This is a genomic window from Lacicoccus qingdaonensis (genome assembly GCF_900101075.1).
GTDB lineage: Bacteria > Bacillota > Bacilli > Staphylococcales > Salinicoccaceae > Lacicoccus > Lacicoccus qingdaonensis.
In genome coordinates this window covers 115,344-230,686 of record NZ_FNFY01000001.1, presented here as the reverse complement: position 1 = coordinate 230,686, position 115,343 = coordinate 115,344, and the positions used below count along the sequence as shown (strand labels likewise).

General features: G+C 45.6%; 109 protein-coding genes, 1 pseudogene and 1 riboswitch (2 of these 111 cut by a window edge). Of the genes and pseudogenes, 7 read left to right on the top strand and 103 right to left on the bottom strand.

Annotated features, from left to right (window positions below; all coding sequences use genetic code 11):
• The 4 genes in view from BLR15_RS01105 to panB are tightly spaced (at most 35 nt apart) and all read right to left on the bottom strand, a layout consistent with a single transcriptional unit that may run on beyond the window.
• Positions 1-217, bottom strand: the start of a protein-coding gene (locus tag BLR15_RS01105; RefSeq protein WP_245696451.1) for a CAP domain-containing protein. 782 nt of this gene lie to the left of the window's left edge; only the first 217 of its 999 coding nucleotides appear in the window; it begins with the start codon at positions 215-217; its stop codon lies off the left edge, out of view.
• A 35-nt stretch (positions 218-252) separates the two neighbouring features.
• Positions 253-639: an aspartate 1-decarboxylase gene (gene panD, locus BLR15_RS01100; protein ID WP_092983805.1), complete on the bottom strand. Its 387-nt coding sequence runs from the start codon at positions 637-639 to the stop codon at positions 253-255.
• Positions 632-1,477, bottom strand: coding sequence for a pantoate--beta-alanine ligase (gene panC / locus BLR15_RS01095; RefSeq protein ID WP_092983803.1), 846 nt, complete (start codon positions 1,475-1,477; stop codon positions 632-634). Before panC ends, panD begins: the two co-directional genes overlap by 8 nt.
• Positions 1,461-2,279, bottom strand: coding sequence for a 3-methyl-2-oxobutanoate hydroxymethyltransferase (panB, locus tag BLR15_RS01090; protein WP_092983801.1), 819 nt, complete (start codon positions 2,277-2,279; stop codon positions 1,461-1,463). Before panB ends, panC begins: the two co-directional genes overlap by 17 nt.
• 75 nt (positions 2,280-2,354) lie before the next feature.
• Here panB and BLR15_RS01085 point away from each other — a divergent pair, with 75 nt between their 5' ends.
• Together BLR15_RS01085 and BLR15_RS01080 are read left to right on the top strand one after the other, a co-directional pair.
• Positions 2,355-3,221 carry a ketopantoate reductase C-terminal domain-containing protein gene (locus BLR15_RS01085; protein ID WP_092983799.1) on the top strand — a complete coding sequence of 289 codons (867 nt, stop codon included), beginning with the start codon at positions 2,355-2,357 and terminating at the stop codon, positions 3,219-3,221.
• 128 nt (positions 3,222-3,349) lie between these two features.
• Positions 3,350-4,414: a YkvI family membrane protein gene (locus tag BLR15_RS01080; protein ID WP_092983797.1), complete on the top strand. Its 1,065-nt coding sequence runs from the start codon at positions 3,350-3,352 to the stop codon at positions 4,412-4,414.
• Between the two features lie 49 nt (positions 4,415-4,463).
• Here BLR15_RS01080 and BLR15_RS01075 read toward each other — a convergent pair whose 3' ends face one another.
• From BLR15_RS01075 to hflX, 3 genes are read right to left on the bottom strand one after another with little or no spacing between them, the layout of a single operon-like run.
• On the bottom strand, positions 4,464-5,906 hold the full coding sequence (locus BLR15_RS01075) for a protein adenylyltransferase SelO (protein WP_092983795.1): 1,443 nt from the start codon (positions 5,904-5,906) through the stop codon (positions 4,464-4,466).
• Positions 5,907-5,921: 15 nt separating this feature from the next.
• Positions 5,922-7,151 (bottom strand): methionine gamma-lyase family protein, encoded by a 1,230-nt coding sequence (locus BLR15_RS01070; RefSeq protein ID WP_092983794.1) that lies wholly within the window; start codon positions 7,149-7,151, stop codon positions 5,922-5,924.
• Positions 7,120-8,370 (bottom strand): GTPase HflX, encoded by a 1,251-nt coding sequence (hflX, locus tag BLR15_RS01065; protein WP_092983792.1) that lies wholly within the window; start codon positions 8,368-8,370, stop codon positions 7,120-7,122. The genes BLR15_RS01070 and hflX overlap by 32 nt, the downstream gene beginning before the upstream one ends.
• A 121-nt stretch (positions 8,371-8,491) precedes the next feature.
• Here hflX and BLR15_RS01060 point away from each other — a divergent pair, with 121 nt between their 5' ends.
• Entirely contained in the window at positions 8,492-8,977 is a 486-nt protein-coding gene (locus tag BLR15_RS01060; protein ID WP_176754009.1) for a glutathione peroxidase, read from the top strand.
• Between the two features lie 30 nt (positions 8,978-9,007).
• Here BLR15_RS01060 and hfq read toward each other — a convergent pair whose 3' ends face one another.
• The 18 genes and pseudogenes from hfq to BLR15_RS00970 all read right to left on the bottom strand — a co-directional run bounded on the left by hfq (position 9,008) and on the right by BLR15_RS00970 (position 30,276).
• On the bottom strand, positions 9,008-9,205 hold the full coding sequence (gene hfq / locus BLR15_RS01055; protein ID WP_092983788.1) for an RNA chaperone Hfq: 198 nt from the start codon (positions 9,203-9,205) through the stop codon (positions 9,008-9,010).
• A gap of 16 nt (positions 9,206-9,221) precedes the next feature.
• Positions 9,222-10,154 carry a tRNA (adenosine(37)-N6)-dimethylallyltransferase MiaA gene (gene miaA, locus BLR15_RS01050; RefSeq protein ID WP_092983786.1) on the bottom strand — a complete coding sequence of 311 codons (933 nt, stop codon included), beginning with the start codon at positions 10,152-10,154 and terminating at the stop codon, positions 9,222-9,224.
• On the bottom strand, positions 10,144-11,019 hold the full coding sequence (locus BLR15_RS01045; RefSeq protein WP_245696450.1) for an alpha/beta fold hydrolase: 876 nt from the start codon (positions 11,017-11,019) through the stop codon (positions 10,144-10,146). The genes miaA and BLR15_RS01045 overlap by 11 nt, the downstream gene beginning before the upstream one ends.
• Before the next feature lie 11 nt (positions 11,020-11,030).
• Positions 11,031-12,923 carry a DNA mismatch repair endonuclease MutL gene (mutL, locus tag BLR15_RS01040; protein WP_092983784.1) on the bottom strand — a complete coding sequence of 631 codons (1,893 nt, stop codon included), beginning with the start codon at positions 12,921-12,923 and terminating at the stop codon, positions 11,031-11,033.
• Positions 12,916-15,462, bottom strand: coding sequence for a DNA mismatch repair protein MutS (gene mutS, locus BLR15_RS01035; protein ID WP_092983782.1), 2,547 nt, complete (start codon positions 15,460-15,462; stop codon positions 12,916-12,918). Before mutS ends, mutL begins: the two co-directional genes overlap by 8 nt.
• Positions 15,463-15,537: 75 nt before the next feature.
• Positions 15,538-16,023: pseudogene (thiW, locus tag BLR15_RS01030) on the bottom strand (energy coupling factor transporter S component ThiW).
• Between the two features lie 76 nt (positions 16,024-16,099).
• Positions 16,100-16,531: a YlbF/YmcA family competence regulator gene (locus tag BLR15_RS01025; RefSeq protein ID WP_092983780.1), complete on the bottom strand. Its 432-nt coding sequence runs from the start codon at positions 16,529-16,531 to the stop codon at positions 16,100-16,102.
• Positions 16,531-18,069 carry a tRNA (N6-isopentenyl adenosine(37)-C2)-methylthiotransferase MiaB gene (gene miaB / locus BLR15_RS01020; RefSeq protein WP_092983778.1) on the bottom strand — a complete coding sequence of 513 codons (1,539 nt, stop codon included), beginning with the start codon at positions 18,067-18,069 and terminating at the stop codon, positions 16,531-16,533. The genes BLR15_RS01025 and miaB overlap by 1 nt, the downstream gene beginning before the upstream one ends.
• 81 nt (positions 18,070-18,150) lie before the next feature.
• Positions 18,151-18,942 carry an energy-coupling factor transporter transmembrane component T family protein gene (locus BLR15_RS01015; RefSeq protein ID WP_092983776.1) on the bottom strand — a complete coding sequence of 264 codons (792 nt, stop codon included), beginning with the start codon at positions 18,940-18,942 and terminating at the stop codon, positions 18,151-18,153.
• Positions 18,935-20,341 (bottom strand): ABC transporter ATP-binding protein, encoded by a 1,407-nt coding sequence (locus BLR15_RS01010; RefSeq protein WP_092983774.1) that lies wholly within the window; start codon positions 20,339-20,341, stop codon positions 18,935-18,937. Before BLR15_RS01010 ends, BLR15_RS01015 begins: the two co-directional genes overlap by 8 nt.
• 5 nt (positions 20,342-20,346) lie before the next feature.
• Entirely contained in the window at positions 20,347-20,928 is a 582-nt protein-coding gene (locus BLR15_RS01005) for an ECF transporter S component (RefSeq protein WP_092983772.1), read from the bottom strand.
• Between the two features lie 62 nt (positions 20,929-20,990).
• Positions 20,991-21,081: riboswitch (TPP riboswitch) on the bottom strand.
• A gap of 51 nt (positions 21,082-21,132) precedes the next feature.
• Positions 21,133-22,953 (bottom strand): ABC transporter ATP-binding protein, encoded by a 1,821-nt coding sequence (locus BLR15_RS01000; protein ID WP_092983770.1) that lies wholly within the window; start codon positions 22,951-22,953, stop codon positions 21,133-21,135.
• Positions 22,946-24,667, bottom strand: coding sequence for an ABC transporter ATP-binding protein (locus BLR15_RS00995; RefSeq protein ID WP_407927504.1), 1,722 nt, complete (start codon positions 24,665-24,667; stop codon positions 22,946-22,948). Before BLR15_RS00995 ends, BLR15_RS01000 begins: the two co-directional genes overlap by 8 nt.
• Before the next feature lie 119 nt (positions 24,668-24,786).
• The gene (locus tag BLR15_RS00990; RefSeq protein WP_092983766.1) at positions 24,787-25,305 is read right to left on the bottom strand and encodes an isochorismatase family protein; all 519 of its coding nucleotides are present in this window, start codon (positions 25,303-25,305) and stop codon (positions 24,787-24,789) included.
• Positions 25,306-25,653: 348 nt separating this feature from the next.
• The gene (locus BLR15_RS00985) at positions 25,654-26,568 is read right to left on the bottom strand and encodes an NERD domain-containing protein (protein WP_092983764.1); all 915 of its coding nucleotides are present in this window, start codon (positions 26,566-26,568) and stop codon (positions 25,654-25,656) included.
• A gap of 217 nt (positions 26,569-26,785) precedes the next feature.
• The gene (locus BLR15_RS00980) at positions 26,786-27,652 is read right to left on the bottom strand and encodes a 2-oxoacid:ferredoxin oxidoreductase subunit beta (protein ID WP_092983762.1); all 867 of its coding nucleotides are present in this window, start codon (positions 27,650-27,652) and stop codon (positions 26,786-26,788) included.
• Complete coding sequence (locus BLR15_RS00975) at positions 27,653-29,416, bottom strand: 2-oxoacid:acceptor oxidoreductase subunit alpha (protein WP_092983760.1); 1,764 nt, start codon at positions 29,414-29,416, stop codon at positions 27,653-27,655. It abuts the gene before it with no gap.
• A 101-nt stretch (positions 29,417-29,517) separates the two neighbouring features.
• Positions 29,518-30,276, bottom strand: a complete 759-nt coding sequence (locus BLR15_RS00970) for a TIGR00282 family metallophosphoesterase (RefSeq protein ID WP_092983758.1) — start codon at positions 30,274-30,276, stop codon at positions 29,518-29,520.
• Positions 30,277-30,372: 96 nt separating this feature from the next.
• Here BLR15_RS00970 and BLR15_RS00965 point away from each other — a divergent pair, with 96 nt between their 5' ends.
• Positions 30,373-30,597 carry a hypothetical protein gene (locus tag BLR15_RS00965; RefSeq protein ID WP_092983756.1) on the top strand — a complete coding sequence of 75 codons (225 nt, stop codon included), beginning with the start codon at positions 30,373-30,375 and terminating at the stop codon, positions 30,595-30,597.
• 147 nt (positions 30,598-30,744) lie between these two features.
• On the opposite strand, the gene rny is transcribed toward BLR15_RS00965, so the two are convergent.
• The 61 genes from rny to BLR15_RS00660 all read right to left on the bottom strand — a co-directional run bounded on the left by rny (position 30,745) and on the right by BLR15_RS00660 (position 94,706).
• On the bottom strand, positions 30,745-32,304 hold the full coding sequence (rny, locus tag BLR15_RS00960; protein WP_092983754.1) for a ribonuclease Y: 1,560 nt from the start codon (positions 32,302-32,304) through the stop codon (positions 30,745-30,747).
• 142 nt (positions 32,305-32,446) lie between these two features.
• Positions 32,447-33,505 (bottom strand): recombinase RecA, encoded by a 1,059-nt coding sequence (recA, locus tag BLR15_RS00955; RefSeq protein ID WP_092983752.1) that lies wholly within the window; start codon positions 33,503-33,505, stop codon positions 32,447-32,449.
• A gap of 174 nt (positions 33,506-33,679) precedes the next feature.
• Positions 33,680-34,264 (bottom strand): CDP-diacylglycerol--glycerol-3-phosphate 3-phosphatidyltransferase, encoded by a 585-nt coding sequence (gene pgsA, locus BLR15_RS00950; RefSeq protein WP_092983750.1) that lies wholly within the window; start codon positions 34,262-34,264, stop codon positions 33,680-33,682.
• A gap of 4 nt (positions 34,265-34,268) precedes the next feature.
• Positions 34,269-35,111, bottom strand: a complete 843-nt coding sequence (locus tag BLR15_RS00945) for a helix-turn-helix domain-containing protein (RefSeq protein ID WP_092983748.1) — start codon at positions 35,109-35,111, stop codon at positions 34,269-34,271.
• A gap of 8 nt (positions 35,112-35,119) precedes the next feature.
• The gene (locus tag BLR15_RS00940) at positions 35,120-35,944 is read right to left on the bottom strand and encodes a DUF3388 domain-containing protein (protein WP_092983964.1); all 825 of its coding nucleotides are present in this window, start codon (positions 35,942-35,944) and stop codon (positions 35,120-35,122) included.
• A gap of 14 nt (positions 35,945-35,958) precedes the next feature.
• On the bottom strand, positions 35,959-36,651 hold the full coding sequence (locus tag BLR15_RS00935; RefSeq protein WP_092983746.1) for an SDR family oxidoreductase: 693 nt from the start codon (positions 36,649-36,651) through the stop codon (positions 35,959-35,961).
• Positions 36,644-37,945: an EF-P 5-aminopentanol modification-associated protein YfmH gene (gene yfmH / locus BLR15_RS00930; RefSeq protein WP_092983744.1), complete on the bottom strand. Its 1,302-nt coding sequence runs from the start codon at positions 37,943-37,945 to the stop codon at positions 36,644-36,646. Before yfmH ends, BLR15_RS00935 begins: the two co-directional genes overlap by 8 nt.
• Before the next feature lie 4 nt (positions 37,946-37,949).
• On the bottom strand, positions 37,950-39,194 hold the full coding sequence (yfmF, locus tag BLR15_RS00925) for an EF-P 5-aminopentanol modification-associated protein YfmF (protein WP_092983742.1): 1,245 nt from the start codon (positions 39,192-39,194) through the stop codon (positions 37,950-37,952).
• A 10-nt stretch (positions 39,195-39,204) separates the two neighbouring features.
• Positions 39,205-41,724 (bottom strand): FtsK/SpoIIIE family DNA translocase, encoded by a 2,520-nt coding sequence (locus tag BLR15_RS00920; protein ID WP_092983740.1) that lies wholly within the window; start codon positions 41,722-41,724, stop codon positions 39,205-39,207.
• 56 nt (positions 41,725-41,780) lie between these two features.
• Entirely contained in the window at positions 41,781-43,457 is a 1,677-nt protein-coding gene (locus tag BLR15_RS00915; RefSeq protein ID WP_092983738.1) for a ribonuclease J, read from the bottom strand.
• A gap of 17 nt (positions 43,458-43,474) precedes the next feature.
• Complete coding sequence (locus tag BLR15_RS00910; protein WP_092983736.1) at positions 43,475-43,732, bottom strand: hypothetical protein; 258 nt, start codon at positions 43,730-43,732, stop codon at positions 43,475-43,477.
• Positions 43,732-45,849 carry a polyribonucleotide nucleotidyltransferase gene (gene pnp / locus BLR15_RS00905; RefSeq protein WP_092983734.1) on the bottom strand — a complete coding sequence of 706 codons (2,118 nt, stop codon included), beginning with the start codon at positions 45,847-45,849 and terminating at the stop codon, positions 43,732-43,734. The genes BLR15_RS00910 and pnp overlap by 1 nt, the downstream gene beginning before the upstream one ends.
• Before the next feature lie 107 nt (positions 45,850-45,956).
• Complete coding sequence (gene rpsO, locus BLR15_RS00900) at positions 45,957-46,226, bottom strand: 30S ribosomal protein S15 (RefSeq protein WP_092983732.1); 270 nt, start codon at positions 46,224-46,226, stop codon at positions 45,957-45,959.
• A 95-nt stretch (positions 46,227-46,321) separates the two neighbouring features.
• On the bottom strand, positions 46,322-47,266 hold the full coding sequence (ribF, locus tag BLR15_RS00895; protein ID WP_092983730.1) for a riboflavin biosynthesis protein RibF: 945 nt from the start codon (positions 47,264-47,266) through the stop codon (positions 46,322-46,324).
• Positions 47,267-47,282: 16 nt separating this feature from the next.
• On the bottom strand, positions 47,283-48,200 hold the full coding sequence (gene truB / locus BLR15_RS00890) for a tRNA pseudouridine(55) synthase TruB (protein WP_092983728.1): 918 nt from the start codon (positions 48,198-48,200) through the stop codon (positions 47,283-47,285).
• A gap of 52 nt (positions 48,201-48,252) precedes the next feature.
• Positions 48,253-48,588, bottom strand: coding sequence for a 30S ribosome-binding factor RbfA (rbfA, locus tag BLR15_RS00885; RefSeq protein WP_092983962.1), 336 nt, complete (start codon positions 48,586-48,588; stop codon positions 48,253-48,255).
• 4 nt (positions 48,589-48,592) lie between these two features.
• Positions 48,593-50,692, bottom strand: coding sequence for a translation initiation factor IF-2 (gene infB / locus BLR15_RS00880; RefSeq protein WP_092983726.1), 2,100 nt, complete (start codon positions 50,690-50,692; stop codon positions 48,593-48,595).
• 4 nt (positions 50,693-50,696) lie between these two features.
• Positions 50,697-51,005, bottom strand: coding sequence for a L7Ae/L30e/S12e/Gadd45 family ribosomal protein (locus BLR15_RS00875; protein ID WP_092983724.1), 309 nt, complete (start codon positions 51,003-51,005; stop codon positions 50,697-50,699).
• Positions 51,002-51,286, bottom strand: coding sequence for an RNase P modulator RnpM (rnpM, locus tag BLR15_RS00870; RefSeq protein ID WP_092983960.1), 285 nt, complete (start codon positions 51,284-51,286; stop codon positions 51,002-51,004). Before rnpM ends, BLR15_RS00875 begins: the two co-directional genes overlap by 4 nt.
• A 26-nt stretch (positions 51,287-51,312) precedes the next feature.
• Positions 51,313-52,371 carry a transcription termination factor NusA gene (nusA, locus tag BLR15_RS00865; protein ID WP_092983722.1) on the bottom strand — a complete coding sequence of 353 codons (1,059 nt, stop codon included), beginning with the start codon at positions 52,369-52,371 and terminating at the stop codon, positions 51,313-51,315.
• Positions 52,372-52,387: 16 nt separating this feature from the next.
• Positions 52,388-52,855 carry a ribosome maturation factor RimP gene (rimP, locus tag BLR15_RS00860; protein ID WP_092983720.1) on the bottom strand — a complete coding sequence of 156 codons (468 nt, stop codon included), beginning with the start codon at positions 52,853-52,855 and terminating at the stop codon, positions 52,388-52,390.
• 117 nt (positions 52,856-52,972) lie between these two features.
• Positions 52,973-57,253, bottom strand: coding sequence for a PolC-type DNA polymerase III (locus BLR15_RS00855; protein WP_092983718.1), 4,281 nt, complete (start codon positions 57,251-57,253; stop codon positions 52,973-52,975).
• A 37-nt stretch (positions 57,254-57,290) separates the two neighbouring features.
• Complete coding sequence (locus BLR15_RS00850) at positions 57,291-58,982, bottom strand: proline--tRNA ligase (RefSeq protein ID WP_092983716.1); 1,692 nt, start codon at positions 58,980-58,982, stop codon at positions 57,291-57,293.
• Positions 58,983-58,993: 11 nt separating this feature from the next.
• The gene (gene rseP, locus BLR15_RS00845; RefSeq protein ID WP_331465661.1) at positions 58,994-60,292 is read right to left on the bottom strand and encodes an RIP metalloprotease RseP; all 1,299 of its coding nucleotides are present in this window, start codon (positions 60,290-60,292) and stop codon (positions 58,994-58,996) included.
• Positions 60,289-61,413, bottom strand: a complete 1,125-nt coding sequence (gene dxr, locus BLR15_RS00840) for a 1-deoxy-D-xylulose-5-phosphate reductoisomerase (protein WP_092983712.1) — start codon at positions 61,411-61,413, stop codon at positions 60,289-60,291. Before dxr ends, rseP begins: the two co-directional genes overlap by 4 nt.
• Positions 61,414-61,432: 19 nt before the next feature.
• Positions 61,433-62,227, bottom strand: coding sequence for a phosphatidate cytidylyltransferase (locus tag BLR15_RS00835; protein WP_092983710.1), 795 nt, complete (start codon positions 62,225-62,227; stop codon positions 61,433-61,435).
• A 2-nt stretch (positions 62,228-62,229) separates the two neighbouring features.
• Entirely contained in the window at positions 62,230-62,976 is a 747-nt protein-coding gene (locus tag BLR15_RS00830; protein ID WP_092983709.1) for an isoprenyl transferase, read from the bottom strand.
• Between the two features lie 123 nt (positions 62,977-63,099).
• Complete coding sequence (gene frr / locus BLR15_RS00825; protein ID WP_092983708.1) at positions 63,100-63,657, bottom strand: ribosome recycling factor; 558 nt, start codon at positions 63,655-63,657, stop codon at positions 63,100-63,102.
• Positions 63,658-63,680: 23 nt separating this feature from the next.
• Positions 63,681-64,403: a UMP kinase gene (gene pyrH / locus BLR15_RS00820; protein WP_092983707.1), complete on the bottom strand. Its 723-nt coding sequence runs from the start codon at positions 64,401-64,403 to the stop codon at positions 63,681-63,683.
• A gap of 69 nt (positions 64,404-64,472) precedes the next feature.
• On the bottom strand, positions 64,473-65,354 hold the full coding sequence (gene tsf / locus BLR15_RS00815; RefSeq protein ID WP_092983706.1) for a translation elongation factor Ts: 882 nt from the start codon (positions 65,352-65,354) through the stop codon (positions 64,473-64,475).
• A gap of 86 nt (positions 65,355-65,440) precedes the next feature.
• Positions 65,441-66,217: a 30S ribosomal protein S2 gene (gene rpsB / locus BLR15_RS00810; RefSeq protein WP_092983705.1), complete on the bottom strand. Its 777-nt coding sequence runs from the start codon at positions 66,215-66,217 to the stop codon at positions 65,441-65,443.
• A 153-nt stretch (positions 66,218-66,370) separates the two neighbouring features.
• On the bottom strand, positions 66,371-67,141 hold the full coding sequence (gene codY, locus BLR15_RS00805) for a GTP-sensing pleiotropic transcriptional regulator CodY (protein WP_092983704.1): 771 nt from the start codon (positions 67,139-67,141) through the stop codon (positions 66,371-66,373).
• A gap of 21 nt (positions 67,142-67,162) precedes the next feature.
• The gene (hslU, locus tag BLR15_RS00800; protein ID WP_092983703.1) at positions 67,163-68,536 is read right to left on the bottom strand and encodes an ATP-dependent protease ATPase subunit HslU; all 1,374 of its coding nucleotides are present in this window, start codon (positions 68,534-68,536) and stop codon (positions 67,163-67,165) included.
• Positions 68,537-68,549: 13 nt separating this feature from the next.
• The gene (gene hslV / locus BLR15_RS00795) at positions 68,550-69,089 is read right to left on the bottom strand and encodes an ATP-dependent protease subunit HslV (RefSeq protein WP_092983702.1); all 540 of its coding nucleotides are present in this window, start codon (positions 69,087-69,089) and stop codon (positions 68,550-68,552) included.
• Positions 69,090-69,093: 4 nt separating this feature from the next.
• Positions 69,094-69,975, bottom strand: a complete 882-nt coding sequence (xerA, locus tag BLR15_RS00790; RefSeq protein ID WP_092983701.1) for a site-specific tyrosine recombinase/integron integrase — start codon at positions 69,973-69,975, stop codon at positions 69,094-69,096.
• A 227-nt stretch (positions 69,976-70,202) separates the two neighbouring features.
• On the bottom strand, positions 70,203-72,272 hold the full coding sequence (topA, locus tag BLR15_RS00785; RefSeq protein ID WP_092983700.1) for a type I DNA topoisomerase: 2,070 nt from the start codon (positions 72,270-72,272) through the stop codon (positions 70,203-70,205).
• Positions 72,273-72,379: 107 nt separating this feature from the next.
• Positions 72,380-73,177, bottom strand: a complete 798-nt coding sequence (gene dprA, locus BLR15_RS00780; RefSeq protein ID WP_176754008.1) for a DNA-processing protein DprA — start codon at positions 73,175-73,177, stop codon at positions 72,380-72,382.
• A 157-nt stretch (positions 73,178-73,334) separates the two neighbouring features.
• Positions 73,335-74,243: a succinate--CoA ligase subunit alpha gene (gene sucD / locus BLR15_RS00775; protein WP_092983699.1), complete on the bottom strand. Its 909-nt coding sequence runs from the start codon at positions 74,241-74,243 to the stop codon at positions 73,335-73,337.
• Between the two features lie 21 nt (positions 74,244-74,264).
• Complete coding sequence (gene sucC / locus BLR15_RS00770) at positions 74,265-75,473, bottom strand: ADP-forming succinate--CoA ligase subunit beta (protein WP_281182339.1); 1,209 nt, start codon at positions 75,471-75,473, stop codon at positions 74,265-74,267.
• 31 nt (positions 75,474-75,504) lie between these two features.
• Positions 75,505-76,272, bottom strand: a complete 768-nt coding sequence (locus tag BLR15_RS00765) for a ribonuclease HII (protein WP_092983697.1) — start codon at positions 76,270-76,272, stop codon at positions 75,505-75,507.
• Complete coding sequence (ylqF, locus tag BLR15_RS00760) at positions 76,256-77,125, bottom strand: ribosome biogenesis GTPase YlqF (RefSeq protein WP_092983696.1); 870 nt, start codon at positions 77,123-77,125, stop codon at positions 76,256-76,258. Before ylqF ends, BLR15_RS00765 begins: the two co-directional genes overlap by 17 nt.
• A 106-nt stretch (positions 77,126-77,231) precedes the next feature.
• A complete protein-coding gene (gene rplS, locus BLR15_RS00755; RefSeq protein WP_092983695.1) occupies positions 77,232-77,579 on the bottom strand; it encodes a 50S ribosomal protein L19 in 348 nt (115 codons plus the stop codon).
• Positions 77,580-77,709: 130 nt separating this feature from the next.
• Positions 77,710-78,375 (bottom strand): tRNA (guanosine(37)-N1)-methyltransferase TrmD, encoded by a 666-nt coding sequence (trmD, locus tag BLR15_RS00750; RefSeq protein ID WP_092983694.1) that lies wholly within the window; start codon positions 78,373-78,375, stop codon positions 77,710-77,712.
• The gene (rimM, locus tag BLR15_RS00745; protein WP_092983693.1) at positions 78,372-78,866 is read right to left on the bottom strand and encodes a ribosome maturation factor RimM; all 495 of its coding nucleotides are present in this window, start codon (positions 78,864-78,866) and stop codon (positions 78,372-78,374) included. The genes trmD and rimM overlap by 4 nt, the downstream gene beginning before the upstream one ends.
• A gap of 277 nt (positions 78,867-79,143) precedes the next feature.
• The gene (locus BLR15_RS00740; protein WP_092983692.1) at positions 79,144-79,371 is read right to left on the bottom strand and encodes a KH domain-containing protein; all 228 of its coding nucleotides are present in this window, start codon (positions 79,369-79,371) and stop codon (positions 79,144-79,146) included.
• A 5-nt stretch (positions 79,372-79,376) separates the two neighbouring features.
• A complete protein-coding gene (gene rpsP / locus BLR15_RS00735) occupies positions 79,377-79,652 on the bottom strand; it encodes a 30S ribosomal protein S16 (RefSeq protein ID WP_092983691.1) in 276 nt (91 codons plus the stop codon).
• Positions 79,653-79,753: 101 nt separating this feature from the next.
• Positions 79,754-81,100 (bottom strand): signal recognition particle protein, encoded by a 1,347-nt coding sequence (ffh, locus tag BLR15_RS00730; RefSeq protein ID WP_092983690.1) that lies wholly within the window; start codon positions 81,098-81,100, stop codon positions 79,754-79,756.
• 2 nt (positions 81,101-81,102) lie between these two features.
• The gene (locus tag BLR15_RS00725) at positions 81,103-81,444 is read right to left on the bottom strand and encodes a putative DNA-binding protein (protein WP_092983689.1); all 342 of its coding nucleotides are present in this window, start codon (positions 81,442-81,444) and stop codon (positions 81,103-81,105) included.
• The gene (gene ftsY / locus BLR15_RS00720) at positions 81,437-82,552 is read right to left on the bottom strand and encodes a signal recognition particle-docking protein FtsY (protein ID WP_092983688.1); all 1,116 of its coding nucleotides are present in this window, start codon (positions 82,550-82,552) and stop codon (positions 81,437-81,439) included. The genes BLR15_RS00725 and ftsY overlap by 8 nt, the downstream gene beginning before the upstream one ends.
• 27 nt (positions 82,553-82,579) lie before the next feature.
• The gene (smc, locus tag BLR15_RS00715) at positions 82,580-86,119 is read right to left on the bottom strand and encodes a chromosome segregation protein SMC (protein ID WP_092983687.1); all 3,540 of its coding nucleotides are present in this window, start codon (positions 86,117-86,119) and stop codon (positions 82,580-82,582) included.
• A 10-nt stretch (positions 86,120-86,129) separates the two neighbouring features.
• Complete coding sequence (gene rnc / locus BLR15_RS00710) at positions 86,130-86,879, bottom strand: ribonuclease III (RefSeq protein ID WP_092983686.1); 750 nt, start codon at positions 86,877-86,879, stop codon at positions 86,130-86,132.
• A gap of 102 nt (positions 86,880-86,981) precedes the next feature.
• A complete protein-coding gene (locus tag BLR15_RS00705) occupies positions 86,982-87,215 on the bottom strand; it encodes an acyl carrier protein (protein WP_092983685.1) in 234 nt (77 codons plus the stop codon).
• Between the two features lie 35 nt (positions 87,216-87,250).
• Positions 87,251-87,988: a 3-oxoacyl-[acyl-carrier-protein] reductase gene (gene fabG / locus BLR15_RS00700; protein ID WP_092983684.1), complete on the bottom strand. Its 738-nt coding sequence runs from the start codon at positions 87,986-87,988 to the stop codon at positions 87,251-87,253.
• On the bottom strand, positions 87,981-88,886 hold the full coding sequence (gene fabD, locus BLR15_RS00695; protein WP_092983683.1) for an ACP S-malonyltransferase: 906 nt from the start codon (positions 88,884-88,886) through the stop codon (positions 87,981-87,983). The genes fabG and fabD overlap by 8 nt, the downstream gene beginning before the upstream one ends.
• Positions 88,886-89,863 (bottom strand): phosphate acyltransferase PlsX, encoded by a 978-nt coding sequence (plsX, locus tag BLR15_RS00690; RefSeq protein ID WP_092983682.1) that lies wholly within the window; start codon positions 89,861-89,863, stop codon positions 88,886-88,888. The genes fabD and plsX overlap by 1 nt, the downstream gene beginning before the upstream one ends.
• On the bottom strand, positions 89,856-90,428 hold the full coding sequence (fapR, locus tag BLR15_RS00685) for a transcription factor FapR (protein WP_092983681.1): 573 nt from the start codon (positions 90,426-90,428) through the stop codon (positions 89,856-89,858). Before fapR ends, plsX begins: the two co-directional genes overlap by 8 nt.
• Before the next feature lie 134 nt (positions 90,429-90,562).
• Positions 90,563-91,585 carry a lipoate--protein ligase gene (locus BLR15_RS00680; RefSeq protein ID WP_092983680.1) on the bottom strand — a complete coding sequence of 341 codons (1,023 nt, stop codon included), beginning with the start codon at positions 91,583-91,585 and terminating at the stop codon, positions 90,563-90,565.
• A gap of 5 nt (positions 91,586-91,590) precedes the next feature.
• Complete coding sequence (locus BLR15_RS00675) at positions 91,591-92,472, bottom strand: SIR2 family NAD-dependent protein deacylase (RefSeq protein WP_092983679.1); 882 nt, start codon at positions 92,470-92,472, stop codon at positions 91,591-91,593.
• Between the two features lie 16 nt (positions 92,473-92,488).
• Entirely contained in the window at positions 92,489-93,262 is a 774-nt protein-coding gene (locus BLR15_RS00670; RefSeq protein WP_407927503.1) for a protein-ADP-ribose hydrolase, read from the bottom strand.
• A gap of 78 nt (positions 93,263-93,340) precedes the next feature.
• Entirely contained in the window at positions 93,341-93,673 is a 333-nt protein-coding gene (locus tag BLR15_RS00665; RefSeq protein ID WP_092983678.1) for a glycine cleavage system H family protein, read from the bottom strand.
• A gap of 22 nt (positions 93,674-93,695) precedes the next feature.
• Complete coding sequence (locus BLR15_RS00660; protein WP_092983677.1) at positions 93,696-94,706, bottom strand: LLM class flavin-dependent oxidoreductase; 1,011 nt, start codon at positions 94,704-94,706, stop codon at positions 93,696-93,698.
• 167 nt (positions 94,707-94,873) lie between these two features.
• On the opposite strand from BLR15_RS00660, the gene BLR15_RS00655 reads away from it, so the two are divergent.
• Positions 94,874-96,061 carry an NADH-dependent flavin oxidoreductase gene (locus tag BLR15_RS00655; RefSeq protein ID WP_092983676.1) on the top strand — a complete coding sequence of 396 codons (1,188 nt, stop codon included), beginning with the start codon at positions 94,874-94,876 and terminating at the stop codon, positions 96,059-96,061.
• Between the two features lie 57 nt (positions 96,062-96,118).
• On the opposite strand, the gene BLR15_RS00650 is transcribed toward BLR15_RS00655, so the two are convergent.
• The 6 genes from BLR15_RS00650 to BLR15_RS00625 all read right to left on the bottom strand — a co-directional run bounded on the left by BLR15_RS00650 (position 96,119) and on the right by BLR15_RS00625 (position 102,425).
• Positions 96,119-96,781, bottom strand: coding sequence for a class A sortase (locus tag BLR15_RS00650; protein ID WP_092983675.1), 663 nt, complete (start codon positions 96,779-96,781; stop codon positions 96,119-96,121).
• Positions 96,782-98,752: an ATP-dependent DNA helicase RecG gene (gene recG, locus BLR15_RS00645; protein WP_092983674.1), complete on the bottom strand. Its 1,971-nt coding sequence runs from the start codon at positions 98,750-98,752 to the stop codon at positions 96,782-96,784.
• Position 98,753: 1 nt separating this feature from the next.
• Entirely contained in the window at positions 98,754-99,626 is an 873-nt protein-coding gene (gene sdaAA, locus BLR15_RS00640) for an L-serine ammonia-lyase, iron-sulfur-dependent, subunit alpha (RefSeq protein ID WP_092983673.1), read from the bottom strand.
• 18 nt (positions 99,627-99,644) lie between these two features.
• Complete coding sequence (gene sdaAB, locus BLR15_RS00635; protein ID WP_092983672.1) at positions 99,645-100,310, bottom strand: L-serine ammonia-lyase, iron-sulfur-dependent subunit beta; 666 nt, start codon at positions 100,308-100,310, stop codon at positions 99,645-99,647.
• Positions 100,311-100,380: 70 nt separating this feature from the next.
• The gene (locus BLR15_RS00630) at positions 100,381-102,033 is read right to left on the bottom strand and encodes a DAK2 domain-containing protein (RefSeq protein ID WP_092983671.1); all 1,653 of its coding nucleotides are present in this window, start codon (positions 102,031-102,033) and stop codon (positions 100,381-100,383) included.
• A gap of 23 nt (positions 102,034-102,056) precedes the next feature.
• A complete protein-coding gene (locus tag BLR15_RS00625) occupies positions 102,057-102,425 on the bottom strand; it encodes an Asp23/Gls24 family envelope stress response protein (RefSeq protein ID WP_092983670.1) in 369 nt (122 codons plus the stop codon).
• A gap of 355 nt (positions 102,426-102,780) precedes the next feature.
• Here BLR15_RS00625 and rpmB point away from each other — a divergent pair, with 355 nt between their 5' ends.
• The gene (gene rpmB, locus BLR15_RS00620) at positions 102,781-102,969 is read left to right on the top strand and encodes a 50S ribosomal protein L28 (protein ID WP_092983669.1); all 189 of its coding nucleotides are present in this window, start codon (positions 102,781-102,783) and stop codon (positions 102,967-102,969) included.
• 301 nt (positions 102,970-103,270) lie between these two features.
• On the opposite strand, the gene BLR15_RS00615 is transcribed toward rpmB, so the two are convergent.
• From BLR15_RS00615 to rsgA, 4 genes are read right to left on the bottom strand one after another with little or no spacing between them, the layout of a single operon-like run.
• Positions 103,271-103,972 carry a DUF554 domain-containing protein gene (locus tag BLR15_RS00615; protein ID WP_092983668.1) on the bottom strand — a complete coding sequence of 234 codons (702 nt, stop codon included), beginning with the start codon at positions 103,970-103,972 and terminating at the stop codon, positions 103,271-103,273.
• Between the two features lie 14 nt (positions 103,973-103,986).
• Complete coding sequence (locus BLR15_RS00610; protein WP_092983667.1) at positions 103,987-104,604, bottom strand: thiamine diphosphokinase; 618 nt, start codon at positions 104,602-104,604, stop codon at positions 103,987-103,989.
• A 2-nt stretch (positions 104,605-104,606) separates the two neighbouring features.
• Positions 104,607-105,251 carry a ribulose-phosphate 3-epimerase gene (gene rpe / locus BLR15_RS00605; RefSeq protein ID WP_092983666.1) on the bottom strand — a complete coding sequence of 215 codons (645 nt, stop codon included), beginning with the start codon at positions 105,249-105,251 and terminating at the stop codon, positions 104,607-104,609.
• 1 nt (position 105,252) lies between these two features.
• A complete protein-coding gene (gene rsgA, locus BLR15_RS00600) occupies positions 105,253-106,116 on the bottom strand; it encodes a ribosome small subunit-dependent GTPase A (protein ID WP_092983665.1) in 864 nt (287 codons plus the stop codon).
• A gap of 93 nt (positions 106,117-106,209) precedes the next feature.
• Here rsgA and BLR15_RS00595 point away from each other — a divergent pair, with 93 nt between their 5' ends.
• A complete protein-coding gene (locus BLR15_RS00595; protein WP_092983664.1) occupies positions 106,210-106,521 on the top strand; it encodes a rhodanese-like domain-containing protein in 312 nt (103 codons plus the stop codon).
• A 53-nt stretch (positions 106,522-106,574) separates the two neighbouring features.
• On the opposite strand, the gene BLR15_RS00590 is transcribed toward BLR15_RS00595, so the two are convergent.
• The 7 genes from BLR15_RS00590 to priA all read right to left on the bottom strand — a co-directional run.
• A complete protein-coding gene (locus BLR15_RS00590; protein WP_092983663.1) occupies positions 106,575-107,849 on the bottom strand; it encodes a cytochrome P450 in 1,275 nt (424 codons plus the stop codon).
• 89 nt (positions 107,850-107,938) lie between these two features.
• On the bottom strand, positions 107,939-110,146 hold the full coding sequence (gene pknB, locus BLR15_RS00585; RefSeq protein ID WP_092983662.1) for a Stk1 family PASTA domain-containing Ser/Thr kinase: 2,208 nt from the start codon (positions 110,144-110,146) through the stop codon (positions 107,939-107,941).
• Complete coding sequence (locus tag BLR15_RS00580; RefSeq protein WP_092983661.1) at positions 110,143-110,889, bottom strand: Stp1/IreP family PP2C-type Ser/Thr phosphatase; 747 nt, start codon at positions 110,887-110,889, stop codon at positions 110,143-110,145. The genes pknB and BLR15_RS00580 overlap by 4 nt, the downstream gene beginning before the upstream one ends.
• Before the next feature lies 1 nt (position 110,890).
• On the bottom strand, positions 110,891-111,994 hold the full coding sequence (rlmN, locus tag BLR15_RS00575) for a dual-specificity RNA methyltransferase RlmN (RefSeq protein ID WP_092983660.1): 1,104 nt from the start codon (positions 111,992-111,994) through the stop codon (positions 110,891-110,893).
• Between the two features lie 2 nt (positions 111,995-111,996).
• Positions 111,997-113,298, bottom strand: coding sequence for a 16S rRNA (cytosine(967)-C(5))-methyltransferase RsmB (rsmB, locus tag BLR15_RS00570; protein WP_245696442.1), 1,302 nt, complete (start codon positions 113,296-113,298; stop codon positions 111,997-111,999).
• A gap of 5 nt (positions 113,299-113,303) precedes the next feature.
• Positions 113,304-114,233, bottom strand: a complete 930-nt coding sequence (gene fmt, locus BLR15_RS00565) for a methionyl-tRNA formyltransferase (RefSeq protein WP_092983658.1) — start codon at positions 114,231-114,233, stop codon at positions 113,304-113,306.
• Positions 114,234-114,242: 9 nt separating this feature from the next.
• On the bottom strand, positions 114,243-115,343 hold the 3' end of the coding sequence (priA, locus tag BLR15_RS00560; protein WP_092983657.1) for a primosomal protein N'. The gene runs 1,281 nt beyond the window's last position; only the last 1,101 of its 2,382 coding nucleotides appear in the window; the start codon falls outside the window, past its right edge; the stop codon is at positions 114,243-114,245.

The following is a 115,343-nucleotide window of genomic DNA, read 5'->3' as shown; positions in this document are numbered from 1 at the left end:
CGAAAGGCTCGCCCATCTGATAATCGATCGAATATGACTGTGTACTGTTGACCTGTTCGATTTTCGATGTATCATAATTCGGCAGTACATAAAGATTCAGCCATTCATTGGCATAACTTTTATCCAGTCCATTTTTAAAATTATAGGATTCTACAGCCGGATATATGAAAAATATAACCAGTGATAACATTAAAAATGAAATTGTTTTTTTAAACACGGCTTCACCTGCTTCAGTATCGATAAATTAATTTATCATTGATATTCTGTCGCTCTCATTTCTGCATAGTTCTCTTCAACAATATCATTTTCTTCATTCACAATCACTACATGTGGGTCATGTTCATGAGCTTCAATATCATTCATCATGGCATAACTGATGATAATGAGCACATCACCGATCTGAACTTTACGTGCGGCGGCACCGTTGACACAAATTTCTCCGCTGCCTCTTGTTCCTTTTATCGTATATGTTTCAAACCGTTCACCATTATTATTGTTGACGACTTGAACTTTTTCATTCGGCAGTATGTCCGCAGCTTCAAGCAGCTCGGGGTCAATCGTTATACTGCCCACATAATTCAAGTTCGCTTCTGTCACCCTTGCCCTGTGGATCTTGCCATTCATCATTGTTCTAATCATTTACTTTCACCATCAGATTGTCGATCAATCTCGCTTTCTCAAATTGTACAGCAATGAATATTATAGCATCCGAGTCCACATGTGTCATCATGCCGAGATCCGGGTGACTTAGAATCTGAAGGTCATCAATGATGCCGGAAGTATTTTCATCAATATGAGCGGTGATCTGATTCTTAATTTCTTCAACATGCCTTTCACCGCTCTGGATCAGTTTATTGCCAAGCTGCAGACTTTCATACACGTGCGGTGCTTCGGACAGTTCCTGCTCGCTCAAATTAGTATTTCTGCTGCTTTTTGCAAGCCCCGTATCTTCACGTTCCGTTTCCACTGCAAGAACTTCAATATCATGGTTGAAATCTTCTATCATCTTCTGGACGATCATCAGCTGCTGTCTGTCCTTCTCACCAAAAGTGACATATTCCGGTCTGATGATATTGAAAAGCTTGTTAACGACCGTCACGACACCTTCGAAGTGACCCGGACGTTTAACACCATCGAGTACTCCGGCCATGCTGTTCAAAGAGATGTCGAGCTCAAGATCCCCAGGATACATTTCATCCACTTCCGGGTGAAAGACGTAGTCTGCGCCGTTCTCCTTCAATATATGCAAGTCCCGTTCCAGGTTTCTTGGATAATTGTCAAAATCCTCATCAGGTCCGAACTGCAGAGGGTTTACAAATATACTGACCACTACCGTGTCACCATGTTTTTTAGCTGTATCGACCAGCTTCAGGTGTCCGCTGTGCAGGTAGCCCATAGTTGGCACGAGAGCGATTTTTCCAATCTCATCGGCACTCAAATATTCTCTGATCTCATTAATTTTACTGGTTGTTTTCATCCTCATAAACCTTCTTTTTATAAGTAGTCTGTTCGTCAGGGAATTTCAGTTCTTTCACTTCCCGGACGTATTGTTTTATACCCTTTACCCCAATTTCGTCGAAATCGCCGTACTGCTTGACGAATTTTGGCGGCTTTCCTGTACCATATTTTAATATATCATGGTAGACAAGGACCTGGCCGTCCGTGCCGGCCCCTGCACCGATACCGATAAGCGGAATATCCACACGCTCTGCAGCTTTTACCGCCAGATCTCCCGGAATCGCCTCAAGTACTGTCATGACGGCACCAAGCGTTTCAAACGTCTCAAGTGTATCGAGCAGTTCTTCTGCCTCTTCTCTGGAAGATGCCTGCATTTTAAAACCTGTAATGCCGACAGACTGCGGAGTCAGCCCCAGATGCCCCACAACAGGAACACCTGCGTCAACAAGCGTATGTATAAATTTCTGCAGATGTCCGCCTTCGATCTTGACTGCATTGGCACCACTTTCCTGATACAGCCTGATTGCGTTTCTCACCGCCTCCTCCCTGCTCACATGATATGTGCCAAACGGCATATCGGCAACAATGTATGTATCCGGCGCTCCCCTTCTCACAGCTCTTGTGTGATGAATCATATCTTCAAGAGTCACTTCAACAGTCGAACTGTATCCCAGCACCGTCATGCCGAGTGAATCACCGACAAGTATCATATCCACTCCGGCCGCTTCTGCCTGACGTGCGCTCGGATAATCATATGCCGTCAGCATGGTGATTTTCTCATTATTCTTTTTCATCTCAATAAAATCCGATGTAGATTTCATTAATCTTCCCCCTGTATGTTATATAAGTTATAATTATTTTACCACATTAATATAAAGGCTTTCGGAGGAATATTCATGAAAATTGCCTGTATCGGCATCGGAGCAGTCGGCAGCATTATCGCCAGAGAATTAAAATCAATCGATTTGGACGTCACTTTATATTCAAGAACCGGACAAAGCGGTTTCACCATACTGGAACATGATGAGTACATCCGTTACAATTACACAATCCAGCCCACCGCTGAACATGACGGCACTAAATTCGATGTGATTTTTATTTCCACAAAAGCGACAGTTTTAAGGGGTCTGGTCGATCTCATCCCTGAAATGTCACATGAACACACTGACATCATACTTTGTGAAAATGGTATGGGATATGACGACTGGTTCAAAAACAGCATACCTTCTGTCGTTTATATCAGCGGCAGGAAGAAACACGATTACATAGAACATTTCAGAGACAGTAAACTCATCATCGAAAATAAAAAATATCATCATCTGGACGAACTGATTTCTCTGCTGGAATCAAAAGAAGATGTTGAACTTGAAATCATCAAAAACGAGCAGTTCGAGAAACTGCGCTATGAAAAACTTTTAATCAACCTGGGCGTCAATACCATGACCGCCCTGTCACAAAATACTGCCCGGATTTTTCATGATTCAGATATTGTAAATCTGACCGAACAGCTGCTGAAGGAAGGCCAGGCTGTCATCAACCGGGAATCCCGCATCATCAGTGATGACTTTATCGGCCATTCAATCAATTTGTTTAAGAGTTACCCGGATCATATGGGGACAAGCATGTACTATGACGTTATGAACCGGACAGAGACGGAATATGAGTTCATCCAAAAATATTTTTATGATCATAAAGGAGATGTGCCGACGCCCGTACTGGATGTGACTTACGCACTGCTGAAAGGATATTCGGCCGGGAGATGACCGGAGATATATGAGCATAAATATACCATAATGGTATTAATATCTTAAAATAGTGAAATGACTGTAAACATACGTTAACTTTCACCTCCAGTTTGTTACTATAAAATAGTGAAAATAGGAGGTATGATATGAACGATAGTTATCGTAGAGAATCCTGGATGCTTGGTTTTGCATATGCCGGAGTGGTTGTAGGCGCCGGCTTTTCAACGGGTCAGGAAGTATTACAGTTTTTTGCAAGTTACGGTTTATGGAGTTTCGCAGGTGCTGCACTTGCCGCACTCACTGCAATCTTTATCGGCAGGCAGACCGCAAAGCTCGGTTACGACCTTGACGCCGAATCCCACGTGATGCCGGTTTATACATTATTTGGTGATAAGTTTGGCAAAGTGGTCGATTATATCCTGGTGTTCTTTCTATACGGTCTCGGCACCGTAATGATTGCCGGATCCGGTGCAACATTCGAACAGTCTTTCAACATTGCACCATGGCTCGGAACACTGTTCCTTATAGTACTGGTCAGCGGGACACTGCTTCTTGACTTTAATAAAATTGTTTCCATCATTGGGAGTATCACACCGCTTCTTGTCATCATTGTAATCATCGTGGCTGGTTACAATCTATTGAATCCGACGGTCCCTCTCAATGAGGTGAACATACATGCAGATATCACCCGGACGCCTACCTCTATTTGGTGGCTGGACGCATTGACATATACAGGTGCTGTCCTCGCCTGTGCTTTCAGTTTTTTATCAATCATGGGATCGGATGCATCCAGGCATAAAGTCGCAAGGCGTGGAGCTGTATATGGTGGTATAATATTTTTAGTATTATTAATTCTTGTAAACAGCAGCATACTGGTGACTCTCACACAGGCTAATGAAGTTGCACTGCCGACTATGGCAATGGCAAATAATCTTCATCCGGTCATAGGAACAATTTTCTCAGTAATTATTCTGCTGCTGATCTATAATTCAGTCATTGGATTGTTTTATCCATTCCTCACCCGTTTTACTACAGCATATTCCAGAAACTATAAGGTCATGCTCGTCATTTCGATGATGGCTGCGTATGTAATGACTTTTGTTGGTTTTGTGGAACTCGTCAATATTGTCTACCCGATACTCGGTTATGTAGGCATGGCGATTGCTCTCGCTATCTTCATTCGCTGGAGTGTTAAAAAATACAAAAAATAGCATAATGAAAAAACAGTGTCCGGGAGGAGAACCCCCGTACACTGTTTTTTTAAGTTCCGCAAAAAGTATTCTGTATCATTTCTTCATCTCTCGGCGGACGTTTATAATATTCATCGTGGTTATCGTTGAACGGATCTTTGAATATTTCATTGAGTTTTTCAACTTTGGAATAATCGTCCGTCTTAACGGCATAAAACAATGCTTCTTCCACTAGATGGTTTCTCGGTATCACGGCTGGATTGACGCTTTTCATAAGTCTGTATGCATCTTCTTTGGACTGATCATTTTTCTCCAGTGCAGTCTGCCATTTTACTGCCCATGCATTGAAAGTTTCCTCATCATTAACATTAATATCGGATATACGGTCCAGTGACAATGCTCTGAAGGTCGAGGTATGGTCAAGTCCCTCATCTTCCAGAATTTCAAGGAATTCAAGTACAAGTTCCACATCACTTTCCTCCGGTTTAACAATACCGAGCTTGTTCACCATATTCGTAAGCCAGTAGGTCTGGTACAGATCTTTATAGTTGTCCAGCTTTTGCTGTGCGATTTCTATCGCCTTATCCTGATCTTCATCTAGTAGCGGAATGAGTGTCTCAGCAAATTTTGCCAAATTCCACTGGGCGATGCCCGGCTGGTTCCTGAATTGATATCTGCCCTGTACATCGATTGAGCTGAATACCGTTTTCGGATCATAGTAATCCATGAATGCACATGGGCCGTAATCGATTGTTTCACCGCTGATGGCCATGTTATCGGTGTTCATCACGCCGTGGATGAAACCGAGGGACTGCCATTTGGCAATCAGATAACTCTGCGCATGCACCACCGCTTCCAAAAATGATTCATACTTGTTTTCCTTATCGGCAAAATCCGGATAATGCCGCCCTATGGCGTAATCCGCCAGTTCTTTTACAGCTTCCTCACTTTCTATGACTGCATACTGGAAAGTGCCTGCTCTCAGATGACTGCCCGCCACCCGTGTCAGTATGGCACTCTTTAGTGCCTGCTCACGCATGATGACGTCACCCGTCAAAGTGACGGCAAGACTGCGTGTTGTCGGAACACCGAGTGCATGCATCGCTTCACTGATGATATATTCCCGGAGCATCGGTCCGAGCGGCGCACGGCCGTCTCCGGTACGGGAATATGCTGTACGTCCGGAACCTTTCAGCTGCACATCATATCTTTCACCCTTGTGAATATGTTCGCCGAGCAGCAGTGCCCTGCCGTCGCCAAGCATGGTGAACTGGCCGAACTGGTGGCCGGCATATGCCATCGCAAGCGGCGTATCTCCAATGATTTCATTGCCTGTGAGCACCTCCCTGCCGCTCTCGGAATTGAGAGCTTTCTCATCCAGTCCAAGACTGTCAGCCAGACGGCTGTTGAAGAGTAGGATTTCTGGATCTGACGATTTCTCGGGTGCCGTTTCTGTATAAAAGTGTGAAGATAAATTTTTGTACGTCGTTTCAAAATTGAAACCAAATGTCATTCTCTCATCTCCATTTTAAATAAGTTCTTCCAAAGCCATATGCAGGGCAAAGATGACGTGCTCCATTACGAGTCCGCCCTGGACAAAAACAGTATAGGGCGGCCTGATCGGTCCGTCTGCACTCAGCTCGAGGGATGCACCCTGGACAAAAGTGCCTGCTGCCATGATGACAGGATTCTGATAACCCGGAATGAGATCCGGAATCGGCATGAATTTCGCATTCACCGGACTCGCCTTCTGTATCATCTGGGTGAATCTGATCATTTCATTTTCACTGTTGAAGCTGACTGTCTGAATCAGATCCGTCCGTTTATCTGCCGGGGCAGGATCCGTCGTCATACCGATCTTTCGCAGTACATGACTGGTCAGGACTGCGCCGTTCAGACTTTCAACCACTGCGTGGGGTGCCATGTAAAAGCCCTGGAACATGTCTCCGAGCGCATTCAGGCTCGCCCCCATCTCCTTGCCGATGCCCGGCACTGTCAGTCGGTAGCTGACACGTTCGACCAGGTCCCTGCGCCCGGCAATATAGCCGCCCATTTTTGCAAGCCCGCCGCCCGGGTTTTTGATGAGGCTGCCGGCAATGATATCGGCGCCCGCTTCGAGCGGTTCCCTGTCTTCGACAAATTCACCGTAGCAGTTGTCCACGAAAATGATGACTCCAGGGTATCTCTCCTTGATCGTCCGGCAGACTTTTTCTATCTCATCAATCGTCGTCGATGCCCTTAGAGAATATCCGCGTGACCTCTGTATGCCGATGACTTTGGTCTTTTCCGTAATTGTCTCCAAAATCGCCTCAGTATCAAAAGTGTCATCTTTCAGATCCACTTCTTTGTATGACACACCCTCGTCGTACAGGCTGCCGATATCTTCCTTGCTGCTGCCCACCACTTTTTCAAGAGTATCGTAAGGGGTGCCCGTAATATATAACAGTTCATCACCTTTTTTCAATAAAGACAGCAGCACCAGGCTGATGGCATGGGTGCCAGAGATGATCTGGCTTCTGACCAGTGCGTCTTCCGCCCTGAACACGTCCCTGTATATATCTTCGAGCTTGTCCCGTCCGATATCGTTGTAGCCGTAGCCCGTCGTCCCGGAGAAGTCCGTATCCGTCACTTCATTCCCGAGAAAGGCCGCCATCACTTTTGAAAAGTTTTTATAGCCGAGCTTTTTATTTTCCTTGATGATCGGTTCTATTTCTTCCAATGATTCTTCAATCAGATTTTGTACCGCTAATGTCGTCACTGCCTACAATCCTTTCAATCCATCCGCCTTCCGGTGAATGTCCTTCTACTTTAAATGTGCCGGTCTCTTCATCCATTTCACTGCTTTCGATAATCGTCGCACCTTTAAGTGAATAGTATAAATGCATGTGTTCCGCCGGCAGTTCAACTTTGTAATCTTCAAATTCTTTTTTCATGAAATCTTCGAGATGCTTATTAATTTCTTCCGGCGGCGTGTTTTTGGCAACGTACACACTGTGCTCCGCCGGTATAAGATTCATATCATTGTTTTTATCCGTCTTGTTGAAAAAGACGATCTGGGGAATCTCCGTCATATCCAGTTCCTGCATCAGACCTTTGACCGTATCATAGTGTGCTGTAATATTATCCGCACTGTTATCAATCACATGGATGATGAAATCACTGTCGCTCGCTTCCTCGAGAGTGGATTTAAAACTTTCAACGAGAGTCGTCGGCAGATTTTGAATGAATCCGACCGTATCTGTCAGTACACAGTTGAATCCGCTCGGCAGTTCCAGTTTCCTCGTCTTCGGGTCGAGTGTTGCGAATAATTTATCCTGTTCCAGAGTGTCGCTGTCCGCCATAATATTGAACAGTGTGGACTTGCCCGCGTTCGTATAGCCGATCAGGGCGACTTTGACGACCTGATTCTTCCGCCGCTGCTCTCGGTATCTCTCACGGTGGTTGATGATCGTCTTCAACTGGTTTTTTATTTCTTTTATCCTTGTGTTGATATGACGTCTGTCCGTCTCAAGCTTCGTCTCACCGGGACCTCTCGTACCGATTCCCGCTCCGAGCCTTGACAGGTTGATGCCCTGTCCTTTAAGCCTCGGTACCAGATATTCCAGCTGTGCAAGTTCGACCTGCAGCTGACCGGCTTTGCTCAGTGCCCTTAAACTGAAAATATCAAGAATGACCTGTGTCCGGTCGATTACCTTGGTATCGAGGACTGATTCAATTTTTCTGTTTTGACTGGCAGTGATTTCATCGTTGATGATGCAATAATCGATATCTTCATCATAGCCCGCGGCAACAGTCTCCAAAAAGCCCATTCCGACATAGCTTTTCGGGTCCTTTGAGTTTCTGTTCTGTATATGTGACCCGATGATGTCAATGCCGCTCGTCGCTCCAAGGCTCTTCAGCTCTTCTATCTCTGAATCGATATCTTTCACATCGAATGTATTCACAGCGATGATGATGCCTTTAAAATTTTCCGCCATATTGTCAAAACACCTCCATCGGAATAATATTTTTCATTAATAAATGTTTAAAACCATAATAAGTTGTGTACATAACATATATATAAAGTATATTTTTGTTAACCAGAAAGGGGCCCTTCAAGTGAAAACTCATTTCTATGACTTGAAGTTCAACGACGCACATGGCGAAGAACAGTCGATGGAGTCTTATAAAGGCAAAGTGATTTTAATCATCAATACTCCCGTTGAAACTGAGAACAACGAACAGTTGACCGATGCGGATCATATATATCAGAAATATAAAGATCAGGGACTCGCAGTCCTCGGTTTTCCTTCTGACGATTTCAACAGGAAACTGTACATCCAAAACCCGCTGGCAAACAATGACGATAAAGTGCCTTACAATCCTACATTCCCTTTAATGGAAGAAGTACACGTCCGGGGACATGATATCCATCCGGTATTTCAATATTTGACAGAAGGCAGATCGGCTCTCTTCATCAACAAAGTCAAATGGAATTATACGAAATTCATCGTTTCCCGGGAGGGCAGGGTCGTATCAAGATACGCACCACAGAAGTCCGTCATTCAGCTGGAGGATGAAATACAGGAGCTGTTGAACGGCTAAAATAAAACCCACCCGATGATGGGATGGGTTTTATTGTTTTACAAATGTACTGATCGCATGTTTGTAGATCAGATGAGTTTTGCCGCCGGATTCAACTTTGATTACATACTTATCAAACTCTTTGACCTTGCCTTTCATCTGATAGCCATTTTGCAAAATGACCGTCACTTCCGTGTCCGCGTCTTTGATATCGTTCAAAAATTCATCTTGCAGATTTAAGTTGCTCATTTAGCATGTCCCCTCTTTATTTATTCAGAAAATCAGATATATCTTTAAATATTTGTTCTGTGCTTTCATCTTCATCCAGGTCATACCATTCAACATCCAATTGATTCCTGAAAAAAGTCAGCTGTCTTTTGGCAAACTGTCTTGTATTCTGCTGAATCTTTTCTTTTACTTCATTCAGTGAACATTCACCTTCAAAATAAGGGATGAACTCCTTGTAGCCTATTGCACCTTTTGCGGTCGTCGACAGGCTGTGCTCCTTGAATAACTTCTCGGTTTCTTCTGCTATACCCGCTTCAAACATGTCTTCGACCCTCTGGTTGATTCTGTCATATAATACGGAGCGTTCGCGCTCCAATCCTACTATAAATGTATCATATTTGGGCGTCTCTTGATAGTTTGAGTCCTTGCCGGCAACACGGTTGCTGATCCTTTCGGACAGTTCGAATTTGATAAGCTGCCTCAAAATTCTCTGACGGTTATTCGGATGGACGCCCGCTGCGAGCTCTTCCGATATTTCCTTCAGCCTGCCGTATAAAATTGTCGTACTCAGTTTATCGAACTTTTCCATCAGGTCCCGTTTTTCCTGGTCATCTTCATCATGAAAATCATAGTCAAAGATCAGCGCACGGATATAATGACCTGTCCCACCGACAATGAAAGGGACTTTATCATCTTCATGGTAAGTGTCTATCAGGTCATCCACTTCATGTTTGAAGTCATGAACGGAGAAGCTTTCGCTTGTCTTTTTTATATCTATCATATGATGGATGATCCCTTTTGTTTCTTCAGGTTTTATTTTCCCTGTAAGAATATCCATGTCCTGGTAGACCTGCATGGAATCGCCGCTGATGACGTCGAGGTCAAATCGTTCAGCTATGTCAATTGATAAAGATGTTTTGCCGACTGCCGTCGGCCCGATCAATACGATTAATTTTTCATTAGTCGACACGTAACATCACCCACTCCAAAAGTTTTTGATACACCTGTTCCCTGTTCTTTTCATTCAGCACTTCATGACGGCTTTTGTCATAGAGCTGGACCGTGACCGAATCCGTGTAACGAATCAGATTCTTTGCCAGTGCCCTGATATCTTGGCCGAAACCGGAAAACGGATCCTCCTTGCCGCCGATCAGCAGTATCGGTATGCCGGTCTGATATTTCCCGAGTACATTATTGCTGTTTGTCAGCCTGATACTTCTGACGATTTCAGCCAGGGCATTGAAAGTCATGTGCTGCCCGCAGTATTCATCTTCATTATAGCTTTGAACGACTTCCATGTCACTGCACAGCCAGCGGTTTTCAAGCGTTTCCGGAAAATGCTTATCGTAGCCGAAAAAAGCGATGTTTGTCAGCAATTCACCTTTCATCCGAGGTCTTATACGCTTGGCTGCATTCATGAACTGTGACAGCAGACCGTCAAGAATGCCATCTTTGTTGCCTGTTCCGACGATGATACCCGCATCATATTCATGCGTCGAGAGCAGCCTTCTCGCTACGATTGAACCCATGGAATGACCGAGTACAAAAGTTTTCAAGCTGCCGGGAATCAGTGATTTGACGGCCAGAGCGTCGGTGATCAGATCATCGAACCTGTCGAAGTGGCCGAGGTTTTCCGAATTTTTGCCATGTCCCCTGTGATTATGGATCACAACATGGATATCATTCGCCATCAGCCATGTACATAATTCATTGTAACGTTCCAGATGTTCAGCCATCCCGTGCAAAATCTGGATGGCGGCAACCGGACGTGCGGGCCTGAAAACTTTCGCTTCTATTTCATAATTTCCATTATATACCTTTTCATAAGAAATCACCTGATCCCCCCCTATTTCATTATTCTGTTGAACATCTTTTCTATCTCATATGTTGTCATGTGTATGATGACAGGACGGCCGTGCGGACATGTGTAAGGACTGTCGCATTCATTCAATTCTTCAAGGAGCGCTTCCATCTGGTTCTTGTCCAGATAGTGATTCGCCTTGATCGACTGTTTACAGCTCATCATGATTGACATCTCTTCACGGTAGTCATTGACGCTGAAGTTGTCCGAGCGGCTTATGAAATCGATCAATGATGCAATGTCTTCTTCCGGTTTGTCCGCTTTTATCCAGTTCGGATAACGTGAAATGGAATAGTTTTTTATGCCTGTTTTTTCAATTTCAAAGCCGAGCGCCTTCAGATCGGTCATCTTCTCATCGATCGTTATTACGTCATCCAGCGGAAATTCAAATGTGTAAGGAATGAGCAGCGGTACGCCGTCACCGTCAGTTTGAATATTTTCGTAGTAATACTCGTATTTGATCCTTTCCTGCGCAGCATGCTGATCCATCATATACATGCCCGTATCATTCTGCATCAGTATATATGTGCCGTGCAGCTGGCCTATGATTTCCAGGTAAGGCAGTTTTTCCTTTTTCAACGGCGGTGTCTTTTGAACAGAAGTTGACGCCGTATGACGGAACGAGTTTTTATTCCGTTCCGGTGCCGGGGTATGATTCCGCTCCCGATAATCAGGCTTGTCCTCGGTCTTTATGAAAGAATTGCCGGTGCTGATTGACGGCCGGCCTTCCCTTTCTTCAGTGACAGGTTCACTGATGTTCTCCCTCCGGCGGAAATCTGACGTTTCTAAATTTTCTTCGCGCCTGTCGGGATTATTCATAAAATCGAACTGCGACTGTTCCATCTTCTCTTTCGTTTCTTTTTCCGGCTTCTTTTCAACGTCGGGTATCAATGTTTCCGAACGCAGTGCTTTCCTCACAGTATCTTCCACCAGCTGATTCAGATCAGACTCTTTTGAAAACCTCACTTCCGTTTTCGCCGGATGGACGTTCACATCCACTATTTTAGGATCCATATCTATGTTGATGACAGCGATCGGATATTTATCTTTCGGCTGTAGTGTATGATAGCCTTTGATGACACTTTGTGAGAGCCTGAAATTTTTGATGAATCTCTGATTGACCGACAGATTAATGAAGTTACGGTGGCTTCTCGTCACTTCGGGACGAATCAGGTACCCGCTCACGTGAAAGTCCGGTGAAGATGCTTCAACCGGCACTGCGAGCCGGGCGATATTGATACCGTAAATATCTGCGATGACCGCCTTCAGATCTCCTTTTCCGCTTGTGCGGAGCTTCTCTTTGCCGTCAATCATCAGACGGAAACTGACGTCCGGATAATTCAGCGCCATGCGCTGGATGATGCCGATGACCTTGCCCGCCTCCGTTCTGAGTGAGCGCACATATTTTAATCTGGCAGGGGTATTGAAGAACAGTTCCCTGATTGTGATATCGGTTCCGACTCTTGCCCTGCCGGGTTCAGAGCTCGTTTCTGTACCGCCGTCATACTGTATTTTGACCGGCTCTGAATCCTCATTCAGCGTTTCAAGCGTCACTTTCGACACCGCACCGATACTTGCAAGCGCCTCTCCCCTGAAACCGAGTGAGCGGATCTGAAAGAGGTCATAATCGTCATTGATCTTGCTCGTCGCATGACGTTCGAACAAAAGCTTCGCATCATCCGCTTCAATGCCCTCTCCGTTATCGATGATTCTGATCTCCTTCATACCCGACTCTTCGATATTCACCTGTATTTCGGTTGCGCCGGCATCAAGCGAATTCTCTACAAGTTCTTTGACGACCGAGCTCGGCCGTTCCACCACTTCACCAGCAGCTATTTTATTTTGAATCTTCGGGTCCAGGATTTTGATCTTACTCATTCTGATCACCTTTAATCATGTGTTTTAAATCGTTCAGAGCCCGCAGGGCATCAAGCGGTGTAATGCTGTTGACATCTATCGCCGTCAATCTGTCCATGACATCCTGCGCCTCGTCGCTCCTCACGGCTGTTTCCATATCATCAAGCGGCAGTTCCAACTGATAGTTGCCGGCATCGCCGGACGAACTTCTGCTGGACTCGAGCGATGCCAGTTTTTCTCTCGCATATGAAGTCACTTCCTCAGGCAGTTCAGCGAGCCGTGCCACATGGATTCCATAACTCTTTTCTACGGCACCCGGTTTGACTTTATGAAGGAAAACAAGCTTTCCGTCATATTCAGTGGCTTTCACATGATAGTTTGAAAGACCGCCGAGCTCTGCATCGAGTTTCGTCAGTTCATGGTAATGCGTGGAAAATAAAGTCTTCGCCCCGATGAAGTTATGGATATACACAAGCATGCTTTCAGCCAGTGCCATGCCATCGTAGGTCGACGTCCCGCGCCCGATTTCATCAAATATCAGAAGACTGTTTTCCGTCGCTTTTCTTAAAGCATCATTCGCTTCCATCATCTCAATCATGAATGTCGATTTGCCGCTGGACAGATCATCACTTGCCCCGATTCTCGTAAATATCGCATCGAAGACCGGCAGTGTGGCACTTTTAGCCGGTACGAACATGCCCATCTGGGCCATGATGCTGATAATCGCAACCTGTCTCATATAAGTACTTTTACCCGACATGTTCGGTCCGGTAATCAAGTACATGAAATCTTCCTGATCCATTTTCAGGTCGTTCGGCACATAAGTGTTTTCTCCGATGACCTTTTCAACGACCGGGTGCCGGCCTTCTTCGATTTCGAATCTATCCTGGTTGAAATCCGGTTCAGTCAGACGGTATGTGTTTGACACTTCGGCATATGACAGCAGGCAGTCGAGCGATGAAATCATTTCCGCAGTCCTTTGAAGCCTTTCGATAAACCCTTCCATCTGTGTCCTGAGTTCAGTGAACAGACGGTATTCCAAAACGATGCTCTCGTCTTCTGCCGTCAATATTTTCGTTTCCATCTCCTTCAGTTCCGGGGTGATGAAACGTTCAGCGTTCGTCAATGTCTGCTTACGGCTGTACTCGAACTTTTCGGCGTCGAAATTCATTGCATTCACTTTGGATATTTCTATGAAATAGCCGAATACCTTATTGAAACCGATCTTGATATTTTTAATGCCGGTCCGTTCACGTTCAGCTTCCAAATATTCGTTCAGGTAGCTTCTCGCATTATCCTGTATATATCTGAGTTCGGATAATTTTTCGTTATATTCCGACTTGAAAATATTGCCGTCACGTACAGTTTTCGGCGGCGGGTCCAGCAGGCTTTCATTTAAAATGTGAAAAACATCTTCAAGTGCATCGAATTCCTTGAAAATACGGAAGTCGAGCAGGTCCAGGTCGGAAAGAATCCTCTTGATTTCAGGCAGCCCTTCCAGCGAATCCCTGATCTGCACCAGGTCTTTCGCATCAATGTTGCCGAAGCTGAGCCGGCCGACGAGACGTTCAATGTCGTAAACCTGATTCAGCAGTTTGATCAGGTCCGCTCTTTCAATGAAATTATCAAGAAAGATATTGACGACGTCATGCCGTGCTTTGATCTGTGTGACGTTCATCAGCGGGCGTTCTATCCATGATCTCAGTTTCCTTTTCCCCATCGGGGTTTCTGTACGGTTCAAATACCAGAACAACGACCCTTTCTCTTTTTTCGTCTGGATGTTGCTGAGCAGTTCCAGGTTCGAAATCGCTGTGCTGCTGAGCTGCATTGCTCCGCTGATATTATGCTTTTTGACGGGTCTGAAGTGCATCAGACTCTTCATATTATTTGCAGTAATATAGGACATGAGAAGATTGATGACATCATCTTCGTCGACATTTTCCTCTTTTTCAACGCCGTATTCCTGCACATTCTCATAGACGGTATAAAGCGGGGGATCGTTATATATGAATTCGATCAGCCGTTCACTGTCCTTATCTACCACGAGTTCTGAAGGGCCTATCCTCTCCACTTCATTTTTCAGTTCATTTTCGTCGGCTGTCTGAAATGAATACAATTCGCCTGTAGAGATGTCCGCATAAGACGCACTGTAATGGCGACCGTCAGTGTGCAGCGCAAGCAGATAGTTGTTTCTGCCGTCATCCATGCCGAAGTCATCAATCAGAGTGCCGGGAGTGATGACCCTCACCACCGCCCGCTTGACCATTCCCTTGACTTCCCTCGGGTTTTCCATCTGTTCGCAGATGGCGACTTTAAAGCCATTTTCAATCAGTTTTTCGATATAGTTTCTTGAAGAATGATGAGGCACACCGCACATCGGTATCGGGTCTTTCTTTTTATCGCGGGCAGTCAGCGTAATTTCGAGCACTTTGCTCGCTGTGATTGCATCATCATAAAATAATTCATAAAAATCACCCAGTCTGAAAAATAACAGAGCATCCGGGTGCTCATCTTTAATAGATAAATATTGTTTCATCATCGGCGTTGTTGACTCAGCCATAATAACACTTCCAAATTAATAATTTTATCTCTTTAATTATATCATCATTCAAAGTGGTGATTGAAGAAATAAGTGCTAATCCTGCATTTTATGAAGAACATTGCGTTTTTCCAGCTGCATCAATATGAACCATGACAAAACAGCACCGAGCAGACTGCTGACAATAAACGCCGGTGCCAGTACGAAAAAGAAATCCCCTTTTAGTCCAAGCACCAGTATGAGCGGGTATGTCATCAGCGCACCGATGAGTCCGGTGCCGGCCACTTCACCGATGGCCGCAAAGTGCAGCTTTTTAAACTGGCGGTACATGAGCCATGCGAGAAGCGCCCCCATCATGCTGCCTGGGTATGCAAACGGTGTGCCGGTCCCCATCAGAATGCGGATCGTCGATGAAACAAATGCCTGCAGTACGACCCACGGACCGGTGAGCACAGCACCGATCACATTTATCAGATGCTGTACCGGTTACGCCCGTATCGCTCCGAGCGGAATCGTCACTATCAATCCGAGGACGACATTCAGTGCAACGAGTATGCTTGTCAGTGTCAGTTTTCTTGTCATAGTGTATCTCCTCTTTCCTTAAATAAAAAACAGCTGTACATCAATGAAAGATGTACAGCTGTATTAGAAATTTTATTTATAGTTCTTCCGGGTCCTGGTTCGGCCTGTTTCTCATCGCCGCTCCCGTTTCACCCATCAGCAGGTCTCCGCCTGTAGACGTGATCACTTCTTCAGTGACAGTTCTGCTGATTGCATGCGATACGAGCTGCAGCAGCTCGTTCATCTGACGCTGGGAGTCTTTGAACTGTTCCACAATCGGCATTTCATCCAGTTCATCCTGAATCTTCTTGATCTTATCTTCCGTCATCTGGTAGGCACGTTCCTTACCGTAGTTCTGGAAGTTGACCGATTGTTTCTGCAGACTCTTCAGGCTTGCCATACCTTCACGGACGTCTTTGTTTTCATGAATTTTGGCTTCCGCCTTTTTGAAAAATTCAACCTGTTCCGTTTCAGCCATCATCTTGCCCAACTTTTTCGCTTCTTCAACTATTTCCTGCTTTGTATACATTAAGCTTCCACCTTTTCTTCATTAAGCACTTCTACAAATTCACCCATTAAAGAATAATTTCTTGTTTCAGTTACTTTTACTTTTACTATTTTACCAATTACATCATCGCCCGGTGCTGTGAAATTCACAAGCTTGCTTTTATCTGTGTAGCCGGCGTAAATATCATCACGCTTTTTACTTGTTCCTTCACAAAGCACATTCACATACTCGTCCTGGTATTTGCTGAGCGCATCACGTGTATAATGCGTCACCAGACGGTTCAGCCTCTGCAGACGGTCTTTTTTATCCTGGTCGCTCACATTGTCTTCCATTTTAGCTGCCGGCGTGCCGTCTCTCGGTGAGTAGATATACGTGTAGGCATGCTCGAATCCGACTTCCTGATACAGTGACATCGTATCAAGGAACTGTTCCTCGGTTTCATTCGGGTAGCCGACAATAATATCCGTCGTCAGTGCCACATCAGGCATTTTCGCTCTGATTTTAGCGACAAGTTCAAGATAGGCTTCTCTCGTATACTTTCTGCCCATGATCTTCAGCACGTCATCGTTGCCGGACTGTACAGGCAGGTGGATATGCGGCATCAGGTTTTCACCTGTCGCAAGCACATCAATCAGGTTGTCTGTGAAATCCCATGGGTGGCTCGTTGTAAAGCGCACGCGCGGAATATCAGTCTTTGAAACATCATGCATCAAGTCGCCGAGATCGTAGCTATAGTCTAGATCCAGGTCCTTGCCGTATGAGTTCACATTCTGGCCGAGCAGCGTGATCTCCTGGTAGCCTCTCGCCGCGAGGTCTCTGACTTCCTCAAGAATATCTTCAGGCATTCTTGAACGCTCTTTACCGCGTGTGAAAGGAACGATGCAGTATGTACAGAACTTATCACAGCCGTACATGATGTTGACCCATGCTTTCGTTCCGCCTTCGCGGACTTTCGGCAGGTTCTCGATGACGTCGCCTTCTTTGGACCACACTTCTATAACTTTCTCTTTGGACATGTATGCTTCGTCCAGGATGTTCGGCAGACGGTGTATATTATGTGTGCCGAAAATGATATCGACGTTCTGATATGATTTGAGAATTTTATTTACCACTGATTCTTCCTGGGCCATGCAGCCGCATACTCCGATCAGTACTTCCGGGTTGTTCTGTTTGACATGTTTCAAGTTGCCGATCTCACCGAAAACTTTGTTTTCCGCATTTTCACGGATCGCACAGGTGTTCAGCAGGATGACATCCGCATCATCCGTCGTATCCGTATGCTCATATCCGAGCGCTGTGAATATGCCCGCGATGACTTCCGTGTCATGCACATTCATCTGGCAGCCGTAAGTTCTGATGTAGAACTTGCGGCCATTGCCGAGACCTTTGAACCGTTCATCGATTTCAAAATCTTTATGGTACTCAACTTCAGTCTTTCCGCGTCTTCTTGCATCCCGAAGATTAGGCGGCTGGTAGACATGTTGAAAATATTGGCTGTAGTCTTTTTCTTCTGTTTTCTGTTTGACTTTTGAAGCATCCAGTCTCTGTTCTTCATTCATCTTAAAACCCCATTTACTCCATTGAAATATCTTTATATATTATATCGGTTTTTATCTGTAATTTAAAGTACATTTGACCGATTACCTTGCATCGGTGACATTAATGAGACTGAATTCAGTTCCCAGGAAGAATGAGACAAAAGCGATTACAATGACCATCTCTACAAATAAAACATCATACTTCGAGAATGAAGTCTGGTAGTAGTACGTTCTCGGTCCGTCATCGAACTGTTTCGCCTCCATTGCGACACCGAGACGGTAGGCTCGTCTGATGCTTTGTGACAATAAAGTGATCACTGTCGTAATGAAGCCTTTCAGTCCTGAAATATGCCTTTTATGGATGAGCGGCTTCCTGACTTTCCTTGCCTGCCTCAGCATCATATACTCGCCGGCTATAATCGGCACCATGCGGATTGCCGCCATGAACGAGTATGCAAATTTCGGCTTTAATCTGAGCTGGATCATCAGGCTGTAAAAGACGTCCGTCAGTTTGGTCGTGAATATGACGAGCGCCCCAAAAAACGACAGTGTCAGACCGCGCATCATAATGTGGATTCCTCTTATCAGACTCTCCTCGGTAATATGGATGAGCCCGAAACGGAACAGCGTCGTCGTTCCGGCGCCGTAAAATACCATGTACATCGCTGAAAATGCACCGAACACCAAGAATAATGCCAGCATCACCAAAAGATACCGGAGCTGGATGCCTGACAAAACAACCAAAGCAACAAGCATAATCATTGCCAGATAGAACAGCTGGTTCGGATTATGCATCAGGACAACGAGCAGGAATAACAGCAGGCCGATCAATATTTTAGTGAGCGGATTCGTCTTATCGACGAACGTATAATACTTTTTAATATGCTCAAGCATGACCGTCACCCCGGACTTCCGTAATCGCTTTATTTTCAAGTATCAGCCTTCTTGTCGGATAACGTTCCGTTATCCCGCGGTCGTGAGTGATCATGATGACGGTGACACCGTCTTCGACACGCTCATAAAACATTTTGAGCAGTTCATATGAAAGTTTCTGATCAAGGCCGAACGTCGGCTCATCAAAAATCATGACTTCCGGCACCCCGCCGGTTGCGGTTGCAACAGATAGACGCCGCTTCTGCCCGGTCGAAATCTCGAGCGGGTGCAGATGACTCACATGATCGAGCCCGATTCTTCTGAGCAGCGCCTCACACTTTTCATGTGCCTCATCAGGCGGGTAATGCATTTCCAGATTGATGAATACTTCATCATAAACTGTGTTCGTGATAAACTGCAGCTCCGGATTTTGAAAGACGGGATAGACGGTGCCCGCGATATCCTTAGTCTTCCTGACTTTGTTGCCTTTCACATGAATGTTGCCGACCGTTTTGATCAGTTTCATCAGCGCAAGCATCAGACTTGTCTTTCCGGTGCCGTTTTGTCCTTCAATTGTCAGCCATTCACCTCTTTTAATTATTAAATTGTCAATGTTCAAAAGCGTCTCTTTCCCTCTTTCGAGCGTCATGTCATTTATTTCTATAAGCGTTTCGTCACCCGGCTCTACTTTGTTGAAAACTGGCGCGTAGTCCCAGGAGTATGGGTGCCATACACCGTATTCGTTCAGCAGCCCGATATGGTGCTCCATAATGACTTCGGGACTTTCATCCATGATCAACTCGCCATCGCCGTTCATTAAAATGACCCGGTCGACTTTGTCCCAGATTTCATTTACCCGGTGTTCAACGATGACGACGGTTTTGTCCGTCCAGACATTTCGAAGCGTCTGCCACAGGCCGCCGACCGATGCGGCGTCAAGCATGCTTGTCGGTTCATCGAGCAGTAAGGTCCCGCTGCCCTGAAGCAGTGCAGATGCGATCGCCAGACGCTGCTTCATGCCGCCGGACAAATTGTTGATCGGCATCTTCAAATCCGTGTTCAAACCCACTTTTAAAAGCGCATCCTGGATTTTTTTGTCCATCTCACCCTGCGGTACACTTCTGTTTTCCAAAATGAACGCGAGCTCTTCAACGACGGTCGGCATCGTAAACTGTGAATCCGGATCCTGGAAGACATATGCGGCACCGGTGTCGACATCAAGGACGTCCGCCTTAAAAGGAATGTCCATGCTTCTCGGTATATTGCCGCCGAGCAGATTGAGCAGTGTACTTTTTCCCGAACCCGACGGTCCGAGCATCAGCACCTTTTCTCCGGTGTTTATTTTTATATTCAGATTGCTGAACTGTCTTTTGTCTGTTTCAGGAAATTTCAGCCTGAGGTTCTTTATTTCAATAGCCAAATCATTTACAATCCTTCATCGTGACTTAATTTGCGCCTGCCGACAAATTTCAGTACGCCGGTCTCTTTCAATGCCTGGTAGATCAAGTGTGCAAGAACCCCCGCAATTAATGCGCCGCTGATGATTCTGAGCGAGAACATCAATACGATATTCCACACAGCCACTTCAGCGAGATATCCGTAAAACCAGTCGATCGGCAGTGTGATCAGTGCCGCTGCGATACCTGCGTATACTGCCGTCATCATTTTCGTGCTCTCATATTTGAATGCGGCGAAAATAATTTCACATGCAAGACCCTGAAGCAGCGCATAGACGATTAAAATTACATCGAACTGCAGCGTGACAATCGTTTCACCGGCACCTGCCGCAAACTCGGCGAGCAGTGCAACACCCGGCTTCCTCAAAATTAAATACGCGACGACAGCGGCGATGAACCACATGCCGTATACAAGTTCATTCAAATGCAGTCCGAGCGGCTGGAGCACCGTATACACTGCACCCCACAGCGAGTAGATCACTGCGAATACAAAACCGATGACGACCGTGATCAGTACATCCGTCAATGTCAAACCTTTTCTTTGTGCCATAACAAAACTCCTAAAAATATATTTCCAAATAAAAAAACACACCGCAGACGTACGGTGTGCATATGTAAAATATGCCACTTTCCTACGCTAGCATGATCTAGATCAGGTATAAGGGTGAATCTCAGCCCGGAATGGGCACCCCTAGTGGATGTGTTTATTATTCAGTTAATTAGTATGATAGTACACTTAATGTATTTTGTGAAGTTATTTGGCATTTATCATCTCATAGTAGCGGCCTTTTTTCTCAAGGAGCTGTTTTTCCGAACCGGATTCCAGCATCTGTCCCTGTTCCAATACAAATATTCTGTCCACCGCCTTGATTGTGTTCAGACGGTGGGCGATTATGATGCTCGTCCGCCCTTTCATCAGATGCTCGAGCGCTTCCTGGATTTTGAGCTCGGTCACCGTGTCGATACTGGATGTCGCTTCATCAAGAAGGAGGATGGCGGGATCTGTAATGAGTGCACGGGCGATGGAAATCAACTGCTTCTGTCCCTGTGAAATAAACCCTTCATCCAGTTCAAGCACCGTGTCGTAGCCGTCTTCAAGTTGAACGATGAAGTCATGCGCATTCGCGAGCTTCGCCGCTTCAACCACTTCCTCATCCGTTGCATCCAGTTTGCCGTAGCGGATATTTTCCCTGATGGTCGATTCGAACAAGTACGGATCCTGCAGGACAAATGCCGTCTGCGAACGGACATTATGACGTTTGTAATCCGTCAGATTCGTTCCGTCGATCAGCACTTCCCCGCTGTCCACTTCGTAGAAACGGGCGAGCAGCTGCATGACCGTCGTCTTGCCGGCGCCCGTCGCACCGATCAGGGCGACAGACTCACCGGCATCGATGGAAAATGACAGATCCCGTATAGTCGGTTCAAACTGTTCCATGTCATAAGAAAAATACACATTTTTAAAATCGATTTTACCTTCGATCGTCTGATCTTCGATTGTGCCCTCATCGGATTCCTCTTGTGTATCGATAATCTGGAACACGCGCTCAGCACCCGCAATTGCGGACAGCACCTGGTTGAACTGGTTGGACAAATCCGCAAGCGGACGCGTAAACTGCCTTGCAAATTCTGCGAAAATAACAATCGTACCGATCGTCACAAGACCGTCAGTGTAAAGTGCGATCAGACCGCCGGCACCGGCAACGATCGCAAAGCTGATGTTGTTCAGCATGTTCATTATTTTAGGGATGAAACCTGCATAAAGCAACGCCCAGAACGTCACGTGCTTCAGTTTGCCTGCACGTTTCTCAAAATCATCAGTCGTCCTGTCTTCCTGAGAGAAGACTTTGACGATTTCCTGGCCGGAGACGACTTCTTCAATGTAGCCGTTCAGCTCCCCGGTCCGCCTTTGTCTCTGTTTATAAAGCGGACCGGTCCTTTTCGTCACGAATGCCACACCGAAGATGAGCACCGGGATGATGGTCATGGTAAGCAGTGTCAGCAGCGGACTTAAATATAACATCACCGAAACTGTACCGATCAGCGTGACTATACTCGTTGTAAACTGGATGAATGACGAGTTCATCGTCTGTGACAATGTTTCAATATCATTCGTCATACGGCTCATCAGTTCACCGTGCTGCCTTTTATCAAAAAATCGGACCGACAGCTCCTGCATATGTGAAAATAAACGGACCCTCAAATTATAGATTGTCCTCTGTGCGAGCCCCACCATCAAAAATGATGCCAGGTACTGAGTAGCCGATGACATCAGATATACAAAGAAGATGAACACCAATACCCCGATCAGTCCGTCGAACTCCTGGACGACGAGATAGTTGTCCACCGTCTGTCCGACGAGGAACGGACCGGCGATGGTCAATAGACTTGTTATCATCACAACGAAGATGATGAAGTATAATAAACGCCGCTCCCCTCTCATGAATTGCCAGAGGCGGACAAGTGTCCCCCAGAAATCATTGGCACGCTGGTCCTCTTTTTTCTTTTTACTCTTCAGATCTTCCTTCGTTAAAATCGGTTCATAGCCGAACGGCCTTTTTATTTTATCAATCATCGATATGCCCCCCTTCATTTTGGGATGCGTTGATACGGCGGTACAGCTCAGACTTTTCAAGCAGCTCCGAATGCGTCCCGGTTGCGCTGATTCTGCCGTCATCCAAAAGAATGACCCTGTCCGCCCTTTCTGCAGTGACGATTTTTTGTGTGATGACGATGCGTGTCGCCTTCTCTTCATTCAAGGCTTCCCACAGAGCCGACTCGGTTTTGATGTCGAGTGCGGATGTACTGTCATCCAAAATGAGTATCGACGGCCGACGCACAAGTGCACGCGCAATCGACAATCTCTGTTTCTGTCCGCCGGAAAGTGTCACACCGCGCTGGCCGACAATCGTTTTATACTGATGGTCGAACCCTTCGATGTTTTCATGAATCTGTGCTTTTTCTGTCGAAGCGATGATATCGGAATGAAGCGCTTCGTCGTCGCCCCACAGCAGATTTTCATAAATCGAACCGGAAAAGAGTATCGCTGACTGCGGCACATAGCCGATTGTCTGTCTGAGATCTTCTTCATTCCAGTCCTGCACATTGATGTCATTGACGTAGACATTCCCTTCGACCACATCATACATTCTTGGAATCAGGCTGATCAGAGTACTCTTGCCGGACCCGGTACCGCCCATGATGACGAGATTTTCATTTTCAGCAACTTCAAATGAAATATCTTTTAATACATATCGGGTCGAGCCCGGATATTTGAACGATACATTGCTGAAGCGTACAGAACCTGCTTTCGCTTCCTGATTGATTGTCTCATGATTATTTTCTGTAATCGGTAAATCAAGCACCGCGTTCATACGCTCACTGCTCGCTTTGGAACGTGAGTATGCAATGATGATGAATGCAAACATCGAGAATCCGCCCTGCATTCTGAGACCATAGTTGATGACAGCCACAACTTCACCGATCTGCACATTGCCGGCAGTCAGAAGATCCGATGATGCCCATATGACAATCAACAGGCTCGTGTTCATGATGATCAGTAATACAGGCAGTATGGACTCCACCAGTCTGAGGCCGCTGACCGTATCGTTTTTAAGCTTGCCCGCCACCTCGAAAAACTTGTTGTTCTCAAATGAAGCACGGTCGTTCGCCTTGATCAGGCGGACAGCTTCCAGATTTTGCTGGATGAAACGGTTCAGTTTATCCAGACGTTTCTGGACCCGTAAAAATATTTTCGCACCGTGTTTTGCCGCTATGTATAAAAAGATCAGCAGAAACGGTGTCAATACGGATAAATAAAACCCGAGCGTAGGATTGACGACGAATGACATGACGAGAGAACCGATGACAAGGAGCGGTGCCCTGAGCACGATTCTGAGCGACATGTACAACAGCATTTCAGTCATCAGCACGTCCTGCGTCAGACGTGTAATCAGACTCGAAGTCGGAAATTTTGACAGTGTCGTCAAAGTGAAATTCTGTATTCTTTTAAAAATTGCCAGTCTGAGATCATAGCTGAAATTCGTCGCGACGAAACTCGCAAAATAGGAATTGATGATCCCGGCGATGAATGACACCAGACTGAGTGAGAGCATTACACCGAGATACAGCCAGACTACATCGAGCTCCTCCATGACAATACCATCATCGATCACTTTTGATATGAAAAATGGCTGCAGCAGCTCCACCGTGAGTTCAGTCAACATACATAACAGCGCAATCGCCATAAACCACTTATATTTAAGGGATTTCTTAAAAATCTTTAACACATGACACACCACGTTTCTTTCGATTACCGAAGTATTATTTATATTATGACACAATTTTGAGATAATTTGTAGTGAAATTTTTATAAATTAATAAAACCGGCTGCTTATGAACAGCCGGCCTATCCAGTGATTATCACATTCATATTGGATAAAAGTTCCAGGGCCTTATCATGCAGATCATCACTTGTACTGGCCACAAGCCGTTTATTCAAAATGAGATCAGCATGAGGGAAGATATTCTGGATGACCATGATATTTGCGAGTATGCAGATGTTCGTCTCCGCACCGATGAATTCAATCGGCCGGTCGCTTTCAACATCGTTCAGATAAGTTTCCTGCAGACTTTTCGCCTCTTCCGGGGGGATGCCGTAAAAAGTTTTGGTGTACTCATCTCCATTATTTTCGAGAAGCTGTCTGAATTGAGGGTGGATGGTCTCATCAAAACGGATGCTTTCAGTAGAACGGTTCTGATGTTCGAACCCGGGATACAGATTACGCGTATATATTATCGGCTCGTCTTCATCGACGGCCATTTGAATCCTTCTTTCGATGCCGTCCTTGACGTACTGAGTCCATTGGGCATAGCCGCTGCCCCTCTTGTCGAAAATGTCATTCTGCAGATCAATTGCTATAAGCATAGGCTGGTGCACCTCCTGTTTTTCTGTATGCTTTTGATTTTACTATCATAATGGTGGCGGGTCATTCATTTGAGCTTGAGGGCGGGACAGTTGGTGGGCGATAGAGTCAGCATATCGGGATTTTATGCTGACTTAATCGATTTCCGCTGTCTAATCCGATCATAACAGGATTTCAATCGGATTTAATCGGTTTCCGTTGTCTAATCCGATCATAACAGGATTTCAATCGGATTTAATCGGTTTCCGTTGTCTAATCCGAGCATATCGGGATTTCACACGGACTTAATCGTTTTATACTGTCGATTCCGAGCATATCGGGATTTCACAGTGACTTACTCGTCACCAGCCTCAATCCTCTTCCTGTAATTTCAATAATTTACTTTGCACATGTTTTCTGATGAAAAAATCACTGACCTGATTGTCTGAAAATCTTTGGATGGTTGTAGGCGTCAATGGCCAAGACTTATTCAGTATACTTATTTCGTCAATCACACGCTGAGCTACCTCAATAATTGGGAGGACTTCCTTGCAACTTGAACATTTGAACCAATTCCTGTTCATCCGAATCAGCCGCTCACCGCACGCCTTACAAAACACGCCTTTTCCCAGACTGTGGAAATCGACAAGCGCATCTCCCTGGTACTTCAGATCAGTCACACGCCTAGACTCAAGATTCCTCACCAGCTCACTGTGATCATATTGATTATTCACCATGCATTTGGACAGTTTCTTTTTCAAATTGCTCCTGACAATGATTTCATTCGAAGCGGGCAGATTGAAAATCGTCTGGTTTTCGTTAATAAAGACCAGCACATTGAACATGCGTACTTCCCGGCCAAAGCCGCCGATCAGCCTGTTCATCATATTACGCTGCTTCGCCACCTGAACGAGCGGATCGGCAAACTCATTTCCATTATCAAAATACCACTTCGACTCCATATAGTTCAGGTCGAAGCTGTAGTTTTTTATCTCAAACGTATACAGAAAATCCTTCGCAATCACCAGGTTATCAATCTGAACATGTGACATGTCTTTTTTCGACCGGGTTAAGAACCGCTGGTCGATCTCTTCCGGGTAAAAGTTGTAATCCTTCATATGCACGATGTTCGTATCCTGAATGAACTCATCCGCAATTCCGTCAAAAATCATCTCACCTTCATACCCCGCTTCAAGTTTCTGCAGTTCTTCCCTTTCATAAGCCGACAGCCGATACCGCCGGTTCAAAATCTCAAGCTGTTGATGGCGTCTTGTTTTCTCTCTCAAATCACTGGCCTCCGGTTTTTATTTTCAGCATAAACCGGCTTTGAATTGTTGTCATATCACAGCAATTCAATTTCTGCACAAGATTCACAGCCAAAATAAAATTCCTGTTTCAAAACACGACAGTTATCCGGTTTCCGCCCTCAGAAATTTGAAATCTGTAAATTTCCATAAAAAATACCCGGCACTCATGAAAGTCCCGGGCACATCAACAACTATTCTATTTGAATTCTGCCATCATATCATCGAAAGTGTCTCTTTCAAGTCTCATTTCACGTGAGATGAGCGGCTGATCGTCATAACCTTCAATGTGCTCTTCGTATGAAGGTGCATCCGGATTATGATAGATGATGCCTTTCAACAGGCCGTCGTTTTCCATGATCGAGTTCATTGCACCTGTCGCGTTATGAACATCATAGCCTTCAAGGTCCGCGATCGAAATCAGGTTTTCCTTGAACCAGTCGTAAGTGTTCACCTTGTTGTAAGTGACACAAGGGCTGAAGACGTTGACGAAGCTGAATCCTTTATGGTCGATTGCCTGCTGGATGATTGAAGTCAGTTCCTTGATGTCTGAACTCACACTCTGGGCAACGAATGTCGCACCGCTTGCGAGTGCAGTTTTGATCGGCTGTATCGGCTGTTCGATCGAACCTTTCGGCGTGGACTTCGTGACGAAACCTTTAGAAGAAGAAGGGCTCGTCTGACCTTTTGTCAGACCGTAGATCTGGTTGTCCATGACGATGTAGGTAATGTCGATATTACGCTTCAGGGCGTGGACCGTGTGTCCCATACCGATTGCGAAACCGTCGCCGTCGCCGCCAGAAGCGATGACCGTGAGGTCTTTATTCGCCATTTTAACACCCTGGGCCACCGGCAGACTGCGTCCATGAGTGGCGTGGAAGCCATATGACTTGATGTAGCCGCTCAGACGGCCGCTGCATCCGATACCAGTGATGACAGCGAGTTCATCCGGCTCAAGGCCATTGCCCGCACAGGCTTTCTGGATTGCGGCCTGGACACTGAAGTCGCCGCAGCCTGGACACCAGTTGGGTTTGATATTGTTTCTGAAATCTTTAAAAGTTGCCATTTATAAAACTTCCTTTATTTTCAAAATCGAATTGATATACTTTTCAATCTCATTCGGCTTAAACGGCGTTCCATTATATTTCGTAAATGACTTCATTTTGCTGTGCATATGGTAGTTCATTTTCACTATATTGAATAACTGTGCACTGTAGTTCTGTTCGATGACGAGTATGTCCTTTGCACCTTCAAGGTACGGATATAAAGCTTCCGCCGGGAACGGGTGCAGCTGCTTCAGCTGGACGTGTGTAATGTTGCCGACGATATCTTCGTCGAAACGGCCGATCGCTTCCGATGCGACCCCGTTGACACTCAGGAAACTGATGACAAGAAGGTCGCTGTCTTTTTCACCGTCCACTTTGAAAGGCTCTTCCATTACAAAGTTATTCAGCTTGCGCATCCTTTTTTCCATCATGATCTGACGATTGTCCGCCGTTTCACTCGGTGTGCCTGTCGGACTGTGTTCGACACCTGTGACGTGGTGTATACCGCCTTTCAAACCTGGAATCGGACGTGATGAAATGCCATCTTCGCTGTCGCCGTATCTCTCGAAGTATTCTGTATCGTCTTCTTCCCGTTCGATATCTTCAAGTATCGTCTTACCGCGGTTGATCTCGACTCGTGACAGATTAAACGGTTCGGACGTCTGCTTGCCTAATGACATCTGCAGATCCGATAACAGAATTACAGGCACCTGGTAATATTCAGCCAGGTTGAATGCATCGATTGTCGAATAAAAAGCATCCTCGACATCTGTCGGAGCGAGCACAATTTTAGGAATATCTCCGTGTGTGCCGTAAATCATCTGATTGAGGTCGGCCTGTTCCTGTTTGGTCGGAAGGCCTGTGGATGGACCGCCTCTCATCGTATTGACGATGACGAGCGGCGTTTCCGTCATGCCGGACAGACCGATCGATTCCATCATCAATGACAGACCCGGTCCCGCCGATGCTGTGAAACTTCTCGCACCAGCATAGTTTGAACCGATTGCCATCGTCACTGCTGCAATCTCGTCTTCTGTCTGGATGACCGTGCCGCCGAGCTTCGGCAGATGCTTGATCATGTATTCCATGATTTCACTTGCCGGTGTGATTGGATAGGCAGGCATAAAACGCACGCCGGCATTGACTGCACCGAATCCTATGGCATCGTTGCCGATGAGATAGAGTTTCTCCGTTCCATCAGATTCACCGAGGTCGAAACCACCGTTGATAGACAGCTCATTATATTTTTCATCCATCGCTTCAAAACCGAGACGCAGTGCATTATGGTTGCTCTGGACGATTTCCTCGCCTTTTCTTATGAACATCGTGTGAATCATATCTTTGAATGGTTCCATCGGCAGATTCATGAGTCTTGCACTTGCACCGATCGCCACCATGTTTTTCATCAGCTGGCTGCCCTGCTCTTTGGCAATTTCCGTAAATGGAATCACGACTAAAGTAACGTTCAATGATTCATCCACTGTCGGTTTGAACTTGGCATCTGCCAAAATAATGCCGCCTTCAATAAGTTCGTGGCTGTTCACATCAATCGTCTGCTGGTCAAAAGCGACAAGAATATCTATATTATCATCAACCGACCGGACTTCATCCACTGAAATCCGTATATTGTTGTTTGTATGTCCGCCTTTTATACGGCTGGAAAAGTGACGGTAGCTGTACAGGTGATAACCCAGGCGGTTAAGTGTGGTGGAAAATATCTCACCAGTCGACTCAATTCCTTCCCCCTGCTGTCCGCCCACTTTCCAGGACAACTGTTCTTTCATATAAATGCCTCCTTATTCAATTAAAACTATATCAGATAAACGTTCTTCAAGCATGATGATACTCCCGATCCAGCAGAAAATCATACTTGAGTCCGAGCCTATCATTCAGTTATTTTTATCTTTTCAATCTTTTTATAATCAGTATCGATTATGACCCCGGATAATATCCCTTTACCTTCATCGGGAACATCATGTCTTACAGGAAGCTGATTTAAAAACCTCTCGATGACTTCCTCTTTTCGTATGCCGAGTATGCCCTCCTTGAAACCAGTCATACCGGCGTCCGTAATATAGGCTGTTCTGCCCGGCAGAATTTGTTCATCATTCGTCTGAACATGCGTATGCGTACCGACGACTGCATCCACCCTGCCGTCCAGATAATATCCCATCGCAAGGCTCTCACTCGTCGTTTCACTGTGAAAGTCGACAAACGCATAGTCATGCTCGTTTTCCTCAAGGACTTTATCCACTGCTTTAAATGGGCAGTCGATGGCCGGCATGAAACTTCTGCCCTGCAGATTGACGATGAGCAGCTTTTTATTGTTGATGTTGATGGTTTTATGGCCGCGGCCGGGTGCCGATCCCGGATAATTTAAAGGTCTGATCATATTGATATCCCTGTCCAAAAGTTCGTAAACATCACTTTTGGCAAATGCATGATTGCCGAGTGTAATAAAGTCCGCCCCATAACCCAGCAGTTCTTTATAGATTTTTTCTGTGATCCCTTTGCCGTGAGCGGCATTTTCACCATTCACTATCGCAATCTGGGCTCCGTGTTCTTTTTTTAATTTTAATAGGTGGTCTCTCACCATTCTTCTGCCGATTTTACCGACAACGTCACCTATGAATAAGATACGCATGAATTTCACCCTTACTGTGTTAATTTTATGGAATTTTGCGTTTACCGCATAAATGGCTGGGTATGATTTAATATAAAAAATTTAGGAGTGAAACATTTGTCACTATCAATCGATCCGAAACAATTTGCACAATCCGTCCTGTATGCCAACCCTTCCGATCCTTTATCGACTGCTGATGAAAAAGCGATCGAAGGCCTGGAGTTATACTTGACTGCATATCGACTTGCAGAAAAATATGAAAGATTGTCGACCAGCCACAACACTCAGGAGACTTCTGAGATTCTGCAAATGCTGAAAGATAATGAAGACAACAATATGTAATTATACATGAAATCGCCCTGGACTTATACCGGTTCAGGGCGATTTTAAAGTCAATACTGATATTTTCATTAAAAATTCATATAATGTACACTGACTGCAACGGAAAGTCAGACATTAAAAAACCCGAACTCAAAAGTTCGGGGATTTTTATTTGGCATATTCCACTGCCCTCATCTCACGGACGACTGTCACTTTAATGTGTCCTGGATACTGCAGTTCATCTTCTACTTGTTTCTTAATGTCTCTGGCCAATCTATGTGCATTCAGATCATCAATGCTGTCAGGAGCAACCATCACCCTGATTTCACGACCTGCCTGTATGGCAAACGTTTTTTCAACACCCGGATGGTTATCTGCAATTTCTTCCAGACGTTCCAAACGCTTCACATAGTTTTCCAGTGTTTCACGACGTGCACCCGGTCTCGCAGCACTGAGTGCATCAGCTGCCGCAACCAGTATGGATATTACATTGTTCGGCTCGACGTCACCGTGGTGTGAATGAATCGCATTGATTACAGTTTCCGATTCCTTATAGCGTTTCGCCAGTTCCACACCTATTTCAACGTGGCTGCCTTCGATTTCATGGTCGATGGCTTTACCGATATCATGTAACAGACCTGCGCGGCGTGCAACCGCAACATCTTCTCCAAGTTCACTTGCAAGCATTCCTGAGAGATATCCGACTTCAACAGAATGTTTCAATACATTCTGCCCGTAGCTCAAACGATATTTCATCTTTCCAAGATGCTTGATGAATTCTGGATGCAGGTTGTGGATATCGAGTTCAAATGCTGCAGCTTCACCTGCATCACGGATCTCTGATTCCATATTACGTTTTGCCTTGTCCACCATTTCTTCAATTCTTCCCGGGTGGATGCGTCCATCCTTCACCAGTGACTCCAATGCGTTTTTGGCAATTGCACGACGTATTGGGTCAAAACCTGATAAAATCACCGCTTCTGGTGTATCGTCAATGATTAAATCTACACCTGTAAGAGTTTCAAGTGTGCGTATATTACGTCCTTCACGACCTATTATACGTCCCTTCATTTCATCACTTGGTAAATTTACAACGGAGACGGTAGACTCGGAAGTATACTCGGCAGCATATCTCTGTGCTGTCAATGCGAGCAGTTCCTTCGCATTTTTGTCTACATCCATTTTCATCTGGTTTTCTTTTTCTTTTACCATAACAGCCATATCATGTGACAGTTCTTTCTCTAATTCAGAGAATAGTTCTTCGCGTGCTTCCACACGTGTTAAACCGGAGATGCGGGATAGTTCTGTTTCTTGTTGATTGATTATTTCTTTAATCTTTTCATCCTCGGCATCAACCAATTGCTGTTTTTCTTCAATTTTCGCCTCTTTTGTCTCCAGTGCTTCGTCTTTCTTGTCCAAAGTTTCACTTTTTCGGTCAAGTGTCTCTTCACGTTGAAGCAGTCTGGATTCAAATGCTCTGAGATCGTTTCGTTGATTGTCAACTTCACGTTCCATGGCATCTTTGAGATTTTGGTTTTCTTCTTTTGCTTCCAACAGCTTTTCTTTCTTGATACTGTTTGCTTCCTTTTCAGCTTCACCGATTATATGTTCAGCTGACGAACGCGCTTCCTGCTGTTGCTTAGTCAAAATTGATTTTACTATAAAATATCCGATTACAACGCCTAGAATTATGCCGAACAAGATTAAGAGAATGTCTATCAAATCCACAATAAACACCTCCTTAAAAGGCTCAAGCTAATATATATAATATAGTTATTAAAATATTATATATAACAATTCTAAATATAAACCTGAATAAAATCAAGCACCAGCTTCATATTTATATGAGCTGGTGCTAATAATACCCTGTTTACTGATCTTCATCCTGGAAAAGTGAATTTTCATCCGCTGCTGAATCTTCAGGAACATCTTCTTTGGCGCCGTCGCCGAAACCGAGTTCATCCCTCAGTTTTCCTGAGATTTCTTCAAACAGTTCAGGGTTCTGAGAAAGATGTTCCTTGACATTTTCCTTACCCTGGCCTAAACGTTCGCCGTTATACGAATACCATGCACCGCTCTTTTGAATTATTTCCGCTTCCGAAGCAAGATCGATGACTTCACCGGTTTTGGAAATGCCTTTACCGTACATCATATCCACTTCCGCGACTCTGAACGGCGGTGCCACTTTATTTTTAACAATCTTGATCTTCGTTCTGTTACCGACGATATCCTGACCCAGTTTCAGCTGCTCTGCGCGGCGTACTTCAAGTCTGACAGAACTGTAGAACTTAAGTGCCCGTCCGCCTGGTGTCGTTTCGGGGTTGCCGAACATCACACCGATCTTTTCACGGATCTGGTTGATGAAAATTGCTGTTGTATTACTTTTTGCAATCGCAGAAGAAAGCTTGCGGAGTGCCTGTGACATCAGACGGGCCTGCAGGCCGACATGGCTGTCGCCCATTTCACCTTCGATTTCGGCTTTCGGAGTGAGTGCCGCGACGGAGTCGACGACAACAATATCCACAGCGCCGCTCCGGACGAATGCTTCCGCTATTTCAAGCCCCTGTTCACCGTGATCAGGCTGTGATAAATATAAGTTTTCTGTATCTACACCCAGGTTTTTTGCATAAACAGGATCCAGGGCATGCTCTGCGTCTATGAAGGCCGCAATGCCTCCGCTCTTTTGTACTTCTGCGATGGCATGCAGTGCGACTGTCGTTTTACCAGAGGATTCAGGACCGTAAATCTCGATGATTCTCCCCTTAGGATAACCACCGACACCCAGTGCTTTGTCCAATGTGATTGAACCGCTGGAAACTGTGGATACGTTTCTGCCGGTATCATCGCCAAGTTTCATGACTGAACCTTTACCAAAAGATTTCTCCATATTTTTGATTACAGTATCTAATGCTTTTTGTCTTTCGTCCATGTTATCCCTCCATATGTTACTTCGAAAATATTATATCATGTAAAAAACAAAAAAGCGAACATATATTCGCTTTTATTCTGCAGAAATTAAATTTTGGTGTACACAAACTATGGATCGGACGTCCTTATACGCCCAAAACCGTGTTTCTGTAAGCTAAAGCATACAGTTTTCGTTTTATTCGGGTTTTGCCTTGAATACTTCTCTTCCTTTATAGAAATATTCGATGCCGGAAAGGACGGTGAAAAATACTGCAATATACATCAGCAGCATACCCAGTGAAAATGGTATGAACTGGGTGAATATATCTCCGAACAGCAAGAAGATCAATGCGAGCATCTGAAATGTCGTCTTCACTTTGCCGAGGTTGGATGCAGCGCTGACGAATCCCTGCTCGATCTGCAGCAGTCTAAGCCCCGTAACCGCAAATTCCCTTGCGATGATGACCACTGCAATCCAGGAAGATATAGTATGCCATTCCACAAGAACGATCAGACCTGCGGTGACCAGCAATTTGTCGGCAAGTGGGTCCAGGAACTTACCCATGTTTGTAATCAAATTCCATTTGCGGGCGAGGTAGCCGTCAAGAAAATCTGTAAATGTTGCAACAACAAAAATAACCGCTGATATGAACTGTTCCACCCTGATGACTTCCCCGCCGAGAAATTCCATATCGCCAAAACCGAAATCGGCCAGGGCAAATACCATGAAAACAGGTATCAGAATCACCCGGAAAACTGTGAGCTGATTAGGTATATTCATACTATCACTCCCTTACAATATTAAATTCATAATGCACTGTGATTGCATCTGTCGATTCGCTGCTGGACACTGTCTCTCCGCCGACGGTCAGTTCCTGTTCCGGCGCATTACCGATTGTCAGGTACAGGGTCGAAGCATTTTCATCGATATTAAATTCGCCTTCTGAAAGCTCTTCATATGCGTAAGTGTTTCCTGCATCGTCAGACAGACTGACCCATGAATTTGCTCCCGAAAGGGTCACTTCAAAATCACCGTTCACAGATACATCATAAAATAAAGTGTTATTATTCATGCCGACATAACTGATATCGGCTGTGGATTCTGATTCAGATTCAGATTCCTCTTCCTCCGATTCTTCTTCCTCTTCTGCCTGTTTATCGGTCTCTTCCCCGGAATCAGAAGTTTCTTCTTCTGCAGAGTATGATTCGATATCAAAAGCTGTAGATTCATAGATCGGTGTCGATTCGAACATATCCGTTTCAGAACCGACCTGCAGCAGAATCAGCCACAGAACAAACAAAATGCCGATCATTGTGCCGAAGCCGACCAATACTTTTCTTAAATATTTAAAATCTTCATTTTGAGACTGCTGGCGTTTCTTTGACTGTTCATTCTCTTCAGGAAGGTCATCAGAGAATCTTGAAAACAAGTAATCGGCATCGAGTCCCATGACTTTAGCGTATTTTTCAATTAAAAAGTATACATGATTTGGCTCGGGCAATTTGCTGAAATCACCCTTCTCAATTGTTCTTATTATACTTTTTCTAATGCCTGATTTTTCCTGCATCTCTTTTAAGGTAACGCCGGCTTTTTCACGTTTATCTCTTAAATACGCTCCTAGTTTCATAATGCCTCCTAAAACCCATTGAAGAAGTCCATGTCCTCATTTTCGAACCAGTGTTTCTTCTTATGTTTTTCGTATGTGATCTTCTGATCTTCATGCTCTCTCAGTTCAATGATGTAGTCGAAGTCGTCCATCGTATATTTCATATCATCATTGAACAGATCCGGGTGTTCGACAACTTTAACGGCAGGGAAGCTCATCAGCTCCCTGATCAGGTTTTTATGCTCCCTGTTCGTTGAATTTGCAGTGACCGCTCCGTCGATGATATAGACGTTTCCGTCATGATATTCACCTTTCAGAAGGCTTTTACGTTCCGTCTGCTTGATCAGTGTACTCGACAGGAACAGCCATTTTTTCTTTGCGGTGACGCTCGCAGCGACAATCGATTCTGTTTTGCCCACGCGCGGCATCCCGCGTATACCGATCAGACGGTGGCCTTTTTCCAGAAATAGTTCCCCGAGGAAATCGACGAGTATACCTATTTCATCACGGGTGAATCTGTAAGTTTTCTTATCTTCATCTCTCTTGATGAACCGTCCGTGTCTGACTGCAAGACGGTCTCTGACCTCCGGTTTACGCACTTTGCTGATTTTGATGTCATCCACATATTGGCTGATGTATACAAAACGTCTGAGCTTATCGACATTATCTGTACGGACAATGAGGCCCCGCCGTGTTTTTTCCACCCCGTTGATGGTATTGATACTGATGCCGAGGTTGCCGAGCAGCGATGATATATCTCCCAGCAGACCTGGTCTGTTGATGACGTTTTCATACTCCAAATACTGCTCTATATTACGTTCCGGGTACTGGTCCAAATCAGTTTCAGGATACATATCTTTTGGTTCATTCATGTGTACCATCCTCCGTTTATATTCAGTATTTCACCATTGATGCTTTTTGAGCTGTCATTCAATATGAAACAGACCGAGCTGCTGACTTCTGAAGGTTCGACCAGCCTCTGCTGGGGCAGCTCACCGAGCACAGCTTCAAGATCTTCGTCAGAAAGCGCACTTGTCATGCTGCCGCTGACGACGCCGGGTGCGACGGCATTGACAGTGATATCCGTCGCGGCCAGTTCTTTTGCAAGAGACTTGACCAGAGTGTTCTGTGCACCTTTCATCGTCGCATAGATACTTTCAAAACTCGCGCCCACAGTTCCCCATACAGAACTGATCACTATTATTCTACCACTTTTACTCAATTTTAGTTTTGGCAGGATCACTTTTATAAAAATAATGAGCGAACGGATCGAAATGTTGTATTGTTCATCCATTGCCTTTAAATCCGTATCCTGAAACATTCCGAACAGTTCAGCACCCGGAGACCATATCAGCCCGTCGATCACATCAATGTGGTCTGTAATTTCACGGACGTCCTCTTCACTGATCTGCCCGGAAAGATCCAGAAAGTGGTGTTCACTTTTATATTCAGGCGGGCGGATTTTTGATATGGAAATAATATTTTCATCTTGCAGGTCACGGTGGACCGCCTTCCCGATATCTCCTGAGGCACCTACTATCAGATAAGTTTTATCAGTCATCAGCACTCACTTTTTCATCTTCGGGCTGCAGCACACATTCGACCATATATTCAGGATCAAGCGCATCGAATATATAATTTTTAATATCATCCACAGTAATCATTTCGATGATCTCCGGCAGCTGATACAGATCATAGCCGTCCAGATGATATTTCGTGTATTGATTTGCTATATACTCCGGCGAGTTCAGACTGGACAGATAATCCCCGAGGACTTCACGCTTCTGATTGATCAGTTTATCTTCTTCGAAAATATCTTTATTTTTAATATCTTCTATGATTTCCAGTATCGTATGTGTGAATTTTTCCGGATCATCGGTCTGGGTGGTCATCAATATATGTGCAAAATCTTTTTCTTCATTATGCGCAAAATTGAACGAATCATCGATGATGCCCTGTTCCAGCATCTCATAATAGTAGTCGGACTGTTCGCCGAAGACCATGTCGAGACCGAACATCATCGCAAGATCCCTTGTCAGACGTTCCTTATCGGAATCTATCTTTTCATTTTTAAAACCGAGCATCACTTTTGTTTCTGCTACATCAAGGTACAGATTGTGCTTCGGTTTCACTACATCGCGCTGTTCATAAGGCAGCAGCCTTTTTACATCCAGCGGTTTTATATTGCCGCGTGCGTCCTGATGGTCCTTGACGAAATCCATCGCTTCATCGATGTCGAAATCACCGACCATTATGAGGACCATGTTGGACGGATGGTAAAATGTATCGTGGCATAAGTATAAGTGATCTTTTGTAATCTCACTTATCGACGGCAGTGTGCCTGCGATATCTATCTTTACAGGCAGCTTGTCATACATCTGGCCGATTGTATCAAAATACAGTCTGTATCCCGGATTGTCCTGATACATCTTGATTTCTTCATTGATGATGCCGATTTCCCTTTCCACAGTTTCTTCTGTAAAGTATGGCTTCTCCACCATATCCATCAACAGCGTCAGGTTTTTATAAAAATCTTCCGTCGTGCTGAACAGATATGACGTTCTGTCATATGAAGTGAATGCGTTGGCGTTCGCGCCGCCTTTTGCAAACAGATCAAAGACGTCCCCGTCCTCCTTTTCAAACATTTTATGTTCCAGAAAATGTGCGATGCCGTCCGGCACCTGATGTTCTTTGCCGTTGACTTTGAAATGATTATCGATTGAACCGTATTTTGTAGTATAGGTCACAAACTTCTTGTTGTATCCCGACTTTTGAATGATGAATACTTCAAGACCGTTATCCAAAGTCTCCTGGTAGACATTTTCATCTATCTCTTTATATTCTATGTGTCTCATTCATTCACTTCCCTGTTAATGTATATACCGTATCCAGATGAATTTGATTGGCAACTTTAACGATCAGCTCATGATCGACTTTGTTCAATAATTTTTCCCAGTCACCGTCGGTGCTGTCGCTCAGGTACTGGTTGTAGACAAGCGCAATGAGCCCTTTCGGCTTATCGACGATTTCATTTCTGTTCACCTGCATCAGATGCTTCGTTTCACTGAGAAATTCATCTGTGAAGTCCCCATCCTTGATTCTCTCAAGCTCATGAAAGACCGCACTTTTCGCCTTTTCGACCTGGTCGGGGGAAATCCCCGCCAGCACAAAGAGAAAACCATTTTTGATATCCGTCTGGGAGTGGATCTGATAGGCGAGGCTCTCTTTTTCACGGATATTTTTAAATAAATAGCTCGTCGCACTGCCGCCGAACATCTGGTTGGCGACATTCAGCGCCATTCTTTCCTCGGTTGAATCCACGTTAACCCTGAACCCGATGTTGAGCTTCGCCTGTTCGACGCTTTCATGGTCGGTCTGTTCTTTCTCTGTCACTTCTTTGAAGCTGTAACCTTCATATGGCAGACGGATTGTTTCATCGCGGGCGATCAGACCTTTCAGACTGACACCCGTCACTTCATCCAGATGCCCTGCAATGAGGATGACCGCTTCGTCATTTTTCATCATTTCCTCATGCTCATCTTTTATATCTTCCAAAGTGATTTTTTCGATATCTTCAAGGACGCCGTGGGATAAATATTTATACGGCTCATCTTCGAACATGACATTCAGCAGATTTTCAAAGCTCTTTTGGGCTTTATTATCTTTAAGGCCTTTCAATCTGTTGATGTACAGACGTTTTTCCCTTTCGAAAAATTGAGCGTCTTCGACACCGTAATCAAACGGTGTCTTCAACACATCCTTCAGCACTTCGGTCATTTTTTCAAGAAGGTTCAAATCTTCTTTGACAAACCTGGAATTGATGAATTCGAGGTTGAAAGAGACAAGGTGGTCCCTCCCTTTTTTCGTGACCGCTGAAGTGAGATGCGCCCCGTAATGATGCGCCAGATATTTCAAAAATTCACTTTCAGTATCAAATGAACCGGTTTTCTTCACCATCATCCGGCTGAGCAGATACCTTTTCGACACCCGATCCCTTTCCAGCCTGCTTCTGAACTGGACTTTGACATTGATCGTCTTGAATTTCTCTGTATGAATAAAGACCGTCGGAATATTGTCTATCGTTTTTGATTGAACATTATACATAATTTACTCCTTACTCATCGTTTTCGACTAATACACTTCTCGGCTTACTGCCGCTTGCAGGACCGATGACGCCGTTCGCCTCAAGATCATCCACAAGACGTGCAGCGCGGTTATAGCCGATACGGAACTGCCTCTGCAGAAGAGATGCGCTCGCACGCTGTTCTTCGATGACAAACCATTTTGCATCTGGATATAAGTCATCTTCAGATTCGACTTCTTCTTTTTGAGGTTCTTTGTTCATGATTGATTTTTCGTAGTTCGCTTTCATCTGGCTTGTGATGAAATCAACCACATCCTGAACTTCATTGTCGGAAAGGAAGGCACCCTGTACACGGAGCGGCTTGGATCTTCCTGAAGGTAGGAACAGCATATCTCCCCTGCCGAGCAGTTTCTCGGCGCCCTGGGAATCGATGATCGTTCTCGAGTCGATCTGTGAACTGACACTGAATGCAATTCTTGAAGGAATGTTCGCCTTGATGATACCTGTGATGACATTCACCGATGGTCTCTGGGTGGCGATGATCAGATGGATGCCCGCCGCCCTTGCCATCTGTGCAATTCTTGTGATGCTCGCTTCGACATCCTTTGAAGCCACCATCATCAAGTCTGCCAGTTCATCTATGATGACGACGATATAAGGCAGCTTCTGAACTTTCTCCGGATTGTCGCTTTCACGTTCCAAATACTGGTTATAGGCTTCTATATTTCTAGTATGTGAATGTGAGAACAGATCGTAGCGGCGTTCCATCTCTGATACGATCCGGTTCAACGCGTCACTCGCCTTCTGCGGATTTGTCACGACCGGTGACAACAGATGAGGGATGCCGTTATAGACATTCAGCTCGACCATTTTGGGGTCGATCATCATCAGTTTGACTTCGTGCGGTTTGGCGTTCATCAGTAGACTGACTATGATACCGTTGATACAGACTGACTTACCACTGCCGGTCGCTCCTGCAACGAGCAGGTGGGGCATCTTGTTCAGTTCAGCAAGGATCGGCGCACCGGATATATCTTTTCCGAGCACCACTTCAAGCGGATTGTCGGATGATTTCCGCTTCAGTACTTCCCGGACGGTCACCATGCTGACAACCGAATTCGGCACTTCGATGCCGACAGCCGATTTACCGGGAATCGGAGCCTCAATACGAATATCTTTGGCTGCAAGGCTTAAGGCGATATCATTTTGAAGGTTGATGATTTTGCTCACCTTGACGCCGATGTCCGGCTGCACTTCAAATTGTGTGACCGCCGGTCCGATCCTGATTTTCGACACTTTCGCATTGACGCCGAAGTTCAACAGTGTTTCCTCTAATATTTTACCCTGCTTTAAAACTTCCTTGTTGTCCATTTTCTCTGAAACTTCCACATCATCCAGAATGCTGATGGACGGCAGCTCATACTGTTTCAGCTGTCTCAGCTCATCATCGTCGAATTCTTCAACTTCACTGTCGCTTGAAGCTTCAGACGGGGCAACCGTATCTGTGAAGTCTTCGCTCTCGTATTCGATCTGCTGCGGTTCTTCCTCCGCTTCGGCGATTTCAAGAGCGCTTTCCCCGTCCGGTGCCGGCATGACCGGTTCATCTGCATGAGCCGGTTCTTCATTGATATGCTCATTTTCAGCAATACTGCCTGAAAGCTCTTCTAAAGCTTTCTCGTTGGCCTGCTCATTTTCCGCCTCATCTTCACGCTCATAGCTGTACATATCTTCGATGATCGTTTCGTCATGGGAGAAATCATCCAATTGTTTCGGTTCAGCGTAAGCAGGTTCATCGGCCATTCGATCGTGCTCTGGTTTTTTATTAGATTCGGCCTGCTTTTTCTTTTTGGCCGGTTTCTCTTCAATGCTGTCTTCAGCAGCTGCTTTCTTTCTGTTGTCGTTCAGGCTGCCGATGCCGCCTGCAATACTTTTATAAAGCCATACGAACATGCCGGCGATTCCAAGGGCAATCGTTCTGACGGCTTCAACGACCTTATTCGTATGTGCAGTCATTGAGTCAGCGATGTTTTTATGAGTGATCATCAAAATGCTGAAGTATATGAATATCATGCTGAGAAGCAATGTACCGATCAGTGAAATGCCCGTGGAGGAAAATGCAAACAGCAGCTGTCCGAATACACCGCCGCCGAAAAATTCCGAACTGCCCGGTTCACGGATGATCGAAAAGATCTCAGTGAAAGTAAAGTAGCTTTCTGTTCTCGGCTGATTGGATAAGAATAAGATAGAATGCAGTAAAAACAACAGCCCGAATTGGAACAGCAGATAACCGGACATCCTTCTGGTCAGTGGAACTTTCTGCTCCCTGATCATATAAATACCGGCTAAAATCGCAATGATATATGTAAAATAACGACTCGTTCCCAAAATATATGCAACACCAGCATCTAAAAAAGCACCAACTACACCGAGTCGTAAAACTGCAATGATTATTATCACTATGAACGCAAACGTTAATAGTGAGTAATAAGTCTTGTTATTTTGTTTTTGTTTCTTTCTATTAGTTGTACTTTTTTTACGCTTTGAAGTCATAAAAACTCCTCTTTCGATTGATAATGAGACTGCCAAAACGGCAGTCTCACCATAGTTTATATTTCAGATATGATTGGTATGATCATCGGGCGGCGTTTAGTACTGTCATACAGATACTTGCCCAGATCATCCCTGATGCTCTGCTTGATTGTGCTCCAGTCGAGCTTCTTTTCCATAAGTGCATCGTTGACGATGTCAGTCACTCTGCTCTCCGCTTCATTCAGCAGATCTTCGCTCTTCTTGACATAGACGAAACCGCGTGACTGGAGTTCCGGCCCTGCCACAATCGTACGCTTGGCAGGATCGATGGTGATCACTGCGATGAATATGCCGTCCTCGCTTAAAAGACGTCTGTCCCTCAGTACGATGTTGCCGACGTCGCCGACACCGCTGCCGTCGATCAGCGTATTACCTGCCGTCACCTTTTCTGCACTGATCATCGTGTCGCCGTCATATGAAGCGACATCTCCCTTTTCAAGCAAAAAGATGTTTTCAGGAGCGACGCCTGTTTCAGCTGCCAGTTTAGCGTGCGCAATCTGCATTTTAAACTCGCCCTGCACAGGTATGAAGTACTTCGGCTTCATGACATTCAGCATCATTTTCAATTCTTCGCTCAGACCATGGCCTGAAGCGTGAGTGTTCTGTGAAGGCGTCACTACGTTCGCGCCGGCTTTTACCAGATCATTCAATGTGCTGTATAAAATGACTTCCATATTTGAAGACGGTGTTGTGAGAATAAAGACCGTATCGCCCTCTTTGATGTTTGTCACATCGTGACTCCCGCGTGACATCTGGCCGAGCGCCTCGATCGGTTCACCCTGTGAACCCGACGCGATGATGACCGTTTCATTTTTAGGATAGTCCTTTATTTCATGAATCGGCACAAGCAGACCGTCGGGAATATCGAAATATCCCATGTTTCTCGCCGTTTTGAATGAACTTTCAAGGGTACGGCCCAAAAACGAAACTTTACGCTTTGTCTTTACAGCGTTGTTCAGCACCTGCTGTATTCTGACAAAGTTCGAAGCGTAGCATGATACGATGATCCGTCCGTTCGCCTTATAGAAACCGTCCAATATCTGGTCCTCCACTACATTCTCCGCAGTGTTATAACCCGGCTTCTCTGCTTCGGTGGAGTCACTGATCAGTGCCAGTACACCATTCTCTCCTGCTATCTCATACATTTTCGCCATATTATAGCGGTAGTCCCCTGTCAGGCTCTGGTCAAATTTGAATTCTCCGGTATAGACGATGGAGCCATATTTTGTTTCAAGGCTCACACCATATGCATCCGGAATGCTGTGACTCACTTCATAGAAGTTCATCGCAACATTTTTAAATTTCATTTTTGACTTGCTGTTCACCTTATAAAATTTAACTTTCTTGTTGACGCCTTTTTGCTTAAGGCGGTCCTTGACGAGTGCCAATGTTAATTTAGAACCGTAGATCGGCACGTTCAATTCTCCGACAATGTAGGGAATCGCACCGATGGCATCTTCATGCCCATGGCTTAAAAATATCCCTTTTAATTTGTTTTTGTTTTCTTTTATATAGGAAATATCGGGGATGACGATATCGACACCCAACATTTCATCTTCCGGAAACATCAGTCCTGCATCCAAAATAAACATTTCGTCATCCACTTCGACGACATACATGTTTTTGGCAATCTCACCAACGCCGCCGAGTGGAATGATTTTGATATTTCCTGTGTCTTTTTTTGCTGAATTCAAAACTTTACCTCCTAATATCACTTGAAAGTGGCATGATAATGCTTGCCGTCAATCGTAATGTGAGTGAGCTCCACGCTCTTTGTATCATATCTTGTCTCGTGAACATTACGGAGCTCCAAATAATCGATATTTCTGTCATCTGCAGGCAGCTCTTTCAAATATGTTCCTAAATCCAAATCTTCAAAAATGATTTTCACTTCATGATTTTCCTTGATTCTAAGCTGGCCTTCAACATTAAACTTTCTGTCATTCAAAATTAATGTATCAAAAATCATTATTTATCCTCCTGTTTCTTATCTTCCATCATCGCTTTCCTGGAAGCATTTACGCGTCCCTGATTATCGATATTGATTACTTTGACAAGGAACTGGTCGCCGATTTTTGCAACCTCTTCAACATTTTTGATATGTTTCGTATCCATGTTTGAAATATGCACAAGAGCATCTTTGCCCGGGAATATCTGCACGAAAGCACCGAATTTCTCAATGCGTTTAACTTCACCCATATACACCTGTCCGACTTCTGCAACACGTGTCAGGTCTTCAATGATTTTTCTCGCTCTCTCGATCATTTCAGGATCGCTGTGCCCGATGAATACCGTACCGTCCTGTTCAATATCCAGTTTGGCGCCTGTTTCATCGATGATTTCATTGATCTTTTTACCGCCTGGTCCAATGACATCACGGATCTTATCCGGGTTGATCTTCATGACTTCCACTTTCGGCGCGTAACGGGAAAGTGTTTCTCTCGGCTCGCTGATTGTTGCAATCAGGTTGTCGAGTATTGCAAGTCTCCCGAGTCTCGCCTGCTCAAGCGCTTCTTTCAAAATGCTTTCGCCGAGACCGTCAATCTTGATATCCATCTGGATTGCAGTGATGCCTTTTTCAGACCCTGCAACTTTAAAGTCCATATCCCCAAGAGCATCTTCCATACCTTGAATATCGGAAAGGATCGTATAGTTCTCGCCTTTTTTGACCAGACCCATCGCAATGCCGGCAACAGGTGCCTTGATTGGCACACCTGCGTCCATCAATGCAAGTGTGGATGCACAGATCGATGCCTGTGAGGATGAACCGTTCGATTCAAGAACTTCGGAGACGACACGGATTGTGTAAGGAAATTCCTCGGCACTCGGTATCACCTGGAGAAGTGCACGTTCCCCCAGTGCACCATGTCCGATTTCACGGCGTCCCGGTCCGCGGATCGGTCCTGTTTCACCCACTGAGAAATGCGGGAAGTTATACTGGTGCATGAAACGTTTCTGCTCTTCGGCTCCAAGGCCGTCAATAATCTGATACTCACCCAGACCGCCGAGGGTCGCCACTGTCATCGCCTGTGTCTGGCCGCGTGTAAACAGGCCGGAACCGTGCGCTCTCGGAAGAAAGCCGACCTGCGAATCAAGAGGTCTGATCTCATCAGGGTTACGGCCGTCAGGGCGGATTTTTTCCTCGGTAATGAGACGTCGTACTTCCGCTTTCAAAAGTTCATCGACAATATTGCCCGCTTCTTTGACCGTTTCCTCATAGTCTTCACTTTCTTCGTCGAAAGTTTCGAGTATGCTGTCTTTTGCATTTGTGATGCCTTCTTCACGCGTCTGTTTGTCGACTTCCTGAATTGCATCGTATAAACCATGTGTCTTCACTTTTTCTTCTATGTCGCTTCTCAGGCCTTCGATTTCCTCTTCTGTATCCGCACCGTGCTTTTCAGGCTGGATTTCTGCAACGATTTCCTCTTGGAAAGTGACCAGTTTCCGAATCTCTTCATGACCGAACAGGATCGCTTCCAACATGACATCTTCAGTCACTTCTTTTGCACTGGACTCAACCATGTTGACAGCATCTTTAGTACCTGCCACCTGCAGATCAAGATCCGAATTTTCCATTTCTTCGGCTGTCGGGTTGATGATGAACTTGCCGTCCACCAGCCCCACAGTGGCGCCTGCGATCGGTCCTTCGAACGGAATATCACTTACACTGAGGGCAAGTGATGATCCGAGCATGGCTGCCATCTGCGGTGAAGCGTCCGGATCTACGGACAGCACCATGGAAATGACCTGCACATCTCTTCTATACCCTTCAGGGAACAGGGGACGGATCGGACGATCGATCAGACGGCTTGTCAATGTTGCCTCTTCGCTCGGTCTGCCTTCACGCTTATTGAAACCGCCCGGAATCTTCCCTGCCGCATATAATTTTTCTTCGTATGCCACCGTCAGCGGGAAAAAACCGATGTCTTTAGGGCCTTTTGACGCCGTTGCAGTCGAAAGCACCACCGTATCGCCGTATCTGATGAGTACCGAGCCGCTCGCCTGCTTTGCCATTTCACCATATTCAACTATTAAATCATGTTTACCCATTGTTGTTTTATATATCTTTTTTTCTGATCCTGTCATGTTCAATATTCTCTCCTTAGTATGACTACTTATTAATAATCATATCACTTTTACTTTAAAATATATATAAAAAAAGGGCATATCCCAAAAGGATATGCCACATGTGATTAACGGCGCAAGCCAAGCTTTCCGATTAATTCACGGTATCTATGAACATCTTTTTCACGAAGGTAAGTCAGTAAGTGTTTACGACGACCGACCATCTTCAAAAGACCACGTCTTGAGTGGTGATCTTTCTTGTGCATTTTCAAATGCTCGTTCAATGAGTTGATCTCATCTGTCAGTACAGCAATCTGTACTTCCGGAGAACCTGTATCCGTTTCGTGTACACGGTACTCCTGAATCAGTTCATTTTTGCGTTCTTGTGAAATAGCCATTAAGAAACGCCTCCTTTATCATTATTCACCTGTATCCGAGCAGCAGTTGGAGTGTCTGAAAGCCAAGATAAGGTACTCAGACCATTATACACATCTCAGTCTACATCTTCAAGTAGTTTTATCGCATCTTCACGGTCGATTTCCATCTGCTCGACAAGTTCATCCACACCGTCGAATTTAACTTCGCCCCTGATGTAATGATGGAAGTAGATCGTCACCGATTCACCGTATATGCTCTCATTGAAATCAAAGAGATGCACTTCGATGATCGGTTTCGTTATATCATCATGGAAAGTCGGTTTCACACCGATATTGCCGACCCCTTTATGGATCTCCTCAGTCGAGTGTACTTTCAAAGTGACGGAATAAACTCCGTTTTTAGGGAGGAAATATCTGAAATCAGCTTCAATGTTCGCTGTCGGGAAGCCGATTGTCCGGCCTCTTTTCTCACCCTGCACCACAACGCCTGAAATCGTATACGTTCTGCCAATCAGTTTATTCGCATCTTCAAGCTGCCCGCCCGCGAGATTCGTACGGATCTGAGTCGTCGATATTTTTTCATCGGTGAAGGCATACTTTCCTACAATGGTCGTGTTGAATTCTGTGTATCTCGTTAAATTCGTCGTGTTGCCGCTGCCCCTTGCACCATAAGTATAATCAAAGCCCGAGATCAGCTCACTCACATTCGCGCCAATAATATACTTTTTGACGAAGTCATCCGGCTCTAGTTTTGCAAGCTTGCTCGAGAAGTTGATGATGAATACATAGTCTATGCCCATGGATTCGAACATTTCAAGTTTGATTTCCAGCGGTGTCAGATAAGTCGTCCTTTGAAATTTCGGATTCAGCACTACCGACGGGTGGGGATCAAATGTCATAATGCCTTTTTTCAAATTCTTTTCTTCAGCAATTTTGGCCATTTTGTTGATCACTTTTAAATGCCCCCGGTGAAGTCCGTCAAAAAAACCGATCGCCGTCGCACTTTTCTCCAGGCTTTCGAGACCGGCGTCATCTGTATAATTCAGTTGAATAATATCCATTATAATCGCCTCTTAACTATAGTCTGTTGAACATCTTATAAGGTTTTAACTCATCTTCCTTCTGTGGATGCTGATGATACATTCCAATAGGTTTGCCATGTTTCAAGAATACGATATATTTATCTTTTTGGCTGACCATTTCCATAATATCAGATTTCATCAGCTTCTGCCCATGCTGTACTTTAAAAAGCAGATTTTCATCATCAATTTCAAGTAGATTTTCTTCGCTGATGATATCTTTGACCGGCTGCAGACAATCTTTCTTTTTCTCATCTTCAAGCTCCCTGAGATCGTCGAGTGTGACCGTATCATCGATATTGAAGCCGCATGAAGCAGTTCTGATGAGCCCGGACATGTGTGCAGGCACACCGAGCGCACGTCCGATATCGACGGCGAGTGTCCGGATATAAGTCCCTTTCGAACATGTGACATCAATGTTGAACTTGACGGTGGAACCATCGGATACGATTTCGCCGGTCCTTTCAACTTCTCTGATGTACACCGTTTTGACAGGACGTTCAACCGGTTCACCGCGTCTTGCATACTCGTAAAGTTTTCTGCCGTCCACTTTGACAGAAGAATACAGCGGCACCTGCTGATGATACTCTCCAATCAAGGACCGGACCGCCTGATCCACCGCTTCATCGGACAGAGGCTCGATCTTCCTCGTGTCCGTGACTTCACCGTGTGCATCTTCAGTGTCTGTGGCGATGCCGAGCGTCACTTCCGCACTGTACGATTTATCCTTCATCTGCATGTACTCGGTAAGCTTTGTCGCCTCGCCGACGACAATCGGCAGTACGCCTGTGACTTCCGGATCAAGCGTGCCCGTATGCCCCACTTTTTTCATATGTAATATTTTACGCATCTTATAGACGACATCGTGGCTCGTAAGCCCTTTTTCCTTGAATATGGGAAATACACCATTATACATTTTATCACCTGTAATAAGTAAAATGGCAAACCTTGCCGGTTTGCCATTATTTTTATTTATCTTTAATTTCGTTGAGCAGTGACTCGATCTTATTGCCGTATTCAATGGAACTGTCATATTTGAATTCAAGTTCCGGTGCTTTTCTCAAGCGGATTTCCTTCGCCACTTCAGAGCGTAACAGGCCTTTTGCCCGGTTCAGCCCTTCTGCCACCTGCTCTTTGTTGTCGTTTAATGAAGTGTAGTAGATCGTTGCAGTTTCAAGTTCTTTGGTCACTTCGACTTCTGTCACAGTCACCATGCCGATATCACTGTCGTCCACTGTGGTTCTCAAAGCTTCACTGACCACTTTTTTTACTTCTTCAGCAACTCTTTCGTTTCTGTTAGACATATGATCACCTTTCAATCTCTACCATGATATAAGGTTCAATCTGGTCGCCCTCTTTGATATCGTTGAAGTTTTTAATGGTGATGCCGCACTCGTAGCCTGCGGCCACTTCTTTGGCATCATCCTGATATCTTTTCAGCGTATCCAGTTCACCTTCATAAATCACTATACCCTCTCTGATGATTCTAACACCTGAATCACGGGTGATTTTGCCGTCAGTGACGTATGAACCTGCAATCGTACCAATTTTGGATACTTTATAGATTTGTCTGACTTCGACGTTTCCGATGACCTGCTCTTCATATTCAGGGTCGAGCATGCCTTTCATCGCGTGTTCGATTTCTTCGATCACTTTATAGATGACACGGTGCAGTCTCATATCGATTTTTTCCTGCTCCGCCGCTTTTTTGGCATTTGTATCCGGACGTACGTTGAAGCCGATGATGATCGCATTGGAAGCATTCGCAAGCGTGACGTCGGATTCGTTGATGGAACCCACACCAGTGTGGATGATGCGTACATTGACGCCTTCGACATCGATTTTCAAAAGTGATGCACTCAGTGCTTCGACAGAACCCTGTACATCACCTTTGATGATGATGTTGAGGTCTTTCATTTCTCCTTCTTTCATCTGTTCAAACAGATTATCAAGGCTGACCTTCTGTGTCTGTTCACGGTCGCGGATGATTTGTTCGCTCTGTCTGGATTCACCGATTGAACGTGCTTTCTTGTCGTCTGAAAACACTACAAAACGGTCACCTGCAAGAGGCACTTCGTTCAGCCCTGTTATTTCAACAGGTGTCGACGGTCCTGCACTCTTGATTCTCATGCCGAGGTCGTTGACCATCGCACGCACTTTACCGTATGTGTTGCCGACAACAAGTGAGTCGCCGACATTCAGAGTACCATGCTGTACAAGAAGTGATGCAGCCGGTCCTCTTGACTTATCCAGTTCAGCTTCAATGACTGTACCGACTGCCGGACGGTCGCTGTGAGTTTTCAGCTCCTGCATTTCACCGACAAGACCGATCATTTCAAGCAGGTCCTCGATGCCGTCTCCGCTGAGAGCGGAAAGTGGAACGAAAATTGTATCGCCGCCCCAGTCTTCCGGGTACAGTCCGTGTTCACCAAGCTCAGTCATTACACGGTCAGGATTCGCTGTCGGTTTATCGATTTTGTTGACCGCGACAATGATCGGCACGCCCGCCGCCTTGGCGTGGTTGAGCGCTTCAATCGTCTGGGGCATAACGCCGTCATCTGCTGCAACGACCAATACCGTAATATCAGTGACCTGTGCACCGCGGGCGCGCATCGTTGTGAATGCTGCGTGTCCCGGAGTATCCAGAAAGGTAATCTTCTTGCCATTCGATTCAATCTGGTATGCACCGATATGCTGGGTGATCCCGCCCGCTTCGCCGGCAGTCACTTTCGTTTCACGGATTGAATCAAGAAGCGTTGTCTTACCATGGTCGACGTGCCCCATGATTGTAACGACACTCGGTCTTTCCTCAGTCAGTGAACCTTCGTCCAGCTCAAAGTAATTCTCGAGGTCGGCCGCATCTTCATTGACTTCCTCTTCGGCGGTGAAGCCGTAGTTGTCTGCAATGATTTCCACAGATTCTTTCTCGAGTGACTGGTTGATGTTGGCAACGATGCCCAGCATGAAAAGGTCTTTGATTACAGTCGATGCATCCGCGCCGATTTTCTCTGCAAGTTCGCCCACTGTTATGCCTTCTTCATAAGTGAACACTTTTTGTTCTGATGCAGCTTTCTGTTGTTCCTTCGAATCCTGCTTTTTTGAATCTTTCTGCTGGTTCTTCTGCTGATTCTGTTTCTGCTGATTATTTTTATTGTTTTGATTTTTCTTCTGTTTGTTGTTCTGAGGTTTCCTGCCTGACTGGGCATTTTGCTGGGGCTTTTTATCAGCGCCTGCTTTTTTATTTTCTGATGATTTTTTAAAGTGCTTATCCAGCATAGGAATTTCATTGTCTTCCAAAGAACGCATATGGCTGTTGACCTCTATACCTTCTTTACGCAGGAATTCCATCACTTCTTTACTTGTCAGATTATTTTTCTTGGCATATTCATGGATTCGGATTTTACTCATTGAATCACTTTCCTTTCTCAAAAAGGTCGATGCACTTATTGGCAAAACCTTTATCTGTGACAGCCAGCACTACACGGTTTTCACTTCCTGTAGCCAGGCTCAGTTCTCTTTTATTATATTTTTTTATTAAATAAACTTCATAATACGCAGCTTTATCAGTCACTTTTTTGAATGTTGATGCTCCTGCGTCTTCTGCGATGAAAACGACTTTGGCATTTTTGTTCCTGATTGCTTCAACAGTGCGTTCTTCACCGTTTACGAGTTTGCCGGCTTTAGTGATCAGGCCGAGCAGGTTCAGAATTGGATCTTTCATCGCTTTGGAATATCCTCTCTGTATATGAGCCTGATGATCTCGTCATATATAGGTGCCATTTCCTCGCTTGAATGGTCCAGTTTTCTTTCAAGAACCTTTTTCTCACGGGCTGTTTCAACTTTTTCAAGATCTTTGACGACATAGCTGCCGCGCCCGTTTTTCTTTCCTGTCGGGTCGACGAAAATCTCGTTCTCCTTATTTACAACGATGCGGAGCAGTTCTTTTTTTGGATACATTTCATTGGTCAATATACATTTCCTAAGTGGAACTTTTCTTGCCATGTTATCACCCATTAAAATTAATGTTATTATTCTTCTTCAACGAGGCCTTCTTCTACAGCATCCGATTCACTTTTTATATCGATTTTCCATCCGGTCAATTTTGCAGCAAGTCTTGCGTTCTGGCCTTTCTTGCCGATTGCAAGCGATAATTGGTTGTCCGGGACGATGACTACAGTGGACTGGTTTTCTTCATCCACCTGGACTTCGACGACCTGTGAAGGACTCAGTGCATTCCTTACAAATACTCTTGGATCCGTATCCCACAGGACGATATCGATTTTTTCACCGGACAGTTCGTTTACGACCGCTTCGACTCTTGCCCCCTTGGCACCGACACATGAACCGACGGCATCGACATCCGTATTTTCAGCGTGGACGCTGATTTTGGAACGTTCGCCGGCTTCCCGTGCAACACTCATGATTTCTACTGTACCGTCATAAATCTCAGGTACTTCTTTTTCAAAAAGGCGTTTGAGCAGATTCGGATGTGTACGTGATACAAAAATCTGAGGACCTTTCGTCGTCTGTTCGACTTTATTTACATAGACCTTCAGACGTTCATTCGGGCGGTATACCTCGTTCGGTATTCTTTCCGACTCACTCAGTACAGCATCTGTACGGCCGAGCTGTATATATACAAAGCGGTGGTCGACCCTGTCGATCAGACCGGTCATGACCTCATCTTCCTTGTCGACGAATTCTTCATACAGGATGCCGCGTTCCGCATCTCTCAGCCTCTGCATCACTGCCTGCTTCGCAGCCTGTGCACCGACACGGTTGAAGTCTTTCGGCGTGACATCTTCATCGTAAGGGTCGCCGATTTCATATGCAGGGTTGATTGTGCGTGCCGTGTCAAGATCGACTTCCGCCGTCTCGTCCTCGACTTCTTCCACTACATCTTTTCTTGAAATTACACGGTAGCTGCCATTTGTCAGATTTAAATCCACTTTTACATTTTTATGATGGGTATAGTTCTTTTTATAAGCAGTAAGCAGTGCTGCTTCGATTGTTTCTATCAGTATTTCTCTTGGAATGCTCTTTTCCTTTTCAAGGTAGTCCATGGCATTCAATAATTCTTGATTCACAACCTATCTCCTCCAATCAGATTAATACTGCTTTTCTTAAAGTAGCGATTTTTTTACGTTCAATAGAGATCGTTTTCTTTTTGGCCTTGTCTTTATATTCAACCGTGACAGTATCCTCATCGTATGATTTCAATACGCCCGTCCATTCTTTTTCACCGTTGATCTGCTGGTAGGTCTTGACATAGATGCCATTGTCCATGGTCAATTCCAGGTCATCATCATTTTTTATCGGACGTTCGGCCCCCGGCGAGGAAACATCCAGAAAGTATGCACCTTTGATAATTTCCAGTTCATCCAGTTTTTCGCTGACCACTTCACTCGCAGCAGCACAGTCCTCTAAAGTGATGCCGCCTTTTTTATCCAGATATAATCTTAGAAAGCGGTCTTTGCCTTCTTTGACGAACGCTACTTCGATCAATTTGAAATCCAGCTTCTCTACTAATGGAGCAGCATTGTCAAAAACCTTTTGTTCAATATGATTCATGTTCAAATCGCCTCCTTTAAACGTAAGAAAAGAACGGGCGGACCCGTTCTTCTCCATGTGCAATGAGTATTAATATCATTAATATAATAACATATTTGAAATTGTTATGCAAATTCATCATATATCGAATATTGACAGCTGTGCTTTATCCGGCAGGTGTTCAAGCGTACCGAGCTCTGTCATATATTCGACGACCTTCTGAGCGACTCCGCCGCGCTTGTTCAGATCTTCTTTTGAAATGAAAGGTTCTTCCTCGCGGGTTTCAACGACACGCTTTGCAACGTTCGCACCGAGGCCAGGAACCGCAATGAACGGCGGTATAAGACCGTCTTCGGTAATCTTGAATTCAAAAGCCTCCGACTTTTCAATATCCACCGGATGCATCTTAAAGCCTCTGTGAGCCATCTCATTCGCAATTTCCAGAACGACGAGTGTATCCTTTTCCTTTTTGGATAATTCATGGAAGTTGTTGTTCATCTCTTTTATTCTGTGACGGATTGTCGTTTTATCCTTGACCATCGTAAGCAGGTCAAAATCGGATGCGCGCACTGTAAAGTAGCTCGCATAGTAATACAGCGGATAATGTACTTTGAAGTACGCGATACGGACAGCCATCAGTACATAGGCTGCAGCGTGCGCTTTCGGGAACATGTACTTTATTTTCTTACATGATTCAATGTACCAGTTTTCAACACCGTTATCCCTCATCGCTGCTTCATGTTCTTCAGTCAGGCCTTTACCTTTTCTCACTTTCTCCATGATGTTGAAGGCAAGTGACGGCTCGAGCCCCTTATACATCAGAGTAACCATGATATCGTCACGGCATCCGATGACGTTTGATAAGTCACATGTACCGCTCCGGATCAGATCCTGGGCGTTGCCCAGCCATACGTCCGTTCCGTGGGAAAGTCCTGAAATCTGGACAAGCTCACTGAACGTCGACGGTTTTGTATCTTCCAGCATCTGGCGGACGAACCCAGTACCGAACTCCGGCACGCCGAGTGTGCCTGTTTTACAGACGATTTCATCTTCCGTGACGCCGAGCGTTTCAGGTGAACTGAACAGCTCCATCGTCTCTTCATCATCTGTCGGCAGTGTTGTCGGGTCGATGCCTGAAAGATCCTGGAGCATGCGGATCATCGTCGGGTCATCATGTCCGAGTATATCCAGCTTGAGCAGGTTGTTATCGATCGAATGGAAGTCGAAGTGTGTCGTTTTCCATTCCGCTTCGATGTCATCTGCCGGAAACTGTATCGGGGTGAAGTCGAAAATATCCATGTCGTCAGGCACGACGATGATGCCGCCCGGGTGCTGACCGGTGGTTCTCTTGACGCCTGAGCACCCTTTGACCAGACGGTCGATTTCAGCACCGCGTTTAGTGATGCCGTGGTCATTCATATAACCTTTGACATAACCGTAGGCCGTTTTTTCGGCAACGGTGCCGATCGTACCCGCTCTGAATACATAATCTTCACCGAACAGTTCTTTCGTGTAGTTATGTGCTTTCGGCTGGTAGTCACCGCTGAAGTTCAAGTCGATATCCGGCACTTTGTCGCCTTTGAATCCGAGGAAAGTTTCGAACGGTATATCCTGGCCTTCCTTGATGAGCGGAGCGCCGCATTTATCACATGCTTTGTCAGTCAGATCATAGCCCGACGACACACTGCCGTCTGTAAAGAACGTGGTCTCTTTGCAGTCGGGACAGATATAGTGCGGCGGCAGCGGATTCACTTCCGTTATTTCCGTCATGGTCGCTACAAAACTAGAACCGACGGAACCGCGGGAACCGACCAGATAGCCGTCATCAAGAGACTGCTTGACGAGTTTCTGACTGATGAGGTAGATGACACTGAAGCCGTTGCCAATGATGCTGTCGAGTTCTTTTTCTATTCTTTCCACTACAATCTCAGGCAGGTCTTCGCCGTAAAGCTTCCTCGCGTTATTGTAGCTCATATCCCTGATTTCATCATTGGCGCCATCGATATTCGGAGTGAACAGATCGTCCTTGATCGGCTTGACCACATCGATGCTGTCTGCAATTTCATTCGGTGTATCGATGACGATCTTTCTTCTTGTCTCTTCATCTAGAAACGAGAAATCCTCATACATTTCCGCCGTGGAACGGAAATGCGCTTCCGGCAGGATGCCCCGGCTGAGCGGGTTGCCCGGGTTACTTTTGACTAGTATTTCTCGGCACAGCTTATCCGATTCATCCAGATAGTGGACGTTGCCGGTCGCTGCAACCGGTTTACCCAGTTCTTCACCGACTTTGATGATGTTCGTGATGATCTCTTCCAGTGTCTCTTCACTTCTGACGATTTCACGGTCGAGGAGCCTTCTGTAGAGCGCCTTCGGAAATACTTCCAGATAATCATAAAATTCTGCGATATCCTTTGCCTCTTCATAAGGCTTCTGCATCATTGCAGTAAATACTTCACCCTGGTCGCAGGCACTGCCGACCAGTATGCCTTCCCTGTATTTCTCAAGGACATCCTTGCGTATTCTCGGCATTTTGTAGAAGTTGTCGGTCAGTGAATAGGACACGATCTTGAACAGATTCTTAAGACCTTTCTGAGTTTTCACAAGCAGCGTCACATGGCTCGGCATCGAGCGTTTATATGCATCCTGGGTCATGAGTCTGTCGTTGATATCCTTATGGTTCACGACATTAAGCTGTTTCAGCTGGTACAGCATCTTGATGAATATGTACGCCGTCGCCTCCGCATCATAGATTGCTCGGTGGTGCTGTGTGAGTTCAACGTTATATTTCTTCGCCAGTATGTTCAGGCCGTGCTTTTTAAAGTCAGTATTTACCGTCCTCGACAGCTCGAGCGTATCGATGACCCCATTCTCGTAGCTTCCGAGATTTTCTTTCTGATAGGCGGCCTCTATGAAGCCCATGTCGAAGCTTGCGTTATGTGCAACAAAGATCGCATCGCCGACCCACTCTTTGAACTCGGTGATCACTTCACTGATCGGCGGTGCATCGGTGAGCATATCATCGGTGATGCCTGTAATTTCCTTGATTGTTTCAGTCAGCGGTTCGTTCGGGTTGCTGAATGCCTCATAGCGGTCGATGATTTCGCCGCCTTTCACTTTGACACCCGCAAGTTCGATGATTTTGTCGTATTTTGAGGAGAGACCGGTGGTCTCCACGTCAAAGACGACGAACTCATGTGATTCAAGGTCGATGTCCTGAGGTTTATATGCTATTTTGGCACCGTCATCCACAAGCAGCCCTTCCATGCCGTAGATCACTTTCACACCTGTGTCCTCTGACGCATAGTATGCATCCGGGAATGCCTGGACGTTGTTGTGATCCGTAATCGCGATTGCCTTATGGCCGTAATCGCCCGCCCGTTTGACAAATTCACCGACATTGTTCAGGCCGTCCATCTGGCTCATTGCAGAATGAAGATGGAGTTCAACGCGCTTTTCTTCCATATCATCCCGCTTCGGTGGCTTTTTGACTGCCGTCAGGTTTTTGATGTTCAGCACCAGATCTTTGACGAAATCATCATATTCGACATGACCTTCGATGACGACCCAGTCATTTTCACTGAGTGCGCCGAATACCGCTTCATCATTCTTATTATTTCTCGAAAACATCTTCGCACTGATCGAGTCACTGTAATCCGTAATTTTTATATTCAGTATCTGTCTGCCGGTACGGAGCACTTTGACATCCTTATCAAAGATGACACCTTCAACTTTGACATTATATTCTTCATCAAATATGTTGCTGAGCGGTCTCGCACCGTCGAACGTTACATGCTTGCCGATTTGTTTTTCTACATGATCTTCCATATTATTCTGCTGCTCTTTGATCTCTTCCTGCTGGCTGATGAAATTCTGTACCAGTTCGGTCCGCTCTTCCTGCAGTCGGTTTTCAAGATTGTTTCTCTTTTCCTCATCCAGATTCGCATCGACGATAAACTCTATATCACCGACCGGCATGCCGAAATCATGGTATGCCGCTTTCAGATTGCCGTTGACATGCTTATTGAAATGCGCTCTCGTAATTTCATTTTGAACGTTGAAGATCAACACGCCGTCCCTGTATTCTTTTTTACAGTTGAGCAGCTGGAATCTGACATTGTCGTTAATGTTCAAATATAACAGTATATCTTCCAGATAGTCGATCACATTATCATCCGAAAAATGTTCACTGTACAGTTTTACTTCGATATCCGCAATTTCTGAGAAAGCATTTTTAATGCTGCTGATCAGCAGCTGTCTTAAAGATGCCGGGATGACTTTATCAAAATGGATATGGAACTGGAAAAGACGTTCGTCATCATCCACTATAACCTTATTAAGCACCCCGCTGGCGAGGTGCTCATTCATTTCTATTTTTGCTTGTGATAATAATATTTTAAATTGCTCATGCCCCTGCATTTACAACACTCCTAGAACTTTAAACACTATTGTCGGGCTATTTCGAATCCTCTGCTATAAAGCTTAAAACATCAGCAATGTTTACATCGACAGATTTTTCGTCGGTACGTTTCTTGATTTCCACCATGCCGTCCTTGGCGCCGCGGCCGACAACGATTCTGTAAGGCAGTCCGATCAGATCGGAATCTGCAAACTTGACGCCGGCTCTTTCTTTGCGGTCGTCATACAGAACTTTATGTTCCTTCTGCAGTGTTTCATAAAGTTCTTCCGCGGTATTCAAAATCGTTTCATCTTTATTGTTGGCGGTGACGATATGCACATCAAACGGAGTCACAGATTTCGGCCAGATGATGCCTCTCTCGTCGTGGTGGCTTTCAACGATTGCCGACAGTGTCCTTGAAACACCAACACCGTAACAGCCCATCATTACAGGCACACTGCGGCCGTTTTCATCGAGGACATTCAGCCCCATCGATTCAGAATACTTCGTGCCAAGTTTGAATACCTGTCCAACTTCGATACCTTTCATGAACTTCACTCTGCCGCTGCCGTCGATCGCCATTTCACCTTCATTTATAAATCTGAAGTCACCGGTGCCGCGCACTTCAAAGTCGCGGTTATGATTGACATTGATGAAGTGTTGATTCGTCTCGTTCGCACCTGTCGGGTAGTTCACCATCGCATCCACCTGAAAATCGAGATAGACCGGAATATCCGTGCCGACAGGACCGAGGCTCCCCGGGGTCGCATTGAAATTCTGCATGATTTCTTCTTCAGTCGCAAATTCAATTTCCTCTTCGGCATTGAAAAATGCTTTGACTTTGACATCATTCAGTTCCTGGTCGCCGCGTACGAGAATCATGATGAACTCACCGTTTATCTTGATGACCATCGTCTTCGTCGTCTCCCCGAGCGGGATGTCAAGGTGGTCGGCCAGAGACTGGCATGATGTGACACCAGGTGTTTCCACTTTCGACATTTCTTTCATTTCATCAGTCGACTTTTCAACAGGCTGACACTCAGCCTTTTCGATGTTCGCCGCATAGTCGCTTTCTTCGGTATACGCAATCGTATCTTCACCGATATCGGCAAGCGCCATGAACTCATGTGTATGGCTGCCGCCGATCGCGCCTGAATCCGCTTCAACAGCACGGTAGTTCAGGCCGACGCGCTTGAATATCCTTGAATATGAATCGTACATATCTTCATAAGTTTCAGTCAGCGACTCATCATTTGTGTGGAACGAGTACGCATCTTTCATGATGAATTCCCTGCCGCGGAGCAGACCGTATCTCGGTCTTAATTCGTCCCTGAATTTGGTCTGTATCTGGAATAAGGTGAGCGGCAGCTTTTTATAGCTTTTAAGCTCATCGCGGAGCAGTGCGACAATCATTTCCTCATGCGTCGGCCCGAGAGCAAACTCCCTGTCGTGGCGGTCATTCATTCTCATGAGTTCACTGCCGTAGGCCTCCCATCTGCCGGACTCCTCCCACAACTCTTTCGGGTGCAGGACAGGCATGTGGATTTCCACTCCGCCGATCCTGTTCATCTCTTCACGGACGATCTGTTCGATATTATTCAATACAAGTTTTGTAATCGGTAAATAAGTGTATATACCGCTCGCCATCTGCTTGATCATACCCGCTTTCAGCATCAGACGGTGGCTAAGACTTTCAGCATCCTGCGGTGTTTCTCTTAAAGTCGGGATAAACATCTGCGATTGTCTCATTCAACTCACTCCTATAGGAAAAATGTTTTTATGTCATTCCATGTAACCAGTACCATTATGATCAGTAAAAATAAAACTCCGAGCAGCTGGATATTGATTTCCACTTTCTTATTCAGCGGCTTTCTGAATATGCCTTCGTACAGGACAAATAAAATCCGTCCGCCGTCAAGTGCCGGAATAGGCAGCAGGTTCATGATGCCGAGATTTACGCTGAGCACAGCAGTAAAGTTCATCAGTACAAGCAGCCCCTCGGCCGCCACCTCTTCAGTGACCTTATATATGCCTACAGGGCCGTTCAGCATATCAAATGAAAACGTCCCTTCAAAAATGCTGATGAAAAGCTGGACGACAAGTTCGAATATCAATGTCCCCATTTCATAAGTCTGCTGGACACCCCACCAGAGCGGTTCGACCGTACCGTGCTCATATGCTGCACCGATACCGATGATCAGACGTTCCACCGTCTCTCCGTCAGGTAATTCCGTCGCATCGATCACCGGCGTCATTTCCACGTCTCTCACTTCGCCGCTGTCAGGATTCTCGACTTCGATATCAAGCGTCGTTTCTCCTTCTTCCTGAATGATGGCGGACATATGATCCCAGCTGTCGACTTCTGTGTCATTGATCGTCAGCAGCCTGTCGCCTTCCACCAGTCCAGCCTCTTCAGCGGGTGTATCTTCCGCAACCATGCCGACAACAGGTTCATCCACCGGTTTGCCGTTAATATAAAATAGTAATGTAAACAAAACGAAAGCCAGAACAAAGTTCATCATCGGTCCTGCAAATAAAGTCCAGAACCTTGCCATTACAGACTTCGATTCAAATCTTGCAGACTTCGGCGCAATGCGCTCAAGTTCCGAATCCTGTACATAATATGCTTCGTGCGCAATCTTATATGACGTCTCAACATTATCATATGTACGCATCGCATTGATGATCATCGCATCCTGTATGTCGGAGTTGACGATTTCTATCTCTTCAATATCGTTAAAATTGTGTTTGTCATCAAGTAATATATGAGTGATTTCACCGAGGTCATTCAATTTGAGCTGGACACGCATTCCGGGGTTCAGGGGGTTGATTTCCATATCACTGGAGGCCATGCGTACATAGCCGCCGACCGGGAGCAGGCGTATCGTATAAACCGTATCATTGAATTTATAGGAAAAAATCTTTGGTCCCATTCCAATTGCAAACTCGGGACACATTATACCTGCACGTTTTGCAACTATTAAGTGGCCAAGTTCGTGAACAGTGACCAGCACACCGAATACTACTATAAAAGCTAAAATGCCGGTCAAATCTATCACCTCATATTTGATTTAAAAAGTTTATCATAATGAAGGATGGTTTCCAGATCAGGTTCACCGATCACTTCATGTTCTTCCATACGTAATTCTACTATCTTTTCTATATCAAGGAAAGAAATCTCTCCTTTTAAAAATCTGTCAACGGCATACTCATTCGCAGCATTCATGACAGCCGGCATCGTTCCTCCGATTTTAAGCGCTTCATAAGCCAGTTCCAACATTTTGAAACGTTCGAAGTCCATCGGTTTGAAGTTCAGCTGACTGAGTGCATTAATGTCGAGCGGATTATCCATCGGCAGGCGGTCAGGATGGCTGAAGGCAAATTGGATCGGCAGCTTCATATCCGAATTGCCGAGCTGTGCGATGATGCTGTTGTCGACAAACTCGACCATGGAATGGATGGTGCTTTCCTTGTGCAGCAGCGTCGTAATCTGATCTGTTTCCAGATCAAACAGCCATTTTGCTTCGATGACCTCAAGTCCTTTATTCATCATTGTGGCAGAATCAATTGTAATCTTCCTGCCCATCGCCCAGTTCGGGTGGTTCAGCGCATCTGCCAGCGTGACATTATCCAGTTCTGCTCTTGACAGGTCCCTGAAAGAGCCGCCGCTCGCCGTAATGATCAGCTGCTTGATTTCGGAATGTCTTTCTCCCCTGAGACATTGAAAAATCGCCGAATGCTCTGAATCGACGGGAATGATATTCACATTATTCTTCTTTGCAGCATTCATCACCAGGCCGCCGGCGGCGACCAGTGTTTCTTTGTTCGCAAGTGCGATATCCTTGCCGTTTTCAATCGCCTTCAACGTCGGTGCGAGACCGACGCTGCCCATGACTGCCGTAAGCAGCATATCACTGTCGTCAGCCGCAATTGCGTCGAGTCCGCTTTCACCACTGACAAACGTAATTGCCGGAAATTCCGATGCGAGCGCCTTCCGGTCGCCGTCATCCATGACAGATACCATCTCCGGTTCAACAGTTTTTAATATTTCACGTAATTTATCCATATTTCTGCCGGCAGACAGGCTCACGAGCTTAAATTGATCCCGGTTGTCTTTCAGGACGTCGATTGCCTGCGTGCCGATGGAGCCCGTCGCTCCCATAATTGAAATTCTTTTCATCATTTTCACTCCAATATCATTAACTCACCAACGGCAGTATGTTCATGAGCGGCAGGACGAATATAAAGCTGTCGAAGCGGTCCAGCACGCCGCCGTGGCCGGGCAGCAGGCTGCCTGAATCCTTGACATCAAAATGGCGCTTCAGGGCAGATTCCACAAGATCACCAAGCTGGCCTGCGCCGCTTAATATCATCGTATAAATGATCAGCATGTAGATCGGCAGATTTTCAATCATGCCGGATAAACTGAATATCACTGCAAGCAGCACACTCGACAAAATGCCGCCGACGAAACCTTCAACAGTTTTGTTGGGGCTGATCTGCGGCCATAATTTACGTCTGCCTAAAGTTCTGCCTGCAAGGTATGCTCCGGTGTCAGTCATCCAGACAATCAATAAAGCATATAATATGAATATGAGACCTGATTCCCGCGTTTCATAAAAGTACATGAAGCCGATGCCGATATAGGCGACGGCAAGTACACAGAATCCCATATCTACGAACGAAAACCTGTTTTTGCTGATGACTGTGAAGCTCAGCATCAACAACGCCATAACGATGATCATATCGATCTGGGCTTCGGTGATGACTGTTATATAGGAATAATCCGCCCTCGGCATTATCACGACGGATAACGCGATCAGCGACAGTATTCCGGGTATTGAAAATATATGTATCCGGTTCATCTTAAGTATTTCATAAAGCGCGGTAAGAGCAAGGAGGTATACTGCAATGAGCATCGGCAAAGACCCGATGACAACAATCGGTATGAAAATTATCAGTGCAATAATCGCCGTAATTGTTCTTGTCCTCATCTTTAAACCTCCTTATCATTTAGTCCGCCGAAACGTCTATCCCTTTTCCTGTATTGTATCAGCAGTTCATCAAGCTCGTCCGGCCCGAACTCCGGCCATAATGTATTCGTAAAAAACAGTTCGCTGTATGAAGACTGCCATAATAGAAAATTGCTCAGTCTGTATTCACCGCTTGTCCTGATGATCATTTCAGGATCAGGTATGTTGTATGTCATAAGATACTTCTGAATCAGTGCATCATCGACCTCTTCAGCCTGAAGCTTTTCATCATTGATATCTTCATGAATTCTTTTGAATGCCTGTATCAATTCGTCCCTGCCGCCGTAATTCAGGGCAAAAATCAAATTGAGACCGGTGTTGTCCTTCGTATCGTCCACAGCCTTTGTGACTGCTCTTATCGTATGCTTCGGAAGATCATCCATATTGCCTATCGTCGTCACCTTAACATTTTTTTCAATCAGTTCCGGCAGGAATGATCCAAGAAAGTCACCCGGAAGCTTCATCAAATAACTCACTTCGGCACTCGGCCTGTTCCAATTTTCAGTTGAAAATGCATACAGTGTTAAATATTTTATCCCGATATCAGAGGCATGTCTCGTGATACGTTTTACATTTTGCATACCTTCATAATGGCCATGTACTCGCGGACGTCTTTTCAGCTTTGCATATCGCCCGTTGCCGTCCATGATCATTGCTATATGTAAAGGTAAATCCTTCGTCTGTTCCGCTTCTTTTTTTCTACCTAACATATGATCCTCCACAAGAATTATATTTATTAGTATACATATATAGTTATGTTGACTCAATTAGTTTATTGTACCATAAATTCCAGACACAAAAAAAAGAGCAGGTTCAACCTGCTCTTTTTTTGGCTAAACTTCCAAAATATCTTTTTCTTTTTCATCGCAAAGTTGATCAATCCTGGCAATCGAGTCATCAGTGATCTTTTGCACATCATCTGTATATGAGCGCAGTTCATCTTCTGAAATTTCCCCGTCTTTTTCCTGTTTCTTCAGCTTGTCATTTGCTTCACGACGGATGTTTCTTACAGAAACCTTTGCATCTTCGCCTTCTTTTCTCGCATCCTTTACAAATTCCTTGCGTCGTTCTTCTGTAAGCTGTGGTACCGTGATACGAATCATCGTACCGTCACTTGTAGGGTTGATGCCCAGATCAGCCTGCTGGATCGCCTTAAGCACATCATCAACCGAACCTTTGTCATAAGGGGTGACAGTCAGCATTCTCGCCTCAGGTACAGCAATCGTCGCAAGCTGGTTGACCGGCGTCGGTGCTCCGTAGTAATCGACAGTCACTCTTTCCAAAAGATTTGCATTAGCATGACCTGTACGGATGGCTGCAAGTTCTCTCTGAAGACTTTCCGCAGTTTTGTTCATCCTGTTTTTAGCATCTTTTAAAATTGCATCACTCATATGATTCTCTCCTACTGATTTTTTTATTTAGTAATCGTCGTACCAATCGTTTCTCCGGAAACTGCACGTTTGATATTACCCTGCTCTGTAATTGAAAATACCACAAGCGGGATGTCATTGTCCATACAGAATGAAGACGCTGTCGCATCCATCACCTGCAGATTTTCCTGGAGCATTTCTATATATGTTAAATTATCATATTTAAATGCGCCGTTGTCCAGTTTGGGATCTGCAGAATAAACACCGTCGACATTGTTTTTGCCCATTAATATTACATCTGCTTCTATTTCAGCAGCTCTGAGCGCCGCAGTAGTATCAGTAGAAAAGTACGGGTTGCCGATTCCTGCTGCAAAGATGACGATACGGCCTTTTTCCAAATGTCTGATCGCACGTCTGCGGATATACGGCTCCGCAACCTGTTTCATTTCGATTGAAGTCAGGACTCTCGTCTCACAGCCAAGCTGTTCAAGGCTGTCCTGAAGTGCAAGTGAATTCATTACGGTTGCGAGCATACCCATGTAGTCCGCTGTACCGCGGTCCATACCAAGGTCGCTGCCCACTTTGCCTCTCCATATATTTCCACCGCCGACGATAACCGCAATTTCCACTCCAAGTTCTTTTGCTTCAGACACCTGGGAAGCAACATTTTTGATCACTTCGGGGTTGATTCCGAAACCGTCGCTGCCTGCCAGTGCTTCACCGCTCAGTTTTAAAACAATTCTTTTGTACATTGAAGATTCAGCCATTATAATTCCCTCACTTATGATATTTGATGAGCTTATTTTAGAAAAAAAGACACCGAAGTGTCTTTTTTATTACTTATTAACCTGACCCATAACTTCATCAGCGAAGTTTTCTTCTCTTTTCTCAATGCCTTCTCCAACTTCAAAACGGATGAAATCAACTAATTTAGAATCATGCTGCTGTAAATATTTTTCCACCGTAATGTCTGAATCTTTGACAAATGGCTGGTTTACGATGCTGATTTCTTCCAAATACTTACGCATTCTGCCTTCAACCATTTTATCAACGATTTTTTCAGGTTTACCTTCGTTAAGCGCCTGCTGCTTGAGGATTTCTCTCTCATGCTTAAGCTCTTCTTCAGGAACCTGGTCTGAAGAAACATATTTAGGGTTGAGTGCCGCTGCGTGCATTGCCACACCTTTGGCAACTTCAGCGTCAGTCGTGCCTTCCACTACAGAAAGGACACCGATGCGCCCGCCCATGTGAAGGTACTCGCCAAATGAACCATTGTCAGTTTTTTCAGCAAGAACGAATCTTCTCAAAGTGAGTTTTTCACCGATTTTTGATACCGCTTCTGTAATTTTATCTTCTACAGTCTGACCATCAATTTCTGATTTATTCAAAGCATCGATATCTTCAGGTTTAACGTCGAGGATATGGTCCGCTATATCTTGAACAAGCTTTTGGAAATCCTCGTTACGTGCGACAAAGTCAGTTTCTGAGTTGATCTCGACTATGACTCCGTCATTACCTTTGGAAGCAACGTGTACAAGACCTTCTGCAGCAATACGGTCTGATTTTTTAGCCGCTTTCGAAATACCTTTTTCACGTAGATGATCAACTGCTGCCTCAAGGTCGCCGTCGGTTGCCTGAAGCGCCTTTTTACAGTCCATCATTCCTGCACCTGTTTTTTCACGTAGTTCTTTTACTAATTTTGCCGAAATAGTAGCCATTACTTAATCCTCCTGGAATCATATTTTAAAAAAGGTGATAAGAGAATTTACTTATCACCATTATTAAACATTTAATCTATTAAAAACTATTCGCTTTTAGTTTCTGCTGTTTCTTCTTCAGCAGGTTCAGCTGATTCTTCCAAATCAATGTTCTGTTCCGCCGCCACTTCATCATCAGAAACACCTTGCTGTCCTTCTAAAACAGCGTCTGCCATTTTGCTTGTCATAAGACGTACTGCACGGATTGCATCGTCATTTGCAGGGATGACATAGTCTATTTCATCAGGATCACAGTTCGTATCCACCATTGCGATGATAGGAATGCCCAGTTTGTGTGCTTCCGCAATTGCGTTGCGCTCTTTACGAGGATCAACGATGAATAATGCCTTCGGCATTTCTTTCATGTCACGGATGCCGCCTAAGAATTTGATCAAACGGTCATATTCCTTACGGATCTCAACAACTTCTTTTTTAGGAAGTACTTCAAAAATACCGTCTGCTTCCATCTTTTCAATTTCATCAATGCGTCTGATACGCTTTGAAATTGTTTTATAGTTAGTCAAGATACCGCCCAGCCATCTCTGGTTGACGTAAAGTTGACCAGCTCTTTCCGCTTCTTCTTTGATAGCGTCCTGAGCCTGTTTCTTAGTACCGACGAATAAAATTTTACCGCCGTCTTCAGAAATGCTTTTAGCAAAGTTATATGCTTCAGCAACTTTCTTGACTGTTTTCTGCAGGTCGATGATGTAGATGCCGTTTCTCTCAGTGAAGATGTATCTCTTCATCTTAGGGTTCCAGCGACGAGTCTGGTGACCGAAGTGTACACCAGCTTCAAGTAATTGTTTCATTGTAATTACTGCCATTATATTTCCTCCTTTTGTTGTTACCTCCAATGCTACTGGATGAAACCACTCAGTGATGAGCACCGATTTCACCGTGCATAACATTGTGCGTAATCGGCAATTTTTTTGCCGTTTAATAATATATCATATATAAACACATAAATCAAATATATATTAACTCTCTTTTCTGAGTTCCGGCAGGAAGTCTTCTTTCTTCACCTTGATGTATGTTCCCTTCATACCAAGAGAACGTGATTCAATGACACCGGCACTTTCCAATTTACGGAGTGCGTTGACGATTACCGAACGGGTGATGCCCACTCTGTCTGCAACTTTCGATGCGACGAGAAGTCCTTCATCAGCATTCAGCTCATCAAAGATATGCTCGATTGCCTCTCTTTCTGAATATGACAATGAACGGATTGCCATGGCAATGCTCGCTTTGTCACGTGCCTTCTTCTCAATCTCTTCATGTTTTTCCCTCAGGATTTCCATGCCGACCACTGTTGTTGCATATTCGGCAAGCACAAGATCATCCTGGCTGAACGGTTCTGTCACTCTGCCGAGGGCCAAAGTACCGAGACGCTCCCCGCCGCCATATATCGGTAAAATGGTCGTTTCAGAATCCTGGAATGAATCTTCGGTCGGGAAGATTGTCAGTTCGTTGTCAAAATCGATATTTTCTGTTGTTTCACTGACTCTCATGATCTTATTTACATACTCTTCAGGAAAGCGGCGGTTTTCAAGCATTTCGATGATACGCTCGTTCTCAATTTTGTGATTGACGCCGAAACCGAGCAGTTTGCCTTTGCGAGATACGATGAAGACATTACACTCAAGCACCCGGCTTACTTTTTCCGAAACTTCATTAAAATCTACTTTAACACCCGCAATGCTTTGAATCAGTGTATTAATTTCTCTTGTTTTTTGTAGTAGTGAACTCATTTAGAATTCTCCTTTATTTTTTTATAATATGAATTGACTTAATTTCTCATCTTTCTGAATATGGGACAATTTGCTGTTTACATACTGTTCTGTAATTTCTACATGTGCGCCCTGCATATTGCTCGCTTCAAACAACAGCTCCTCAAGCAGTGTTTCCAGTATTGTATGAAGTCTTCTGGCTCCAATGTCATCTGTATCCGTATTGACCTGATGTGCAGTTTTGGCCAGTTCCGCAATTGCTTCATCCGTGAACGAAATGGCGACTTCTTCGGTCTGGAGCAGTGCTTCGTACTGTCTGATCAGTGAACGTTTCGGCTCTTTCAGTATCTTTTCAAAATCTTCGGCGGTCAGCTTATCCAGCTCCACTCTGATCGGGAACCTGCCCTGAAGTTCAGGTATCAGGTCACTTGGCTTGGAGACATGGAATGCACCTGCTCCGATGAATAATATATGTTCCGTATCAATCGACCCGTACTTCGTCTGAACCCGGCTGCCTTCAACAATCGGCAGAATATCCCTCTGGACGCCTTCTCTGGAAACATCGCCCGAATTCTGACCGCCTTTTGCGATCTTATCCATTTCATCGATGAATATGATACCCATCGTTTCGGCAAGATTGATGGCCTCATCGTTGACATTATCCGTATCGATGATTTTTTCGGCTTCTTCACGAATCAGATATTCACGTGCTTTTTTAACAGGCATTGTACGTTTGTGTTTTTTCTTCGGCATAAACTGTTTGAACATATCCTGCATACCGGATTCTTCCATGCCCGGCATCATCATGCCCATCGGATTCTGTTCTTCCTGTACTTCTATGCTGACTTCCTCATCCTCCAGATAGCCATTAAGCAGTTTGGAGCGGAGACTGCGCCGCTTGTCTCTCACTTCAGGCGTGACTTCCTCTTCTGAATCGTCTGCACCCTGCTGGTTCATCAGCGCTTCAAAAGGGTTCGTCGTCGTTTTTTCCTTTTTAAATCCCGGTGCAAGAAGCGCGATCAGCCTTTCATTCGCTAGATCTTCCGCATCTTCTTTGACCAGGACCATCTTTTCATCCTTGACCAGCTTGACACTTGCCTGTACAAGATCTCTGACCATACTTTCAACGTCACGCCCGACATAACCGACTTCAGTGAACTTGGTCGCTTCCACTTTTGTAAAAGGGGCACCTGTCAGTTTTGCCATCCGTCTTGCTATCTCGGTCTTGCCGACACCTGTCGGGCCAATCATCAATATATTTTTAGGAATGACCTCATCGCGGAGATCATCTTCAAGCATCATGCGTCTGAACCGGTTGCGCATTGCTATGGCAACCTTCTTCTTTGCTTCATCCTGGCCGATGATGTCCTCATCAAGCCTCGATGTAATCTCTCTTGGAGTCAAATTCTGTTTCAATATAAACGCTCCTTTAGTCGATAGATTCTACTATTATATTGTCATTTGTGAACACGCATATTTCGCTGGCAATGAGCAGACTGTTATATGCAATTTCCTTCGCTGACAATTCACTGCTGTATCTTTTCAGTGCACGGCCTGCGCTGAGTGCATAGTTTCCACCGCTGCCGATTGCGAGTATGCCGTCATCCGGTTCAATGACCTCACCCGTTCCTGAGACAAGCAGCAGCGTCTCTTTGTCCATGACGATCAACATCGCTTCCAGCTGACGCAGCATCTTATCACCGCGCCACTCTTTTGCGAGTTCGACTGCGGCTCTCTGCAGGTTGCCGTTGTAGGAGTAGAGATTCGCTTCGAATTTCTCAAATAAAGTGAATGCGTCCGCCACACTTCCTGCAAAACCGGCAACGACTTTATCATCAAACAGTCTACGCACTTTTTTGGCGGTATGCTTCATGACAACCTGATTGCCGAGTGTCACCTGCCCGTCGCCTGCTATGGCCCGTGAGCCGTTATGCTGGATCGCAAATATCGTTGTACCTTTAATAGCCATTTCTTCACCTCTTCTGACTTCCAGGATGTGTATTCAAATATGTCTTTCTAAGCTGCTCTTTTGAAATATGAGTATACTTCTGAGTTGTCTGCAGTGATTCATGTCCAAGCAATTCCTGGACTGCCCTGATATCCGCCCCGTTGTTCAGCAGATGGGTCGCAAAACTGTGTCTCAGCTTATGAGGATGGAGGTCAAAATTTTGCGCACTCCGTTTGACCATCATATCAAGCACATGACGCAGCCCTCTCACCGTGAGCGGTTCATAGCGGTAATTCAGCCAGAGCGAACCACTTTCATCGATATGTTTTTTAAAATGTCCGATATATTCCTTCAGGCTCGATTTTGTCATCTCGTTAAAGGGCACTATTCTGTCCTTGTTCCCTTTTCCGTACACTTTTATAATCATATAATCAAAATCTATTCGATCGGTTTTCAAAGAAATCAGTTCGGATGCACGGATGCCCGTAGCATAAAGCAGTTCCAGTATCGCTTTATCACGCAGGTACATCTTGCTGCTCTGATCCAGAGATTCAAAAAGTGCATCGATCTCATTTTCATATAAAAAGGTAGGTAATGCTTTTTCTTTCTTTGGAAAAGGCAGATTTATAAACGGATGGTTTTCCACTTCTCCATGCTCGATCAGAAAATGATAATAGCTGCGAAGAGAAGATATTTTCCTCGACACAGTCGCCCTTTTCAGTCCTTTGTCATACAACATGGCCAGATAGTTTCTCGCATCCATATATTTGAATGTACTTATATTCAAACCTTCACTCTTTAGAAAATCATGAAATTCATCTAAATCTTTGGCGTAGCTTTTAATTGTGTGTGCCGATAAATTTCTCTGATAAAGCAAACGGTCCAAAAAACGTTGTTTAAGAACGATTGGATTTACCTCCTTTTATCAGAATCTTATCACAATTCCAAATAGCCTTTCAATAATTTTAATCTATTAGCAAAAGTATGGATTAAGTGCCCATTCAGTATTATAAAATATTTCATCCGGAATTGCACACAATAATATGAATATTATCAATTAATTATTTAATCAATCAGTTTCAAGTCCAAAAAAGGCCTAAAAAATCTACCTATTGATCATAGGTAGATTAAGAGTTAATTATTCACTTTCTCCGTGTAATCACAGTTTGAACATTTAACCTGGGCATTCTTACCTTTTTTCGCTTCGACAAGATGATGGTCACACTTCGGACAATCTCTTCCTATCGGTCTGTCCCAGCTGATGAAATCACATTCAGGATACTGGTCACATCCGTAAAATATACGGTTCTTTTTGGATTTACGTTCGATGACATCGCCTTTTTTACATTTAGGACATGTCACACCGATCGATTTGACGATCGCCTTTGTATTTCTGCATTCAGGGAAATTGGAACAGGCTTTGAACTTGCCGTAGCGTCCCATTTTATAAACCATAGGAGAGCCGCACTTCTCACAGTCTTCCCCTACCGGTTCATCTTTGATTTCTATTTTCTCCATTTCTTCTTCCGCACGTTCAACACGCGGTTCGAATTCCTTATAGAAATCATCGATGACTTTTTTCCATGAAGCCTTGCCTTCAGCGACACTGTCAAGATCAGCTTCCATCGTCTTCGTAAAATCAACATCTATTATATCCGGGAAGTATTCTTCCATGGACTGATGGACAATCTCACCGATTTCTGTCGGCATAAAACGCTTCTGGTCCATGCGGACATAGTTGCGCTTTTGAATGGTATCGATTGTCGGTGAGTAGGTTGACGGCCGGCCGATGCCGAGTTCTTCCAGTGTTTTGACAAGCCTCGCCTCTGTAAATCTCGGCGGCGGCTGTGTGAAGTGCTGATTAGGGTTGATTTTCAGGCTCGTGACCTTCTCTCCTTCAGCGATTTCTGGAAGACGGTTGTTCAACTCCTCTTCCTCATCATCTTTACCTTCGATATAAATCTGCATGAAACCTTTGAACTTGATCGTCTGGCCGTTACTTCTGAATGTTACACCGTTATTCGACAAGTCCATTCTGACAGTGTCAAGGATTGCAGGCGCCATCTGACTCGCTATGAAACGGTCCCAAATGAGTTTATATAGACGGTGCTGATCCCGTGTCAGATACTGCTTCATATTTGCAGGTGTCCTCGCACTTGAAGTCGGTCTCACTGCTTCGTGAGCATCCTGTGCCTGTGCACTTTCTTTCTGCCTTTTCTGGTAGCCGAGGAACTCTTTACCGAAAGTATCCACTATATAATCTGCCGCTTCCGCTTTTGCGACCGGTGAAATTCTTGTGGAGTCGGTTCTCATATATGTGATCAGACCGACTGTCCCCGATCCTTTAATATCGATACCTTCATACAACTGCTGGGCGACCATCATTGTTTTTCTGGTCTTGAAGTTTAATTTCCTTGCAGCTTCCTGCTGAAGTGAGGAAGTTGTAAAACTGTTGGCAGGAAAACGTTTCTTTTCCTTTTTCTCCACTTTATCGACATTGAATTCATCGCCTGAAATACGGGCAAGTACTTTGTCGACGTCTTCCCTTGTATTCAATTTCACTTTTTTATTATCGACAGAATTGAATTTACCTTTGAATTCCGAGCGTTTATATTTGAAGTCGTTCTCAATCGTCCAATATTCTTCAGGTTTGAAGTTGCGTATTTCATTCTCACGGTCGATGATTAGACGAAGTGCAACGGATTGTACACGTCCCGCAGATAATCCTTTTTTAACTTTCTTCCATAATACCGGTGAAATGTTATAGCCCACCAGTCTGTCCAATAAACGTCTCGCCTGCTGGGCGTCAACCAGTTCCTGATTGATCTTGCCAGGGGTTTTAAAGCTTTCTTTTACAGCATCTTTTGTTATTTCGTTGAATACGACTCTATAGTAATCATTATTTTCTCCGAGAGCATGTGACAAGTGCCATGCTATCGCTTCTCCCTCGCGGTCCGGGTCGCTGGCTAAAAACACTTTCTTGGCTTTTTTCGCTTCTTTCTTCAGATCTTTCAAAAGCGGACCTTTGCCTCGAATAGTAATATATTTAGGTTCATAATTGTTTTCAGTGTCAATTCCCATTTGACTGCGGGGCAAATCACGCAAGTGTCCCATCGAAGCAACAACTTTATATCTTTTTCCCAAGTACTTTTCAATCGTTTTAGCTTTCGCCGGGGATTCCACTATTACTAAATTATCAGCCACGATGCGTTTGCCTCCTTCGGTTGTAGTTTCAAAATCAAATACTAATTGCAATCATTTCTTTTGTCAACTCTTTAATATTATCCACGGCTGCCAAATACTGAAAATTTCTAAAAATAATCCTTCATAATGTCCTCGCTTCTGAGTACCATTTCGGCACCTTCCTGCAGCCGTGCATTGGTCCCTTTTGACAGCAGTGATGTGATATTTCCCGGCAGACAGTATGTGTTCCGGTTTTCGTTCATGGCCATTTCCAAAGTGATCAGGCTGCCGCTTTTCTCTTCTGCCTCCGTCACGAGAATACCACGGGATAAGCCGGCTATGATACGGTTTCGTGCGATAAAACGCCATTTCTCTATTGAAGCGTGCGGCGGATATTCACTGATTGTCAGACCCTTCTGTTCCATCCGTGCCCGTATACTATATGTAGATTTTGGATAATGCAGATCATGACCGAAAGCGAGAACCCCTGCCGTGGATACTTCACTGGAAAGGCATAATTTATGTGCGATTTCATCCGCTCCGTATGCAAGACCGGAAACGACACATATATTTTTTAATTCGGGAATGATATCCGCCAGAGATTCAGATGTGTACCTCGTCGCTTTACGGCTGCCGACAATTCCAAGCATCGGTCTGTTCAATAAACTTCTGTCGCCTTTCAGATAAAGTATATACGGCGGGTCGTGTATTTCTTTCAGCAGTGCCGGATAATCCTTATCATCGATGGTCATGTATGTAATATTCTTATCTGCAAGCTGCATCATGATCTGCTTCATATTCAGCCTGCAGGCCGCCGAAAGTTTAGTCTGTATTTTCTCGGGCAGTCTGAATTCAGGCGGGCTATTTTTTATTGCCTGGTATTCCTGCACAGTTATTCCTGCATATGACAGCGCTAAAAAGTTCAAGTCATCACCTCTTTATATGATAACTTTAATTATATGTCAAAAATCCGGTTTTATATTTTACATTATCAATTCAAAAATTGGTAAATAAAGACAAAAATAGTGCTGTCCCCCTAATGGAACAGCACTATTTTCAATCATATATATGAGAATATGAAGTTTATTTTACAGTCAGGCATTTTTCATAAAGGCCATCTTCTTTTTTGATACGGTTGATCAGAGTTTCACCGATTTCTGACGGTGTATCCGAAGTTTCAATACCGCATTCGTTCATTGTTTTGATTTTTTCATCCGCTGTACCTTTACCGCCTGAGATGATCGCACCGGCATGGCCCATGCGTTTCCCCGGAGGTGCAGTCACGCCGCCGATGAATCCTACTACCGGCTTGGTCATGTTTTCCTTGACCCACTCAGCCGCTTCTTCTTCTGCAGTACCGCCGATTTCACCAATCATGACGACCGCTTCAGTTTCAGGATCTTCGTTGAATGCTTTAAGCGCATCGATGAAGTCCGTGCCGTTTACCGGGTCTCCGCCGATACCGACAGCTGTTGTCTGGCCGATTCCGGCCTGCGTCAGCTGATGAACCGCTTCATAAGTCAATGTACCTGAACGGCTGACTACACCGACGTGGCCTTTTTTGTGAATATATCCCGGCATGATACCGATCTTACACTCATCAGCGGTGATGACACCCGGACAGTTAGGGCCGACAAGACGTGTCTTCTTGCCTTCTAAATAACGTTTAACTTTAACCATGTCTATTACAGGAATATGCTCTGTAATACAGATGACAAGATCCAGCTCTGCCTCCGCACTTTCGATGATAGCATCTGCTGCGAACGGTGCAGGGACATAGATTACTGATACTGTTGCACCAGTTTCTTTTTTAGCTTCTTCTACTGTATTGAACACAGGAACGCCCTCGACTTCCTGGCCGCCTTTACCAGGTGTGACACCTGCCACAATTTTAGTGCCATATTCAAGCATCTGCTCTGTATGGAATAGTGCAGTCGAGCCTGTGATACCTTGTACTAATACTTTCGTATCTTTATCAATAAAAACACCCACAGTGAATTCCTCCGTTAAATTTTATTTATTTTCTTCTACTGCCGCAATAATCTTTTGAGCGCCTTCAGCCATTGTTGTCGCGGGAGTGATATCAAGACCTGAATCTTTCAGGATCTTTTTACCTTCGTCGACGTTTGTACCTTCAAGACGTACGACCAATGGAATTTCAAGTCCTACGTTTTCAACAGCTTCCACGACACCCTGTGCAATGATGTCACATTTCATGATACCGCCGAAGATGTTGACGAAAATACCTTTAACGCCCTCATCACCAAGGATGATTTTGAATGCTTCCGTAACCTTTTCAGCAGTCGCGCCGCCCCCTACGTCAAGGAAGTTCGCCGGTTTTCCGCCGAAGTGGTTGATTGTGTCCATCGTTGCCATTGCAAGGCCGGCACCGTTAACCATACAGCCGATGTTGCCGTCCAGTGCAACGTATGACAGATCATATTTGGAAGCCTGGATCTCTTTTGGATCTTCTTCGTCCAGGTCACGCAGTTCAACAACATCTTTCTGTCTGAACAATGCGTTTTCATCGAAGTTCACCTTCGCATCAAGAGCGAGTACTTCGCCTTCACCTGTTGTGACAAGCGGGTTGATCTCGATAATGGAAGCATCTTTTTCAACGAAGACGTTGTAAAGGGAAAGCATCAATTTTGCTGCTTTGTTGACAGACTCTTTAGGTATGTTGATATTGAATGCCAGTCGTTTTGCCTGGTAGGGCATCAAGCCGATAACTGGATCAACGACCTCTTTAAATATTTTCTCAGGATTGGTTGCCGCAACTTCCTCAATTTCAGTTCCACCCTCTTCAGAGCCCATAAGAACTATTCTGTCAGTTGCGCGGTCGATGACAAAACCGATATAATATTCACTTTGAATATCGCAGCCTTCTTCGACAAGCAGTCTTTTAACTTCTTTGCCTTCAGGTCCTGTCTGGGGAGTCACCAATACTTTTCCAAGCAGTTCTTTGGCGTACTCTTTTACTTCATCGATGGTTTTGGCAATTTTAACCCCTCCGGCTTTACCTCTGCCGCCGGCATGAATTTGAGCTTTGACAACATAGACATCCGTGTCGAGCTCTTTTGCTGCCTTCACAGCCTCTTCAGGTGTGTATGCAACGCTGCCTGTTGGAACGTTTACACCCATAGAGCGAAAAATTTCTTTCCCTTGATACTCATGAATATTCATGTTCTTCCTCCTAAGATAATTATAATCCTTACACTTCAATTATAGAAAAGGTAAATATTAAAGTAAACTGTCAAAACAATGTTTTCTGATTAATTTTACTTTTCACCGGCTCAAAAGTCTTCCGATGTATCTTTGTGACACCGAAATTCTCTATGCCGTCGAGATGTTTCCTCGTCCCGTAGCCTTTATTGTTCTCAAAATCATAGCCGGGGAACTCTTTACTATAACTATCCATCATCATATCACGAGTTGTTTTTGCAAGCACGCTTGCCGCAGCAATCGAGTTGGAATTCGCATCCCCTTTGATGATGGATGTCTGTTCTATATCCGTATCCAGTGTCATCGCATCGATTAGGAGATGATCCGGCTGCTCTGTCAGATTTTCCAGTGCACGGTTCATTGCGATTTTTGCCGCCTGATAAATATTATATTCATCAATTTCCTCTGATGTGGCGATACCGATGCCGTAATCCGCATGTGCCATGATGAATTCACGGAACTCCAGACGCTTTTTCACCGACAGCTTCTTTGAATCATCGAGACCCGGGAGTTTGAAATCATCCGGCAGAATCACTGCTGCGGCAACAACTTCACCTGCTATCGGGCCGCGTCCCGCCTCATCGATGCCAGCGACAACCTTTCCCGGATGTTCATTTTCATATCTCATCATGTATTCGTACTTTTCCAGCAGTAGCGCCTGTTTTTCAAGGCGGTTTCTGTGCTGCAGCAATGCTTTTTGGACACCTGCCCGCTCATCTTTGTGATGCGGGCATGATTCCAGTGCCTCGAGAGATTCAATCAGTTTGATTTCTTTCGTTACTTCACTGATCGTCGCCATCGAAGTCGCTCACTTTATCCAATGTATATCTGCCGATCTTGGCATTTCTGATGTCGTAGATGACTTTCTCAGTCACGGCTTCATAATTGATTTCGTTGCCACTCATCTTAAGACCGCGGCTTTTGCCGATGGCATCGTAAAGCTCGATGACACCGCTCTCTTCATCGACTGATATATTATAAAATCTGTTCAAATCCTGGAGGTGATGCTGTTGTAGGAAATCGAGCCCGAAAATAGCCACTTCATCCAGCGGCACGACCGAATCTTTGATCGCACCCGTCAAAGACAGTTTCTTGCCGACCGTGTCGTCTTCGAATTTCGGCCACAGTATCCCCGGCGTATCGAGAAGCTCCATGTTTTTCCCCGCTTTTATCCACTGCTGCGCCTTTGTCACCCCCGGTGTATTGCCGGTTTTGGCGATTTTTCTTTTTGCGATATTATTGATGACCGTCGATTTGCCGACATTCGGAATACCGATGATCATCGCTCTGATCGCTCTTTTATTTATCCCTTTTCTCTCCATCTTTTCAAAAATCTCTTTAGTCGCTTCAGCGGCCAGCGGCTCAATTTTCGAAATGATCTGGTGACTGCGGCCGTTGATCGCAACAGGATACTTGCCCTGTGACTTGAAATGGCTGATCCAGCGGTCCGTTTCACTCTCGTCTGCCATATCCATCTTGTTCAGGACAACGACACGCGGCTTATGCTGTGTGATCTCGTCCATCATCGGATTATGGCTGGCATGAGGAATTCTCGCATCCAGAATTTCTATGATGACATCTATCTTCTTTAAATTTTCTTCAACTTCTCTTCTTGCTTTGGCCATATGGCCCGGAAACCAGTTTATGCTCACAGATTTTCCCTCACTGTCATGATATTTTTATATTGATCTTCATCCAGACAATCATACCAAAATAAAAACTCGGACATCAAGTTGTGATGTCCGAGTTTTCATCGAATTATCTGATTTCTCTGATACGGGCTGCTTTACCACGCAGACTGCGCAGGTAGTAAAGTTTCGCACGACGTACACGTCCACGACGAGTAACATCTATTTTCTCAATTTTTGGCGTGTGTACAGGGAATGTACGCTCTACACCGACACCGTATGAGATTTTACGTACTGTAAACGTTTCGGAAATGCCGCCGCCGCGTCTTTTGATGACTACACCTTCAAAGACCTGGATTCTTTCACGGCTGCCCTCGATGATACGTACGTGAACTTTTACAGTATCTCCGGGTTTGAATTCCGGCAGATCTGTTTTAAGCTGCTCTTTCGTCAAATCATTAATCAATTGTTGTGACATTAATATCTTCTCCTTCTTCCAACTTTCTTGCCAATCATAGCAGCGGATAGTTGTGATTAGTGTCTGAACACTCGTATAATATTACCATATACATGGTGGACTTTCAATATCTTTTATTCATATAAAAGTTTTAGTCCAATAAATCCGGACGGCGCTCCCTGGTCCGTTTCAAACTTTCATTGTAGCGCCACTCGTCTATCTTCTTATGGTCCCCGTTCAAAAGCACTTCCGGCACTTTCATTCCGCGGTATTCCCTGGGGCGTGTGTAGTGCGGATGTTCAAGCATGCCTGTGGAAAATGAGTCCTGTTCATGACTTTCCTGATTGCTGATGACGTTCGGTATGAGCCGTACAATCGCATCCGTCATCGTCATACTTGCAAGCTCGCCGCCGGTCAGTACATAGTCACCTATGGATACTTCATCTGTCACCAGTGTGCGGATGCGCTCGTCATAACCTTCATAATGTCCGCATATGAAGACGATATTCTCTTCCTTACTCAAATCTTCAGCCATCTTCTGATCGAACGGTGCACCCTGAGGACATAACAGTATCACCCGTGGATTTTCAACTTCCAGTGCATCCATCGCGTTGAAAATCGGTTCCGGCTTCAAAACCATCCCCGCACCGCCGCCATATGGATAATCATCCACCTTGTTGTGCTTATCCTCGGAGTAATCCCGGAAATCTATCAGATTATAATCAACGATACCTTTATCTTTTGCCCGTTTTAAAATAGAGGTGTTCAACACCCCGTCGTACATTTCCGGGAACAAAGTCAAGTAATGGATATTCATTCCAACAATCCTTCCATCGGTGTAATGATTATTTTCTCATTCTCCAGATCGATCTCCGTTACGACATCCTCAATATATGGAATCATATATTCCTTATTATTGTCATCACGGACCGCCCACACATCATTCGCCCCCGTCTGGAAAATATCCGTCACATGCCCGAGCGCTTTTCCGTCATCAGTAAATACGGCAAGACCGATGATTTCACTGAAGTGAAACTCACCCTCTTCAAGCATCAGTTCCACACTCTCTGCATCCTGCAGCACATCTTCATCCTTCAAACCCTCGACATCGTTGATGTTCGTGACCCCTTCAAAAGTCAAAAGATGAAAATTTTTATGCGTGCGGTATTTCTCTATCGTAAGATCTTTATTTTTTATATGAACGATCTGCCCCGGCTGAAAACGCTCCGCCGTAAAGTCTGAATCACTGAGAACCTTCACTTCTCCGCGGACACCGTGGAAACCGACCAGCCTTCCTATAGTAATCATTTTATAACCACCTTAAAAATTAATGGATTCATGATGGGCCATGTCAGTGCCCACCCTTCATGATCCAATATCATCTATTATATACCCGTTGCAGACAGCCGGACAACCATTAAAATAAGCGGCGTTTAGACAGGGCAGATTTCGCTGATTACTGCACAGCAGAATAAAGACCGCCTGCTCACTTGACAATAAAAACCTCATCAGGTGAGCAGGCACTGAGGCACAGTCTCCGGGACATAAAAAAGAGACACGCCCCAGAAGGGTGTGTCCTCAAAATTTAATCTACATCAACAAACACTTTCTTGGAACTGTCGTGATTCGTATTGGACATGATGATACGTATTGCCTTGATTACACGGCCACGTTTACCGATTACACGTCCGACGTCATCACTGTGGACTGATATTTTGTAAGAAACATTGTACTTTGATTCTTCAAAAGTTATCTCCAGATCTTCCGGATGATCAAGCATCGGTTTAAGAATTGTTTGTAATAAATTTTCCATAGTGCTTATTTCCCAAGTTTTTCGTTGTGGAATTTTTCCATAACGCCTTTGCGGCTCAGGATGTTGCGAACCGTGTCGCTTGGTTTGGCACCGTCTCTTAACCATTGAATTGCTTTATCTTCATCTAAAGTGATGTTTTCATCTTCTTTGGAAACTGGGTTGTATGAACCGATCTGCTCGATGATGCGGCCGTCTCTTGGACTTCTTGCATCAGCAACTACAATACGGTAGTAAGGATTTCTCTTTGAACCCATACGTGTCAATCTTAATTTTACAGCCATTTGAATAACTCCTTTCTATCTTCAATTTCACTTTTACTACTATATCAGATAATAAAAAACTTGTAAAGAGCTTTCCCTTTACAAGTTTGAATTTCTTTATTTTAAAACGGCAGCTGCATATTTCCGAATGGATTTTTCTTCTTGCCTTTGCCGCCCGTCATCTGTTTCATCATCTTTTTCATATCGTTGAACTGCTTCAGGAGACGGTTCACTTCCTGAAGTGAACGGCCTGAACCTTTTGCGATCCTTTTCTTTCTGCTCGCATTAAGTTTCTCAGGCTTTTCACGCTCTTCCATCGTCATTGAACGGATGATTGCCTGGACGTGGTCGATTTCCTTGCCGCTCATCTGCATCTTATCGAGGCCCTTGATCTTATTCGCGCCGGGCATCATTTTAAGCAGTTCATCAAGCGGCCCCAAAGTTTTCACCTGGTCCATCTGCTCGAGGAAGTCATCTAAAGTGAAGCTCTGATCTTTGATCTTCTGCTCCATCTTCTTCTGTTCGTCCATATCGACATTCGACTGTGCTTTCTCGATGATGGACATCATGTCGCCCATCCCGAGAATTCTCTGTGCCATACGGTCCGGGTGGAAGGATTCAAGCCCGTCCATCTTCTCCGATACACCGATGAATTTGATCGGTTTTTCAGTGACTGAACGGATGGACAGTGCCGCACCGCCTCGTGTGTCGCCGTCGAGTTTCGTCAGTGTGACACCGGAAATATCCAGAAGGTCGTTGAACGACTCTGCGACATTGACAGCATCCTGGCCGGTCATCGAGTCGACGACAAGCATGATTTCATCAGGCTGTGAAATTTCCTTGATATCTTTCAGTTCATTCATTAAATCTTCATCGATATGGAGACGACCCGCAGTATCGATGATGACAGTGTCCAGGTGCTCTTCCTTGGCATGAGTGAGCGCTTTGGTCGCTATTTCCTGGGGTTTCACCTTATCTCCAAGGTTGAAAACAGGTACGTCGATCTGCTTACCGACCGTTTCCAGCTGGTCGATGGCTGCCGGACGGTATATATCACCTGCTACGAGCATCGGTTTTTTATTGAAGTTCTTTCTCAGATGCAGCGCGAGTTTACCGGCTGTCGTCGTTTTACCGGCACCCTGCAGGCCGACCATCATGATGACGGTCGGCGGTTTCTGGGCAAGATTGATCTTTTGATTTTCGCCGCCCATCAGTTCCGTGAGTTCTTCCTTTACAATTTTTATGACCTGCTGGCCGGGTGTCAGTGACTGCATGACATCACTGCCGAGTGCGCGCGCGCGTACCTGGTTTATAAATTGTTTGACCACTTTAAAGTTGACGTCCGCTTCAAGCAGTGCAAGACGCACTTCGCGCATCATCACTTTGACGTCCGATTCAGTGACCTTGCCTTTACTTTTCACACGGTCCATCGTGGCCTGGAGTCGTTCTCCTAAACCTTCAAAAGCCATTGCTACTCCTCCTCCAGAGTTTCAAGTTCATTTATGACATCGTTTATCTTACTGACTTTTCCATCTTGTGCATACTCTTTGATCTGCTGGTAGTACTGCTGCCTCTTCATGAAATCATGATACAGCTCCAGATTCGTTTCATAGTCTTCAAGCAGATCTTTAGTACGTTTTAAATTATCATATACAGCCTGTCTTGTCACATCCAGAGTCTCTGCGATCTCACTGAATGTATAGTCTTCCAAATAATAAAGTTCTACATAGGCACGCTGTTTTTCAGTCAGCAGTGAATGATAGAAATCGTATAAATAATTGATCCGGGTGGTCCTTTCAAGTTCTTCAGTCATTTTTATCACTGGCTTCTTCTGCTGCATCCAGCTCTTCAGACTGATGGATCATGTCCGCAAACAGGCCGTATACATAGTTTTCAGCATCAAATTCCTGAAGGTCATCCAGCTGTTCTCCGAGACCGACGAATTTAACCGGAATACCGAGCTCGTTTTTGATCGCAAGGACGATACCGCCTTTGGCCGTTCCGTCAAGCTTGGTAAGCACGATTCCTGAGACATCCGTCACTTCTTTGAACGATTTTGCCTGGATCAGTGCATTCTGCCCGGTCGTTGCATCCAGCGTCAAAAGCACTTCGTGCGGCGCCTCGGGCACAACTTTCTGAATGACTTTCTTCATCTTGCCAAGCTCATTCATGAGGTTCCCTTTATTCTGCAGACGTCCTGCTGTGTCACAGATCAGGACATCCGTCCCTCTCCGTTTCGCAGCATTGACAGCATCAAACATCACCGCTGCAGGGTCGCTGCCCTCCGCCTGCCTGATCACATCGACATCGACGCGGTCGCCCCAGATCTGAAGCTGGTTGATCGCACCTGCACGGAATGTATCTCCGGCAGCAAGCATGACGGATTTGCCTTCATTTTTATATTTATGTGCCAGTTTGCCTATGCTCGTCGTTTTGCCGACACCGTTCACACCGACGACAAGTATGACCGTCAGACCATCTTTCTGTATATTCACAGTTTCCGGCAGATCATCATTGCGTTCGTAGATTTCAACCATCTTTTCAACGATGGTCTCTTTTAAATCTTCCGTTTCAGTAATGTTTTTAACTTTTGCTTCCTGTCTGAGTTCGTCGGTCAGTTCCATCACTGTGTTGAAACCGACGTCAGCACCGATCAGCAGCTCTTCCAGCGCTTCGAAAAAGTCTTCATCCACTTTGCGGTAGACCGCCAGCAGCTGATTGATCTCCGACTGAAATTTTTCACGGCTCTTCTCAAGTCCCGCCTTGAACTTGTAGGCGAGCTGTTCTTGTTCCCATTCCTCAAATTCTTCAATGCTGATCAGGCCGTCGTCAAGCTTCTCGTTCTGGTGTTCGGCCGACGGCAGATCTTCCGTCTTTTTCTCAGGTCTGAATTTCTTTTTAAAACGATCAAAAATACCCATTTATATGCACCTCTATATTAATCAATCTTACACATTGGCTTCGTCATATTCTTTAAGATCCACACTGATCAGCTGGCTGACGCCACGTTCCTGCATCGTCACCCCGAACAGTCTGTCCGCCTCTTCCATTGTACCTTTTCTATGTGTAATCACAATGAATTGTATATCTTCGGAAAGCTTTTTCAAATACTGTGCATAGCGCACCACATTGGTCTCATCAAGCGCAGCCTCCACTTCATCGAGAATGATGAATGGGCTGACCCGCACTTTCAGCATGCTGAATAAAAGGCTGATGGCCGTCAGCGCTCTTTCCCCGCCTGATAACAGTGACAGGCTGGATAATTTCTTGCCCGGCGGCTGTGCGTATATTTCAATGCCGGAATTCAAGAAGTCGTCTTCTTCGGTCAGTCTGAGTTCGGCAAGCCCGCCGCCGAACATTTCTTTGAACACTTCGCCGAAGTGATGGTTGACTTCATGATAGGCGGTCTCAAAACGTTCCGCCACCGTATCATCCATCTCTGAAATGACTTCAAGGAGCGTCTCTCTGGCATCCATCAGATCCTCCTGCTGCTCTTTCAGGAACTGATAGCGCTCATTGACTGTTTTGAATTCTTCAATTGCACCGATATTGACCGGGCCAAGTTCTTCGATGCTCTTTTTATTCAAATTGATCTGAAGTCTCTTGTTGTCTATATCGGTGAATTCGGTATAATTTTCACTCTCATGTTCGTAGGTCGTCTTATAGTTATCCGATAAATACTGAAGTTTCTGCTCCAGCTGGGTATCGAGCTTTTCCTTTTGGCCGGTGGCCGTCCGGAGTGTATCCTGCAGTGTTTCGGATTCCCGGTATATTTCTTCTCTCTCTCTGCTCTTTTCCTGGTAGCTCACTTTAAGGCCGTGCTGTTTTTCCGATATGTCATCGGCTTCCTCATAAAGTGAGTCAAGTGCCGCCTGAAGTTCCTTCTGTTCGGTTTCAAGGGTTCTCACGTCAAGCGTTGTCAGGTCGAGTGAAACGATTTCCTGCTCGTTTTCGATATCTTCGATGTCGTCTGTCACTTCCTGCAGCTGTTCATTCAGTCTCGCATACTCACTCTTTTTGTAGTTGTGGCGTTCTGTCGTTTTAGTCATTTCATTCTGGATTGCATTATATTCATCGGATAATAGTTTCAGTTCAGTTTTCTTGTCCTTATCGGAAGTGCTGATGAGACGGATGCGTTCATCCAGGTTTTTAAGTTCCCGGTCTTTCTCTTCAATCTGTTCACTGTAGTCCGCATCAGTCCCCGGCTGCTGTCTTCGCGCCAGCTCATCTGTGATCATCTGAAGTGTTTCCTGCCTTGAGTCGAGCTGATAGCCGAGTGATGACACCTCGCGTTTCAGGTTTTCGAACCGGTCGCCCTGTTCCCTGCCTTCATCTTCGAGCCTGGCGACGGCCATATCAATGTCGGTTATGCTGCTGCTTAAACTTCCAACCTTTTTCTTCTGGGTTTCAATCAGGCCGTCATATTCCATCAGTTTTTTACTGATTTCATCAATTTCGTTTTTAGTTTCCAGTACGGAGCCTTTTGACTGCTTTGAGCCGCCGCTCATTGCGCCGCCCGGGAAAACCGTCTCCCCGTCAAGCGTGACAATCTTCACACGGTGCCCGGTTTCCCTCGCGACCGCACTTGCATCATCGATCGTATGGACGACAAGTGTCGTACCGAGCAGGTGCCGTATGATATTGTCATATGCCGGATTGATATTAACCACATCCGCCAGCACTTCCACATTGATTTCTGAATTGTCCACGACGGACTGAATCTGTGGATTCAGCTGTCGTTTCTTAATGACATCGAGCGGCAGAAACGTCGCAAAGCCGCGCTTCAGATTCTTCAAGTACAAAATTGCCTTCTTTGCATCATTTTCACTCTGCATGACGATGTTCTGGCTCGCAGCACCAAGCGCCGTGTCGAGGGCGGTGACGTATTTCGACTCTGCATCGATCAATTCACCGACCGCTCCGACGACACCTTTCAGCTGACCGTCATTTTTCAGAACGGCACGCACACCCGGAAAATACCCCCTGTACTCGTTTTGGACGGTTTTCAGCATATCCAGTTTTGATTTCTGCTGATTGTAATACTGGATGCTTTTTTCAAGCTTGGCGTTTTCTTCATGATAGGAAGTATTCAGGCTATCCCTGTCCTCCGCCTTTTCCCTATAAGTATTCCTCAGCGTATTCAACTGTTCTTCGCTGCTGTCCAGTTCATCCTGCTTGTCCTTCAGCTCGGCTTCGCAGTCGGAAACTTCTTTTTGAAGCTCCTTAAGACGCTCTTTCTGCTGGCTGTAGTGGGAATTTTGGTCATTTTTTATTTCTTCATTTCTTTTCTGTTCATTTTCAAGCGTCGTCTTTTCGACCATCAGCTCATAATAGCTGTCTTTCAGACTTTCTATTTCATCACTGTTGTCTTCGCTTAAATAAGTTCTTTTCTGTTCCGTCTGCTGCAGGCTTTCTTTCAGTGATTTTATCCTGCTGTCATATTCCTTGAGCTCCTCGTCCAATTCCCTGACCATTCCGTCCAGTTTTTCCTGTTCGGCACGGCCTGCCTCCAGGCGTTCGGACAAGTCTTCTTTCATCTGCCCTTTATTCGACTTCCGCTCTTCGAACAGCGCAATTTTGCCGTTCAGCTGTTCCAGCTTTTTAGATGTATCCACGATTTTCCTGTTGAGAGTCCTTGACGTCGTATCTTCCGCGTCACGGCTCGTGCTGATTTCGGATAACTCCCTGTCGAGATCTTCAGTCTGCTGCTGATATGTTTTCAATTGCTGCTCAGAATCGGCAACAGTCTTGTTTTCAGTCTCAAGACGCTCGAGCAGATGGTTGATGTCGTAGATGTTGACCTCTATATCCGCCTTTTTCATCTCTTCTTTCAATGCAAGATATTCTTCTGCATTGGCGCTTTCGATTTCAAGCTTCTCCACTCTCGTAGTCAGTTCCTGAATGATATCGTTGATCCGGTTCAAGTTGTCTTTCGTCTCTTCGAGCCTCTTCACCGATTCTTTTTTGCGCTTCTTATACTTCATGACACCGGCGACTTCCTCTATCAGCACTCTTCTTTCATCGGCCCGTGCTTTCAGGAGTGACTCCACTTCCCCCTGGGAAATGATGTTGTATGCATTTTTACCGAGTCCGGAATCGAGGAACAGCTCGGTAATTTCTTTCAATCGTGTCCGTTCGTCATTGATGAAATATTCACTGTCACCGTTTCTGTACAGTTTACGCATGATGTTCACATCATCCGACTCAACCGGCAGTGTGCGGCTTTGATTATCAAGCTGCAGCTTGACCTTCGCAGCGTTCATCGGTGTTCTTGAATCTGTGCCGTTGAAGATCACATCTTCCATTTTGACGCCGCGGATCGATCTTGCCGACTGTTCACCGAGCACCCAGCGAATGGCATCGGTGATGTTGCTTTTGCCGCTGCCGTTCGGTCCGACTACCGCCGTCAGCCCGCTGTCAAATTTTATATCCACTTTATTGGCGAATGACTTGAAACCATCCGCTTCTATCGATTTTAAATAAACCATATTCTTACTCCTAGTCGTGAATCATGAACAATGCATTTTCAGCTGCACGCTGTTCTGATTCCTTTTTTGAACGGCCCCGTCCGGTACCCAGCTGTCTGCCATCTATGAAGACGCCGCTCTCAAAACTTTTATTGTGGCTCGGCCCTGATTCTTTCAGCAGTTTATACTGCAGCTCTTTATTATACTTTTTATGCGTTTCTTCCTGTAATAAAGTTTTATAATCCACGACCGCATTATAGTGGGCATCTTTAATATCCACCAGCACATGATTCTGAAGGAATTTTTCGGCCGTCTTGTGTCCTTCCTGCAGATAAAGTGCACCTAAAAATGCTTCGAAAGTATCCGAGATGATCGACGGACGGTTTCGTCCCTCCGTCTTTTCCTCTCCTTTTCCGAGGATGATGAGCTCCGGCATCTTTAATTTAACTGCGAATACTACAAGTGAAGGTTCACACACAATGTTTGCTCTCAGTTTAGTCAAGTCCCCTTCCGGCAATTCCGGGAACTTTTTGTAAATGAAGTCTGACACCATCAATTCTAGTACAGCATCGCCGAGAAATTCCAGGCGCTCATTATTATAGATCTTATTCAGGTTCAAATCGTTTATGAAAGAACTGTGCATGAATGCCTGCTGGTAGATCTGGTGTTCTCCCAGATCGAGATTGATCTTTTTCTGGAATTCTTTGAACAATGTATTGAAACTGTCTAATTTATCGAGTGCATATTTATCTTTTTTCACCCGGTTTGAAATTTCTTTCATCTGTCATTCACCCCTCACTTTCTATTTTATCCAATATATTTGGATTAGAAAAGAAAATAATAAATAAAATCCACTTGAAAAAGTGGATTTTATCTCTTTTAATTAATTTTCTAATTTGTCGATATAGTCAAGAGCATCGCCGACTGTAAGAATCTTTTCAGCTTCTTCGTCAGGAATTTCCATTTCGAATTCGTCTTCAAGTTCCATTACGAGTTCTGCAATGTCCAATGAATCTGCACCAAGATCATCTTTGAAAGATGCATCTTTCGTCACTTTCTCTTCATCAATTCCAAGTTTGTCGACAATGATGTCTTTTACTTTGTCAAAGTTTGCCATTTATCTCTCACCTCCCTTTAATAATATCACAGCGATTATCCCATGTACATACCGCCGTTGACGTGAATTGTCTGGCCGGTAATATAGTCCGCTTTGCCGCTTGCAAGGAAGCTTACGGTGTTTGCAATATCCTCAACATTTCCAAAGTGGTTCAGCGGAATCTGGCTGAGCATGCCGTCTTTTATGTCGTCGGACAGCACATCCGTCATCTCACTTTCGATGAACCCAGGAGCAATCGCATTGACCGTGATGCCTTTTGGAGCAAGCTCACGGGCGACTGAACGTGTCAGTCCGTCGACTGCCGCTTTTGAAGCGACATAGTTTGCCTGTCCGGCGTTGCCGAGAGATGCGACGATGCTTGAAATGTTGATGATCTTGCCCGATTTCTGTTTCAGCATCGGACGTGTGACATTTTGAATCACATTGTAAGTCCCTTTCAGGTTCACATCAATCACACGGTCGAAATCCGCTTCTTTCATCCTCATCAGCAGTCCGTCTTTTGTGACGCCTGCATTGTTGACGACAAGATCGATTGATCCGTGCTCAGTCGTGATATGTTTGATCATCGCTTTGACATCTTCGAAAATTTCCACATGGCACTGGTAGCTCTCGGCACTGCCGCCCGCTTCCTTTATTTGTTCGACAACTGCATTCGCCTTGTCCTCGGACCCTGAGTAATTGACAATGATATGATACCCTTCCTTTCCAAGCTCAAGGGCGATACCTCTGCCGATACCTCTTGAAGATCCTGTTACTAATGCTGTTTTAGTCATCTGAATACTCCTTTACCTGATCTAGTGTATCAATATTTTTAACTTTTATTGATTTATCGATTTTCCGGACAAGTCCGTTCAACACCTTTTTAGGGCCGGCTTCGAGTCCTTCTGTCACACCATTTTCAGCTGCAGTTTCAATACATTCGACAAACCTTACCGGGTTTGTAATCTGCTCGACAAGCTGCTTCTTGATCGTTTCACCGTCCGTCTCCGGCTGTGCGCTGACATTTTGAATGACAGGAATCCGTGCATCCTTGAATTCGATACCTTCTGTGAAAGTCCTGAATTCATCCTGTGCCTCTTTCATCAGATGTGAATGGAAAGCACCGGATACGTTCAGAGGCATCACGCGTCTCGCACCGAGCGTTTTCGCCTGTTCTGAAAAACGGTCCACGGCTTCAGCGTCTCCGGAAACGACGACCTGGTCCGGTGCATTGATGTTTGCCGGGGACACTTTGACAGTGTCGTCCGACACTGATTCACACAGTGCAGTCAGATCTGCATAATCCATGCCGATGACCGCGGCCATCTTTCCGCCTTCACTCTGCGCCATCAGCTCACCGCGTTTCTGCACGATTTTTACACCATCGGAAAGCGACAGTACACCTGCATGTACCAGTGCTGGAAGCTCACCGAGACTGTGGCCGAGCACAAAATCGCCGCCGATATCTGCAGCAGCAATCACAGCGAGTGAATGTGCAAACAGCGCCGGCTGGGTGAACTCCGTCGAATTGAGACGTTCGTCCTCTTCAAACATGATCGATTTAAGATCGAAATCCAGCTCGTTGAAGATTTCGTTCAAAACTTCTTCTGCGCGCGGATTGTTGTCATAAAGATCTTTTGCCATCCCGCTGTACTGGGCGCCCTGCCCCGGGAATAGAATGATTTCACCCATTAATCCTCACCGACCTTTTCTTTGATTTTATCCAGTGCACCGCTTTCTGCCATTTTTTTAGACTGCTTTACAGCATTGTGAAATGCATGCGCGTCACTTGAGCCGTGCGCTTTCAGAACATAGCCGTCAAGGCCGAGCAGCGGTGCACCGCCGACCTTTCTGTAGTCCAGCAGGTCTTTTATACTGCCGAAGTCCTTTTTCAGAACGCCTGCAGCCAGTTTGTTCTTGGTGTTCTTCAGGAAAATATCCTTCACTTCAGTCATCATGGATTTCGCAGTACCTTCGATCGTTTTCAGTACGATGTTGCCTGTAAATCCGTCTGTCACCGCAATATCTATAGTGCCGGAAATGATGTCGCGTGTTTCGAAGTTGCCTGTGAAATTCAGGTCGCTGTCCTTAAGCAGTTCAAACGCGCCTCTTGTCACTTCATTTCCTTTGTTGTCCTCACTGCCGATATTGACCAGTCCGACTTCAGGGTTCTTCCTGTTTTCGATGCCTTCCATGTAGATGCTTGCCATCACGGCAAACTGGTACAGGTGTTTCGGCTTGTTGTCGGAATTTGCACCCATGTCAAGGAGCATGATCCCCTTTCCGGTAGTGTTCGGTATGATGGATGCGATCGCAGGGCGTTCGATGCCCTTTATCCTGCCGACTACGAACAGTCCCGCACTCATTATCGCACCTGTATTCCCAGCGGACACACAGGCCGCAGCCGCGCCGTCCTTGACCGCTTTTGCGGCACGGACCAGCGAGCTGTCCTTCTTTCTGCGGACAGCCCTTACCGGATCGTCTTCAGATTGCACTTTTTCAGTGACCTCGATGAATTCGATTCTCGGATGAGTGCCTGTATAACTTCCTTTCAGACCATAGGCCATAATCTCAATGGACGGGTCCTCTTCAACTGCCTTCATGACACCGTCGACGATCGCTTCCGGTGCATTATCGCCGCCCATCAGATCAACTGCGATCTTAACCATTATTATCACCCTCATTGGAATAGTACATTTCAAACTGTCCTTTGAATATCAGTCTGCCGTCCACTTTGGATTCGACCGTAATAGAGGCATTATTATTATCCATATCGTTTACAACCGCTTTCGATATGACTTTATCATGTAATTTCGCCTGTCTTTTAAACTCGATGTCTGCACTTTTGGTGAGAGCAAGCGGTTCATTTATGACAGCGACACATAATGAATTGGCCTGTGCAAATATGAAGTGCCCTCTCGCAATTTCATTTTTTTCAAATACATGCCCTTCTTCAATGATGAACAGGCTGAGTGCCTGTGAATTCAATTCGATATCAATGATCTCACCGGTGACTTCCTGCAGTGACAGACTTTTTATCTTGTCCACTTCTTCCGTCGCGACATTTTTGATGCGTGCACGGAGTTCCGGTATGGACAGTTCCAGCCTGTCCAGACGGATCGTCTGAATGCTGACATTGAAAATTTCTGCAAGCTTCTCATCTGTCAGGAACGGATCTTCGTTGATTCTCTCAAGCAGTATTTCCTGCCGCTCATTCTTTTTATATTTAGCCATATTGATACCTCATTTAGTAGTTGGTACTAAAATCAGTATATATAAGTGTATTTAGGATTTCAAATAATTTTATATGATTTTCATAAATAAAAAAGAGCACTTCCCTTTCTGAAAGTGCTCTCCATGTATATCTTTTAACTTAAAATCAGGTCTAGAAGCTCTTTTGCCTCCACTTTGCCGAAGTAATGATCGAGGTCAAGCTTTTCAAGCACCGACTCAAGCTCGCTTCTTTCGACACGTGTGCCGATAAGGGCCTCTTCGACATCTTTGATATCGCCCTGGCCGAAGAAGTCGCCGAAAATTGAGCAGCTCACGATTTTACCGGATTTTATTTCCAGGGATACTTCCACGGTGCCCGGCGTGAGGCGCGCATCACGGTTATATGAATACTGTGGTGATTTACCATAGTTCCAGTCCCAGTTTTTGTATTTATCTTCAACGAGCCTGTCGATCGCCTGCCAGTCTTCATCCTTCAGTTCATAACGTTTTGCCTCATCCATATCTTTCAGGCCGAGCAGCTCTTTGATCATCAGATCTTTGAACTCCGGCGTCGTCACATCTTTATATTCCGGTGCCAGATGTTCACGGATCGTCGTGACACGGGAGCGGATGGATTTGATTCCTTTGGATTCGATCTTTTTCAGGTTCGGATTGAGCGCCTGGACCATCGCTTCCGGATTGATATCAAGGAGCAGTGAGAAACCGCCGTATACACGGCCCTTCGTCAGTGTCATCGCCGCGCCGGAAACTTTCTTCCCGTCGATGACGAGGTCGTTTCTGCCGCTCTGCTCAACATTTTCAACACCCAGATTTTTGAGCGCCTTGATTACAGGTTCATACATTTTCTTATAATCGCCGTAAACGCCGCTGTCCTCGGAAACTAAAAAGCAGATGTTCACCGCACCGTCATCGACAAGGATCGCACCGCCGCCGGTTTCCCTTCTCATCAGCATGATGCCGTTGTCATCAAGATAGTCCTGGTTCACTTCGGCAGCGGCGTTCTGAAATCTGCCGATTTCAAGCTTCGGGTCGCAGTAGTATGGAAAAATGATGCCGTCTTCCAGAAAAATATTTTGCTGGACGTGCACCTGCAGTGCAGTCGCATATGCGCCGTCAGTAATATATTCACCGTTTCTGTATGGTTCGATCAGATACATTCAGATCATCCTTCGTATGTTAATTGTTTATATGCATTTAAAATGTTCTTTTGGATATCTCCGGCCAGGGCCACCGTCTTTGGTCTGACAGCTTTCGGCGTCCTGTACGATTTCTGGTTCATCGGCACGTACAGTGCATCCTCGTTGCTGCGGGTCATCCTCCAGAACGGGTGCTTGATGAACTGTGGGGTCGTATAGCCGACACCGATTTCCAGATAAAGCACTTTGCCGGTGCTGTTTTCTTCGAGAAATGCATTGTATTTCTCGCGGTCCCGTTCGAAGTCATCATCTTCGACCATCCCTTTATCCGCATTGCGCTTGTTCACTTCCATCGGTGCGTCACATTTCGGACAGTATGGAATGAGTTCGTACGGGATTTCCATATCCTCCTGCGCCTTTGCCATCTCACGGATCTGATCATCGTGGCGGTAAGTCTTTTGATGACAGAACTTGGAGCACTGCCATAAAATATATTCACCCTGATAATAAAACACTTTATCCATATCATAATCCGCCGCATAAAACGCGTTGTCGGCATTTGTTGTGATGACGTGATACTTCTTTCCTTCGAGCATTTTTCTGAGCGCGATATATCCTTCGCCTGCCGGCTGATCTAAATAATTCAGCTCGACAAAGCGGCTTTGGAATGCCCAGTATTCCTGCCTTGAGGGAAACTCGAACAGGCTTGCCTGCAGCATATCGAACCAGTTGTATTTTTCGATGAAATCCGGGAAGTTCTTTCTGAAACGTTCGCCGATATATGTAAATCCGTTTGCTGCGGACATACCGGCACCGATCCCGACGACTACCGCATCCGCTTCATCAATCAGTCCGGCAAGCAGTCTCGATTCATCATTTTCTGTTTCTAACGTCTTCCAATTATTCATAGAGTTACGACCTTCCTTAAATTAGATGTTTCCTGTAAATATTGAGATCCTCATCATCAAATACATTGAAGATGACCTCGAGTTCAGAATTGGCATTGTTTAAATATTCTTCGACCGTATCAACGGCGATTTTTGCCGCCGCTTCTTTCGGGAAGCCGAAGACGCCTGTCGATATGCTGCAGAATACGATATTCTTAAGCCCCTGCTGATCGGCAAGCTTCAGACAGCTCGTATAGCATTTTTTGAGCAGATCCGCCTTCATCGGTGACACTTTGCCGTCACGGACATACGGTCCGACGGTATGCAAGACATGATCTGCCGTCAGATTGTAGCCGGATGTGATCTTCGCCCTGCCGACCGCTTCTTTTCTGCCCTGTGCCTCCATTATCCTTGCACATTCCAGACGCAGTTCCACGCCTGCCTTCGTATGGATGATATTATCGATGCAGTCGTGGTTCGGTATGAGACAGCCGAGCATATCCGGATTCGCAGCATTGACGATTGCATCGGCCTTAAGAGTCGTAATATCCCCCTGCCATAAGTACAGTTGGTCTGCAGCCTCTGTAAGTAACCCTGCATCTGTGACGTCCTCAGCATTATATTCCTTTAAAAAAGCATCCTGGATTTCAATGAATTCGTCAGTGACCGCATCCGCAGGACGTTCATTTGCCAGACCGCGGAACACTTCGAATGCTGCATCAAAATTTTCAGGCACCGTTACCGTTATATCCTTTTCCTTCTGCATATATGAAATTAAATAGTCCAGTCTTTCCAGTTGGGACATGATCATCACCTGATTCCTAAAAAATAAGCTTACATTCTATGCCGTGACATATGAATGCAAGCTAAATTTTAAATTTACGGCCTCTTATACATTTTCAAGTGCATTAAAATCAGCTTCATCAACGCCTGTCAACTTCACGACCCAGCTCTCCTGCGGGTCGGCAGAGTTCAACAGTTCCGGTGAATCTTCGGCTTTTTCATTGATTGCAACAATCTCGCCGGAAAGCGGAGATGTCAGGTCCAATACCGTCTTTGAACCTTCAAGCTCAAGCAGCGAGTCATCTTTTTCGACGGTTTTATTTTCCGTGAATTCGACAAATCCGACCGTTCCAACATCGTCCTGGAGTTCCGGTGTCATTATCAGTGTATATTCCTCACCATTTTTTTCAACCCATAAATAGTTCGCCAATTTTTTCATTCTGATCCTACTTTCTGCTTTTTTATATTTTAAATTCGGAAGCGATCGCTTCAAGTGCACGGTGCCGGTTTTCTCTTCCGGGGATGAGCGGGATGAGCATCAGTTCATCTGCACCGAACGTCTCTGTGATCGACTTGAGCTGTGATGCGACACTTTCTTTATCACCGACGACCATGCGCGTACGGTTGCTCTCTATATTTTTTCTGTCTGTTTCAGTATAAGGATAATTTTCAGCAGTTTCAACTGAAGGCATCCGGCCGAATTCACTGAAATTATCTTTGCCGAGCAGCCATAGGTCGAGCGCCCGCGCAAGCTCATCCGCTTCCTCTTCGGTATCCGCCGCGACTACGAACGGTGCCACCATGACCGCCGGCTTTTTCATGACGGCCGATGGAGTGAAATTCTCCCTGTATACACGGATCGCTTCCTGTCCGATTTCCGTCTTGTCTTCAGAAGCGTACGGAAACAGCCCGAATGTGTATCCGGTGCCCTGTCGTGCGGCAGTTTCCGCTGAACGGACGCTTGTGCTCAGCATCCACATTTCCGGATTATCTGGACTCATCGGGTTTGCCGTCAAGTCGTTGTACCGGTGTTTTGGATCATCCGTATTTGTGACATATTTTATAATATCACTGATATTATCTTCATAGCGCTGCTTTCTGCGCCGTGTCTCATTCAGTGCCCGGTTGACGATTTTCGTGCCGATCGTATTGCCGACGCCGAGATCGACACGCCCGGGATATAATGTTTCAAGCATTCTGAAATTCTCAGCGGTTTTAAGCGGGCTGTAATGCGGAATCATCACGCCGCCTGAACCGAGCCTGATCGTTTCCGTTTTTCCGAGCAGATGCATCATCAGCATCTCGGGACTGCTGCTGGCAAAGGCGCTGACATCGTGATGTTCCGCCATCCAGAATCTGTGATATCCGAGACTTTCCGCCTTTTTGCACAGTTCAACAGTTTCCGAGATCGCCTCTTTCGGTGATCTGCCTTCATCCACTACCGCATAATCAAGTACATTAAGTTTTACCATTCACACAAATCCTTTGGCATTCAATGCAAATATTTAACATATTCATTATAGCTTCCGTAAAATTCACCGTCAATGTTAAGAACTTCCCATTCATTGACACAAAGCCGTTCTATTGCTAATTTTAAAGTAATGAATTTGGTCAGAAAGCTGATTAAAGGAGCCAGGAAATGAACAGTAAATATGCACCACTATTCGAACCTTTAAAGTTAAAGAACGGAATTGAACTAAAAAATCGCTTCGTCCTTTCGCCGATGATCACAAACTCTTCTACGGCTGAGGGCCACGTGACGGAGGAAGATGAGCTCTACCACGCACGGCGTGCAGACTCTGCACCGATCCAGGTCACGGGTGCCGCTTACATCGAACCGTACGGCCAGCTTTTCGAGTACGGCTTCAGTGTCAGTGACGACCGCACAATCCCGGGCCTTGCAAAACTTGCGGATGCGATGAAAAAGGACGGTTCCAGGGCGATACTGCAGCTGACGCATGCCGGCCGGTTTTCAAACCAGGCGATACTGGACCTCGGCGTTGTCTACGGACCGAGCTTCATGGAACTGAACGTGCCGGTCAAACACCAGGTGCTGCCGATGTCAAAACGTAAAATAGATGCCGTTATCCGCCAGTATGCCGATGCGACGAGGCGTGCAATCAAAGCCGGATTCGACGGCGTGGAAGTCTCTGCGGCACAGCGCCTGTTGATCCAGACGTTCTTCTCCAAGTTTTCAAATCAGCGTGAAGATGAGTACGGTCGGGATACACTTGAAAACAGATCCCGTTTCGGCCTTGAAGTGATCCAGGCGGTGAGCGACGTCATCAAAGAAGAAGCCCCGGAGGATTTCATCTTCGGTTTCAGAGGCACGCCTGAAGAAACACGCGGCAGCGAAATCGGCTATACGGTGGATGAGTTTCTGGAATTCATGGACCGTGCAGAAGAAATTGCAGATATCCACTATCTTGCAATCGCCAGCTGGGGCAGAGACATCTATCAGAACGAGGTGCGCGCCGAGGGGCCGAATAAAGGACGCCTCGTCAATGAAGTCGTCTACGAACATGTCAAAGGGAGAATCCCGATGATGGCGACCGGCGGTGTCAACAGTCCGGACAAGGCGCTTGAAGCGCTCGATCATGCGGATATGGTCGGTGCGTCCAGCCCGTTCATCACTGAACCAGACTTTGTAAACAAACTCGAAGAGGGCCGTGAAGACGAAATCGACCTCCAGTTCACCATCGATGAGCTGGATGATCTGAAAATACCGAAAGCTGCATTCAAGGACATCGTCCGAATGATGGACTACGGTGAAGGCCTGCCGAAAGAAACGAGAGATGAGCTGAGACAGCTCGCGGAAGAAAAGTAGCTGAAACGACAAGCACCCCGATTTCAAATGGAATCGGGGTGCTTTATTTTATGGAATCTATTCGATAATCTCAGCCTTGACGATCATTCTCTCTTCGAACAGCAAAGTTTCCGGGTTATAGGAATCACAAGTGATCAGTGTCAGTTCCTGCGGGCTGTCCCCGTTCTGGTCCATCACTTCGACCTGAGATGGTTCCACATTGAAGATTTCCGTGATTTCATACTCCCTGACATCTTCTCTCGTCACGAGCTCGATCGTGTCACCGATCTCAGCCCGGTCAAGGTAGTTGAAACGGATGCCGGCACCTTCCACGCGGTGGCCGGAAATCGGTATGTTCTGCATATCCAGATGGTCATCTTCGTGGACAAATGAAATGCCGTTGCGCATTTTCGACTCAGTCACAGGGCCGTAGTAAAGCGGTTCACTGATATCCGCGCTGTCGATATTCAAAATGCCGGCCATATCATCACTGATATTGATGCCCCTCGCTTCCAGGTTATCCTCTTCTTCCACTTCGGTGTTCGCTGAAGTATCGGGTTCAATTCCGGTGATGAAACTTTCGACAGAGTTGACTTCGACTTCATCATCTCCGTTTTGGAATGCTTCGATGACACGGTCGTTGACCCTATCTGTGAAATGTTCGCGTATATCCTGCCAGAAAAACAATACGACTGCCGCCGCTATCAGCAGCACGCCGGCCAATCTCATGATTATCCTCATCTAGGCGCCTCCCATTTGTTCAAATACGCTTATTGCTTCTTTTCTTGCATATTCCAGCATGCGGTAGTCTTCTGTCAGATCTGCAACTTTGAACTGCGGCAGGCCGCTTTGTCTGACACCGAAAAAATCACCCGGCCCGCGCATTTCAAGGTCTCTTTCACTCAGTTCGAAACCGTCGGATGTCGATGTCATGATTTCCATGCGCAGCTTGGCATTATCCGTCTCCGGCTGGCTGACAAGGAGGCAGTGGCTCTGTTTGTCACTCCGCCCCACACGGCCTCTCAGCTGATGCAGCGTCGACAGACCAAAGCGTTCGGCATTGAAGATGACCATCACCGTCGCGTTCGGTACATTGATGCCGACTTCGATGACAGTCGTCGAAATCAACACTTTTTTCTCCAGTGTTTCAAACAGCTCCATGCCGCGTCTCTTCTCTTCAGGTTTCATTCTGCCATGGACGAGTTCCACGGTCTCCTCACCGAAAGCACTGACAAAAGTCTGGTAGATTTCACTGACGTTTTTCAAATCCAGTGTTTCCGATTCCTCGATCAGGGGCGCAACGACATACGTGCTGTGGCCAGCATTCAGTGCGCGCCTCACCTCACTCATGACATAGTCGAGTTCATCAAATGTATGCCATGAGGTGATGACAGGTCTGCGCCCTTTCGGCATCTCGCGGATGATGGAGACATCCATATCGCCGAATGTTGTAATCGACAGCGTTCTCGGGATCGGGGTCGCGGTCATGTATAAAATATTTTTCCTGTAGGACTTCTTCTGAAGCTTTTGTCTTTGGTTGACACCGAAACGATGCTGCTCATCGATGATGATGAAGGATAATCTGTTGAATACGACATCATCTTCGATCAGTGCATGCGTCCCGATCAGTAAATCGATATTGCCGAGAGCGAGTTCTTCCAAAATACGGGACTTCTCTTTTTTCGATGTCGTCCCCGTTAGTTTCTCTACCGTCAGCTCATCTTTGAAAGTATCCTTGAATGATTCATAGTGCTGATTGGCGAGCACTTCGGTAGGCACCATGACGACACTCTGTTCGCCGATCGTTTTGACCGCATACACGCATATGCCGGCAACGATGGTTTTTCCGCTCCCGACATCGCCCTGCAGCAGTCTGTGCATCGACACGTTCTGTTTGAAGTCCCTGCATATGTCGTTGACACTCATCTTCTGGTCGCCTGTCAGTTCAAAAGGCAGCGTGAGGGTAAAGCGTTTCAGTGCATCGATGTCATAGTCGATGATGTAATGTTCATTTCTTACGCGTTCTTTCTGCCTTTTATGCATCAGCCTCAACTGGAACTGATACAGTTCATAAAACTTAACCGTGCGTCTCGCCTGGTGCAGACTGTCGGAATCCGCCGGGAAATGCAGACGGTACAGCGCCTCCCTCAAAGGGATGAGCTGATATTTTCTTTTGATCGTTTCAGGCAGATCATGGTTGAAATCATAATTTTCAAAGACTTCCCGCACGAATTTGCTGAACGTCCTGGCATGCATTATCTTGTTCAGACTGTAACGGACCGTATAGCCGGGCGACGTATCATAAATCAGCTTCTGGCCATTGATTTCAAGCTTGTTTTTGTTGAACTTGCCGTACAGACGGGCAAATTCATTGATGATCAGTTTTTCCTTCAAGTACGGCTGGTTGAAAAAGACGACTTTTGTGTGTATGCCGTCGATATCCATGAAGCATGTAAGCCGGCTCATGCCGCGTCTGAAGAACGCAAGCTTCGGTTCGGTCACCACGGTGCCTTCCACAGTTATCGACGCCTCATGTTCCGCTTCCCTCAAATCCACAACCGACTGGTTCACATAACCTGTCGGCAGATGGAATACGACATCGTTGACATCATGTATACCGAGCGCATGAAGTTTTTCTGCAGTTTTTTCACCCACTCCATTCAGCTGGCTGACACTTGTCTTTGATGTGATGACTTCATACATCGCGCTCATTTTATTCTTCTCCGAAAATTTCCTGCATCAGACGGTTGCCTGTAGGTGTAGCCGCAAGGCCCCCGCGACCGGTTTCACGGAGTGCCGAAGGCATTGTCAGACCGATCTTGTACATTGCCTCGACCACTTCATCCGCCGGAATTCTCGACTCGATGCCCGCAAGCGCCATATCCGCCGCCGTCAGTGCATTTGAAGCACCGGCCGCGTTCCTTTTGACACACGGCACCTCGACAAGACCCGCAACAGGGTCACAGACGAGTCCGAGCATATTTTTAAGAGCGATCGCAAAAGCATGGCCGGACTGTTCCGGCGTGCCGCCTGCCGCTTCAACAAGGCTCGCTGCAGCCATCGCACTCGCACTGCCGACTTCGGCCTGGCATCCGCCCGCCGCACCGGAAATGCTCGCGTTGTTCGCTACGACGAAACCGAATGCACCCGATACGAATAAAAATCTGACCATATCTTCTTTTGTCAGATCTCTCTGTTCATTCAGCGCAAATAAAACACCGGGCACCACTCCGGCAGAACCTGCCGTCGGTGTCGCACATATTTTACCCATCGCCGCATTCACTTCATTCGTGCTGACAGCATAGGCGATCGCAAGGAGATTCATATCCCCGCTCAGCCCTTTGCCGCTCTCGATGTATTCCTTCATCTTCACTGCGTCATGTCCCGTCAGGCCGGTCTTGCTCGCCACACCGCCGCTGCCTTCATCCACGGCATTCTGCATAACATCAAGGTTGCGCTCCATATCCTGATACACTTCCAGGTATGATCGTTTTGAAACTCTCATTTCCTGTTCCATCATGATCTCACTGATGGATTTATTTTCGGAATTTGCCATATCTATTAATTGTGCAATACTATTGAACATAATATTACCTCCTGAATATTAATCGTCAGCCATTTCAATTACGCGTTCAACACCGTCTATCTGCTCCACTTCCTGAATGACCGATTCACTGATCTCTTCATCCAGTTCGATGGTCATGAGGGCGATATCGCCCTTTTCCTTTCTCGACACATTCATCTGGCTCACGTTGATCTCATTATTTCCGAGCACCGTCGTCACCCGTGCAATCGTTCCGAATGTATCTTCATGGAAGACGAGCAGCGAATGATAGTTGCCTGAAATATTGATTTCATAGTCATTGATGCTTACAAGTTCAATTTTGCCGCCGCCGATGGAAATCCCCTCGAGCTTCAGACGGTCGTCACCTTTGACCAGATCGACAACAGCGGTGTTCGGGTGGCTTCTCTCTTCTTCATGCAACATAAAATTCACATGCAGATTCTGTTCGTCTGCATATTCTTTCGCTTTGATGATACGGCTGTCGTCTGTATCAAACCCGAGCAGGCCACCGATCAGTGCAACATCGGTGCCATGTCCCTGGTAAGTATCCTTAAATGAGCCGTACAGGTGTATGTCCACATGATCCGGTGTATGTCCGAACAATTTTCTGCCAAGCAGTCCGATGCGCGCCGCGCCGGCTGTATGTGAAGAAGAAGGTCCGACCATTACCGGGCCGATAATATCAAAAACACTTTTATATTTCATAATATAACCTCCATTTGCAAAAATACCACATCAGTTTTCTCACTGATGTGGCATACCTGTGTTGTAGCATCTATTCGACGGAAACCAGGTAGCTGTATACTGGCTGCTGGCCGTCATGCACTTCGAATTCTACTTCGTCGTATGTGTTTTCCAACTTCTCGATGATGGCGCCGGCTTCATCTTCCGACCCCTCATCACCGATGATGATCGTCACGATTTCACTTTCATCATCGAGCATACTGACGATCAGGCTTTCCAAAGTTTCACTCTTGGAATCACTTGCTAAATTGATTTTACCATTATTGATCCCCATGTGCTGATCTTTTTTGATTTCGACGCCGTCAATCGATGTATCGCGGACTGCATATGTGACCTGGCCGGTCTTCACATGCTCAAGTGCTGCATTCATCGATTCTTTGTTGTCGTCAAGCGCCGCATCCGGTGAAAACATCAGCATGCTGGAAAGTCCTTCCGGTATGGATACCGTCGGAATGACGACTGCCGGAATGTCGAGCATCTGCTGTGCCTGTTCCGCCGCCATGATGATATTTTTATTGTTGGGTAAAATGATGACCTGTTTGACATCGTCATCTTTGATCGTATTCAGAATATCTTCGGTGGAAGGGTTCATCGTCTGTCCGCCGTTGATGACGTGTGTCACCCCGATGCTTTCGAACAGCGTCCTGATACCGTCTCCGGAAGATACAGTGATGATTGCAGTATCATAGGACCGGTGCTCTTTATTTTCATCAGTCCCCTTACTCTGCTTTTTGGATTGGATATCCCTGAACTGCTCGCGCATGTTCTCAATCTTCATCTTGATCAGTTCACCGTAGGATGAACCGTACGTCATCGCCTCGCCGGGCGTTTCAGTGTGTACGTGCACTTTGACGATTTCGTCATCGGATATTACGAGAAGGGAGTCGCCGAATTCACTCATCTCGCTGCGGAATTCCTCTTCGTTGAAACTGCGTTTGCCGTTTTCAAAACGCACCATGAATTCAGTACAAAAACCGTACTCTATATCTTCCACAGTCATGAAATCATCGAATTCATGATTGTCATTGACGAAAGTGTCCGTATCGACGGCGTCTTTTGCCACTTCAACTTTCTCACCTTTCAAAGCGGCAAGAAAACCTTCATAAACATAGACGAGCCCCTGGCCGCCCGAGTCCACAACGCCAACTTCCTTCAACACAGGAAGCAGGTCAGGTGTACGTTCCAGGGAAGCTTTCGCTTCGGTCACCACAGCTTCCATTATTTCAATGAGTGATTCTGTGTTGCCGGCCGTCTCGACCGCTTTGGCACCGGAATCTTTCGCCACTGTCAGAATCGTTCCCTCGACAGGCTTCATCACCGCCTTATAGGCAGTTTTAACACCCTGGTCCAATGCGTTTCCGAAAACATTCGCATCCACGGATTCAACGTCTTCAATCGCCTTCGAAAATCCACGGAACAACTGTGAAAGGATGACACCGGAATTTCCTCTTGCACCCATCAGCAGTCCTTTGGAAAAATGTTTGCCCATTTCACCGATGTGCTCTATATCCTTATCTTCGACTTCCGTTGCACCTGAAGTCATTGATAAATCCATGTTCGTTCCAGTGTCACCGTCAGGCACCGGAAAAACATTCAATGAGTCAACATATTCAGCATGCTGCCTTAAATTATCAGCGCCGCTTAAAATCATATCCTTGAAAATTACACCATCTATCGTATTCATGATATCGTCTAAGGCCTCCCAGCTTACTCGTCCGTATTAATCATTCTGACACCTTGCACATGAATGTTAATCGTATTTATAGTCAATCCAAAAGTTTTTTCCAGTCTGTATTTTACGCTTGTCTGTATATTATTTGCGACTTCCGAGATTTTTACACCATATCCTACTATGATGTATAAATCAACATCCAAAAGCCCGTCATTGTTTTCTACAATCACTCCGCGGGAGTAGTTTTCTTTCCCGAGAAGTTCAGCAAAGCCGTCTCTTACCTGATGTTTCGATGCCATTCCGACCACACCGTAGCTTTCCACCACAGCACCGCCGGCGATATTTGCAATCACATCTATCGCAATATCGATGGATCCCAGTTCGTTTTTAATTTCGAGTGTCATTACTTCGCCTCCAATACATCATTTAATTATAATCAATAACATCTGTGAATTACAAGATGCAAAAGTATGTTTTTACAAATTTATTAATTAATTTTCCTTCGAATTTACATTAGAGTATATTTGCATTATAATTTATTGCACAGAAAGTTAAAAGCATTACCGGCTGATCGATGACTTATTATCCCCGGAATGAAGGTTTTTATTCAGAAACAGCCCTGTTCATGAACTTCGGCGGCCATTGTCTTATCGCGATTTCCACTGGACACAGCCTGATAATTAATGTATTATGTTATAGTATGTTGATAAAGATACAATCAAATTAAAATGAACTTTGTAAATAAAGGAGATGTACGATATGGCGAAAGAATGCTACTTCACTGGACGTAAAAGTGCAACAGGCAACAACCGTTCACACGCTTTGAACGCAAGCAAAAGACGTTTCGGTGCTAACCTGCAAAAAGTCAGAGTTATGATCGACGGCAGACCGCAAAGAGTATGGGTTTCAGCCCGTGCTTTAAAATCAGGTCTTGTTGAACGCGTTTAATATTTAAAATAAAAACCCCCTCCCCGCTGGATTACTTTTCAGCAGGCGAGGGGATTTTTTTATTTTGTATGATTGTGACAGTATTTATTGCACTGCCTGCTCACTTGCGAGCTTTTTTCAGGTCAGGTGAGCAGATTTTATTATATCAGCCGTTCAGTTATAACAGTTTCATTCCCTGACTGAAAGGAATACTGTCCGAAACGTACAGCCACACCTCTTTCATGTACTATCTGAACGTCCACTGATCCCGCCAAACAAAAAGCAGCCCCACAGGGCTGCCCACACATGTAAAAACTGTAAATTAAATGATATTGATGATATAAACCATGATCATTCCGACAAAAATCGCAGGGATCATGTTTCCGACGCGCATCTTTGTGATATTCATCATGTTCATGCCGATTGCAAGCAGAATGACGCCGCCTGTCGCGCTGACCTGAAAAATGACCTGCTGCAATATATCATCGGGCACGACGACTGCGATGCCTTGTGCTGACAGTATGATGATTGAAATGTAAATAAAAGCCGGTACACCTGAGATGATGACGCCGAGACCGTATGTTGTGGTCATGACGATTGCAATGAAGAAGTCCATCATCGATTTTGTATATAGAACGTCGTTCGAGCCGCGGAGTCCTGCATCAAGACCGCCGACGATCGCCATGGCGCCGACGATAAATACCAGTGTACCGGAGACGAAGCCCTGCGACAGGTTACCGGAGTGCTTGTCACCGAGTTTGATTTCCATCCAGTGGCCGAATCTGTTGAGGAGTGATTCCAGCTGGACGACTTCACCGATGATCGTTCCGATGATCAGGCTGAGCAGTGTGACGATGATCGCTTCAGCGCCCACCACCATCTGGATGCCCAGTGTCATAATGACCAATGCCTGAATCTTCATTATTGAATCTTTGATTGTTTCTGGTATGAATGTAAATATAAGACCGAGCAGCCCCCCGACGAAAATGGCGAGGGCGTTCACTATTGCACCGAGTAATATCATTATGGCACCTCCGACTAGTCAATAGATTGAATCATTAAAATCGGCTCTGATGTTTCAACAGAGCCTCTCTCCCCTGTAAATTCATTGCTGATGGTGAGGGTTGAGCCAAGTGAAAGCTTCGTCCCCATGAGCGGGTACTTGAACTGTTCGAGTGTAAGTACGGTTCCGTCATACATCGGCAGGAATGATACATACTTCATCTTTTTGTCCTTCGACACTTCATGACGGCCGTGAGCCAAAAGTTCCACAACATTATGGGCATCGATGATACGGATTTTGACATCTGCAAGCTTTTCATGCAACAGCATCTGCGTATTGCCGAGCAGATGATCCAGCCTGCCGCCGGTTGCCCCGTAGACATCAATGGACGTATACCCTCTTCCAGTCAGATCTAAAAGCGCAATTTCAAGATCGGTATCATCTTTTTCACTTTCAACCGGGTTGATATCGAGCTTTTCATCAATGAACCGCCGCTCCTCTTCCGTGATGGAGTCAAAGTCACCGTATGTGTACCCGGGGATGATCCCTTTTTTCAGCAGCAGATAAACACCGTGGTCGACACCTGCCCACGGTTCTTTTGAAATATTATCAATGGGTACATCCGCCTCTCTGACGAGTACGTTGATATGCATGGCTACCTTCTAAGCTCCTCTATAGTCGCTTTCTTATCTTCAGCCCTGAACAAAAATGAGCCGCTGACGAGCAGGTTTGCACCCTGGTCCTTGCACAGTTTTGCGGTGTCGTTGTTGATGCCGCCGTCCACTTCAATATCAAATGTAAGATTCTTTTCTTTTTTTACCCGGTCGAGCTCGGCAATCTTCACAAGACCTTCTTCGATGAAGCTCTGTCCGCCGAAGCCCGGATTGACAGTCATGATCAGCACGAAATCCACGTCATTCAAAAGGTGCTTCACACTGACGACCGGCGTGTGAGGGTTCAGTGCGATACCCGCCTTCATGCCCTTGCTCTTGATCAGCTGGATCACTCTGTGCGGATGGTCTGTCGCTTCAATATGGAATGACAGCATATCGACGCCGTATGCTTTGAATTCATCGACGAACTGATCCGGGTTCAAAGTCATCAGATGCACATCCAGCGGAATGCTCGATGACTTGCTGATCGCTTCTACGACCGGCAGGCCGTATGAAATATTCGGCACGAACTGGCCGTCCATAATATCCAGGTGGAAAATATCCGCACCTGCATCCTCCATGGTTTTAATGTCTTCGCCCAATTTTGAAAAATCACTTGCCAATAATGACGGGAGTACTTTATTCATGTCAATACCTCTCTTTTCTGGATTCAATTTCTTCAAATATCTGTTTATAGCTGTCATACCTTGTTTGTGCGAGGGCACCCGAGGCCACCGCGTCCTTCACGGCACACTTCGGCTCATTGATGTGCAGGCATTCCCTGAATTTGCACCGGTCACTGTACTCATTGAAATCGATGAAACAGTACATCAGATTGTACTTGTCAATCAGAGAGAAATCAATCGTGCTGAAGCCCGGAGTGTCTGCAATGAGCCCCTCTGCGATTTCAATCAGCTCGACATGCCGTGTCGTATGCTTGCCCCGGTTCAGCTTGTCGGAAATTTCATCTGTGATCAGATCGGCATCAGGCAGTATCGTATTGATGAGCGTTGATTTCCCGACACCCGACTGGCCGGCGAGGACGCTCAGTCTATTTTTAAAAATTGGCAGTAAATCCTCATTCACATTGATCTTATCCGTAAAATAAACGGGATACATCGAATAAGTTTCCTTTATATTCTGCACAAGTTCCGGGTCATCGGACAGATCGGTCTTCGTCACTATGATGACCGGCTCGATATCATGCATTTCTGCATAGGCGATGAAACGGTCCAGCAGATAAAAGCTGAACTTCGGTGAAAACAGACTCATTGTGATCAGCACCTGGTCGATGTTGGCGACAGACGGGCGATTGAGGAAATTATGCCTGTCATCAATCGATGTAATATAGCCCTCCGTCTCATTTTCAATCTGGAATTCGACGATATCCCCGACAAGCGGTGATTCGGAAGTATTTCTGAACAGACCGCGTGCGCGTGTCTGGTAAATTTCATCATCCGATTTTACATAGTAAAATCCACTCAATGCTTTTACAATCTGACCTTTTTTCATAACTCACCCCAAATACCATAATACATCAATTATAACAGTTCGCATGTTGTGGTAAAATATTAATATCAAAACATTATTGAAAGGTTGGGTATTATGGCAAAAACAGTACATGTACAAGACATCAACAATGTGTTGAAAAATGACAATACGGTCTTGATTGATGTCAGGGAGACGGAAGAACTGAAAGAGACCGGTTATGTGCCTGGAGCGATCCATCTGCCGCTGTCCACATTTGATATAGAAAATAAAGTTCTAAACGACCATAAGGGCGACACGGTATATGTGATGTGCAGAAGCGGAAAACGGTCCGAAAGAGTCCAGCACATGCTGATTGACGAAGGCTATGACGCCGTCAATGTCGAAGGCGGCATATTGGAGTACGAAGGTGACAGAGAAGAATTATAAAACAAAAAACCTCCCCGAATCAAAAATTCGGGGAGGTTTCATTTATCTTATAATTAAGTTCTGTCCACATTTTCCTGAACGTTTTCAATGACGAATCCGCTCTTGATATAGCCGGGCAGGCTGTTTAGATCAACAGTCAGATCCTGTTCAGGTACATCATAGTTGATGCGTGAAGCGAAGTACTTCATCGTTTCTTCCATGATGATGACAGTCATCCACTCACCCGCACAACGGTGGTTCGTATGATAGTCTCCGCCGCCCTGAGGAATCAGGTCGAACGGGCTGCCGTCCCAGTCCTTGAATCTTTCAGGATAGAACTCATTCGGATCTTCCCACACGTTCGGATCATGCATTGTACCGTATATATCCAGTGCAAGCATCGTGTCCTTTTCAATCTCGTAGCCTTTGTACTGGAAATCCACTTTCGCTTTAGCCGGAAGGTAAGGTACGAACGGGTAGAAGCGGCGCACTTCCTGTGCGAACATGTATGCATAGTCGTCGTCCTGCTTGATTTTCTCTCTTGCGACAGGATTTTCATACATTGCAAGCGCACCGAAAGCGACAAATCTGTTGATTGCGATCAACGGACGGAAAGTGTTCATCAGGTCGATACCGCAAAGTCTTGAGTCCATCGGCTCGCCTTTATAGTCTTTCCAGTGTGCGAATTCATAAAGTGCAGTGCCTTTTGGCGGATGGATCTTGCCTTTACGCGTCTGGATGATCTGATCTTCAAGCCAGTCTTCGACGCGGCGGCGCGCAGCTTTTGCCTCCCTGTACCCTTTGAACGCACTGCCGATCGCTTTGAATGAATCGATCATGATATCCATGTCTGTCGCGATATTTTCGATTTCTTTCTCAGGTGCCTGGACACCGGCCCAGCGCGTGCCTACCTTCGTCAGAACAATGATGGATTCACGGTAAACATTGACCTGGTCCATGCTTTCCATTCTCTGTGTGTTTGCAAACCACAGGTTGCGCGTCAGTTCCCTTAAGTATTTCAGGTTGCCTTCTGTCATAAGTGACATGAACAATGCTTTTCGGTCGATGTGCACTTTCCCTGTCGTCGTGTGGATCGCGCCTTTACCGAATAAAGTATTGACGACACGTTTCGGAAGTGTGCCTGAACGTTCGATTTTGTCATTGTCGTAAAAAAGCTCGGCGCCGTCTTTGCCTGACAGTACGATAATCCGTTTACCGCCTAAAGCACGTGTTTCAAATACGCCGTCAGTGACACCGAGACGCTCTCTCTGATTCGTTGTGTACAAATAACCCTGCTTCATCACCTTGACCGAGTTATCTAATCCTTTATCTCTTTTAATAGTAGCCATGAGACAACCTCCAATTAACTGTTTTCTAATCTATTATATTATAAATCAGTATGCGATTACCAACATTTATACAATGTTTTCCTGTTATTTTACTCATTGTACGGAATCTCTTCATTGACGACTTCTTCCTCATCGACTTCCACCATAAACATTCCATTCTCATCCGGTTCAATTTCAAGACGGATCGTTTCATCAGTATCTTCGGTGATTTCGAGACTCGTATGCACATCATCGATGCTGTTATTCGCATCATCGATATAAATGTTGACCGTCTTCGGCGGATTTTGTGAATCCGTTTCACCGTCATCCCCGTCTGTGCCTTCTCCTGTTTCACCTTCAGAATCCTCTTCTGAACCGGACTCTTCCTCTTCTTCGGTGTCTCCGTATGGAATGTTGACCGTTGTCGCATACTGCATATTCTGCGGTGGTTCTTCACCGAGGGAGACGATCAGGTCAATCGTCGAGCCGGGAAGGAAATGGCCGTAGTTCGGACTCTGGCTGATGACATCGCCTTCTTCCACACTTTCATTGTACAGTTCTTCAGCGATATTGACATTGAAACCTTCTTCCTCGAGTGCACTTCTGGCCGATTCGGCAGACTGGCCGGAATAATCGACGATCTCTATCGCTTCCTGTCCGCGGGACACATTCAAAGTAATGGAACCTTCATGTGGGTAGACAGCCGTGCCTGATTCGACAGACTGGCTGATCACTGCACCTTCTTCAACATCATCATGATACGAATCTTCACGGTTGATCTCGTTGAAATTGACATTGTTCAACGTTTCTTCGGCACTTTCATAATCAGTGCCTGTAAAATCCGGAACAGTGTATGTTTCGACACCGAGCTCCAGATCATGGTCTGCAGGGTGCACCTCTTCTCCCGTATCTATCGACTGGCTGGTCACCGTTCCCGGCGGAGACCCGCCGTTTTCCGGAACGAGTGTGACACTGTTGAATGCCAGATTGTTCAAAGTGTCCATGATATCATCATAGGCACTGCCCGTGAAGTCTTCCATCGAATACGGTTCGAGCCCGCTTGATACCAGGAAGTCCACTGAACTCCCCGAATCAATCTGCTCACCGCCAGCCGGCGCCGTTTCGATCACCTGGCCTTCATTGAAACTATCGCTGTATTCCTCCGACACATCTCCTGTTTCAAGATCATGTTCAAGCAGCTCAGCTTCTGCCTCTTCCAGTGTCATGCCCGAAAGGTCCGGCATATCCATCGTCACCGTTTCATTCTGCTGGATGAACAGATAGACGAGAAGGCCTGCACTGAGCAGTAAAAAGAGTATCGGAATCAGCCATAATGTTCTGCGCTTTTTCTTCGGTTCCGCTTCTTTGTCCTCGTGCTGTTCTTCATCGTCACGTTCAGCCTCGGCTGCCGAAGCAGCTGCAGCACCGGACAAGGCTGCCGGAGTCACTGCCTTGGTGACGATCGTCTGGTCTTCATGCTTTTTATTATTGTTGATGTAAGGTGTTGTATTGCCCCGGTACTTTTTCAGATCTTCAAGGACGGTCTCTACATATCTGTAGCGGTCTTCCGGATTCTTTTCCGTACATCTGAAAAGTATGTTCTTCAAACCCTGGGGTACTTCCCTGAAGCCGTCGATATCCGGCAGATCCTCAGAAATCTGCTTCAGAGCGACGGATACCGGCGTTTCACCGCTGAACGGCACCCGGCCGGTCAGCAGTTCAAACAGGACGATTCCGAACGAATAAATGTCCGTTCTCTCATCGGTGTTCTGCCCTTTTGCCTGTTCGGGCGAAATATACTGTACGGACCCCATCACCTGGTTCGTCTCCGTCATCCGTGTTTCGCTGAGTGCTTTTGCGATGCCGAAGTCGGTGATCCGCACTTTTTTTTCATTATCGAGCAGTATGTTCTGCGGTTTGATGTCACGGTGGATGATGCCCCGCTCATGCGCATGTTCAATCCCTTTTAAAATCTGGACTGACAGCTCGACTGCCTCATCGATGGAAATCTCATGATTGTCTTCGATATACTGCTTCAAAGTCGGCCCATCCACCATTTCGGTGACGAGCAGCTGATATTCATCGGTTTCATCGACATCCAGCACGTTGACGATGTTCGGATGGGAAAGCTGTATCGTACTTTCAACCTCGCGCTGAAACCGCTGACGTGACTTGTCTTTATTATGCACGTCGACCTTAATCATTTTTACAACAACATCACGGTTTAAAATGATGTCCTCGGCCAGATAGACGGAGCTCATGCCGCCGCCGAGATATTTCAGTACTTTATATCTTTCCGATAGTAATTGACCGATCACATTTTAGCACCCGCTTTCAAGTCGGCAAGGCAAATACTGATATTATCTCTGGAGGCATTTTCTTCTGCTTGTCGTATCAATGAGTCCAACCGCTCCTGTAAACTTGAATTCTTCTGATAGACCGTAGAGTGAATACTGTCTTCACGCAGTACATCCGTCAGTCCGTCAGACGCCAGCAGTATATAATCATACTGCCTGTTGCGCAGTCTGAAAATATCAGGCTGGATCAGACGCTCGCTGCCCATCGCTTTTGTGATGACATTCCTTTTTGGATGGTTGATGGCTTCCTCTTTTGTAATTTCACCCGACTCGACCAGCAGATTGACGAATGAATGATCTGTCGTCACCTGTTCGATCGAACGGCGCTTCATGGCGTAGGCTCTTGAATCCCCGATGTTCAGTATGAAAATGGCGTCATCGATGATGGAGGCGAGCACGAGCGTCGTGCCCATGCCGCTGTATTCATCATGCGCATTTTGCAGATCATACAATTTACGGTTCGTCTTAATGACGAGGTCACGTAGAAATTCCTCGGCATAATCACTTTTTATCAGATTTTCCGCCTGCCAGGCTTTCTGGATCTCATCATTGACAAATTTCGATGCAACATCCCCATGGGCATGGCCGCCCATGCCGTCTGCCACTAAAAACAAAACCTGATTTGTTTTATTGTAAAAAACGCCGGTGCTATCTTCATTCAGTTCACGAAAATCTCCGCGGATACTCTTGTCAATGATTTCCAAATTAACCCCTCGTCTCTTCTTTTGATTCTTTTGCTCTCAACTGTCCGCATGCGGCATCGATATCCGTGCCCTGTTCACGTCTGACAGTCGCGTTGACTCCCTGGTTGTTCAAAGTCTCTAAAAAGTCGAAAATATCATCGCGTTTCGTACGGACATAATTTCTCTCCGGTACATGGTTGACCGGAATCAGGTTGACATGACACTTCAGCCCTTTGATCAGTTCAGCCAGTCTCAGCGCATCTTCCCTCTGGTCATTGACGCCGCCGAACAAACCGTATTCGAATGAAATGCGGCGGTTCGTCTGCTGCTGGTAATACTCCAGTGAATGGATCAGCTTGTCGATATCGAAAGCCTTGTTGACAGGCATCAGTCTTGAACGCTGTTCATTTGTAGGAGCGTGCAGACTCACCGCAAAGTTGATCTGAATATCCTCATCGGCAAAATCATATATTCTCGGTACGATGCCACTTGTCGATACTGTGATATGGCGTGCACCGATGTTCAGTCCGTCATCGTGGTTGATGATGCGGATGAATTTCATCATCGGGTTGTAGTTTTCAAACGGCTCGCCGATGCCCATTATGACGATGCTCGATACTCTTTCGTCCGTTTCATCCAGCACTTTCTGTATCTGCACCACCTGGGAAACGATTTCGCCCGCTTCCAGATTCCGCTTCAGTCCTCCGAGAGTGGATGCACAGAATGTACATCCGAGACGGCAGCCGACCTGCGTCGTCACACAGACGGAGTTGCCGTAATCATGTCTCATCAGCACGGTTTCAATCGTATAGCCGTCTCTCAGTTTGAACAGGAACTTCATCGTGCCGTCGACACTCTCCTGCTTTACTAGCGTCTCAAGCGGTTCGATGCTGAAGTGTTCACCCAGCTTTTCACGCAGTGATTTCGGCAGGTTTTTCATCTCGTCAAAGGCATCGACACGGTGGTCATACAGCCATTCGAACACCTGGCTGCCACGGTAGTCGTCTTCTCCCCACTCCGTCATTAAATCTGTCAGGTCTTCTTTGGACAAAGAATAGATTGACGGTGTGTCGAATTCCGGCTGGAATAAATCCTTGATTGGTTTTTGTGGTGGTCTTTTAATCATTATTAAACATCCTTTTTAAACCGAGCGATAAAAAATCCGTCGGTATTCATTTCATATGGTAATATCTGGCGGTATGGGCCTGTAAAATCGAGCGCGGGAATATGAAAATCGTCGAATTTAAAATTATCATTATTCTTCATGAATGTATATGCCACATTTTCATTTTCCATCTGATGAATTGTACATGTTGCATAGATCAGTATGCCGCCCGGTTTTAAAAACTGTTTGACGTGTTCTAATATGGACAATTGTAATTCTACTAGACTATCGATGTCATTGCTATTTCTTTCATATCTTATTTCAGGTTTTCTTTTGATGACACCGAGACCAGAACACGGTGCATCGACGATTATACGGTCATACATCCGCGAATAGTCATGTGACGTCGCATCGGCCTTGAAAACATCGTAGTTTTTCAGCTTCAGCCGCTCTGCATTGTGCTTTATCGTTCTGATTTTATGATCATAAATATCACTCAGATCGACATGGCCCGTGACCAGTTTCTCAAGCGCATGGAGCCCTTTTCCGCCGGGCGCACTGCATGCATCGAGTATCACATCATCCTCGGCCGGTTCAAGCGCACTGTTTACGAACATCGAACTCACATCCTGGACGCTGAAATGCCCTTCCCTGTATGCGTCCGTATCCATGATGCTCGCACCGGTACTGACCGCGAGTGCGTCCGGATGCAGATCTGCCGGCTTCACTTCATGCCCCTCTTCCTTAAGGAGATTCATGAGGGCATACAGATCCGTCATGCTTGAATTCACCCGGATATACATCTCCGGCCGGGAGTTCAGGCTTCTCGCAATGTGAGCCGCGCCCTCCATCTTATAATGGGTTTTCCAATGTTTGATGATCCATGAGGGAATGCTCGTCTCGACGGACAGCCGCTTCACCGGATCTTTTATCGATTCAAGATCCCTCAAGTCCTCCCTCATGAAATTTCTGAGTATCGCATTGGTCACATTCGCCGCCTGCGGTCCGCCGTTGTCCTTGGCAATTTCAACCGTCTCGTTGATGACCGCATACGGGGGCACCCGGTCCAAAAAGACGATCTGATAGGCCGCCATGCTTAAAAGATGTCTGTTCCACTGCCTGACCTTCGTCTTATAGAACGGCTGCAGATAAAATTCCAAAGTCAGCCTGTTCGCGACTGTGCCGTAGACCAGTTCGGTAAATAAACCCTTGTCCTTATCAGAAAGTTCTCCCGACTCTATCACTTCATCGATGACGATATTGCTGTATGCCTTGTCATCCATGATTTCCAGATAAGCCTCGAATGCGGCTTCTCTTACTGTCATATTCATCATCCTAACAATGTGCCCGTCAAATCCTGGCGGGTCCGGCCAAAATCATCTGCAGCTGTTTTTTTCTTTCCTGCAAGCTGTACTTCTGTGATGAGGACTGCTTCATCCGCGGCCGCGACATGAATGCCTTCTTCATCCAGCGACAATATTTCACCCGCAGGCCTATCCGTTTTGCTGCCGGTCAGTTTCGCACCGTAAATTTTAAACCGTTTGCCTTCAAGCATCGTATAGGCTCCCGGAAACGGCGACAGCCCGCGTATATGGTTGAACACTTCCACTGCAGATCTGTTGAAATCGAGCAGTTCATCCGCTTTTGAAATGTTCGGGCTGTATGTCGCTTCAACATGATTCTGTGCGGTTTTATTATTCTCACCTTCAAATATGGAAGGCAACGTGTCAAGCAGCAGTTCACTGCCGAGCCTGCTCAGCTTATCATGAAGTATGCCTGTATCGTCTTCGTCTTTAATATCGATGGCGGACTGGGCAATGATATCCCCGCTGTCCAGCCCTTCCGCCATGTACATGATGGTGATGCCTGTCGTTTTCTCCCCTTTGAGAATCGCATGGTGGATCGGTGCGCCGCCCCTGAACTTCGGCAGCAGTGAAGCATGGACATTAATCGCGCCGTATTCAGGCAGTTCAAGAAGTTCTTTAGGCAGGATCTGCCCGTATGCCGCGGTGACGATGATATCCGGTTGCGCTTCTTTCATCACTTCAATTGAAGATGCATCTTTAATATTGTCCGGCTGGAACACTTCGATGCCGAGTGCTTCGGCAGCAGCCGCAACTTTCGGCGGCGTCATAACGCGCTTTCTGCCGACAGGCTTGTCCGGCTGGCTGACAACAAGGGCCACGCCGTATGTTTCATGTAAATCTTTCAAGATGGGCACCGAGAAGTCTGGTGTCCCCATAAAAATAATATTGGGCATGATTTCCTCCTACATAATATACTTCGGATCTACATCGATCTTTAATGATAGTTTATCCTTTTTATAACGTTCATTGTAGTATTCGTTTATTTTGTGCAGCACATCAATCAGATTCGGCTCGGATTTGTATTTCAGCAGTATTTGGAAGCGGTACTGCCTGTTGATCCGTTCGATCGGGCTCGGCGACGGTCCGACGATGATCGCCTTGTCCGTGACGCTGTCCACCAGTTCCTTATGGATATGAGTCGTCGCTTCAAGGCACTTTTTGACCTGTTCATGCGATACGGTAAACAGGACATGGAAGTAGTACGGCGAATAGCGTGCCAGTCTTCTGAATGCCAGCTCTTTTTCATAAAATGCCGCGTAATCGTTCGACTCTGCAAGTTCGATCGCGTAGTGCTCCGGATTGTATGTCTGGAAGATGACTTCTCCGGACAGTTCATGCCTGCCGGCTCTTCCCGCCACCTGCGTAAGCAGCTGGTACGTCTTTTCATTCGCCCTGAAGTCCGGGAGGTTCAGCATCGTATCCGCATTCAGCACCCCGACGAGGGTCACATTAGGATAGTCGAGACCTTTGGCGATCATCTGGGTGCCGAGCAGGATCGGGATCTTTTCATTTTCAAACGTGTTCAATAATTTTTCATGCATGCCTTTTCTGCTCGTCGTATCGTTGTCCATTCTTACAATGTCCACATTGAACATATCCCTTAACGTTTCTTCCACTTTTTCCGTACCCGTTCCGCGGAATGTGACATCATCGCTGTCGCAGTTGTCACATTCACGCGTCACGCCCGCTTCGTATCCGCAGTAATGGCACAGAAGCGAATGCTGCATCTTATGGTACGTCAGTGAAATATCACAGTTCGGACAGTTCGGCACATGGCCGCAGCTCTGGCATATCTGGAAGTTTGCGTAACCCCGGCGGTTGAGCAGCAGCACGGTCTGTTCACCGCGCCCGATGCGGAGATTGATCGCTTCCCTGAGTGCTTCTGAAACGATTGAAGTATTGCCCTTCCTGTGTTCCTCCGACATATCCACGGTCTTTGTCTCCGGCAGTGTTTTCGTCACGGCACGATGATTCAGCTCGAGCCGTGTGTAGACGCCTCTTTC

Coding starts and splice junctions, on each gene's coding strand:
- BLR15_RS00655 (WP_092983676.1), top strand. CDS start 94,874: ATGAACAGTAAATATGCACCACTATTCGAACCTTTAAAGTTAAAGAAC.
- ribF (WP_092983730.1), bottom strand. CDS start 47,266: ATGGATATTATTCAACTGAATTATACAGATGACGCCGGTCTCGAAAGC.
- BLR15_RS00920 (WP_092983740.1), bottom strand. CDS start 41,724: ATGACTTCAAAGCGTAAAAAAAGTACAACTAATAGAAAGAAACAAAAA.
- rlmN (WP_092983660.1), bottom strand. CDS start 111,994: ATGATTAAAAGACCACCACAAAAACCAATCAAGGATTTATTCCAGCCG.
- yfmH (WP_092983744.1), bottom strand. CDS start 37,945: ATGAGACACATAGAATATAAAGAGATAGATGAAAATGTCTACCAGGAG.
- BLR15_RS00945 (WP_092983748.1), bottom strand. CDS start 35,111: ATGAAACTAGGAGCGTATTTAAGAGATAAACGTGAAAAAGCCGGCGTT.
- yfmF (WP_092983742.1), bottom strand. CDS start 39,194: ATGTATAATGTTCAATCAAAAACGATAGACAATATTCCGACGGTCTTT.
- rpe (WP_092983666.1), bottom strand. CDS start 105,251: ATGAATAAAGTACTCCCGTCATTATTGGCAAGTGATTTTTCAAAATTG.
- BLR15_RS00855 (WP_092983718.1), bottom strand. CDS start 57,253: ATGCAGGGGCATGAGCAATTTAAAATATTATTATCACAAGCAAAAATA.
- rimM (WP_092983693.1), bottom strand. CDS start 78,866: ATGATTACTATAGGAAGGCTGGTCGGTTTCCACGGTGTCCGCGGAGAA.
- rplS (WP_092983695.1), bottom strand. CDS start 77,579: ATGTCACAACAATTGATTAATGATTTGACGAAAGAGCAGCTTAAAACA.
- BLR15_RS00675 (WP_092983679.1), bottom strand. CDS start 92,472: ATGAATAATTGGAAGACGTTAGAAACAGAAAATGATGAATCGAGACTG.
- BLR15_RS00590 (WP_092983663.1), bottom strand. CDS start 107,849: ATGGCTACTATTAAAAGAGATAAAGGATTAGATAACTCGGTCAAGGTG.
- BLR15_RS00875 (WP_092983724.1), bottom strand. CDS start 51,005: ATGAAAGATCCAATTCTGAACCTGCTCGGCCTGATCACTAAAGCCGGC.
- rsmB (WP_245696442.1), bottom strand. CDS start 113,298: ATGACAGTAAGAGAAGCCGCATTCGAGGCTTATCTGGAAATCATGGAT.
- BLR15_RS01000 (WP_092983770.1), bottom strand. CDS start 22,953: ATGATTGATAAAATAAAAAGGCCGTTCGGCTATGAACCGATTTTAACG.
- truB (WP_092983728.1), bottom strand. CDS start 48,200: ATGTATAATGGTGTATTTCCCATATTCAAGGAAAAAGGGCTTACGAGC.
- BLR15_RS01080 (WP_092983797.1), top strand. CDS start 3,350: ATGAACGATAGTTATCGTAGAGAATCCTGGATGCTTGGTTTTGCATAT.
- BLR15_RS00665 (WP_092983678.1), bottom strand. CDS start 93,673: ATGAAAAAATTGGCGAACTATTTATGGGTTGAAAAAAATGGTGAGGAA.
- BLR15_RS01005 (WP_092983772.1), bottom strand. CDS start 20,928: ATGGCACAAAGAAAAGGTTTGACATTGACGGATGTACTGATCACGGTC.
- BLR15_RS00660 (WP_092983677.1), bottom strand. CDS start 94,706: ATGGTAAAACTTAATGTACTTGATTATGCGGTAGTGGATGAAGGCAGA.
- BLR15_RS01025 (WP_092983780.1), bottom strand. CDS start 16,531: ATGTATACAAAGCAGGAAATAGTTGAAGAAGCGAAAAAGTTGGGCAAG.
- rpsO (WP_092983732.1), bottom strand. CDS start 46,226: ATGGCTATTTCACAAGAACGCAAAAATGAACTGATTCAGGAGTACCGT.
- BLR15_RS00850 (WP_092983716.1), bottom strand. CDS start 58,982: ATGAGACAATCGCAGATGTTTATCCCGACTTTAAGAGAAACACCGCAG.
- BLR15_RS01085 (WP_092983799.1), top strand. CDS start 2,355: ATGAAAATTGCCTGTATCGGCATCGGAGCAGTCGGCAGCATTATCGCC.
- BLR15_RS00830 (WP_092983709.1), bottom strand. CDS start 62,976: ATGTTAGGTAGAAAAAAAGAAGCGGAACAGACGAAGGATTTACCTTTA.
- BLR15_RS00910 (WP_092983736.1), bottom strand. CDS start 43,732: ATGATTTTTGATACATTAATTTTGAATGACAGAAAGTTTAATGTTGAA.
- rpmB (WP_092983669.1), top strand. CDS start 102,781: ATGGCGAAAGAATGCTACTTCACTGGACGTAAAAGTGCAACAGGCAAC.
- recG (WP_092983674.1), bottom strand. CDS start 98,752: ATGAGCGCGATGTATGAAGTCATCACATCAAAGACAAGTGTCAGCCAG.
- pyrH (WP_092983707.1), bottom strand. CDS start 64,403: ATGGCTGAATCTTCAATGTACAAAAGAATTGTTTTAAAACTGAGCGGT.
- rnc (WP_092983686.1), bottom strand. CDS start 86,879: ATGAAAGAAATTTCAAACCGGGTGAAAAAAGATAAATATGCACTCGAT.
- rpsB (WP_092983705.1), bottom strand. CDS start 66,217: ATGGCAGTAATTACAATGAAACAATTACTTGAAGCTGGTGTACACTTC.
- mutS (WP_092983782.1), bottom strand. CDS start 15,462: ATGGCTGAGTCAACAACGCCGATGATGAAACAATATTTATCTATTAAA.
- BLR15_RS00610 (WP_092983667.1), bottom strand. CDS start 104,604: ATGCATATCAACGTACTCGTCAGAGAGGCGGATGTACCCATTGATAAT.
- BLR15_RS00650 (WP_092983675.1), bottom strand. CDS start 96,781: ATGAGGATAATCATGAGATTGGCCGGCGTGCTGCTGATAGCGGCGGCA.
- panC (WP_092983803.1), bottom strand. CDS start 1,477: ATGAAAACAACCAGTAAAATTAATGAGATCAGAGAATATTTGAGTGCC.
- BLR15_RS00615 (WP_092983668.1), bottom strand. CDS start 103,972: ATGATATTACTCGGTGCAATAGTGAACGCCCTCGCCATTTTCGTCGGG.
- rbfA (WP_092983962.1), bottom strand. CDS start 48,588: ATGTCTAACAGAAACGAAAGAGTTGCTGAAGAAGTAAAAAAAGTGGTC.
- BLR15_RS00680 (WP_092983680.1), bottom strand. CDS start 91,585: ATGTATCTGATCGAACCATACAGAAACGGTGAATATATTACTGACGGC.
- pgsA (WP_092983750.1), bottom strand. CDS start 34,264: ATGAATATACCTAATCAGCTCACAGTTTTCCGGGTGATTCTGATACCT.
- frr (WP_092983708.1), bottom strand. CDS start 63,657: ATGAGTGATGCAATTTTAAAAGATGCTAAAAACAGGATGAACAAAACT.
- ftsY (WP_092983688.1), bottom strand. CDS start 82,552: ATGGGTATTTTTGATCGTTTTAAAAAGAAATTCAGACCTGAGAAAAAG.
- rnpM (WP_092983960.1), bottom strand. CDS start 51,286: ATGGCAAGAAAAGTTCCACTTAGGAAATGTATATTGACCAATGAAATG.
- BLR15_RS00975 (WP_092983760.1), bottom strand. CDS start 29,416: ATGAAAGAACAGTTGTCCTGGAAAGTGGGCGGACAGCAGGGGGAAGGA.
- BLR15_RS00595 (WP_092983664.1), top strand. CDS start 106,210: ATGGCAAAAACAGTACATGTACAAGACATCAACAATGTGTTGAAAAAT.
- miaB (WP_092983778.1), bottom strand. CDS start 18,069: ATGAATGAAGAACAGAGACTGGATGCTTCAAAAGTCAAACAGAAAACA.
- BLR15_RS01075 (WP_092983795.1), bottom strand. CDS start 5,906: ATGACATTTGGTTTCAATTTTGAAACGACGTACAAAAATTTATCTTCA.
- recA (WP_092983752.1), bottom strand. CDS start 33,505: ATGGACGAAAGACAAAAAGCATTAGATACTGTAATCAAAAATATGGAG.
- smc (WP_092983687.1), bottom strand. CDS start 86,119: ATGGTTTATTTAAAATCGATAGAAGCGGATGGTTTCAAGTCATTCGCC.
- pnp (WP_092983734.1), bottom strand. CDS start 45,849: ATGACAGGATCAGAAAAAAAGATATATAAAACAACAATGGGTAAACAT.
- hflX (WP_092983792.1), bottom strand. CDS start 8,370: ATGGCGGAAAATTTTAAAGGCATCATCATCGCTGTGAATACATTCGAT.
- ffh (WP_092983690.1), bottom strand. CDS start 81,100: ATGGCTTTTGAAGGTTTAGGAGAACGACTCCAGGCCACGATGGACCGT.
- fmt (WP_092983658.1), bottom strand. CDS start 114,233: ATGCCCAATATTATTTTTATGGGGACACCAGACTTCTCGGTGCCCATC.
- hslV (WP_092983702.1), bottom strand. CDS start 69,089: ATGGCTATTAAAGGTACAACGATATTTGCGATCCAGCATAACGGCTCA.
- BLR15_RS00670 (WP_407927503.1), bottom strand. CDS start 93,262: ATGATCATGTCCCAACTGGAAAGACTGGACTATTTAATTTCATATATG.
- trmD (WP_092983694.1), bottom strand. CDS start 78,375: ATGAATATCCATTACTTGACTTTGTTCCCGGAAATGTACGACGGGGTG.
- BLR15_RS00765 (WP_092983697.1), bottom strand. CDS start 76,272: ATGGCGACGATCAGTGAAGTAACGAAAGAAATCAAACTGATTGAATCT.
- mutL (WP_092983784.1), bottom strand. CDS start 12,923: ATGAGTAAGATCAAAATCCTGGACCCGAAGATTCAAAATAAAATAGCT.
- panB (WP_092983801.1), bottom strand. CDS start 2,279: ATGAAATCTACATCGGATTTTATTGAGATGAAAAAGAATAATGAGAAA.
- fabG (WP_092983684.1), bottom strand. CDS start 87,988: ATGACTAAAACAGCATTAGTAACAGGATCTTCAAGAGGTATCGGCAGA.
- codY (WP_092983704.1), bottom strand. CDS start 67,141: ATGAGTTCACTACTACAAAAAACAAGAGAAATTAATACACTGATTCAA.
- BLR15_RS00970 (WP_092983758.1), bottom strand. CDS start 30,276: ATGCGTATCTTATTCATAGGTGACGTTGTCGGTAAAATCGGCAGAAGA.
- BLR15_RS00725 (WP_092983689.1), bottom strand. CDS start 81,444: ATGACTGAAGAACTTGAAAGGACCACCCGGATCAATTATTTATACGAT.
- BLR15_RS00990 (WP_092983766.1), bottom strand. CDS start 25,305: ATGCTTATAGCAATTGATCTGCAGAATGACATTTTCGACAAGAGGGGC.
- rsgA (WP_092983665.1), bottom strand. CDS start 106,116: ATGAAAAAAGGTCAGATTGTAAAAGCATTGAGTGGATTTTACTATGTA.
- BLR15_RS00835 (WP_092983710.1), bottom strand. CDS start 62,227: ATGAGGACAAGAACAATTACGGCGATTATTGCACTGATAATTTTCATA.
- sdaAB (WP_092983672.1), bottom strand. CDS start 100,310: ATGAAATATAAAAGTGTTTTTGATATTATCGGCCCGGTAATGGTCGGA.
- panD (WP_092983805.1), bottom strand. CDS start 639: ATGATTAGAACAATGATGAATGGCAAGATCCACAGGGCAAGGGTGACA.
- rpsP (WP_092983691.1), bottom strand. CDS start 79,652: ATGGCTGTAAAATTAAGATTGACACGTATGGGTTCAAAGAGAAATCCT.
- fabD (WP_092983683.1), bottom strand. CDS start 88,886: ATGGGTGAAATCATTCTATTCCCGGGGCAGGGCGCCCAGTACAGCGGG.
- rimP (WP_092983720.1), bottom strand. CDS start 52,855: ATGAATCATATTGAACAAAAGGTTTTTGACAATGCTGCTCCATTAGTA.
- hfq (WP_092983788.1), bottom strand. CDS start 9,205: ATGAGCAACTTAAATCTGCAAGATGAATTTTTGAACGATATCAAAGAC.
- BLR15_RS00740 (WP_092983692.1), bottom strand. CDS start 79,371: ATGGAAAATTTATTACAAACAATTCTTAAACCGATGCTTGATCATCCG.
- plsX (WP_092983682.1), bottom strand. CDS start 89,863: ATGGTTAAGATCGCAGTTGATCTGATGGGCGGCGATAATGCACCGGAA.
- BLR15_RS00980 (WP_092983762.1), bottom strand. CDS start 27,652: ATGGCAACTTTTAAAGATTTCAGAAACAATATCAAACCCAACTGGTGT.
- BLR15_RS00625 (WP_092983670.1), bottom strand. CDS start 102,425: ATGACACTCGAAATTAAAAACGAACTGGGATCCATCGATATTGCGATA.
- BLR15_RS00935 (WP_092983746.1), bottom strand. CDS start 36,651: ATGACTGATAAAACTTATCTGATAGTAGGTGCCTCAGGAGATATCGGG.
- BLR15_RS00630 (WP_092983671.1), bottom strand. CDS start 102,033: ATGAATACGATAGATGGTGTAATTTTCAAGGATATGATTTTAAGCGGC.
- BLR15_RS01015 (WP_092983776.1), bottom strand. CDS start 18,942: ATGCTTGAGCATATTAAAAAGTATTATACGTTCGTCGATAAGACGAAT.
- BLR15_RS00940 (WP_092983964.1), bottom strand. CDS start 35,944: ATGTATCCTGAAACTGATTTGGACCAGTACCCGGAACGTAATATAGAG.
- BLR15_RS00705 (WP_092983685.1), bottom strand. CDS start 87,215: ATGGCAAACTTTGACAAAGTAAAAGACATCATTGTCGACAAACTTGGA.
- dxr (WP_092983712.1), bottom strand. CDS start 61,413: ATGAAAAGAATTTCAATTATGGGAGCGACGGGCTCCATCGGCACGCAG.
- fapR (WP_092983681.1), bottom strand. CDS start 90,428: ATGGCTAAATATAAAAAGAATGAGCGGCAGGAAATACTGCTTGAGAGA.
- tsf (WP_092983706.1), bottom strand. CDS start 65,354: ATGGCTACTATTTCGGCAAAATTAGTAAAAGAACTACGTGAAAAAACA.
- infB (WP_092983726.1), bottom strand. CDS start 50,692: ATGAGTAAAATCCGAATCCATGAATATGCCAAGAAAAATAATCTGACA.
- sdaAA (WP_092983673.1), bottom strand. CDS start 99,626: ATGTTCAATAGTATTGCACAATTAATAGATATGGCAAATTCCGAAAAT.